The organism is Veillonella sp., assembly GCF_018381775.1.
In the GTDB taxonomy this organism is placed as follows: domain Bacteria; phylum Bacillota; class Negativicutes; order Veillonellales; family Veillonellaceae; genus Veillonella.
This window is the reverse complement of record NZ_JAGZRH010000004.1, coordinates 1-115,343: the sequence shown is the minus strand read 5'-3', so window position 1 is coordinate 115,343 and position 115,343 is coordinate 1. Positions and strand designations below refer to the sequence as shown.

Annotated in this window: 101 protein-coding genes and 1 other RNA gene (1 of these 102 running past the window's edge); 81 read left to right on the top strand and 21 right to left on the bottom strand. The window is 39.7% G+C overall.

The features are described from left to right. The 6 genes from KH109_RS03885 to KH109_RS03860 all read left to right on the top strand — a co-directional run. Positions 1 to 362 carry the end of a (Fe-S)-binding protein gene (locus KH109_RS03885; RefSeq protein WP_295215993.1) on the top strand. It extends 376 nt beyond the left edge of the window, so only the last 362 of its 738 coding nucleotides appear in the window; its start codon lies beyond the left edge, outside the window; it ends in the stop codon at positions 360 to 362. A gap of 12 nt (positions 363 to 374) precedes the next feature. Further along, entirely contained in the window at positions 375 to 1,820 is a 1,446-nt protein-coding gene (locus KH109_RS03880; protein WP_295215991.1) for a LutB/LldF family L-lactate oxidation iron-sulfur protein, read from the top strand. Continuing rightward, the gene (locus KH109_RS03875; protein ID WP_295215989.1) at positions 1,820 to 2,542 is read left to right on the top strand and encodes a lactate utilization protein C; all 723 of its coding nucleotides are present in this window, start codon (positions 1,820 to 1,822) and stop codon (positions 2,540 to 2,542) included. Before KH109_RS03880 ends, KH109_RS03875 begins: the two co-directional genes overlap by 1 nt. A 258-nt stretch (positions 2,543 to 2,800) precedes the next feature. Then, entirely contained in the window at positions 2,801 to 4,192 is a 1,392-nt protein-coding gene (locus tag KH109_RS03870; protein WP_295215986.1) for a cation:dicarboxylase symporter family transporter, read from the top strand. Between the two features lie 259 nt (positions 4,193 to 4,451). After that, positions 4,452 to 6,005: a nitrite/sulfite reductase gene (locus tag KH109_RS03865; RefSeq protein WP_295215983.1), complete on the top strand. Its 1,554-nt coding sequence runs from the start codon at positions 4,452 to 4,454 to the stop codon at positions 6,003 to 6,005. 791 nt (positions 6,006 to 6,796) lie between these two features. After that, positions 6,797 to 7,612, top strand: a complete 816-nt coding sequence (locus KH109_RS03860) for a nitroreductase family protein (protein ID WP_295215980.1) — start codon at positions 6,797 to 6,799, stop codon at positions 7,610 to 7,612. A 119-nt stretch (positions 7,613 to 7,731) separates the two neighbouring features. Here KH109_RS03860 and KH109_RS03855 read toward each other — a convergent pair whose 3' ends face one another. Next, on the bottom strand, positions 7,732 to 8,550 hold the full coding sequence (locus KH109_RS03855; RefSeq protein ID WP_295215977.1) for a MetQ/NlpA family ABC transporter substrate-binding protein: 819 nt from the start codon (positions 8,548 to 8,550) through the stop codon (positions 7,732 to 7,734). A 253-nt stretch (positions 8,551 to 8,803) separates the two neighbouring features. On the opposite strand from KH109_RS03855, the gene KH109_RS03850 reads away from it, so the two are divergent. From KH109_RS03850 to KH109_RS03840, 3 genes are all read left to right on the top strand, one after another. Beyond that, positions 8,804 to 9,970, top strand: coding sequence for an iron-containing alcohol dehydrogenase (locus KH109_RS03850; RefSeq protein WP_295215974.1), 1,167 nt, complete (start codon positions 8,804 to 8,806; stop codon positions 9,968 to 9,970). A 241-nt stretch (positions 9,971 to 10,211) separates the two neighbouring features. Next, on the top strand, positions 10,212 to 10,877 hold the full coding sequence (locus KH109_RS03845; protein ID WP_295216107.1) for an AzlC family ABC transporter permease: 666 nt from the start codon (positions 10,212 to 10,214) through the stop codon (positions 10,875 to 10,877). Beyond that, the gene (locus KH109_RS03840) at positions 10,870 to 11,208 is read left to right on the top strand and encodes a branched-chain amino acid transporter permease (RefSeq protein ID WP_105085048.1); all 339 of its coding nucleotides are present in this window, start codon (positions 10,870 to 10,872) and stop codon (positions 11,206 to 11,208) included. Before KH109_RS03845 ends, KH109_RS03840 begins: the two co-directional genes overlap by 8 nt. A gap of 133 nt (positions 11,209 to 11,341) precedes the next feature. Here the strand turns inward: KH109_RS03840 and KH109_RS03835 are convergent, their stop codons facing one another. Continuing rightward, complete coding sequence (locus KH109_RS03835; protein WP_295215969.1) at positions 11,342 to 12,193, bottom strand: aldo/keto reductase; 852 nt, start codon at positions 12,191 to 12,193, stop codon at positions 11,342 to 11,344. 111 nt (positions 12,194 to 12,304) lie between these two features. Between KH109_RS03835 and KH109_RS03830 the strand changes: the two genes are divergently transcribed. From KH109_RS03830 to gltB, 5 genes are all read left to right on the top strand, one after another. Next, complete coding sequence (locus KH109_RS03830) at positions 12,305 to 13,420, top strand: efflux RND transporter periplasmic adaptor subunit (protein ID WP_295215966.1); 1,116 nt, start codon at positions 12,305 to 12,307, stop codon at positions 13,418 to 13,420. Between the two features lie 52 nt (positions 13,421 to 13,472). Next, complete coding sequence (locus KH109_RS03825; protein WP_178885654.1) at positions 13,473 to 14,408, top strand: phosphatidylglycerol lysyltransferase domain-containing protein; 936 nt, start codon at positions 13,473 to 13,475, stop codon at positions 14,406 to 14,408. A 144-nt stretch (positions 14,409 to 14,552) separates the two neighbouring features. Continuing rightward, positions 14,553 to 15,746 (top strand): GNAT family N-acetyltransferase, encoded by a 1,194-nt coding sequence (locus KH109_RS03820; protein WP_295215963.1) that lies wholly within the window; start codon positions 14,553 to 14,555, stop codon positions 15,744 to 15,746. Between the two features lies 1 nt (position 15,747). Beyond that, positions 15,748 to 16,617, top strand: a complete 870-nt coding sequence (locus tag KH109_RS03815; RefSeq protein WP_295215960.1) for an RluA family pseudouridine synthase — start codon at positions 15,748 to 15,750, stop codon at positions 16,615 to 16,617. A gap of 297 nt (positions 16,618 to 16,914) precedes the next feature. After that, positions 16,915 to 21,498 carry a glutamate synthase large subunit gene (gene gltB / locus KH109_RS03810; protein ID WP_295215956.1) on the top strand — a complete coding sequence of 1,528 codons (4,584 nt, stop codon included), beginning with the start codon at positions 16,915 to 16,917 and terminating at the stop codon, positions 21,496 to 21,498. A 315-nt stretch (positions 21,499 to 21,813) separates the two neighbouring features. On the opposite strand, the gene KH109_RS03805 is transcribed toward gltB, so the two are convergent. Next, positions 21,814 to 22,929, bottom strand: coding sequence for a Fic family protein (locus tag KH109_RS03805; RefSeq protein ID WP_295215952.1), 1,116 nt, complete (start codon positions 22,927 to 22,929; stop codon positions 21,814 to 21,816). Between the two features lie 412 nt (positions 22,930 to 23,341). Then, complete coding sequence (locus KH109_RS03800; RefSeq protein ID WP_295215950.1) at positions 23,342 to 24,106, bottom strand: DUF4393 domain-containing protein; 765 nt, start codon at positions 24,104 to 24,106, stop codon at positions 23,342 to 23,344. A gap of 402 nt (positions 24,107 to 24,508) precedes the next feature. Here KH109_RS03800 and ffs point away from each other — a divergent pair. The 10 genes from ffs (at position 24,509) to KH109_RS03750 (ending at position 35,390) form a co-directional block, all read left to right on the top strand. Then, positions 24,509 to 24,608, top strand: an RNA gene (gene ffs / locus KH109_RS03795) — signal recognition particle sRNA small type. A 144-nt stretch (positions 24,609 to 24,752) separates the two neighbouring features. Then, the gene (gene dnaX, locus KH109_RS03790; RefSeq protein ID WP_295215947.1) at positions 24,753 to 27,500 is read left to right on the top strand and encodes a DNA polymerase III subunit gamma/tau; all 2,748 of its coding nucleotides are present in this window, start codon (positions 24,753 to 24,755) and stop codon (positions 27,498 to 27,500) included. A gap of 50 nt (positions 27,501 to 27,550) precedes the next feature. Further along, positions 27,551 to 27,880, top strand: coding sequence for a YbaB/EbfC family nucleoid-associated protein (locus tag KH109_RS03785; RefSeq protein WP_008602262.1), 330 nt, complete (start codon positions 27,551 to 27,553; stop codon positions 27,878 to 27,880). After that, the gene (gene recR, locus KH109_RS03780) at positions 27,881 to 28,477 is read left to right on the top strand and encodes a recombination mediator RecR (protein ID WP_295215944.1); all 597 of its coding nucleotides are present in this window, start codon (positions 27,881 to 27,883) and stop codon (positions 28,475 to 28,477) included. It begins immediately after the preceding gene. Position 28,478: 1 nt separating this feature from the next. Then, the gene (locus tag KH109_RS03775; RefSeq protein WP_005385224.1) at positions 28,479 to 28,733 is read left to right on the top strand and encodes a hypothetical protein; all 255 of its coding nucleotides are present in this window, start codon (positions 28,479 to 28,481) and stop codon (positions 28,731 to 28,733) included. A gap of 9 nt (positions 28,734 to 28,742) precedes the next feature. Then, positions 28,743 to 31,331 (top strand): 3'-5' exonuclease, encoded by a 2,589-nt coding sequence (locus tag KH109_RS03770; RefSeq protein WP_295215941.1) that lies wholly within the window; start codon positions 28,743 to 28,745, stop codon positions 31,329 to 31,331. Continuing rightward, positions 31,331 to 32,389: an RluA family pseudouridine synthase gene (locus KH109_RS03765; protein WP_295215939.1), complete on the top strand. Its 1,059-nt coding sequence runs from the start codon at positions 31,331 to 31,333 to the stop codon at positions 32,387 to 32,389. Before KH109_RS03770 ends, KH109_RS03765 begins: the two co-directional genes overlap by 1 nt. Positions 32,390 to 32,589: 200 nt before the next feature. Then, complete coding sequence (locus tag KH109_RS03760) at positions 32,590 to 33,714, top strand: cation diffusion facilitator family transporter (RefSeq protein ID WP_295215936.1); 1,125 nt, start codon at positions 32,590 to 32,592, stop codon at positions 33,712 to 33,714. 124 nt (positions 33,715 to 33,838) lie between these two features. Next, the gene (locus tag KH109_RS03755; protein ID WP_295215933.1) at positions 33,839 to 34,729 is read left to right on the top strand and encodes a hypothetical protein; all 891 of its coding nucleotides are present in this window, start codon (positions 33,839 to 33,841) and stop codon (positions 34,727 to 34,729) included. Positions 34,730 to 34,817: 88 nt separating this feature from the next. Continuing rightward, entirely contained in the window at positions 34,818 to 35,390 is a 573-nt protein-coding gene (locus tag KH109_RS03750) for an immunity protein YezG family protein (protein WP_105085036.1), read from the top strand. A gap of 128 nt (positions 35,391 to 35,518) precedes the next feature. Here the strand turns inward: KH109_RS03750 and KH109_RS03745 are convergent, their stop codons facing one another. After that, the gene (locus KH109_RS03745; protein ID WP_060924449.1) at positions 35,519 to 36,961 is read right to left on the bottom strand and encodes an amino acid permease; all 1,443 of its coding nucleotides are present in this window, start codon (positions 36,959 to 36,961) and stop codon (positions 35,519 to 35,521) included. A 286-nt stretch (positions 36,962 to 37,247) separates the two neighbouring features. Here KH109_RS03745 and KH109_RS03740 point away from each other — a divergent pair, with 286 nt between their 5' ends. The 4 genes from KH109_RS03740 to KH109_RS03725 all read left to right on the top strand — a co-directional run bounded on the left by KH109_RS03740 (position 37,248) and on the right by KH109_RS03725 (position 40,910). Further along, positions 37,248 to 37,760 (top strand): pyridoxamine 5'-phosphate oxidase family protein, encoded by a 513-nt coding sequence (locus KH109_RS03740; protein WP_295215927.1) that lies wholly within the window; start codon positions 37,248 to 37,250, stop codon positions 37,758 to 37,760. A 236-nt stretch (positions 37,761 to 37,996) separates the two neighbouring features. Further along, positions 37,997 to 38,758: a hypothetical protein gene (locus tag KH109_RS03735; protein ID WP_295215923.1), complete on the top strand. Its 762-nt coding sequence runs from the start codon at positions 37,997 to 37,999 to the stop codon at positions 38,756 to 38,758. A 90-nt stretch (positions 38,759 to 38,848) separates the two neighbouring features. Then, the gene (locus KH109_RS03730; RefSeq protein ID WP_295215920.1) at positions 38,849 to 39,514 is read left to right on the top strand and encodes a hypothetical protein; all 666 of its coding nucleotides are present in this window, start codon (positions 38,849 to 38,851) and stop codon (positions 39,512 to 39,514) included. Between the two features lie 67 nt (positions 39,515 to 39,581). After that, a complete protein-coding gene (locus tag KH109_RS03725; RefSeq protein ID WP_295215918.1) occupies positions 39,582 to 40,910 on the top strand; it encodes a hypothetical protein in 1,329 nt (442 codons plus the stop codon). Positions 40,911 to 41,019: 109 nt separating this feature from the next. On the opposite strand, the gene KH109_RS03720 is transcribed toward KH109_RS03725, so the two are convergent. Beyond that, positions 41,020 to 42,387, bottom strand: a complete 1,368-nt coding sequence (locus KH109_RS03720) for an NCS2 family permease (RefSeq protein ID WP_295215915.1) — start codon at positions 42,385 to 42,387, stop codon at positions 41,020 to 41,022. Positions 42,388 to 42,530: 143 nt separating this feature from the next. On the opposite strand from KH109_RS03720, the gene KH109_RS03715 reads away from it, so the two are divergent. The 3 genes from KH109_RS03715 to aroD all read left to right on the top strand — a co-directional run bounded on the left by KH109_RS03715 (position 42,531) and on the right by aroD (position 45,372). Next, positions 42,531 to 42,950 (top strand): Rrf2 family transcriptional regulator, encoded by a 420-nt coding sequence (locus KH109_RS03715; RefSeq protein WP_024066769.1) that lies wholly within the window; start codon positions 42,531 to 42,533, stop codon positions 42,948 to 42,950. A gap of 93 nt (positions 42,951 to 43,043) precedes the next feature. Beyond that, positions 43,044 to 44,276, top strand: coding sequence for an MFS transporter (locus KH109_RS03710; RefSeq protein ID WP_295215912.1), 1,233 nt, complete (start codon positions 43,044 to 43,046; stop codon positions 44,274 to 44,276). A gap of 301 nt (positions 44,277 to 44,577) precedes the next feature. Next, positions 44,578 to 45,372, top strand: a complete 795-nt coding sequence (gene aroD / locus KH109_RS03705) for a type I 3-dehydroquinate dehydratase (protein ID WP_285363936.1) — start codon at positions 44,578 to 44,580, stop codon at positions 45,370 to 45,372. A 24-nt stretch (positions 45,373 to 45,396) separates the two neighbouring features. Here aroD and KH109_RS03700 read toward each other — a convergent pair whose 3' ends face one another. The 8 genes from KH109_RS03700 to aroF form a co-directional block, all read right to left on the bottom strand. Then, positions 45,397 to 45,699: a type II toxin-antitoxin system RelE/ParE family toxin gene (locus KH109_RS03700; RefSeq protein WP_005377462.1), complete on the bottom strand. Its 303-nt coding sequence runs from the start codon at positions 45,697 to 45,699 to the stop codon at positions 45,397 to 45,399. 14 nt (positions 45,700 to 45,713) lie between these two features. Beyond that, positions 45,714 to 46,322: a type II toxin-antitoxin system RelB/DinJ family antitoxin gene (locus KH109_RS03695; protein WP_295215907.1), complete on the bottom strand. Its 609-nt coding sequence runs from the start codon at positions 46,320 to 46,322 to the stop codon at positions 45,714 to 45,716. Between the two features lie 358 nt (positions 46,323 to 46,680). Further along, the gene (locus KH109_RS03690) at positions 46,681 to 47,916 is read right to left on the bottom strand and encodes a shikimate kinase (protein ID WP_295215904.1); all 1,236 of its coding nucleotides are present in this window, start codon (positions 47,914 to 47,916) and stop codon (positions 46,681 to 46,683) included. Positions 47,917 to 48,039: 123 nt separating this feature from the next. Next, on the bottom strand, positions 48,040 to 49,179 hold the full coding sequence (locus KH109_RS03685; protein ID WP_105081669.1) for a bifunctional chorismate mutase/prephenate dehydratase: 1,140 nt from the start codon (positions 49,177 to 49,179) through the stop codon (positions 48,040 to 48,042). After that, complete coding sequence (gene aroC / locus KH109_RS03680; protein ID WP_295215898.1) at positions 49,166 to 50,260, bottom strand: chorismate synthase; 1,095 nt, start codon at positions 50,258 to 50,260, stop codon at positions 49,166 to 49,168. Before aroC ends, KH109_RS03685 begins: the two co-directional genes overlap by 14 nt. A 72-nt stretch (positions 50,261 to 50,332) precedes the next feature. Next, a complete protein-coding gene (gene aroA / locus KH109_RS03675; RefSeq protein ID WP_295215896.1) occupies positions 50,333 to 51,601 on the bottom strand; it encodes a 3-phosphoshikimate 1-carboxyvinyltransferase in 1,269 nt (422 codons plus the stop codon). Positions 51,602 to 51,619: 18 nt separating this feature from the next. Continuing rightward, positions 51,620 to 52,672, bottom strand: coding sequence for a 3-dehydroquinate synthase (gene aroB / locus KH109_RS03670; protein ID WP_295215893.1), 1,053 nt, complete (start codon positions 52,670 to 52,672; stop codon positions 51,620 to 51,622). Between the two features lie 74 nt (positions 52,673 to 52,746). Continuing rightward, on the bottom strand, positions 52,747 to 53,760 hold the full coding sequence (gene aroF, locus KH109_RS03665; RefSeq protein ID WP_024065609.1) for a 3-deoxy-7-phosphoheptulonate synthase: 1,014 nt from the start codon (positions 53,758 to 53,760) through the stop codon (positions 52,747 to 52,749). Positions 53,761 to 54,383: 623 nt separating this feature from the next. On the opposite strand from aroF, the gene KH109_RS03660 reads away from it, so the two are divergent. The 3 genes from KH109_RS03660 to KH109_RS03650 all read left to right on the top strand — a co-directional run bounded on the left by KH109_RS03660 (position 54,384) and on the right by KH109_RS03650 (position 56,444). Beyond that, positions 54,384 to 54,800 (top strand): GNAT family N-acetyltransferase, encoded by a 417-nt coding sequence (locus KH109_RS03660; RefSeq protein ID WP_295215889.1) that lies wholly within the window; start codon positions 54,384 to 54,386, stop codon positions 54,798 to 54,800. Positions 54,801 to 54,892: 92 nt separating this feature from the next. Then, on the top strand, positions 54,893 to 55,351 hold the full coding sequence (locus KH109_RS03655; protein ID WP_295215886.1) for a DIP1984 family protein: 459 nt from the start codon (positions 54,893 to 54,895) through the stop codon (positions 55,349 to 55,351). Between the two features lie 454 nt (positions 55,352 to 55,805). Continuing rightward, positions 55,806 to 56,444, top strand: a complete 639-nt coding sequence (locus KH109_RS03650) for a hypothetical protein (RefSeq protein ID WP_295215882.1) — start codon at positions 55,806 to 55,808, stop codon at positions 56,442 to 56,444. Positions 56,445 to 56,526: 82 nt separating this feature from the next. Here KH109_RS03650 and KH109_RS03645 read toward each other — a convergent pair whose 3' ends face one another. Next, a complete protein-coding gene (locus KH109_RS03645; RefSeq protein ID WP_227283476.1) occupies positions 56,527 to 57,555 on the bottom strand; it encodes a ribonucleotide-diphosphate reductase subunit beta in 1,029 nt (342 codons plus the stop codon). Positions 57,556 to 57,629: 74 nt separating this feature from the next. Next, positions 57,630 to 59,912 carry a ribonucleoside-diphosphate reductase subunit alpha gene (locus tag KH109_RS03640; RefSeq protein WP_295215879.1) on the bottom strand — a complete coding sequence of 761 codons (2,283 nt, stop codon included), beginning with the start codon at positions 59,910 to 59,912 and terminating at the stop codon, positions 57,630 to 57,632. A 430-nt stretch (positions 59,913 to 60,342) separates the two neighbouring features. Between KH109_RS03640 and KH109_RS03635 the strand changes: the two genes are divergently transcribed. Then, positions 60,343 to 60,858, top strand: coding sequence for a flavodoxin family protein (locus KH109_RS03635; protein ID WP_295215876.1), 516 nt, complete (start codon positions 60,343 to 60,345; stop codon positions 60,856 to 60,858). 138 nt (positions 60,859 to 60,996) lie between these two features. Here the strand turns inward: KH109_RS03635 and KH109_RS03630 are convergent, their stop codons facing one another. Further along, positions 60,997 to 62,556: a hypothetical protein gene (locus tag KH109_RS03630; protein WP_295215874.1), complete on the bottom strand. Its 1,560-nt coding sequence runs from the start codon at positions 62,554 to 62,556 to the stop codon at positions 60,997 to 60,999. A 145-nt stretch (positions 62,557 to 62,701) separates the two neighbouring features. Between KH109_RS03630 and KH109_RS03625 the strand changes: the two genes are divergently transcribed. The 8 genes from KH109_RS03625 to KH109_RS03590 all read left to right on the top strand — a co-directional run bounded on the left by KH109_RS03625 (position 62,702) and on the right by KH109_RS03590 (position 71,886). Then, positions 62,702 to 63,874 (top strand): iron-containing alcohol dehydrogenase, encoded by a 1,173-nt coding sequence (locus KH109_RS03625; RefSeq protein WP_295215871.1) that lies wholly within the window; start codon positions 62,702 to 62,704, stop codon positions 63,872 to 63,874. Between the two features lie 24 nt (positions 63,875 to 63,898). Further along, positions 63,899 to 64,381 carry a hypothetical protein gene (locus tag KH109_RS03620; RefSeq protein ID WP_295215867.1) on the top strand — a complete coding sequence of 161 codons (483 nt, stop codon included), beginning with the start codon at positions 63,899 to 63,901 and terminating at the stop codon, positions 64,379 to 64,381. A gap of 378 nt (positions 64,382 to 64,759) precedes the next feature. Beyond that, positions 64,760 to 65,626 carry a hypothetical protein gene (locus KH109_RS03615; protein WP_295215860.1) on the top strand — a complete coding sequence of 289 codons (867 nt, stop codon included), beginning with the start codon at positions 64,760 to 64,762 and terminating at the stop codon, positions 65,624 to 65,626. A 199-nt stretch (positions 65,627 to 65,825) separates the two neighbouring features. Next, complete coding sequence (locus tag KH109_RS03610; RefSeq protein ID WP_295215852.1) at positions 65,826 to 67,145, top strand: dicarboxylate/amino acid:cation symporter; 1,320 nt, start codon at positions 65,826 to 65,828, stop codon at positions 67,143 to 67,145. A 169-nt stretch (positions 67,146 to 67,314) separates the two neighbouring features. Further along, the gene (locus tag KH109_RS03605) at positions 67,315 to 68,226 is read left to right on the top strand and encodes a hypothetical protein (RefSeq protein ID WP_295215850.1); all 912 of its coding nucleotides are present in this window, start codon (positions 67,315 to 67,317) and stop codon (positions 68,224 to 68,226) included. A gap of 108 nt (positions 68,227 to 68,334) precedes the next feature. Beyond that, positions 68,335 to 69,372: a nicotinate-nucleotide--dimethylbenzimidazole phosphoribosyltransferase gene (locus KH109_RS03600; protein ID WP_295215847.1), complete on the top strand. Its 1,038-nt coding sequence runs from the start codon at positions 68,335 to 68,337 to the stop codon at positions 69,370 to 69,372. 9 nt (positions 69,373 to 69,381) lie between these two features. Further along, positions 69,382 to 70,695, top strand: coding sequence for a DUF389 domain-containing protein (locus KH109_RS03595; protein ID WP_295215844.1), 1,314 nt, complete (start codon positions 69,382 to 69,384; stop codon positions 70,693 to 70,695). Between the two features lie 369 nt (positions 70,696 to 71,064). After that, positions 71,065 to 71,886 (top strand): MetQ/NlpA family ABC transporter substrate-binding protein, encoded by an 822-nt coding sequence (locus tag KH109_RS03590; RefSeq protein ID WP_060924427.1) that lies wholly within the window; start codon positions 71,065 to 71,067, stop codon positions 71,884 to 71,886. Between the two features lie 104 nt (positions 71,887 to 71,990). Here the strand turns inward: KH109_RS03590 and KH109_RS03585 are convergent, their stop codons facing one another. After that, a complete protein-coding gene (locus KH109_RS03585; protein WP_156719208.1) occupies positions 71,991 to 72,881 on the bottom strand; it encodes a PocR ligand-binding domain-containing protein in 891 nt (296 codons plus the stop codon). 480 nt (positions 72,882 to 73,361) lie between these two features. Between KH109_RS03585 and pduB (KH109_RS03580) the strand changes: the two genes are divergently transcribed. The 22 genes from pduB (KH109_RS03580) (at position 73,362) to KH109_RS03475 (ending at position 94,546) form a co-directional block, all read left to right on the top strand. After that, positions 73,362 to 74,063 carry a propanediol utilization microcompartment protein PduB gene (gene pduB / locus KH109_RS03580; protein WP_038124004.1) on the top strand — a complete coding sequence of 234 codons (702 nt, stop codon included), beginning with the start codon at positions 73,362 to 73,364 and terminating at the stop codon, positions 74,061 to 74,063. A gap of 21 nt (positions 74,064 to 74,084) precedes the next feature. Next, positions 74,085 to 75,746: a propanediol/glycerol family dehydratase large subunit gene (locus KH109_RS03575; protein WP_257846931.1), complete on the top strand. Its 1,662-nt coding sequence runs from the start codon at positions 74,085 to 74,087 to the stop codon at positions 75,744 to 75,746. A 9-nt stretch (positions 75,747 to 75,755) separates the two neighbouring features. Then, entirely contained in the window at positions 75,756 to 76,454 is a 699-nt protein-coding gene (locus KH109_RS03570) for a propanediol/glycerol family dehydratase medium subunit (protein WP_227721296.1), read from the top strand. Positions 76,455 to 76,465: 11 nt separating this feature from the next. After that, positions 76,466 to 77,002, top strand: coding sequence for a diol dehydratase small subunit (locus KH109_RS03565; RefSeq protein WP_119208958.1), 537 nt, complete (start codon positions 76,466 to 76,468; stop codon positions 77,000 to 77,002). 18 nt (positions 77,003 to 77,020) lie between these two features. Further along, positions 77,021 to 78,847, top strand: a complete 1,827-nt coding sequence (locus KH109_RS03560) for a diol dehydratase reactivase subunit alpha (protein WP_295215823.1) — start codon at positions 77,021 to 77,023, stop codon at positions 78,845 to 78,847. Beyond that, positions 78,844 to 79,218, top strand: coding sequence for a glycerol dehydratase reactivase beta/small subunit family protein (locus tag KH109_RS03555; protein ID WP_288991433.1), 375 nt, complete (start codon positions 78,844 to 78,846; stop codon positions 79,216 to 79,218). Before KH109_RS03560 ends, KH109_RS03555 begins: the two co-directional genes overlap by 4 nt. 27 nt (positions 79,219 to 79,245) lie before the next feature. Beyond that, positions 79,246 to 80,301, top strand: a complete 1,056-nt coding sequence (locus KH109_RS03550) for a cob(I)yrinic acid a,c-diamide adenosyltransferase (protein ID WP_288991432.1) — start codon at positions 79,246 to 79,248, stop codon at positions 80,299 to 80,301. 10 nt (positions 80,302 to 80,311) lie between these two features. After that, positions 80,312 to 81,034: an MIP/aquaporin family protein gene (locus tag KH109_RS03545; protein WP_295215818.1), complete on the top strand. Its 723-nt coding sequence runs from the start codon at positions 80,312 to 80,314 to the stop codon at positions 81,032 to 81,034. A gap of 85 nt (positions 81,035 to 81,119) precedes the next feature. Then, the gene (locus tag KH109_RS03540) at positions 81,120 to 81,482 is read left to right on the top strand and encodes a BMC domain-containing protein (protein ID WP_038117203.1); all 363 of its coding nucleotides are present in this window, start codon (positions 81,120 to 81,122) and stop codon (positions 81,480 to 81,482) included. A 13-nt stretch (positions 81,483 to 81,495) separates the two neighbouring features. Further along, positions 81,496 to 81,936 carry a EutP/PduV family microcompartment system protein gene (gene eutP / locus KH109_RS03535; RefSeq protein WP_295215816.1) on the top strand — a complete coding sequence of 147 codons (441 nt, stop codon included), beginning with the start codon at positions 81,496 to 81,498 and terminating at the stop codon, positions 81,934 to 81,936. A gap of 18 nt (positions 81,937 to 81,954) precedes the next feature. Then, the gene (locus tag KH109_RS03530) at positions 81,955 to 82,962 is read left to right on the top strand and encodes a nicotinate-nucleotide--dimethylbenzimidazole phosphoribosyltransferase (RefSeq protein ID WP_105084998.1); all 1,008 of its coding nucleotides are present in this window, start codon (positions 81,955 to 81,957) and stop codon (positions 82,960 to 82,962) included. A gap of 44 nt (positions 82,963 to 83,006) precedes the next feature. Continuing rightward, complete coding sequence (pduA, locus tag KH109_RS03525) at positions 83,007 to 83,288, top strand: propanediol utilization microcompartment protein PduA (RefSeq protein ID WP_008602344.1); 282 nt, start codon at positions 83,007 to 83,009, stop codon at positions 83,286 to 83,288. 2 nt (positions 83,289 to 83,290) lie between these two features. Beyond that, entirely contained in the window at positions 83,291 to 84,133 is an 843-nt protein-coding gene (pduB, locus tag KH109_RS03520) for a propanediol utilization microcompartment protein PduB (protein WP_295215809.1), read from the top strand. Between the two features lie 22 nt (positions 84,134 to 84,155). Next, positions 84,156 to 84,599, top strand: a complete 444-nt coding sequence (locus KH109_RS03515) for a BMC domain-containing protein (protein WP_295215806.1) — start codon at positions 84,156 to 84,158, stop codon at positions 84,597 to 84,599. A gap of 26 nt (positions 84,600 to 84,625) precedes the next feature. After that, positions 84,626 to 84,901, top strand: a complete 276-nt coding sequence (pduA, locus tag KH109_RS03510; RefSeq protein ID WP_005385294.1) for a propanediol utilization microcompartment protein PduA — start codon at positions 84,626 to 84,628, stop codon at positions 84,899 to 84,901. 6 nt (positions 84,902 to 84,907) lie between these two features. After that, a complete protein-coding gene (gene pduL, locus KH109_RS03505) occupies positions 84,908 to 85,528 on the top strand; it encodes a phosphate propanoyltransferase (RefSeq protein ID WP_295215804.1) in 621 nt (206 codons plus the stop codon). Positions 85,529 to 85,538: 10 nt separating this feature from the next. Next, entirely contained in the window at positions 85,539 to 86,378 is an 840-nt protein-coding gene (eutJ, locus tag KH109_RS03500; RefSeq protein ID WP_233542550.1) for an ethanolamine utilization protein EutJ, read from the top strand. Between the two features lies 1 nt (position 86,379). Next, a complete protein-coding gene (gene pduM, locus KH109_RS03495; protein WP_195186445.1) occupies positions 86,380 to 86,871 on the top strand; it encodes a PduM family microcompartment protein in 492 nt (163 codons plus the stop codon). Continuing rightward, positions 86,858 to 87,124: a EutN/CcmL family microcompartment protein gene (locus KH109_RS03490; RefSeq protein WP_038117192.1), complete on the top strand. Its 267-nt coding sequence runs from the start codon at positions 86,858 to 86,860 to the stop codon at positions 87,122 to 87,124. The genes pduM and KH109_RS03490 overlap by 14 nt, the downstream gene beginning before the upstream one ends. 128 nt (positions 87,125 to 87,252) lie before the next feature. Continuing rightward, positions 87,253 to 88,686 carry an aldehyde dehydrogenase family protein gene (locus tag KH109_RS03485; RefSeq protein ID WP_295215785.1) on the top strand — a complete coding sequence of 478 codons (1,434 nt, stop codon included), beginning with the start codon at positions 87,253 to 87,255 and terminating at the stop codon, positions 88,684 to 88,686. An 11-nt stretch (positions 88,687 to 88,697) separates the two neighbouring features. After that, a complete protein-coding gene (locus KH109_RS03480; protein WP_295203504.1) occupies positions 88,698 to 89,816 on the top strand; it encodes a 1-propanol dehydrogenase PduQ in 1,119 nt (372 codons plus the stop codon). A 476-nt stretch (positions 89,817 to 90,292) separates the two neighbouring features. Beyond that, positions 90,293 to 94,546 (top strand): 2-hydroxyacyl-CoA dehydratase, encoded by a 4,254-nt coding sequence (locus tag KH109_RS03475; RefSeq protein ID WP_295215782.1) that lies wholly within the window; start codon positions 90,293 to 90,295, stop codon positions 94,544 to 94,546. Between the two features lie 504 nt (positions 94,547 to 95,050). On the opposite strand, the gene KH109_RS03470 is transcribed toward KH109_RS03475, so the two are convergent. After that, positions 95,051 to 96,238, bottom strand: a complete 1,188-nt coding sequence (locus KH109_RS03470) for a multidrug effflux MFS transporter (protein ID WP_295215780.1) — start codon at positions 96,236 to 96,238, stop codon at positions 95,051 to 95,053. A 219-nt stretch (positions 96,239 to 96,457) separates the two neighbouring features. Between KH109_RS03470 and KH109_RS03465 the strand changes: the two genes are divergently transcribed. After that, positions 96,458 to 96,742 carry a PepSY domain-containing protein gene (locus KH109_RS03465; protein ID WP_155087062.1) on the top strand — a complete coding sequence of 95 codons (285 nt, stop codon included), beginning with the start codon at positions 96,458 to 96,460 and terminating at the stop codon, positions 96,740 to 96,742. A gap of 145 nt (positions 96,743 to 96,887) precedes the next feature. Here KH109_RS03465 and KH109_RS03460 read toward each other — a convergent pair whose 3' ends face one another. Together KH109_RS03460 and KH109_RS03455 are read right to left on the bottom strand one after the other, a co-directional pair. Continuing rightward, positions 96,888 to 98,525, bottom strand: coding sequence for an L-lactate permease (locus tag KH109_RS03460; RefSeq protein ID WP_295215777.1), 1,638 nt, complete (start codon positions 98,523 to 98,525; stop codon positions 96,888 to 96,890). Between the two features lie 296 nt (positions 98,526 to 98,821). Continuing rightward, complete coding sequence (locus KH109_RS03455; RefSeq protein ID WP_156719224.1) at positions 98,822 to 99,961, bottom strand: Ldh family oxidoreductase; 1,140 nt, start codon at positions 99,959 to 99,961, stop codon at positions 98,822 to 98,824. Positions 99,962 to 100,541: 580 nt separating this feature from the next. Between KH109_RS03455 and KH109_RS03450 the strand changes: the two genes are divergently transcribed. The 15 genes from KH109_RS03450 (at position 100,542) to cysK (ending at position 115,148) form a co-directional block, all read left to right on the top strand. Continuing rightward, a complete protein-coding gene (locus tag KH109_RS03450) occupies positions 100,542 to 102,548 on the top strand; it encodes a molybdopterin-dependent oxidoreductase (protein ID WP_295215773.1) in 2,007 nt (668 codons plus the stop codon). Positions 102,549 to 102,738: 190 nt separating this feature from the next. Continuing rightward, positions 102,739 to 104,070 (top strand): branched-chain amino acid transport system II carrier protein, encoded by a 1,332-nt coding sequence (gene brnQ, locus KH109_RS03445; protein WP_295215771.1) that lies wholly within the window; start codon positions 102,739 to 102,741, stop codon positions 104,068 to 104,070. A gap of 142 nt (positions 104,071 to 104,212) precedes the next feature. Then, positions 104,213 to 105,286 carry an iron-containing alcohol dehydrogenase family protein gene (locus KH109_RS03440; RefSeq protein WP_295215768.1) on the top strand — a complete coding sequence of 358 codons (1,074 nt, stop codon included), beginning with the start codon at positions 104,213 to 104,215 and terminating at the stop codon, positions 105,284 to 105,286. A gap of 44 nt (positions 105,287 to 105,330) precedes the next feature. Next, positions 105,331 to 105,567: a DUF1653 domain-containing protein gene (locus tag KH109_RS03435; protein WP_005385326.1), complete on the top strand. Its 237-nt coding sequence runs from the start codon at positions 105,331 to 105,333 to the stop codon at positions 105,565 to 105,567. Positions 105,568 to 105,575: 8 nt separating this feature from the next. Continuing rightward, a complete protein-coding gene (locus KH109_RS03430; RefSeq protein WP_295215766.1) occupies positions 105,576 to 106,352 on the top strand; it encodes an HAD family hydrolase in 777 nt (258 codons plus the stop codon). Positions 106,353 to 106,478: 126 nt separating this feature from the next. Beyond that, entirely contained in the window at positions 106,479 to 107,384 is a 906-nt protein-coding gene (locus tag KH109_RS03425; protein ID WP_295215764.1) for a DUF3829 domain-containing protein, read from the top strand. A gap of 176 nt (positions 107,385 to 107,560) precedes the next feature. Continuing rightward, positions 107,561 to 108,202, top strand: a complete 642-nt coding sequence (locus KH109_RS03420) for a peptidylprolyl isomerase (protein ID WP_105084982.1) — start codon at positions 107,561 to 107,563, stop codon at positions 108,200 to 108,202. Next, positions 108,192 to 108,473, top strand: a complete 282-nt coding sequence (locus tag KH109_RS03415; protein ID WP_295215758.1) for a GIY-YIG nuclease family protein — start codon at positions 108,192 to 108,194, stop codon at positions 108,471 to 108,473. The genes KH109_RS03420 and KH109_RS03415 overlap by 11 nt, the downstream gene beginning before the upstream one ends. Positions 108,474 to 108,525: 52 nt before the next feature. After that, on the top strand, positions 108,526 to 108,984 hold the full coding sequence (locus KH109_RS03410) for a DUF1934 domain-containing protein (RefSeq protein ID WP_295215755.1): 459 nt from the start codon (positions 108,526 to 108,528) through the stop codon (positions 108,982 to 108,984). Further along, entirely contained in the window at positions 108,950 to 110,683 is a 1,734-nt protein-coding gene (gene argS / locus KH109_RS03405) for an arginine--tRNA ligase (protein WP_295215752.1), read from the top strand. The genes KH109_RS03410 and argS overlap by 35 nt, the downstream gene beginning before the upstream one ends. A 15-nt stretch (positions 110,684 to 110,698) precedes the next feature. Continuing rightward, positions 110,699 to 112,309 (top strand): CTP synthase, encoded by a 1,611-nt coding sequence (locus tag KH109_RS03400; RefSeq protein ID WP_295215749.1) that lies wholly within the window; start codon positions 110,699 to 110,701, stop codon positions 112,307 to 112,309. 9 nt (positions 112,310 to 112,318) lie between these two features. Continuing rightward, positions 112,319 to 112,531 carry a hypothetical protein gene (locus KH109_RS03395; RefSeq protein WP_295215746.1) on the top strand — a complete coding sequence of 71 codons (213 nt, stop codon included), beginning with the start codon at positions 112,319 to 112,321 and terminating at the stop codon, positions 112,529 to 112,531. A 192-nt stretch (positions 112,532 to 112,723) separates the two neighbouring features. Beyond that, positions 112,724 to 113,287, top strand: coding sequence for an alkyl hydroperoxide reductase subunit C (gene ahpC, locus KH109_RS03390; RefSeq protein ID WP_004698190.1), 564 nt, complete (start codon positions 112,724 to 112,726; stop codon positions 113,285 to 113,287). A gap of 460 nt (positions 113,288 to 113,747) precedes the next feature. Next, a complete protein-coding gene (locus KH109_RS03385) occupies positions 113,748 to 114,197 on the top strand; it encodes an Rrf2 family transcriptional regulator (protein WP_004698292.1) in 450 nt (149 codons plus the stop codon). Between the two features lie 15 nt (positions 114,198 to 114,212). Further along, entirely contained in the window at positions 114,213 to 115,148 is a 936-nt protein-coding gene (gene cysK, locus KH109_RS03380; protein WP_178885568.1) for a cysteine synthase A, read from the top strand. Positions 115,149 to 115,343: the final 195 nt, after the last annotated feature.

Sequence of the window (115,343 nt, the reverse complement as noted above, 5' to 3'; positions counted from 1 at the left end):
CTCGTTTCAACGAATCCGTTACATACCACACATCTTGCCACGTAACTCGTTTGATGGGCATTAAAGAGCCTCCTTTCAAACTCCTTAAAAACGTTAAAGATATCAACTTGATCGAATTACCACGTGCAGATCGTTGCTGCGGTTTCGGCGGTACTTTCTCCGTTAAAAACCCTGAAATTAGTGAAGTTATGACACGCGAAAAAGCATTGGAAATCGCTGGCACAGGTGCTAACGTAATTTCCGGTTCTGACCAAGCGTGCTTGATGAACATCGCTGGTATGCTTGACCGTCTTCACAAAGAAGGCGAAATCGATCGCCGTATCAAAGTAATGCATATTGCTGAAATCTTAAACTGCCGTTAAGGAGGAGACGACATGGCACTTATATATGACAATCGCCCCTATAAAACACGTATAAAAGAATGTTTGGCTGACGATTTCAAAGTTGCAGCTATCAAAAAAGCACAAGACGTGTTTTATGATAAACGTAATACAGTAGTTGCGGACGTTCCTGAATGGTTAGATTTCCGCGCTGAAGCAGCTGAAATTCGCGATCACGTACTTAATCACTTGGATTACTATGTAAACCAATTTGCTGAAAACGCTGAAAAAGCTGGTTCTAAAGTTCACTTTGCATTCGACGATAAAGAAGCGACTCAAATCGCTTTAGATATCCTTCGTCAACGCGAAGCTAAAATGATTGTTAAATCCAAAACTATCTTAACTGAAGAAATTGGTTTGAACGAAGTATTAGAAGAAGCTGGTATCGAAGTAAACGAAACTGACTTGGCTGAATTTATTTTGCAAACTGCAGTAAGCCCACCATCTCACATCGTAGTACCAGGCCTTCACTTTGAACGTAACAAAATCCGCGAAATCTTCGCTGAAAAATTAGGTTATACAGGCACTGAAAACCCTACAGAAATGACTCACTTCGTACGTGGTTATGTACGTGAGCGCTTCTTGAAAGCTGACGTAGGCGTTAATGGTTGTAACTTTGCGGTAGCTGAGTCCGGTACTTGTACTATCGTTTCCAACGAAGGTAACGGTCGTATGGCAAGCTCCATTCCTAAGACACAATTGATCTTCTTAGGTACTGAGCGTATCGTTCCTGACTTCAAAGCCCTTGACGTTATGATGGAAATGTTGAATCGCTCTGCAGTAGGTGCTAAAATTTCCAACTACTTCTCCATGATGACTGGTCCTGCTCGCGCGGGTGAAGCTGATGGTCCTGAAGAAACTCATATCATCATTATCGACAACGGTCGTTCTGGTATCTTGGGTGGTACATTCCAAGAAATGCTTCGTTGTATTCGTTGTGGTGCATGTATGAATATCTGCCCTGTATACCGTCACGTTTCTGGTCACGGTTATGGCTCCGTATATCCAGGTCCAATGGGTGCTGTATTGACTCCATTGTTCAAAGGTTACGAAGTAGCAGGCGACCTTCCATACGCTTCCACATTGTGCGGCGCATGTACAGAAAACTGTCCAGTAGCTATTCCATTGCATGAGTTGTTAATGGAACACCGTCACATTATGGCTGACATCGAAAAAACTCGTCCAAAAGCTGAAGAAGCTATCTTCACAGCAGCTGCTAAGATGTTCGGCAACTCCACATTATTCGATTTTGGTACAAAAGCTGGCGCTATCGGTATGAACTTGATTAGTAACAAAGAAGGTAATATGCCTACATGGACTCAAGCTGTTCCAGTTATGAATGGCTGGACTAAATCCAAAGAAATGGGTACATTGAAGTTCAAGAAATTCCGTGATTTATATGCTGAACATGAAAAGAACAAGAAAAAGGAGAAAAAATAATGGATGAAGTTAAACGTAATCAATTTGTTGCACGTTTATCTCGTGCATTAGGCCGTGATCAAGTGCCTACGTCTGTACCGGCTTTTGATTATAGCCATGGTCCTCAAGAAACTATGTTCAAAGAATTATCTCATGAACAAGTTATCACTATGTTCAAAGAGCAATGTGAACGAGTAGGTACAAAATTCGTAGATACTACACCTGATAAATTGGGTGAAACTATTATGGCTGTTATCGAAGAACGTGGTAATGGTAAGGTAATCTTCCCAAGCACTTCTGAGGTTGAAGAATATAAATTAAAAGAATTATTCGAAAAAGACGCAGCTTCTAATGGTGGTGTTCGTACGTACTTCCAATGGGACCCAGCTAAAGGTCGTGAAGAAAATATTTCTAACACAGCTAATGCTGATATCGGTATTACATTCCCATACTGCGGTATTGCTGAAACAGCTACTGTAGTACAAGCATCTGGTGAAGAATCTGGTCGTGCAATCAGTTTGTTGCCAGAAACTCATATTGCTGTATTATATACTGATACAATCAACCCACGTATGACACAAACTATGGAACATTTGGCTGAACGTTATCACAATGATCCATCCAAATTCCCTACAAACATTTGCTTGATTTCTGGTCCGTCTCGTACGGCTGATATCGAGTTGGTAACTGTAGATGGTGCTCATGGTCCTATCCGCGTTACATATATCTTAGTTAATAGATAATATAATAACTAGATAAACTAAAGGCGACCTTCATTGGAAGGTCGCCTTTTTTATATGTGTTGATTTCTATTATGATGTAGAGCTCTCTTGGAACTGTATAGGCGCCTGTAGAGCTATGGATATTAATGTGTTTATGGAACTTGCAGATTCTGCATAGATAAACTCATAAAATTCGTATTGTTTTACTTGTAAAATTTTCGATATATGCTATACTTAGTTCATAACCTATTATTGTGATATGAATTAAAGAGGTGTATTATGAATATTCCATTCTTTACAGATTACCTCATGTTAAGTAATCCAATAAGTATCGCTATTATCGCAGTGTTTGTACTCGCGTTAATCGGTATTTATGTATTGCAACGCAAGGGCACATCCTTTGGTAATCTCGTTATTATTGGTACCATTGTTGGTGCCGTACTCGGTATTGCAGTTCAAATCATTGCGGGCTTCCCAGATGATCCATCTAAAGTGGTTTACATCAAGGAAAGTACTAAGTGGTTCTCTCTAGTGGGGGGCGGTTTCATTGATTTGATCCGTATGCTTGTTATTCCTATTGTATTTATTTCTATCGTCCATGTTATCTTGCACATGGAGGCGGGTGCTAACCTTAAAAAGTTAGTAGTTGCCATGGTATCTACAAACCTTGGCATGGTAGCTGTTGCTGCTATCGTTGGTCTTATCTTGGGTAATGCTTTTGGTTTAGGTCAAGGATTTGATATTGTTGAATCTGGTAAAAAGATTCGTGAAATCAAACCAATGGTTGATACATTCCGTGCGTTGATTCCAAGTAACCCAATTCAAGCAGCTGCTGAAACTAATGTTATTGGTATCGTAGTATTTGCTATCATCTTGGGTAGCGTTGCTCGTTTGTTGAAGAAAACAGGCACAAATAGCATGGAAATCTTCACTAAGTTATTTGATGAACTTCATCAATTGATTTCTTGGGTAGCAGACTTCATTATTGGTCTTATGCCATACGGCGTAGTTGCATTGTTGGCATCTACATTGGCAACACGTGGCCTGCAAGCTATCTTAGACATGGGTCTCTTCGTAGTATTGCTTTACGTTGGCCTTTTGATTATGTTCGTTGTTCAAGCTATCTTGATTTCTAGCTTTGGTTACAATCCGATTACATACTTCAAAAAAGCAAAAGCTCCGCTCTTGTTAGCTTTCACATCCCGTTCCTCTATGGGCGTATTGCCATTGACTGTGGAAACATTGACAAAACGTCTTGGTGTAAATGCTACAACAGCTAATACAGTAGCATCTTTCGGTACTACTGCGGGCATGCAAGGTTGTGCCGGCGTATTCCCAGCACTTGTCGTTGTATATATCTCTAATGTAGCAAATATTCCATTCGATTTGACTATGTACATCATGAGTGTTATTGTTATCGCCATCGGTTCTGTTGGTATCGCTGGTGTTCCTGGTACAGCTACAATGGCCGCATCCGTATCCCTTAGTGGTACAGGCCTTGGTGCGTACTTCACATCTATTAGCCCAATCCTTGCTATCGATCCATTGATCGACATGGGCCGTACATGCTTGAACGTATCTGGTTCCTTAACAAATGCTCTTGTAGTAGATAAAATTATGGGCACTATCGATAAAGACGCCTATAACAATCCTAATGAAGGTCGAGTTTAATAGGCAGACTTAGGATTATTCCTATATAGTAGAATTTAATAATGATAAAAGAACAGTCTTTGGGCTGTTCTTTTTTTGTACGATTAGTATTTTTAGCTCTAATTAAAAGTGATTATTATTACAGATTGTAAAGCATGTTATTTGTAATTGATATTAAAAATGTGAGCTTGGCTACTAACATATGTATGCGTATATGGTATACTTACCATTACAAAGTTCTGTATTATGCTTAATAAATATAAGCCAAGAGGGTAATAGTATGATTACACAAGAATTGAAAGATCGATTAATTGCAGATTATCCAAAGTTTGAAGATATGACGCACAAATTCTATAAGAAAGAAATGTCTATTGCGGACTATAAAGGCCAATCTGGTGCTTATGGTAGTTACGCTGAGCGAGGTGCTAACTCCGGTATGAGCCGTTGGCGCTTTAATGGGGGCCGTATGACGCGCGAGCACATGCAGTTCTTAGCAGACGCTATTCGTAAATACAACTTACAACACGTACATTTCACTACCGGCCAATGCTTGCAAATGCAGGGCCTCGATGGTGATACAATTTTAAACCTCTATAAAGAATGCTATGACCATGGTATCTATAATCGAGGTGCTGGTGGGGACAATCCAAATGTAGTGGCTAGTATTTTGCGCGGTATTGATCCTCGTGAAACCCTCGACATAACGCCGTATGCAACGGCTATTAGCGAGTTCCTTCTAGAGCAAATGTTCTACATCAAAATCCCTCGCAAGTTTAAAATGGGCATCGACAATGGCTTTGATAGTACGCCTCATGCTACATTCAAAGACCTTGGTTTCAATTTAACGAAATATAATACCTTTGATGTATACGCTTGTGGTGGTATTGGCCCCAATCCTCGAATTGGTATTCCAGTGGCACATGATGTGCAACCTGAAGATGTGTTGTACCATGTGAAAGCTATGCTTATGGTCTTTGCTAACCATGGCAATTTCAAAAACCGTGGTAAGGCTCGTACCCGCTACATGCCTGCAGAAATGGGCGGCGCTGAAGCTTTCATCAAGACCTATGAAGAAACATTGGCGATGGTGAAAGAGGTTGAACAATTAACGATTAATCCAGCTGACTATGCGTATGAAATTACGAAAACGGGTAAGCGTGATAATTCTGTGGAAAACGATCGTATTCACCGTCAAAAACAAGAAGGCTTATACTATGTAGAATACCATCCGGCAGGTGGCGATGCTAATGTAGAACATTTATTGTCTGCTCTTGATTATGCAGTAACACTAGATCAAGTGGAGGCTCGTATTGCGCCAGACCAAGCATTGTTCTTCATCAACCTTACTGCTGATGAGGCTCGTAAAATTGTAGAATTAACAGATGACAGTGCAGAAAATGACTTCCGCCGTTCCGTATCCTGTGTAGGCTCTACGGTTTGTCAAATCGGTATGCAAGACTCCAATGGTCTTTTAAAAGACATCTTCAGACACCTTGAAGAAAAAGGCGTAGATACAAGAAAATTACCTCGTTTACACATCTCCGGCTGTCCACACTCCTGCGGTACACACCAAATCGGTGAAATTGGTTTCCATGGTGCTGTAAAACTAGTAGATAAGAAACCTACAGTAGCCTTTATCCTCGTAGACGGTGGCTCTGAGCATATGGGATCTGAAAACTTCGGTAAAATGGCAGGTAATATTGTAGCCACAAAAATTCCAGAATTCTTAGAAGCCTTGGCAAACATCCTGAACCAATCCCCAGAACCAGACTTTGGCACATGGAGAATGACACACAAAGCGGAATACATGGAACTTATAAAAGCATTTGAGTAAATTTCCTTTTTCGCTTGTGATGGGGCCCTGTTAGATTGCGACAACTCAATAAATAATAAAAAGAGGTCCCTCTTTGCTCCGTTCTTCGCAAAGTCGCTGCATAGGGACCTCTTTTTATTATTTGAGCGTCTGCTATTAACTAGTCCCATCACAAGCTACGTTTGATCTTTACTCAATATGCTTTTATGTGATGGGGAAAGGGGTTAGAAAACTAAGTATCTCCTTGCTCCGTCCTTCGTAAAGTCGCTGCAGAAATACCTAGTTTTATTTTTATAACACCTACTGTGAATTAGTCCCATAGCAAGCGACTAATCTCCTTCTATATATTGATGATCCCCATCACAAGCTACATCTGATATTTACTCGATCTGCTTTTTGTGGGGTGAGAGAAAGAACGCTAAGCAGTTTTGACTAAATTAGGCTTAAAACTAAACTGCGGACTAGCCGCAGGCTAGTTTCTCCCAAATGGAGGGCGTGGCACCACTACTATAAAGCTTTTTTATAGGAATTAATCAGGTTATCTAGGGCTTACGTATTTGACGGTCGATATACCTATTTTGATGGGACGTCTTTATAAATATAGTAATAAAAAAGTACCAATATACTTGCGCAGCGACTTTGCGAAGAACGGAGCAAGCAAGTATATTGGTACTTTTTTTACTAGGTTGTCGAAATGTAACGGGGCCCCATCAAAATAGGTTGGCTGATTTTCAAAAGAGTACGTCGCCTAGATAACCCTCGATTAATTGTGTTATAATAAATTTTATAGTAGTTTTTGGAGGATTTATCAGATGTTATTTACCGTCAATACAGAAGTCTGTACACGATGCGGCCTTTGCGTAGCTGACTGTCCGACAGGCTTGCTAGTGATGTCCGAAAATGGACCTGTAACTGGCAAAGGAGGTTGTATCTCCTGTGGGCATTGTATTTCTGTATGCCCTACACTTGCTCTTGATAGTGATATGACACCACGTAAAGAGCAAATTGATATCACAAAAGAACAAAAATTAACGCCAGAGCAAGCTGAGTTATTCTTACGCAGCCGTCGCTCTATTCGTAATTATCAAAATAAACCAGTTCCTGCTGAGCTTATTCGCAAGGTATTAAATGTTGCGAGAATGGCTCCAACAGCAACTAATACACAAGGTATTTCCTATATTGTTATTCGGGATAAACAAAAGTTGCGCCGCATTGCAGATCTTGTTCTTGAATGGATGCATATAGCGGCTAAAACCGTTCCTATTATGCGCTTGTATGCTCGTGCGGCACAAGCAGAAGTCGATAAAGGAAAAGAATATATTTTGCGTGATGCACCTGCATTGGTCGTTGCGATTGGTTCTAAAAAGGATATTCATCGTACACATGATAGTGGGCACTCTTGTTTATCATATGCAGAACTCTATGCACCTACTGTAGGGTTGGGTACTTGTTGGGCTGGTTTCTTTGAACATGCTGGAGAAGCTGAATACCAACCATTATTAGATGAATTAGGTGTACCTGATGATAAAATTGTAGCTGGTGGCCTTCTCATGGGATATCCTAAAGTACGATATCGCAATATTGTGGAACGCCAACCATTGGACGTTACATTCGACACTGAAGAATAAACGTAATTGGTACTAAAGAATAAAATAAAAGCGATACTCTAAAAAGTTAGGGTATCGCTTTTTGGCATTATAAATAAAAGAACCGGCCTCTAATTTGATAGAGGTCGGTTCTTGTTTATTTAGTTTGCAGAGGTAATGCTACCTTTGAAAGTATCGTTGATGTATTGTTTAATAGCATCAGATTTGTAAATGTCTGCAATTTTTTTGTAAGTTTCGTTGTCTTTGTCTTCACTACGCACCGCAAGTACGATAACTGTTAGTGGTTCATCTTTAGATTCGAAGAAGAAACCTTGTTTTTCCACATTAAGACCAGCACTTTGTGCATAATTCATTGGAATAACTGCAATTGTTACATCATCTAGACTACGAGGTAATTGAGCTGCTTCTAATTCTTGAATCTTTATATTTTTCGGATTAGATGTGATATCTGCAACAGTTGCTTTGAAGCCGACACCATCTTTTAACGTAATTAATCCAGCTTTAGCTAATAATACTAATGCACGACCACCATTAGTAGGGTCATTTGGAATAGAAACCGTAGCGCCTTCAGGTACATCTTGTACGCTATGTACACTATTACTATATAATCCCATACGCACTAAAAGGGTTTTACCGATTGCTACTAAGTTGGAACCATTTTGTTTATTAAAGTTTTCCATAAATGGCACGTGTTGGTACGCATTCAATTGAATGTCGCCATCAGCAAGAGCTTTATCTGGTGTTACATAATCGGAGAACTCTACAACTTTAAGGTCGATACCTTGTTTTTTAGCCTCTTTTGCAACGGCTTCAGCAACTTGAGCATGAGGACCAGCAGTAGCACCGATTTTAATTTCCTTTGGTGCCTGACTAGATTGATTTGTATCTGTGCCACAGCCTGCGATGGCGAATGCTAAAACGCCAACGAGAAGAGGGGCAATAAATTTTTTTAATTTCATGTGAACATCCCTTTCTATATACATATAATGGATATATCCTATCATGTAAATGGGGTTTTGTATATAGATAAAAATATAGGGGTTGGCTATAGATTAAAACTATGGCTTTTACGATGATTGTAAAGTAGAGTTATTAAGTAATCGAAAGTAGCGTTATCTAGATATATCTAAAAAAATCGAAATATGATATAATAAAGATAAGTTTTATACAATTAAAATGGTGGAATACAAACATAATACTTAGGAGGTCCCCATGTTTAACTTTGATTTTTATAACCCTACACATATCGTATTTGGTAAAGATCGTTTAGGTGAATTAGATACATTGGTTCCAAAGGATGCAAAGGTGCTTATTACTTACGGCGGTGGATCTGCTGTGCGCAGTGGTCTTATTGACCGCATTGTGAAAGCCCTTGGTAACCGTAAGGTAGAGCAATTCGGCGGTATTGAGCCAAACCCATCTCTTGAAACGTGTGAACGTGCGGTAGCTTTCATTAAAGAACATGGTGTAGATTTCGTTCTTGCTGTAGGCGGCGGCTCTGTAGTAGACGCTACAAAACTTATCGTTATGGGCGCTACTTATGATGGCCCTGTTATTGAGGTTATGAAAGCTGGTGTACCAGAGGTTCCGGTAGACATGGTACCAAATCCATTACCATTTGGTACAGTTATGACGCTTCCTGCCACAGGTTCCGAAATGAATAATGGTGCGGTTATTACTTATGGTGATGGTAAATTCCCTGTATTCAGTAGCTTAGTATTCCCTAAGTTCTCCATGCTTGATCCAACATTGACTTTCACATTGCCTGAAAAACAAGTTAAGAATGGCGTTATTGATACCTTTGTGCATACCACAGAGCAATATTTAACATACCCTGTAGAAGGTCGTATTCAAGATCGTTTCAGCGAAGGTATTCTAAAAACTATGATTGAAATCGGCAAAGAAACGGTAGAAAATCCAGAAAACTACGATATTCGTGCTAACCACGTGTGGGCTTCTACCTTGGCATTAAACGGCTTGATTGGTGCAGGCGTGCCACAAGACTGGGCAACACATCTTATCGGTCATGAGTTAACTGCGGCGTACCATCTCGACCATGGGATTACATTAGCTATCGTATTACCTGCATTGTTAGAAGTGAAAAAAGCAGACAAGCTTGAAAAATTGGCACAATATGCTACACGTGTATGGCATATCACAGAAGGTACAAACGAAGAAAAAGCAGATAAGGCTATCGCTAAAACGCGTGAATTCTTCGAGTCCCTTGGCGTATCTACACATTTGAAAGACTATGGTCTAGGCGAAGAAGCAGTTGATAAAGTTGTGAAACAATTAGAAGACCATGGCATGACTCGACTTGGTGAAAAAGGCGATGTAACACCAGACGTAGCTCGTGAAATTTTAACGCGCGCTTTATAATACATTTGGTTAAAGCCATCAAAATTTGACACTAATTATATACAATGTATAATAAAATAGCTTATATAAAAGACACCATATGGTGTCTTTTATTATTGTTCAAATTAGTTTTATCGTCTAGAAGAGGACTAAGATTAGTTTTGACTATCGTTTACATAATATATAATGTATGATTTCGAAAGGAGAAAATCCTTTGAGTGACATAAAGCATCGAAGTGCCTTTTCTTTTGCATTTCCTATTATGGTTCCTATGGGCATAAGTTTCTTTTTCATAGGCTTAGGATTTGGTTTATATGCTACGAGCCAAGGATTCCCTTGGTGGACGGCACCTGTTTTAGCAGCCACTATTTTCGCAGGTTCCATGGAATTCGTAACTATTGGCATGCTTATGGCGGGCTTTGATCCGTTAAACGCTTTTGTTTTGACCATGTTCGTCAATGGCCGTCACTTCTTCTATGGTCTATCTGCGCTGCAGAAATATGTACATATGGGATGGAAGTGGTTACCTACAGTTGCTTGGATGTGTGATGAAAGTTTTGCCATTAATATGGCAACAAAATTGCCTGATGATGTAGATGAAAAGTGGTTTTATTTCCACGTGTCTTGGCTAAACTATGTATTCTGGGTATTTAGTACCTTTGTAGGTGGTCTATTTGGTAATCTATTGGCTACCGTAGATTTACGAGGCATCGACTTTGTATTGCCAGGGCTATTTATTGTGGTATTTCTTGAAATGCTACTTAATGCAAAGAATAACCAAAATAGAGCCTTTGGTGTAGCTGGTGCCGCTATGGCGATTGTGATGCTCTTGTTGGTGGGAAAATCACTCTTTATGCTTTTATCTATGAGCTGTATGTTGGTAGCCTGCTATATTGCGTACAAGTGGGGAGGTGTACATCTTGACTAGTACAGAAATGGTCATTACTGTTGCTATTGTTGTGGCAGGTACATTACTTACTCGTTTTGGTGCCTTTCTCGTATTTCCACCAGGGAAAAAGGCGCCGGATTTTGTACTCTTTTTAGGCAAGGCTTTGCCGGCTGCCGTTATGGGTATGCTTGTGGTATATACCTTTAAGGAGACCGTTGTTTTATCGTATCCATATGGTATTCCGGAGCTCATAGCCTTGTTAGTTACGGTAGGATTACATTTATGGAAACGTAATATGCTCGTATCGATTGCGGCAGGAACAGTTATCTATATGATACTTATACAAGCCGTATTTAATGTGCCTAAATAAAGAAAACCACTTATATCTACTTCTAAATTAGATATAAGTGGTTTTGTTATTTATATACTGTTTTATTTATTGAGACATCGTAGTTGTAATATTTATTTTAATTACTGCTAATCATAATTAGGAGTTGTATATTCTATTTAAGTTGTAATAATCTTTCTAGACCTGGTGCTGTGTGGTGGTCTTCCAAGAAGTCTTGTTGATCTAATAATTCCATAACGTCCATGTCGATGTTAGTAAGCTTGAAGTCGAATACATCAAAGTTAGCTTCCATATGGCTTACATTATTTGCCTTTGGCAATGGAATGATGCCTCGTTGGATGTGCCAACGTAAGATGATTTGGTGTTTGCTAACGCCGTACTTTTCAGCCAAGCTCTTGATGATAGGATGGTCGAAAATTGGTTGGCGATCACGAGTAAATGGAGACCACGCCATGCCTACTACTTGATGTTTACGCATTAATTGTAATAAGGACTGACGTTGGTTAAACGGGTGGCACTCGATTTGGTTCACCACAGGTTTTACATTACAGTGATATAGCAAGTCGATGAGGCGATCTTCGTAAAAGTTAGAGAGACCTAGACCACGTAATACGTTTTGGTCGTATAACTCCTCCATAGCGCGCCAAGAACCGTAGTAATCACCCAAAGGTTGATGTACGAGCATAATGTCGATATAATTAGTGTCTAATTTCTTTAAAGAGCTTTCAACAGCTCGCATTGTATTATCGTAGCCTGCATCGGTGTGCCAAATTTTTGTAGTAATAATGATATCTGTACGATTAACGCCAGATGCTTTGATACCTCTACCAACGGCCTCTTCGTTACCGTAGTAAGCGGCTGTATCGAGCAAGCGGTAACCTACGCCAAGTGCATTAGCAACGGCTTGCTCCGTTTCCCCTTCGGTGCCTGTTTTATAAGTGCCATAACCGATAGAGGGAATAAAGCTGCCGTTATTTAAAATTCTAAAATCCATCCGTTCTTCCATGAGAACCTCCGTTATATCCATAAATTAAAGGAATTAGCTTTCATACAATTCTAATTGATTTTATGATATACTAAGGTATTGATAAAAATCAATATGACAGGAAGTGACAGAATGAAATTAAAACGAATTTATTCTGTAGTTGCTATGCTTGGTGTTGTGATGATGGCCTTGGCCATTGCTGGTTGCGGTACGAAAACTGTATCCGTTGCTGATGTAACATACAAGGATATGCCGCTACAGATCCATAATGATGCCAATGTAACAGCCCTTAACAAGGCGACGGTAACACCGACGTTGACAGGGCAGGTCGCGTATGCTGTAAAAGTAGGCGACCAAGTACAACAAGGTCAAACCTTGGCCACTGTAGATACATCGGCTTTACAGCAACAGCTAGCATCCTTACAAGGTCAATTAGCACAAGCGCAAGCTCAGTCCTATGCGACATCCGTTACAACTACGACGGCAGCATCTGTAGATAGTGGTCAATTAGCACAAGCTCAAAAGATGCGCGAAGCGGGTATGATTACTCAAAAAGAATATGATCGCATTGTAGAGCGGTCTCAGCCACAAACTACGACGGTAACAACTGGTGGTGGCGGTGGTGCCAATACGGCAGCCATCCAAGCTCAAATTGCTCAAGTATCTGCACAAATGGCAGCATCTACAATCGTAGCGCCTATAGCTGGTACAGTGACTGCTATTTACAATGAAGACCGTCAAATGGCCATTGCAGATCGTCCGTTCATGATGATTCAACAATCTACACCGATGGTAGCTTCTCTTAGCATCCCTCGTGATGCGGCGATGAAATTAGGTACACCAGATGCTAAAAAGGGTATTAAGGTACTCCTCAAGGTAGGTGACCAAGAGTTACCAGGTGAATTGACATATGTAGATGTGACTCAGCCAGAAAATGTGCCAAGCGTTCTTGTGAAAGCTACTTTCAACAATGACAAAGGCCTAATCAAGGCTGGCGAGTTCTATACGCTCATCATCGAGTCAGATATAAAAGCGAAGATGCTCACTGTACCAAGCAAAGCGGTTCGCGAAAACCAAGACGGCAAATACGTATATGTATTGACTGAAAATAATACGGTTGACGTACGTGTCATTGAGGTCGGTATGACAGAAGACGATAATGTAGCAATTATTTCAGGCCTAAACGAAGGCGATAAGGTAATTACAACCGACGGAAACTTTGAATTAGGCGAATCTGTTAAATTATAATGAACGACCATGTGGTTATAGGTACCCATGGTAAATACCTCGACCGAGGAATTTGATAGGAGGGATTATTATTTTAGAATTTAAACGTTTTGAACTAAGAGACAAACCATTAATCGACAAATATTTTGAACAACATCATTATGAAGCATCTGATAATTGCTTTACTACATTATTTATGTGGCAAGATGCGTATGGTATTCGTTGGGCTGAGGAAAACGGTGTATTGTACATCCAAGGTGGCGGTAAACGTGAACCATTCCTATTGCCTCCGTTTGCCGGTAAAGATGCAAAGTTCCTTGATGGTTTGTTACGCGCTAAAGAATGGTTCGTAGAAAATAATTTGCCATTCCGTTTCAAAGGTATTAGCAAAGTTGTAAAAGAGCGTATGGAAGAGTTATGTCCTGGTCGTTATGAATTTACACCTGACCGAGACAACTACGAATACATTTACAAATCTGAAGATCTTATCAACTTATCTGGTAAGAAGTTCCGTCAAAAGAAAAACCATTTGAACCAATTCCGTATGCAATATTCTAACTATGAATATATGCCAATCACTGAAGATATCATTCCATTGTGCCGCGAAACAGCAGCATCTTGGGTAGAAACTCATCATGAAGAAGGTATTGAAGATGAATTGGTTGCTATCAACTTATTATTTGATAATTGGGAGACACTAGGGCTTAAAGGTGGCGCCATCAAATTGTTTGGCCGCGTTGAAGCTTTCAGTATCGGTGAATTATTGAATGATAAAATGGCGTTGATTCACATTGAAAAAGCAAATCCAGATATCCGTGGTTTGTATCAAGCGATCAATAATGAATTCATTCGTCATGAATTTAGCGAAGTAGAATTCATCAACCGTGAAGAAGACATGGGCTTGCCTGGTCTTCGCCAAGCAAAAGAATCTTACAATCCAGATCATTTTGCTGAAAAATATGACGCAGTATATGCTAATGAAGCAGATAATGCAACAGGCGGTAAATAAAAATCTGAGCTATGAAGCCGATGTGCTTCATAGCTCATTTTTGTTATAATAGAAGTGTTAGCCTATCTATTTGATTATATTTTGTATCATCATGGTGATGCCACAGATAGAGCGTGGTTTTTATACTATAACGAGGATATACTTATGGAATATAGAATTGCAACAGTTCAAGATACGCCACATGTGGAAAATCTATGGGCGTACTGCTTTGAACCAAAGGAAGATCCATTCTTCCAATATTACTTTACAAATTGCTATGAACCAGAAAATACAATGGTTGGTCTTGAACAAGATCAATTATTGAGTACCGTTCATTTGCGTCAATATAATATCAATGTTCGTGGTGCTGTATTGCCTACAAGCTATATGGTTGGCGTAGCCACACATCCAGCGGCTCGTCGTGGTGGCGTAGGTGGTGCGTTGTTAAAGGCTTCTCTTGAAGAGCTTCGCAACCGAGGTCAAGTATTGACGATTTTGATGCCCTCCAAGGCTGCATTCTACCAACAATATGGTTGGGAACTCTATGCTCATCAATGGGTGAACACTATGTCTCTTGAGGACTTGCGCCCTATGACTGATAAATCCTTGAGCTTTGGTTTACTTAATAGCGTTGACCAATGGACATTGCTTGATCCTGTATATAAAGCATATACAGCTCGTCTTTCTGGCTATGCTGAACGCGGTGAAAAGGAATGGAAACGCTTGCTCGGCAGCTTCTTTGCAGAAGGCGTGAATATCGCTGTAGTGCGCAATGATGAAGGTGTTATCGAAGGCTATGCGGTATATCGCTTAGGTCAACCTGAAATTCCTGTATCCGAATTAGTTTATACTACACGTCGTGCACAACGAGCATTGTTGAACTACTTCTATAACCACCGTTCTCAAGGCACTACTATTCGTTGGAATGAGGGCCTTCACGATACATACTATCGCTTCTATCCAGATGGTAAAAGCGGACATTCCACAATGCCGTACATGATGAGCCGTATTGTGGATGTGAAAGCTGCCTTCGAATCCATTCCTGTAAACCCAGAGGCTTTGATGATGCCTATTACAATGACCTTTGGTGTGAAAGATAGCCTTTGTGAGTGGAATGAAGGGTGCTATGAAGTCCAATATGGCGGTGCATTGACACCATCTGTTAAAAAGGTGTCTGACACATTAGATGGGGACGTAGATATTACTGTTGAAGTCGGTGCTTTGAGCCAACTCTTAATGGGCACATTAACCGCTCGTGATCTTGCTTTTGAAGGTAAACTTTCAGCTAATGAGGAATGGCTAGAATTCTTCGATATTCTCTATCCTGAACAAAAAACATATATTAATGAATGGTGGTAATATGAGCTGGAAAACGTATACGGTGAAAGAACCAACAGAATTGACGGTTTCTAAATATGTAAAGGAGCGCTTTTCATTATCCTCTCGAGATATTCAAATGATGTTCCGCAAGAAACGGGTGAAAGTAAATAGCCGTGTAGCCCATTCCCAGCGTTCCCTCAAAAAGGGTGATGTATTAACTTTGGAATTACCACAGGATAAGGACTATGGTGTCGATGTAGAAAAAGGTCCCATTACAGTTCTTTATGAAGATGTACATACCCTAGTAGTTAATAAACCTCCATTCATGCTTGTTCATCCAGCGGGACAAACTAAATCTGGTACATTGAGTAACTATGTGGCTGGGTATTATGCGAAAAAAGGTGTAGTTCACAAGGTGCGCCCTGTACATCGTCTTGACCGAGACACATCTGGTTGTATTCTCTTTGGTAAAACAAAGGAAGCTCAGCAATATTACACTGATGAATTACAAGCTGGTCGTATCGATCGCATCTATACTGGCCTTGTAGAAGGTCGCATTGACTCAGATGGTATTGTCGATGCGCCTATCGGTGTAGATCCAGTATTTGATAATCGCCGTGTCATCGATGAATTTGGTCAACCAGCTCAAACGGAATATACCGTTGTTGGTCATGAAGGCGAACATACGCTATTGAAGTTCAAATTATTAACCGGCAGAACACATCAAATCCGCGTGCACATGGAACACATTGGTCATCCTATTGTGGGAGATGCCATGTATGGGACACGCAATAAACCCTATACACGTCAATGCTTACATGCGTCAGAACTCACCTTTGTACCCTATGGTAAGGACGAGCCTATAACGGTAACCTGTGAAGTAGGGGACGACTTTGGTCGTGAGAAGTAGTGATTGTGTATTCGTGTATACAAAAAACAATAGTGATAAAAATGCATAGTCTATGACTTAAAGTCATGGACTATGTTTTTTTTATATTTTCAATTCACAGTGGACAGGAGTATACTATGTATAGACAAAAATTCTATAGAATTTAAAATTTAGATGAGGTTATGGACGATTACAGCCGATAATATCACTACAGAATGGATTCTTTAGAAGTAGTTTATAGTTTATACTTTCACCAAGACCGAACGGAACGATGCCGCAGCGCTTGGGATGATCAAGTGATATGAAGGAGTGCACGTTATGGATATGAATCAGAGCACAATCGAGCAACAACGTCTAGATCAAGCTAGACTAGAAGCTAATGGTATGTACAGCAGCCAATTTGAAAAGGATGCGTGCGGCATGGGCTTTGTCGTTAATATTAAAGGTAAAAAATCCCACGATATTATCGATGATGGTTTGCGTATTTTAGAGCGCCTTGAACACCGTGGTGGTGCTGGTGCCGATAAGGACACAGGGGATGGTGCTGGTATTTTAGTACAAATTCCACATGAGTTCTTTAAACGCGAATGCGAAGTGCTTGGTATCAACTTGCCTGCAGCTGGTGAGTACGGCGTAGGGATGGTGTTTGCTCACAAATATGAAAGCCTCCGTAACGAGCAAAAACGCATTTTCGAAGAGGTTGTACGCGAAGAGGGTCAAGTTGTTCTTGGTTGGCGCGAAGTGCCAGTTGATGGTACAAAGGTTGGTAAAGAAGCAGCTGCTATTCGCCCTTGGATGATTCAAATCCTCATCGGTAAAGGCCCAGACGTAACTAATAATAAAGAATTTGAACGTAAATTATATATTATTCGTAAATTAGCTGAAAAACGCATTGTTCCATTGAGCAAGGAATTATCTAGTGATTTCTATATTGCATCCTTGTCCTCTAAAACAATCGTATATAAAGGTATGTTAACACCTGGTCAATTGCGTGACTTCTACCTTGATTTGAGCGACCTTGACTTTACATCTGCGTTGGCTATGGTTCACTCTCGTTTTAGTACGAATACATTCCCAAGTTGGGCTCGGGCGCATCCTAACCGTTTCTTAGTGCATAATGGTGAAATCAATACAATCCGTGGTAACGTAAACTGGATCAATGCTCGTGAAGGTAAGGCGGAATCTCCATTATTCCCAGACATCAAAAAAGTATTCCCTGTAGTTGATGACAGCGGTTCTGACTCCGCTATGTTCGATAACACATTGGAATTCTTGCACATGACAGGTCGTTCCTTGCCTCATGCGATTATGATGATGATCCCTGAACCTTGGGAACGCAACAATCTCATGAGCCAAGAAAAACATGATTTCTATGAGTTCAATAGCTTCATGATGGAACCATGGGATGGCCCTGCTGCTATGGGCTTTACTGATGGTACTGTTATCGGTGGCGTACTTGACCGTAATGGTTTACGTCCTGCTCGTTACTATGTAACAACTGATGATCGTGTTATCATGGCATCTGAAGTGGGTGTAGTAAACGAAAACGCTGAAAATATTCGCGCTAAAGGTCGCTTGGAACCAGGCAAAATGCTTCTCATCGATACTGAAGAACAACGCATTATTTCCGACGAAGAAATCAAACAACGCGTTGCTACTGAATTGCCGTATGATGAATGGGTAAAAGAACATGTTATCCACTTGTCTGAAATTACTCAAGCTGATGAAAGCGATATTCCAAAAGTAGACGATTTGTTCAAAAAGCAACAAGCCTTTGGTTATACTCAAGAAGATCTTGTACGTATGATCGTACCTATGGCAAAAGATGGTAAAGACCCTGTAGGTGCAATGGGTGCCGATGCTCCACTTGCTATCTTGTCTGATAAACCACAATTGTTATACAGCTACTTCAAGCAAATGTTCGCGCAAGTAACAAATCCTCCAATCGATTCCATTCGTGAGGAAATGGTTACATCTACTCGTGTTATGCTTGGTAACTCTGGTAACTTAACAGATCCTAATAAAGCTGGTACCTATGCGTTGTCCATGCGTACACCAATTCTTACAAATCAAGAATTGGCGTCCATTAAGGCTCTAGACTGCCGTCGAATGAAATCTGTTACATTACCAATCCTTTTCGACCCAACTAAGGGTGCGGATGGTTTGCGTGATGCGTTGACTGAATTGTGCGAAAAAGCCGAAGAAGCAGCACGTACAGAGCAAAATGTATTGATTTTATCCGACCGTGAAGTAGATGAAAATCATGCACCAATTCCAGCATTGTTAGCTGTAGCAGCTGTTCATAATCACTTAATTAGAAAAGTATTGCGCACAGAAATTGGTCTTATCCTCGAATCTGGTGAGCCTCGCGAAGTACATCATTTCTGTACATTGATCGGTTATGGTGTAACAGCTATCAATCCTTACTTGGCTCTTGAAACTGTACGCGATTTACAAGCTCGTAAACGTCTTGGTGATATTACACCTGAACAAGCAGAAAAGAACTACATTAAAGCAGCTGTAGGCGGCATTATGAAGGTTATGTCCAAAATGGGTATCTCCACAGTTCGTTCTTACCATGGTGCCCAAATTTTCGAAGCTTTGGGCTTGAACACCAACTTTATTAATAAGTTCTTCGTAAATACACCAACTCGTATTGGCGGGATTGGTCTTGTAGGCGTTGCCAATGAAGCATTGGCTCGTTATGACCGTGCTTTCAAATCCGACGAATCTGTGCTTGAACCAGGTGGTTGGTATGGCCCTGTAAAAGATGGGGAAGAGCATTTGTTCAACCCTAAAACAATTGATCTTTTACAAGAATCCCTTATCAACGGTGATTACGCCAAATATAAAGAATACTCTAAAGCGATTCGCAATGATTATCATGTAACATTGCGTTCCTTGATGGAATTGAACTACCCAGTGGGCGGCGGTATTCCTATCGAAGAGGTTGAACCTGAAGAATCCATCGTAAAACGCTTTAAAGCGGGCGCTATGAGTTATGGTGCTATCAGTAAAGAGGCTCATGAAACGATTGCTATCGCTATGAACCGTCTTGGTTCTACATCTAACTCTGGTGAGGGCGGCGAAGATGTAGCTCGTTTCAAACCATTGCCAAATGGCGACAGCATGAACTCCGAAGTAAAACAAATTGCATCTGGCCGTTTCGGTGTAACTGCAAATTACCTCATCCACGCAAAAGAGTTGCAAATTAAATGCGCACAAGGTGCTAAACCAGGCGAAGGTGGTCAATTACCAGGTAAAAAAGTATACCCTGAAATCGGGAAAGCTCGTCACTCCACTCCTGGTGTAGAGCTCGTATCTCCACCACCACATCATGATATTTACTCCATCGAAGACTTGGCTGAGTTGATTTACGATTTGAAATGCGTTAACAAAGATGCTCGTATTTCCGTTAAATTAACATCTGAAGCTGGCGTAGGTACTATCGCTGCAGGTGTGGCAAAAGCGAAAGCAGACAATATCCTAATCTCTGGTTACGATGGTGGTACAGGTGCGGCAGGCCGTACATCTGTAAAACACGCTGGTGTGCCTTGGGAATTAGGCTTGTCCGAAACACATCAAACATTGATGCTCAACAGATTGCGTGACCGCGTTAAATTGGAAGTAGACTCCAAATTGATGACTGGTTTTGACGTAGCTGTTGCGGCTATGCTTGGCGCTGAGTTATTTGGTTTCGGTACATTACCACTCGTTGCTGTAGGCTGTAAAATGGCTCGTGTATGTAACCTCAACACATGCCCTTATGGTGTAGCGACACAAGATGAAAAATTGCGTGCTCGTTTTACAGGTAAACCTGAGTACGTAGAAAACTTGATGATCTTCATCGCTCGTGAATTGCGTGAAATCATGGCTCGATTAGGTATACGCTCCGTAGCTGAACTTGTAGGCCGTATCGACCTTGTTCGTCAAAAATCTCAAGACGATAACTTCAAATTGTCTCGCGTTGACCTTAAACGCGTATTGTTCCACCCATACATCGATGCATCTGTAGGTCATATGCACATGATTGACCAAGATCACGAATTGGAACGCACATTGGACATGTCCAAGCTCTTGCGTATGTGCCGTCCTGCCATTGAGGACCAAAAACCAATTCGCGCTAAATTGGCTATCAACAACATTAACCGTGTTGTAGGTACCTTGGTTGGTTCTGAGGTGACACGTCGTTATGGTGAAAGCGGCTTGCCAGATAACACAATCAAGTTGAACTTTGAAGGCTCTGCAGGCCAATCCTTTGGTGCTTTCATTCCTAAAGGCATGACATTAGAACTTGAAGGTGATGCGAATGATTACCTCGGTAAAGGCTTGTCCGGTGGTACAATTACTGTATATCCGCCTAAGAAATCTATTTTCGAAGCGGAAGAAAACATCCTTATCGGTAACGTTGCCTTCTATGGTGCTACATCTGGTACAGCCTATATTAACGGTGTAGCTGGTGAACGTTTCGCTGTTCGTAACAGTGGTATCACTGCTGTTGTGGAAGGTTTGGGCGACCATGGTTGTGAATACATGACTGGTGGCGAAGTTCTTGTACTCGGTAAAATTGGCCGTAACTTCGCAGCAGGTATGTCCGGTGGCTATGCATACATCCTCGATTGCGATGAACGCTATGTAAATACAGGCCTTGTAGAATTACGTCCTGCTAATAATGATGACCTTAAACGCATTAAAGAATTAGTAGAACAACACGTATTGCACACTAATTCCGCTAAAGGCCGTCACATCCTTGAAAACTGGAATAACTTTGTAAACAGATTTACAAAAGTTGTACCTGTAGCATATGAAGAAATGCACGCTGCTATTGAACGCTATAAAGAACAAGGCTTATCCTTGGAAGAAGCACAATTAGCTGCATTCAAAGAAAAATATGCAAAATAGAGTTATAAAACAATGATAATACAAAACTCCCACTAGTTGATTAAAACTAGTGGGAGTTTTGTATTATTAAATTAGTTTGATGGATAGTTAAAAATCATAAAAAAATTTCTATGTGGGGGAATGAAAGTTCTTTGGCTATGATAATAGATTAGCTTTTTTCTGATCTTGATTTTTTTATATCGAACTAAAATTATTAAATATATGAGTATAAGTTTTTAAAATAGTCTTTTTTAATACTTACTATGTAATAAGTTTTTAAAATAGTATTTTTTTAAACTTATTTTGAATAAGTTTTTAAAGTAGGCGTTTTAAAAACTATTCTAAAATATCTACTAATTTGGTAAAGATAAATATACTCTTCCTTGGAGACCCTATTTTAGAGAGATAGCCTAGATCAGTTAATAGATTTAGTGTGCTATAAACAGCAGTTTTGCCTAATTGTGTATGTTGAATAATTTCGCTAGGTGTGGCACGTAACTTATCAAAAATAAAATCGATAATTTGTATATGTTCTGTTTTTTTTACATGCTCAATCATTTCTTTATAGAGGGCAATAATATTTTTCGCAGACTGAATATGGAGGCTACTTTCTTCTTCAACACCAGCTAGGAAAAAAGAAATCCAATCTTCCCATGCTTGATAATAGGCAGGTGAACTGATATCAGCTTGAGAAATATTATGAAGGCATTCTTTATATTTATTGTCATTGGCGGCAAAGTAACGACTGATATAAAAGACAGGGTATGGAATAGAGCCTTTAATAAATAAATATAATGGAATTAATAGACGACCGACACGGCCGTTTCCATCTTTAAATGGATGTATCATTTCGAATTGTGCGTGTATAATTGCAATTGCAATTAAGTGTGTAATTTCATTTGCGGAGTTGATGTAATCAACTAAGTTTTCAATATACTCCTCGGTTAAATAAGGCGGTAAAGGGGTAAAATAACCAAGAACTTTATTAGCGATATAATTTTGTTCCGTTTTAAATTGCCCAGGAGCTTTAGATGCACCTCTCACATTATCAGATAGCAAAACCTTATGGAGGGCACAGATCATATTTTTTGTTATAGAAATATCTTTTTCTTTGAATTCAGCAAAGGCATATTGTATAGCTATTATATAGTTTTCAATTTCTTTTATATCATTTTTTATAATATCGGTAGATGGAGTATTGTTTATAACATCCTCAATAGTTGCAATTGTTCCCTCTATTTTAGACGAGAGTACAGCCTCTTGGACTGTTAATGCAGATATCAGAATTGTAGGATTTGGGATGTTTTGTAAGTATCCAATAAATCGTGATAATGATGAATCTCCATTGATTGAATTTTTCAAGAATGTTTTGGAGCGGATAAGTTTATCGATAACATTAACTATTGGTAGTTTAGGTGGTATATGAGGTGTAGGAAAATCTCTAATTGGCATTTTTACCTCCCAATATATTTATTGATAAAAATAAAATTACATAATATATGATAATTGAAATTTATGTTTTTAATTTAGTTTTATCTATCTATAGTTGGAACTTATTTTCGGAATTTGTTGTGCATATTAAACTAATAAAAGATTATCATTATAAGCCTATAATAATTTGTGTTTAATTATGCTTGAACAATCGAAATACTAATTTTTCTTTTCTTTTATAATATTTATAATTAATATTTTTGACTAGTTTTGAGATAAACATTCCAAATGGGATGTCAATAGTCTTTGAATATTTTTGGTTTTAACAGTATTCCTAGCTTAATAAAACTCTTTAGACAATAATCATTTGATTAAAATGTTAGGATTACTTTGTGATAAAATGTTTTTCTTAGCAGAAAAGAGAATTCTTAAATTAGATACAAATAGATTTAAAGGCATCTCCGAATGGCGTGATTGAGTACATTCCTTTATAAACCTCTACTTTAGTATATAACTCTGGATTGCTTTCAACTAAAAGTAATCCATTCTTAAATTCAGCTAAATTCTCGTAAGGTGCATAACAACTTTCGTCAACAAGACTCATGATATGGTTTATTTGAGCTAACCCTAATCTATTAAGATTATTTATTGCTATAGAGGTGTCAATATTTATTAATTCAGGAATATTAGGAATAATAATTAAGTCTTCTTTTGTTTGCAACGAGTAAGTTGCTTCATCTTTATGATATAAACGAATTTCACCTATGGGACCTACTTTGGGGAGCTTGGATAATAATAAGGCATCATGTGGTGAGAGTTGTTTGATAATCTCAACGAAAGAATGATGGAGATTGTTTTTTTTGCGTGAATCCATATCAGCTGTTATTAGTTTAGTAAACATTTCTCTAATCGATTTTTCTTCGATATAGAATTTTGATGCCTCTAAAGCTGGCCCAATAATACTTAAATTTGGCTCACTTTTATATTGATCAGGAATATTGGTATAGTGAGTTTCTACAGACTGTTTAAACTCTAAAAAATTTTGTTTATGTTTAATGATTCTTTTTTGTGCCCATAAATTAACTGGGGCGAAACAAGCATTCCAAATATTGGCGAATGTTTCTCCGGCTGCAGTTGCAATAGGATTTAAGGATTTATTTATGGGTTCTGGTAGATTAAGATCAATATTAAGATCCACAAGGCTCACCTTCTTTTTAATGTACATTATTGAGTTATGAGTGATTGATAGGAATAAAGCTTAAAGATAGAGTGTCTATAAAAGAACATAAGTATTATTTGGCATAAATTAAATAGAGGGAAATTTGCTTACATTAAATAAAGTTTCCAAGTTCAAAAGTCTAGTGATAGAGTAAATAAGGTATTGAAAAAATTAACTCTGAGTGTCTAGTTGATAATATAATTAATATTGATACTTTTTTAGAAATAAGTTTATATTAGGACATACGTGACTTACATATAATCATTATACTAAAATTTATTTTAATATTAAAGATAAATGAGGGAATTATGAGGGGGAGTGCTTTGACTATAGAGGTATTTTCATGTATAATATTTGTATTGCAATATTGGATCATGGCAGTTCTCGGGCCCGTGCAATGGGGGCCTGTGAATCGTGTCAGGACTGAGAGGTAGCAGCACTAAGCGGTAACCTTCATGTGCCACGGGGAACCCGGGGGCTGTCGTGATCGAATATTGCAAGGCGGCCTGAAGGGCCGCTTTTTTTATGTCTAATTTAGGATGCATGATACTTTATTAAGGAAGTCAGAATTTCCTGAATATGGTATAATAAAGTATTGTAATTTTCGGAAAAAGGGGGTGTTCCAATGGCATATATTGCGTTATATCGTAAGTACCGTCCACAGACGTTTACCGATGTGGTTGGTCAGCATCAGGTATCGGATACATTGATGCGCGCTATCCGTGAAGATAAGGTAGCTCATGCGTATTTGTTTGCCGGTCCGCGGGGGACTGGTAAGACAAGTATGGCTAAGATTTTTGCACGTGCTATCAACTGTGAGCATGGTCCAACGGATCACCCTTGCAACGAATGTAGTGCTTGTAAATCTATTTTGAGCGGTCAGTCCATGGACGTCCTTGAAATCGATGCCGCATCAAACCGTGGTATCGATGAGGTGCGTGCCCTTCGTGAAAGCGTCAAATTTATGCCTGTTGAGGGCCGTAAAAAGGTGTTCATCATCGACGAAGCCCACATGCTGACGACAGAAGCGTGGAATGCTCTCTTAAAAACTATCGAAGAGCCACCGGCTCACGTTATGTTTATCTTTGCTACTACAGAAATTGAGAAGCTACCTGTTACGATTGTATCTCGCTGTCAGCGTTATACTTTTAGACGTATTACATCTGATGATATCGCACAGCGTTTATCCTATGTGGCGGAAAAGGAAGGCTTTGGCTTAGATTCTGCAGCAGCTCAGCTCATCGCAGTTCATGCAGATGGCGGTTTGCGTGATGCGTTGAGTATTTTAGACCAATGTGCAGGGATGGCGACGGGCTCTATTACGCCGCAAGTAGTAGAAGAGCTCATCGGTCTTGTTAGTAAGGAATGGATTATTCATTTCCTTGATGCGTTACGTAATGGAGATGGACCTAAGTTGTTGTCCTATATTCACGATGCCTTAGCAGAAGGTCGTGATGCGACGCAAATTATGGAAGCCCTCATTCAGCATGTGCGTGCTTTGCTTGTCGGTAAGGTGGCTCCTGATGCGGACGAGCTCAAGGTATATGATGCCTTTAAGGCTGAGTTTTTAGCTCAAGCTGAAAGCATCGATTTTAATGAGCTTAACCAATATGTGCGCAGTGCGCAATCTATCATGAATGATGCAAAACAGGTGGATAATCCACGAACTATCATTGAAATGGGCTTGCTCGTTTTATGTGCTAAATTAGGCTCTGTTGATGAAAGCTTAGAAGACCGTGTATATGCACTAGAGTCTTCTGAGCGCTCTGAACGAAATGACCTATTAAACCGCATGGCTCAATTAGAGCAACGAGGTCCAGCGGTAGCCCCTGCACCTGTTTACGGTGCTAATGCATTTGGACCACCTCAAGGCAGTTATGCTAATAACTTTGTCCCTGTTGATAATGATGCTACTGTACAGAGTGCTCCAATGAGTAGTGATCAAAATGCTACGGTTGGTACAGTACCACCTCCAAGTGGCGTAGGAATGACACCACCTCCTACGAATGCAGGCATGACACTACCGCCTACTAATGTTGGTATGACACCTCCACCGTTAGGAGCGCCTGGTAGCACACCTCCTCCTATGAATGGAGTGGGCATGGCTCCTCCGCCGATAGGCGGTGTTGGTATGGCGCCACCACCAAGTACTGGGGGCGCACCACAACGACCTGCTAGGAATCAAGCTAAAGGTCGCGGTAAAAAAGGTATTAGTACGCAGGCTATTATTAGTGATCAAATCTTATCGGCTCAAGAGTATCGCAATGTACAGGCCAATGTTATTAAATACTTGAAGGACAGTAATCGCAATATGACCTCTACCGTAATTGGACAAGGTCAGCTCGTATACGTAGACCAAAGCAAAGCGGTAATGGCCTTCAAAAATACATTGCACCTCAATGTAATGACCAACGAAGTAAACTTGGCAGAAGCGGTAGATGCTTTCACATATACGCTAGGCTATCCGGTACATGTAGAAATCGTTGATGCCCTCACACAAGTTTACAAAGACTATAAAAAGGCCTCTGGTAGTACGACGCAGCACCAAGTGAAAGCGCCGCAACGTCCACCAGAACCAATGGTTGATGTACGTACAACATCTGGAGCACAGCCGACACAGATGGACTTTACAAATTCGTCCTCTTCGCAAGGTGCTAGCTATGCACAAGAGACGAACGAAAAGAATGCTCAAGTTGGGCCTACAACTGATGAGCAACCAAGTAAGCCTGATTCAGCAGCGGTGGATGCGGCAAAGGCGGCAGCGCTGGCTTTCTTAGCAAAGAAGACAGGCGGTAGTGCTGTCAGTGCCACATCTGGTGCGGTTGCAAGTGAGGCCAGAGCAGAAACCTTACCATCTGGTGGTGATGTACCGATTACATCCTTTGATGGCGCTCCATCTACTCAGGTGATTGATGGTGAGATTCCTATTGAGTCACTAGCGGGTTCTATGGAAGGCGATGATATTCCTGTTCATTCCTTTGATGATGTGCCTGTAGACGATATGGAGGAATCTTATGTATCATCCTTAGATGATATGCCGCCACATCCGTTAGATAGTGTGACCGTTATTAGCGATGATGGGGAAGTCTTAGAACGCCCTATGGATAGCGGTGCGCATATTGAGGTGGAAGCTGTCCCAAAGTCTGATGGGGGCGAACAGCAACAGGGAACCCCGCATCAAAGTGAAGGGCAGTCTATGCTTTCACAAACACCTATTGAGGTCGCACCTATCGATAGCGTGACGGTAGCTCGTGAATATGCATGGGATCCAGAGCATATGACGGAAGAGGAACGAAACAATCCTCTCTTGGCAGAAACATTAGAGAAACTATCTGAAGATCACGACATCATCGTCGAGGTCATCGAAGAATAAATCAATTAGAATATTAGTATAGGACGTAGATCCTAAAAGGAGGAATTACAATGTTTGGTAAAGGTATGGGCAATATGGCTGGCATGATGAAAAAAGTTCAAAAAATGCAAGCAGATATGAAGAAAATGCAAGAAGAATTAAAAACTCGTACAGTAGAGGCTTCCGTTGGTGGTGGTGCTGTAACAGTTGTGATGAACGGCGAAAAAATCATCGAGTCTTTGAAATTGAACCCAACTGCAGTTGATCCTGAAGATGTAGAAATGTTAGAAGACTTAGTGATGGCTGCTGTAAACGAAGCTAGCAAAAAAGTAGACGACCTCTTGGCTCAAGAAATGGGCAAAGTAACTGGTGGTCTTAACTTGCCAACAGGTTTATTCTAAATGACAAATGCTTTAGAACGGCTTGTAGAGCAGCTGCGCCGCTTGCCAGGTATCGGCTCCAAGTCGGCTAGACGCTTGGCCTATCATTTGGTAGAAATGCCGAAGGAAGAGGTAGACCGTCTCGTGGAAACCATCGTAGAAGCGAAGGGGGCTACACGTCACTGTTCTATTTGCTTTAACTTATCAACACAAGATCCTTGTGAATTCTGTAGCAATCCGAACCGAGATCAAACGACGATTATGGTCGTTGAAACATCTCGCGATGTCATTGCTATCGAGCGCAGTGGTGACTATAAGGGCTTATATCACGTATTAGAAGGTGCCTTGTCCCCTATGGAGGGCATCGGTGCTGATGATATTCGCGTAAAAGAATTGATTGCCCGCCTTCGTGATGGTGTGGTACAAGAGGTTATCCTCGCTACTGACCCAGACGTAGAAGGGGAGGCGACAGCTCTTTATTTGGCGCGTTTATTAAGCCCAAGTGGCATTAAGGTAACGCGTATTGCCCGCGGTGTTCCTGTGGGCGGCGATATCGAATATGCCGATGAATTAACGTTAGGCGGTGCTGTAGTGAACCGCCAAGAAATGAAAGGATAATATGGGAGCTTTATTAGCATCACCGATTATATCGGCGGTTGTATCCGTTGCTGTAGCCTACATTGCTTTCAAAGTAGCATTTTTCACCATTAAACGAGTGGCTATGAATGCGGTAACTGGTATTTTGACGTATTTAGTATGCGTTCATATCCTCAATATTCCTATGGATATTGGTTTGGGCGTATGGGCTTTAACAGCAATTCTTGGCCCTATTCCAATGCTCATTGCTGCCGGATGGTACGGCTTTTTAAAATAGGAGGACCTCATGCTTATCAATCGTGAACAACAACGCGTTATTGATGAAGTTGAACAGAATATCCTCTTGTTAGCGTCCGCTGGGACGGGAAAAACGAATACACTTGCTTATCGAGTGGCTCACCTCATTGAGGGCGGCTATGCGAAGGCGGAGAATATCTTGTGCATGACCTTTACGAACAAGGCCGCAAATGAGATGAAAGACCGCATTCGATCGCTCGTAGGCAGTCCTGCAAAGGCTGTGGAGGTTAGTACATTCCACAGCTTTTGCTTTTTCGTGCTCCAACAAGAGGGCAAGCGCAACGAAACCTTGTATACGGATGTAACCATCTTTGATGAAGAGGATTGCAAGGAATTGTCTGAACCGTATCGTCCAGGTAAATTGCGAGAAATGTCCTTTGCCAATATCATCTCCATGGTAAAAGAATATCGATCCTTATATGGCTTTTATTCTGATGATCTGGTAGGCGATTATAAACGAACTATTGATCGTTTGCAAAAGGAACAGCGTCCTGCTATTGAGCAACAGTTCTCTAGCTTTGGCAATGTTCTTTATAGTGAGCTCCATGACTTCTTGAACCATGGTCACGAATGGATTGCCGCTTATGATGAAAGCTTAGCCTCTGTCCATGGTCTAGATTTCACAGATCTTATTTGCGGTGTTCATCGCCTATTCCAAGATCCAGTAGTTCGGGAGCGTTGGCGTAGCCGTTATAGCTATATCTCTGTAGATGAAATGCAAGATACAGGCGTACTAGAGTACAAGGTATTAGAAATGCTTTGGGAAGGTAATCACGTCCTATTATGTGGTGACTATTTCCAAACTATTTACGAATGGCGTGGGTCCGACCCATTCCGCTTGCTCAAGCAGTTTGATGCGGACTTTAAGCCTTTAAAAATCATCTTCTATGAAAATTACCGCTCAAACTGGACGCTTTTTACAATGGCTTTCAAAACATTGCAAAATATGTTCCCTGATCTGGTAGGCTCTATCTATACTGAATTGCCTCGCGCCAATAGTGAAAGAAAGGGTAAGCCTGTTCTCATTAAAGGCTGTAAAAACAGCTATCTTGAGGGCCGATATATCTATGAAACTATCTGCACCTTGCCAAAGGATGCTAATATTGGTGTTCTCGTACGAGATAATAAAAAGGCGCAACGGCTGAGCGATTCCTTTGAACGCCTTAATAATGAAAAGCCTGAAGACGAACGCCGTCACTTCATGATTATTGACGAGTTTAAATTCTTTAGACGGCAAGAAATCAAAGACGTTATGGCTTATTTTAAACTGCTTATGAACCCGAATGACTCCGTCAGCGCTAAGCGCATTATAAAACGCTATGTTGCCGGCATCGGTGACGCTCGTATCGCCGCTATTGAAAGCCCTGAGACGCGCCAAGTAGGCTTAAAATTGACGGACTTTATGGATATGCCCATCTTTGAAGCCGAGCCTTATGCCAAGCTCGTCAGTGGTTTAGAGAAACACGAAGTTGTAGTATACGATGTAGAGAGTACAGGTACCGACACGTCCCAGGATCGTATCATTCAAATTGCGGCTATCCGCATTGATGAAAATGGGCAGGTCCTAGAGACCTTTGAACGCTTTATCAACCCAGGCGTACCTGTAGGACAATCAGAAGAGGTACACGGCTTCTCCGATGCGTATTTACAGGAACACGGCGAAGAGTCAGCCATAGTATTGCAAGCCTTTAAGGAATTCTCGAAGAATGCTATTATTGTAGGCCACAATGTAAATTATGATGTGACCATCTTTACTAATGAATTGGCACGTCATAATTTAGGTAACCCAGAGTTCAAGGCTATTTACGATACACTGGACATCTATCGTAGATTTTATCCTAATTTGCCGAATCATAAATTGGGCTTCCTAGCGTCAGAGTTTCCTATCAATCATGAGCCTACGCATAATGCAATGGACGATATCTTGGCCACAGCACAACTTTTAATCTATGCAGTAAAAGAAAATATTGTGCCTACAACGACTGGTCGTATGGTGGCCATCAATAAGTATAAAGCGGCTTTCACTAACATTGCGTCCCAAATGGCGACGTTACGCAGAAAGGCTTATACGGAATTACCAACGAAGTTATTGGCGTACATTATGAATCAAATGGGGGTTCTAGAATACTATAAATCCCATGGGGAAGCGGCAAAGGTAGAGCATATACGGGATCTATATCGCATTATGGAGAAACTAGATGCTGCCTATGAAGGACCAGCCGGTTTAGCTCGATTAAATCAAATCTTGCAGATGGCGGCCCTCACCGCAGGTGAGCCAGCTCAACAAGTACGAAACGAAGACCGCATTCCTATCATCACTATCCACCAAGCAAAGGGGAGCGAGTTTGACCATGTATTCCTAGCAGGCCTCAACGAAGGTACCTTCCCAAGCCCGTTTGCCATTGCAGAAGGACGTGAAGACGAAGAAAAACGCTTGTTCTATGTGGCCATAACACGCCCTAAGCAAGAGCTGACCATTACCTTTGAACAAACGAATATACGTGGCCGAGCTGTTCAACCGAGCTCGCTACTCAACTATATGCCACGAGATAATGAGCTCGTAGAAAGGAGATACTAATGGCGAGAAAAACACATCGTCCTGACGATATTTTGTGGACTGTGACTGCTGCGGATTTAGAAGCTGTACATACTAACAAGCTTGCTGCAGTGCCGTCGTCTAAGAAACAAGAAGCGGTCATAATGAGTGATACTGTGGCCATCTTGCTAGGCGAAGTCCTTGATACGAGATATCCTCGTAAGTCTTTAGTAAAGTTATTTGAGGAAAAATTAATCCACATCAACGGACATAAGGCGACGCCAAAGGATGTTATCTCCGAAGGTGACGAGATTTGGATTGCTATGGCGAAGGAAAAAATCGATTACGAACCGATTGAAATGGACTTACATATCCTATATGAAGATGATGATCTCCTCATTGTGGATAAGCCAGCAGGTGTGACTGTAAACTCTAAAGGCCAAGTATCCCTTGCCAATGGTGTGGCTCACTATTTCAAAGAACATGGTATTAAGCGTAAGGTCCGTTTCTTGAACCGCTTAGATAGAGATACGACGGGCGTTATTGTGATTGCTAAAAGTGGCTTAGCCCAAAGTCTTTATCAACAGCAAATGGATGATAATACCTTTGAAAAGTGGTATATGGCCAATGTAGAAGGTATCGTAGAAGTTGATGAGGATTCCTTGGTATTACCTATGGAACGCAGTGCGGATGGGATTCATTACGAAGTAAACCCTAAGGGGAAAGAGACTCGTACAGATTATTCCGTCCTATGTAGACATCAATCACAGCCTGTGGATAACTCTGTGAATAAGTTCAAAAATTCTGTGGATATAGCATCAAAAAATGTGGATATAGAACTATCAGATGTGGATAAAAGTGGTCGAAATGTGGACAAATCTGTGTATAACTCCCAAGAATGTGGATATACAGAGGTTTTAGTCCGTTTGTACACAGGAAAAACACATCAAATTCGTGTAGCTTTTAGTCATATAGGTCACCCTCTCGTAGGGGATACATTATATGGCGCACAACCAACGGGGCAGCCATTCCAACTGCGTGCCCAAAAGGTTGTATTTACACACATGCGCACAGGCGAGCGTATTACGGTTATCTCATAAAATTGTGAAGTCACAATACATCAAACATTCTAATTGAGAAATGAGAATTATTGATAACTTAGTAATATCAATGATTTTATAAAAATTTTTCAAAAAATATAATGACAAATGATAATCGATAAGCTATAATAGGAATGTAAATAAATCGATAGGCTTCGATTTACAGCTTAGTGAATTGAATGTAAGAGGTGTAGTTTAATATGATTTTGCAAGATAATAGTGCAGCACGTAATCGGGGCATTACGCTTGCTAGTATAAAAGGTATTATAGGTAACGTCGTTCTCGTTATTTTTAAAATGATTGTAGGCCTTGCGTCTAACTCCATCGCTATCATCCTTGATGCGGTAAACAACTTAACAGACGTTTTGTCCTCTGTATTGACTATCGTTGGTACAAAATTAGCCGCTAAGGGTGCCGATAAGGAGCATCCATTTGGTCACGGTCGTATCGAATATATGACTACCATGGCCATTGCTTTCATCATTCTAGGTGCAGGCATTGGATCCCTCAAGGAATCTATTGATAAAATTCTTCACCCTGAGGTATCTACCTTTGATGTTCCAAGCTTGGCCATTATCGCCGTTGCCATTGTGGTGAAAGTTGTAATGGGCCGTTATATCAAGGCGCAAGGTGAAAAATATAAATCCGATGCCCTTGTAGCATCTGGTATAGATGCCCTTTTTGATGCGATAATTACCTTTGCTACCTTGATATCTGCAGGCTTAGTATTCTTCTTTAACTTTGATATTCAAGGTTATGTAGGGGCTGCTATCTCCGTATTGATTTTGAAAGCTGCGTATGACATTTTAAAAGAAATGTATAATCACTTGCTTGGTGTTCGTGCAGATGATAACTTAGTACGTGAAATTAAAGAAACTATCGCTCAACATCCAAATGTGGGCGGTGTATATGATTTAGTATTAAATAGCTACGGTCCTGGTGAAACAATTGGATCCGTTCATATTACAGTGCCAGATACGATGACTATGGCTGATATCCATCCTTTGACAAAAGGTATCGCTGTTCATCTTTATAAAAAATTTGGTATTGCCATGACTGTTGGCGTATATGCTGAAAACCAACCTAGTGTAGAAGTACTTGAAGTAAGACAAGCTCTCGACCAAGTTGTGAGTCTATATACACATGTAGTACAAATACATGCCTTTTATGTACAAGAAGAAAAGAAAGTTATCTACTACGATATTATCTTTGACTTTGACGAAGAAGATCCACATGGTACATTAGAAAAAATTAAAGCAGAAATGCAAAAACGCTGCCCTGAATATACACAATTTGCTATTGTAGATACTGACTTTAGTAACTAATAGTATAAAAATAAAGGTTTCAATCAATCATCGACAGAATAAGTTTTGTCGAGCATTGGTTGAAGCCTTTTCTTTTATTAGGTTAGAGATTTAGTTATACTATACATAAGAGAGAGGTGATTCTATGTTGCGATGGATACAAAAGCATTATATTGTTAGTTTTTTGCTTTTACTTATCCTTGTTTTATGTGCCTTACACCTTAATGGTACGAGAAATGAGAATCGAATTTTACCCAAACAAGGAATAATTATAGAGAATGATATTACAGTTGATAGTAATCGTGATCCTAATGCAACCGTGACAGTTATAAATGCAAGTAATTACTCTGAATCTTATGTAGTTGATGTATTGCCTATCATGAAAGAGTATAACTGTTATATTTTTGACTCTCTTATCGTTAATAATGAATTATATCTTCTTGCACGCTCTAATGATGCAATTTCTAATATGAATTTGTATCCACTTTTAATTTTTAAGATTAATGATACATCTTTATACTCTAATGTTATCGGGTATGAATTAGATAAATTCTCCGCTTCATTAGACTACATAGATGGTAAAATTATAGCTTCTAATGGGAATGGAAAATACATCTTAGGGTCTGATTTATCTGCTAGCAAAATAGTTAATACGGATCCGTTTTCTGTTCAAGCTAAAAGTGTTAGTAAACATGGTATAAAAAAGGATAAAGTAATATTGGACTCTTTAATTCCTAGAGAACTGTACATTAATGGTAAGGCAGGCGATACCTATTTGCTTACTGTTAGTCCTCTTAACTATGCGAAGCCTAACATGAATTTACCATTTGAGTTTTTAAAAGCTGAACAGTATTATGGTATACCTATACATGAAAATATGATGTTATTCTGGAATACGAGTACTGATGAGATGGAGTTTTATAACGATCTTATAGCTATTACATCTTTTAATATTAAATATATGGATATGGATTATAATATTGCGAGATTTGAACATTGGAATCAAATAATTAAGAATAATAGTCCTGAAAAATAAGATAGACTTGATATTAAATAGCCCAATGCATATAATATATTGTGTAAAATATAATTTGTTTAGGGAATCCTATCTGAGGAGAGATATAATGAAGAAATTTGCTCTTACAACGTTAGCTGTAATGGCAGCCGTTGGTGTGTTGGCGGTTCAGCCTGCAGATGCGAAGAAGGTACAACAAGATCCTAATATGGCACTTATTGATATGCCTATGAATGATGAAATTCAGCAAGTCAATGGTGTATCTAAATCTGCAAATAAAGAAACACAACGTTTATCTAACAAGTTAGCCGATGCTACAAGAGTGATGGTTAAGAAAAATTGGAAAACCATCTATATTAAAGCGGTACCTACAGGAGATAAATCAGCTGTACGATTCTATTACACAGATAAAAATGGTCAAGTATATAATGGTCAAGTCATTAGAAATACAGGTCTATCCAAAGGTAAATATATGACTGGCTCATTGCGACAAGTTGAAGCGCTACAAGAATTAGTAAAGCATTTACAACAAAATGGTCAAGAGGTACCATCCTCCATTGATCTTATCATTACCCAAGGCGGATATCGTACCAAGACGATCTTTAATTATGGCGAAGATACAAGTAATCTGCCTGCTTATCAACAACAGTATGAACAACAAAACTTCCCTACAATGAAGTAAGATGTATTAGGAGACAATTAATTCTACTGTAGGCATTTTTATCACTACATTCCATTTAAAATCGCTTCCAATGCAATAAAAAAAGACACCCTATCAACAGCAATGTAGTTGATAGGGTGTCTTTTGTGTTAGATTATGTAATCGTCAGAATCTTCTTTTTTAGGTTTTTTGTAAATCTCTTTTACACCAGCCATCTCGATAAGTTCCTCACTGAGAGCGTCTTCATCATCTGTATTAAGCATGGAGTAGAAGGCCCAGAGGATAACGAACCAAATTGGTGTAAACAAGAGGGCAATTCGAGTGTCTTCATTTAAGGCGAGAATACCTAGAATGAAAACAAAGAACGCAAGGATGATGTAATTCATCACTGGGAATAGAGGCATTTTGAATTTAGATTGTGCTGCTAATTCAGGATTTTTCTTGCGGTATTTGAGGTGACAAATAACCATCATCGCCCAAATAAAGATGAAGCAGAATGTAGAGATAGATGTAATCATAACGAATACTGCTTCTGGCATTACATAGTTGAGTACAACTGTAATTAATAGTACTGCAGCGGAGAAAATGGTTGCTTGATATGGTACGCTGCTGTGGGTTAAGCGACGCATAGAGCTTGGCGCATGACCGCGTTTTGCAAGGGCGTAAATCATACGGCCTGTACTAAAGATACCAGAGTTTGTAGCAGATGCGGCAGATGTAAGAACTACGAAGTTTACGATACCTGCAGCGGCTGCAATACCAACTGCTGTAAATACGGCCACAAATGGACTAGCAGATGGGTTAACGGCTGTCCAAGGATAAATGCTCATGATAATAGCCAAAGAGCCCACATAGAATAAAATTATGCGTAATGGAATGTTGTTAATAGCCATAGGGATAACCTTTTCAGGATCCTCTGTTTCACCAGCTGTTAAACCTACGAGCTCGATGCCTGTGAAAGCGAAAACAACCATTTGGAATGATAAGATAAAGCCCATCGTTCCGTTCGGGAACCAGCCCCCATAATTCCACATATTACTAAAGGCGGCAACGCCTGCATCTGTAGTAAAACCTGTGACAATCATGATGATACCGATGATAATGAGGGAGATAATGGCAATTACCTTAATCAAGGCAAACCAGAATTCCATTTCACCGAAGTACTTTACGGCTGTTAAGTTCATTAATAGCAATGCCACTAAGACGACAAGGGCCGGTATCCATTGAGGCAGCCACGGTATCCAGAACTGCATATAGAGGCCTACGGCTGTTAAGTCGGCCATGGCTAGTGAAAGCCAACAGAACCAGTATGTCCATCCTGTGATAAAGGCTGCTCGATCACCTAAATAATCCTCCACAAAGTCGATAAAGGAGTGGTGATTCAAGTTGGATAATAACAATTCGCCTAATGCCCTCATGATAAAGAAGCATATAATACCTGTAATTAGGTAGGCAAAAATGATGGATGGACCTGCCAAGTGAATGGCGCGGCCGGAGCCTAAGAATAAGCCTGTACCGATGGCACCGCCAATGGCGAGCAACTGTACATGACGATTCTTAAGGCCCCGTTTTAACTGATGCGTATCAGACATAGTAAAGACCTCTTTTCTACAAACTATCTACAAATATAAAAAGCCATGGATGCCCATAGCCTTTATAATCTATAGAATATATAAAACTATTTTTTTATAATACAGTATCTATTGTAAAAAGTCAAATGTATTTTTACAGTAGACATATAACCCAAAATAGTATTATTAATATACGAATAAAAGAGAAATTATTCATATTTTTAAAAGAATATTTAGTCTTAAAAGGTTTCCAAAATTTGCTATAATGATACATAGATTATCTTTTACGTAAAACCGTGGAGGCTATATGAGACGACAAGACCGCAAGGTGACAGATATAGATGAAATTAAGGGCATTTTAAATAGTACTCGTATCATTCACCTAGGCATGATGGATGGTGATTACCCTTACGTGGTGCCCTTACATTTTGGATATGAATTTATAGATGAGGTACTTTATATCTATGTACATGGCCATTATGAGGGGAAAAAGTTTAGTTTGATTCAAGCGAATCCACATGTATTTATTGAAATTGATGGTAGCGATGAAGCCCTCGTTTCAGGTGGAGCTATACCATGTAAATATAGCTCGGTATACTCTAGTGTAATGGGTCGTGGAGAGGCTACCTATTTAGAGTCTATTGATGAAAAATCTCATGGCTTACAAGTATTGATGAAACATCAGACAGGACGTGAATTTACTTTTACAGAAGCCATGGTAAACTCTGTGGGCGTAGTACAAATTAAAGTGGTAGACTATACTGCAAAAAGACGAAGACAATTTGAACAAGATATTATTATGCCTCCACTAAACGAATAAAGACACCACATCCTATTGAACGCTATAAAGATATAGCGCTCAGTAGGATGTTTTTTTATATCGAACCTCAGCATTAGATACATTATTTGGTCGTGACCATGCTTTCACAAAAGGAAAGATAAAAGTTTTATGAAGTAGCTAGGGATACAGAATAGGTTTCTTGATTCTGATATAAATAAGAAAATATATCATTATATGTGTGAAGTATATTATAAAATTTTATAAGCGGAGAGAATATGAAAAAATTAATATGTAAATCTATTTTAGCTGCTATAGCTGTTGGTTTAGTATCTATAAGCTATGTATCCGCAGATACTGTTAATCAGTCTGTATCTACGAATAATTCTGAGGTCGCATCTAAGTCTAAAAATGTTACGCCAAACATGAATAATGCTTCTGCAATTAAACAAATACCAAGAGAGCAATTAGTAGGCTGGCCTGTAATGACTCAAGACGGTGCTCGTAACTTTAAAGGGGTAGTAGAGGCTATTCAGAAATTGCCTTATGAGGCTGAAGTACCTAGTTATATACCTTTTGGATATCAGCTTTATACAGCGCGTCACGATCGAAATGATGTATTAGAGGTTGTATATTACAAAAGAGGCGGGCCTATCTATGAGGATGGGAATAAATTTATTGGCAATATAATGGCTTATCGAATGGGCTATTCCGTGGATACCGTAAGAGATACAGCGTATATTCCTGCTGAGTATAAGGACTATGAATGGTCTGAACAAGGTGAATCTGGCAAGGTGTATTATACAGGTAATCCAGGCGCACAATTAATCCGTAGCATTACGTGGACGGAAGGTGGCATGGCGTACTCTTTATTCTTCTTAGAACCTGTGAAAGCTGTTGATGCTGAATTCTATAAGGAACATGTGGTGCCTGTAAAAAATATAGATAGCTCACGTTATGAATTATTAGGAAACTATCCGGTTACGAAGATTTCAAACAAAACAAGAGCTGAATATGATAGAGAACGAATGATTCCTTAGCAGGTAAACTGATGTTATACAAATTGTATCTAGCATAATATATTTTGTAATAGTAGCGAAATCTGTAATCGCTTATAAAGAGGAAAGTATATGAGAAAAACGATGTATAAGTCCGTTTTAGCTGGTATTGCTGCTGGGTTACTATCTGTAGGAATGGCAACCGCAGAAGCTGTAGATGCTCCTGATACTGCAGATAAGACTGTATCTACTAAAACACTTACGCTAGGACATAATTTTAAAAATGTAGAGCCTAGAACTGACGGTTTACAATGGCACTTTCATGAGTGGCCTATAGAGAATACACAAAAGGCGCATACTTTTAACGGACATCTAAGAGCGGCAGCGCAGAAGCTGCCATATGAGGTTAAGGCCCCTAGCTATATTCCTCATGGCTATGAGGTCTATACAGTGCGTCAAGACAAAAATGATGTATTAGAGGTTGTATATTTTATAAAAAATGCTCATACATATCGAGCTGGTAAGAAAAATCTCGCTAGTATTTTGGTATATAGAATGGGCTATTCCGTGAACGATGTAAAAGATGTACCGTATGTTCCTGCTGAGTATAAGGACTTTGAATGGTCTGAACAAGGTGAATCCGGTGAAGTTTTTTATACCGGTGATCCAGCAGCACAACTGATCCGCAGCATTACGTGGACAAAGGACGGTATGGCGTACTCCTTATTGTTCTTAGAACCTGTGAAAGCTGTGGATGCTGAATTCTATAAAGAACATGTGGAGCCTGTAAAAATATAGTTATGTCACATAGTGATTTACTTGAAATAAAGCGAAAATCTGTGTAACCGCTCAAAGAGGAGAGAATATGAAGAAAATAATAAAAACTGCTATTTTATGTGCCACGATGGCTACTGCAGTCAGTATGTTTGGAGTGCAGCCAGTTAGTGCTACATACCCGTTAATAGATAAAAATGGTAACACCGTTCCTGTTGAACGAGATGTAGATAGTCAGAAAATTATCGATGATAATCAAGAACTTATGGATCGTTATCGCTGGTATGATCAAGTTGGTGATAATGATTTAGTTAAAACTAATATTGAAAGTGCCGTGCAGGAGTTTGGTTATCCATTACAAGTGCCGTCTTATATGCCTAAAGATTATGCAGTACGCGATGTAAAGGCTAAGGACCATGATGTATTAGAAATTGTATATACAGAAACGGGCCGTGATGGAGAATATGGGCCGAAATTAACCTTCTCTAATACAGATATTGTATATCGCATGGGGTGGGCTATCGATACAGTGGTAACACCTATATTAGAAAAGACAAATTATAATGCTAAGGATGCAGTTAGCTTTATTACCCCTAATGGAATTTCTGTAAATACATTAGGCTCTAGAAAAGACGCTATTCAAATTGCTTACTGGGAAAAAGATAATAAAATTCATATGCTCTACTTTGCTTCTTCAAGAAACCAAAGCTTTGTAAGCAAAATTGTAGACTCTGTAGGTCCTTTGAGCAACGTAGCCGCTGATGATACTCGATTACGTGGTGATCGAAATGATAAGCAAAATATTGAAGAACCTATTAAACAAAATGTTGAAGAACAGGGTAAACAAAATGTTAAAGTAGATTGGCCTCCTTATGAATCGATTCCTTTACCAGTACGTACACATACAAATTCTGTATGGCCTATACTTACCAGCAAATCCATCGGTTTACCTAGCGGTGTAATTAATGCATCTCATAAGGTGTCCTATGACGTATCTGTACCAAGTTATTTACCTTTTGGCTATACATACTATGCTACACATTATTACGATAATGATGTGTTAGAAACTGTATATTGGAAGCAAGGTGAAGAGTACCAAGAACGCAGTGGCCGTTGGGTAACTCATACGATGGTCTTCCGCATGAGCTACTCTATGGATACTGTATGGCCTGAAGAATATATTCCAATGGAGTATCATGACGTACAGTGGAGTGAGTCTACTCCAATAGGGGAGGTTCAATATACAGGTGATGTAGATAAGGGCTTAGTACGCAGTGTTACGTGGTACAAGGATAATATGGCGTATTTCTTGTTCTTCCAAGTGCCTGTGAAAGCATCTGAAGCAGACTTTTATAGAGATCATGTAGTGCCGTTAAAAGATATCGATCCAAGTCGTACAGATTTAATTGGTGTAAAATAATTCGTTAGTACCTGGTATTAGTTTTTCCTAAGAAAAGAGTACATAAAAAAAGGACCTATCTCCTAGATATTTTTTAATATCTTTGGAGATAGGTTCTCTTAGTTATTAATTAGAAGAATACGTAGCGGATGATAACGAGTACCGCCAATACGTACATAATCCAGTTAACCTCTTTTGCACGACCTGCAATAATTTTGAGTAGAGGGTATGCAATAAGACCTGCAGAGATACCATTAGCGATGCTGTATGTGAACGGCATCAAAACGATAACCAGGTATGCCGGGAAGCTTTCTGTCCAATCATCGAAGTCGATATTTCTAATAGCGCCTAACATGAGGGCACCAACGATGATAAGAACAGGAGAGGTTGCTGCATTTGGCACCAAGGAAACGATTGGGGCCAAGAACAAGCAGAGCAAGAATAATACGCCTGTTGTGACAGCTGTTAAGCCTGTACGGCCACCAGCACCTACACCTGCCGCACTTTCAACAAAGGCAGTAATCGTAGAAGTACCGAGCAATGCGCCTGCACTAACGCCGATAGCATCGACAGTCATAGCTTTCCCAAGACCTGGGAATTTACCAGTTTTAGGGTCTGCAATTTTCGCCTCTGTGGCAGTACCAATCAAGGTACCCATGGAGTCGAATAATTCAACGAAGGTGAAGGAGAAGATAATCGTGATTAAGCCCATGTGGAGCGCACCAGGAATATCTAATTGAAGGAATGCTGCTTTAGAGAAATCAGGCACTGCTAATACAGTGAAGTTCTCAGGCATTGTAGAAAGGCCAGTAGCGTAGGAAAGGATTGTTGTTGCTGCCACACCAATCAAGAGAGAACCTTGAATTTTACGAGCCATCAATAGAGCTGTAAAGATGAGGGAGAATAGAGCCAACAATGTTTCGCCACTGTGCAAATTACCAAGCGTTAAGAGCGCTTCGGACGCAGGAGGCACTAAGTTACCGTGCGTTTGCACAACTTGACCTAAGGAGTTTGGAGACAAACTAATGGAGATAGCCATCAAGCCGGATAATTTTAAGCCGATGATAGCGATGAAGAGGCCGATACCAACGGTAATGGCAACCTTCATAGAGGCGGGGATGCCTTCAACAATCATTTGTCGTATCGATGTAAGTGTTAATACGAGGAATACGAGACCTGAAATGAATACCGCACCTAATGCCGTTTGCCAAGTTACGCCCATACCGAGAACTACGGTAAAGGAATAAAAGGCTAAGAGGCCAACCCCTGGAGCGAGGGCAATCGGATAGTTTACGAATAAACCCATAGCAATCGTTACAAGACCACCACCTAAGGCTGTAGCGATGAGGACTGCATCTTTATCCATGCCTGCAAGACTAAGAATGTTTGGCGCCAAGAATAGGATGTACGCCATCGTGATAAACGTAGTAATACCAGCTAAAATTTCGGTTTTAACAGTTGTACCGCGTTCACTGAGTTGAAATAGTTTATCTAACATTAGATAACATCCTCCTATATGAAATTAAAAAATACCCAAATAAAATATTTCGATATATGTATAGTGTATCATATTTCCCACCATTTTTTGTATGAATTTGTGATATACTATAAATATATTATGAATGACTTAGAGGTTAACTTATGAAAATATCTACAAAAGGGCGCTATGCCTTACGGATATTGGCGGATATTGCAGAGCACGGGGTAGAAAAAAATGTACCAATTCGTGAGATTGCAGAACGCCAAGGATTTTCCGATAAATACTTAGAGGGGATTGTATCTCGCTTATCCTCCGCTGGCCTCGTTAAAAGTGGACGTGGTAAATACGGTGGATATCGCTTGGTGAAATTACCTGCTGAATACAATGTATATGAAATTTTATATGCTGCAGAGGACTCCATTGCTCTCGTATCTTGCTTAGAAGACGATGTAGAGCCATGTCCGATGTTTAACGATTGCTTGACTGCTCCATTGTGGCAGTACTTGCAAGATGAATTCCGTCACGTTATGGAACGCGTATCCTTACAGGATGTAATGGATCACAAGTTTCCAACGGAATAAATGAGAGAGTCGCGTATCATATGCGGCTCTTATTTATATAGAATGTAAAAGTATCTTGCTATATATACTTTTATATATGAAAGGAGGGACCGAATGAGTACAACTACATATGACGCTCGCGGTGGCATGCGCAATGTATGGATTATTACGGCGGCCATGACAGTGCTAGCCATATGTTACACTATGATCATTCCGTTTTTGCCTATCTATCTCTTAGAATTAGGCGTTCCAAAGGCTGACGTAGCTCTTTGGTCGGGTCTCGTTTTCGGTATTACCTTTCTCATTGCAGGCATTATGGCTCCTATATGGGGCAAGATTGCCGACAATAAAGGTAAAAAACGGATGGCCTTGCGTGCTGGCTTTGCCATCGCTATCTGTTATGTATTAATTGGCTTGGTTACAGATCAATATCAATTACTCATGGGTCGTGCCCTCGTTGGTTTTGCTAATGGATTCTATCCAGCGGCAATGACTATGGTGTCCCTTAGTGTTGATGAAAAACAGGTTGGTAGAGCATTAGGTATATTTCAAACCGGTCTTATTTTAGGCAATGTCATTGGCCCGTTTTTAGGTGGCGCTGTTGAGAGTGTTGTAGGCATGCGACCTGTATTTTATGTATCTGGTATTGTTGTATTTATTGCGACTTTGGCCGTATTATTTTTTGTGAAAGAACCAAAATTACATGCTGTGGGTGCCGATGGAAAAGAACAAGCTGCTCACCATACCAAATCTACATCCTTACGTGAAGACTTTAAAGCCGTTCAACAACAGCCTGTATTAGTACGATTACTTTGGATATTCTTCTTCATGCAATGCGCTATTATGATGTTGCAACCTATTTTGGCCCTCTATGTAGGAGATATGCAAGGTACTATGGAAGGGGCTGCTATTATTTCTGGCACCATCCTCAGTATTGGCGGCTTAGCAGGATCCTTAACGACGAACCTATGGGTCCGCCTTGGTGAACGCCGTGGTTATTTTAAGACTATCTCCTACTGTATGATGGGGAGTGGTGTTGTCCTCTTACTCCAAAGCTTGCCAGTAGGTATTTGGTGGTTTGGTGTGTTACAAGTCTTAATTGGTTCTTGTATTGTAGGGATTAACCCATCCTTAAGTGCAGCAGTAACCCTCAATACAGACCCAAGTTTTAGAGGCCGCATGTTTGGTATGACTACGACGGCTCAACAATTTGGGTCTATGATTGGTCCTGTGTTTGCAAGTATTGTATCTACTTATGTTGGCATATCCTATGTATTTAGTATTACAGGCTTGTTATTGCTATATATGGCATTCCAATCTAGAAAACTATCTGCCAAGCACGAATAATGCTATAAATGATTACTCCACACGATTATGTGTGGAGTTTTTATTTAGAGAGAGTAGATATACTTATCAGGATTGAATAATATGACCAATTTTAATAAGACCGAGAAAATAGGATATAAGAAAAAATTATGTTAATCGATAATCTAAGAATACATTTTTAGTGCATAATGACGGGCTTTCATACGTTTTTTGTGAATAGCAATCCAATATAGCCGGATTGATTGCTTTTACCAAAATATTGGTATATAGTTAGTTTAAGGTAAGTCATTTGTCTCACCCTGTGGGACGGAAAGGAGTTATTATGGTCCGTATCGGTCATGCTGTACTTGGCGAAAAGGGTACAAAGATATGTGTTCCTATTGTGGGCACAACAATGAAAGAAATTTTAGATGCTACTGCGGTTGCATGTAATACACCGTGTCATGTAGTGGAGCTACGCATTGACTATTACGAGCGGGCCTACTCCATTGACGCTATTATTGAATTATTAATGCTCATTAAGCCTCAATTAAAAGGTCGTGCCTTGTTATTTACATGGCGCACGAAAGGTGAAGGTGGGGAAAAATCCATTTCTTCACAAGACTACTTCACCATGTTAGAGCGCATCATTCCTACTGGATTGGTAGATGCTATTGATATTGAACTCTTCTTTGATCAAGATAGAATGCTCAAGACTATTGAGTTTGCTAAGGTACATGGCATTACAATTATCATGAGTAATCATGATTTTAATGGAACACCAAGCCATGAAGTTATTGTAAATCGTCTTCTTCAAATGAAAGAATTCTTAGCCGACGTGCCAAAGATGGCTGTTATGCCTAATACAACAGGGGATGTATTAACTCTCCTTGAAGCAACGGCTGAAGTTAAAGCCCTGTATCCATCTGACCCAATCATTACGATGGCTATGGGTCCACTCGGTGCTGTTACACGTACTGCAGGCGCTCTATTTGGTAATGCTATGACATTTGCCTCCGCTGGCAAAGCATCAGCACCAGGTCAAATCGATGTGCATGAACTAAAACGTATCCTCGATACCATCGACGTAGATGGCGTATTCGATGAACAACAACATAAACGCGTAAAAGTACATTAAAAAAGTCGGCGATAGCCGACTTTTTTATTTGTCTTGTAGTTCTTGTAATATATTCATACGAGATGGTCGAATATAGAAAATATAGATATAATTACCTATAACTTTATATAGAATAAGATACTTTTTGTATGATAATTTTCTGTATTTTTCCTTACTATCTACAATAGGATAGCGCTCAGGAAAAATAGATAATGAACATATTTTTTGGTAAATTTGCGATAATTCTTTTTGGATAAACGCAGTGTCTATAAAGCGTTGCTTTAATGAAAGTTTGAGATTTACTATGTCAGATTTAGCAGTAGGGGTCAAAATTATTGTATATCTCATTTTAACCTCCATACTTATAAATCTTTAAGGAGCTCATTAAAGACTTTTTCAGCAGGTTCGCCAATTCCATTTTTTGCTTGATTAAGTCCTATCTCTATTCTTGTGTTTAAATCTTCTTTAGTCCATAAATCATCATTTATAGCATCAATCCATTCTGGACGATGGATAGTTTGAGGAATATCGTTAGTGAATTGTATTTGTTTAGATACAAGTGTGACGGTTTGAGATATGGTTAATCCCATTTCTTTTAGAATTGCCGTAGTGAGTGCCTTAACTTTAGGGTTTATACGGATATTGAGTATGCCTGTTTTATCAATTTTATCAAAGGATATTTCTACCTCGTTTTCTGTTGATGCTCCATATGTATTTATTGTATCTGAGGCCTTTAATGTTGTTCGGGGTTGTTCGTAGTTGCCGTCATTGTTGAGTGTACTTGGCGTTGGTGTTTTTTCTGTAGGAGTTGTTGGTAAAGCAATAGCGAAAGGAATGCGACGTTCTTTTATAATTTGACGAAATAGTGCATCTAGCATGGATGTATAGGATAGGCCCTGTGCCTTTAATATGCTAGATACTTCCTGTTTTAGCTCTTCGTTGATGCGGACTTGTAGGTTTACGGTTTTCATAGTATCTCTCCTAGTATTCTTTTGACCTGTGACTGTAATTCATTGGTCATATTGTTGATTTTATATAAAAAGGTATTTACGTTAATCAATTCCATTTGTAATTACATTGTAATTGCAAATGTAGTTTTCTACAAATACCTATAATTAATAGTACATATAAAAAAGCAGTAGTTATCTTATGAATAACTACTGCTTTTAGTACTATATCTATGAAGTTAAAATATGAGTTTTAGTTTTATCTAGAAACACAGATGTAAATGCATTTACTTATAAAGCTATTGAGGCTCTTACTAATTCAGATGTAGATGCTCTTAGCCATTTATCTGTAAAGGGTTTTACAAATGTGATATACAGGCTCTTATAATAAGTTTGCTTCGAAGTCTTCTAGGATAGCTGCTACTGTTTCTGGTGCATTGCGGTTATGTTCTATTATGCATTGAGCGAAGCTTTCATACATTGGTGTACGAATTTCTTCGAGCTCGCGTAAGCGCTCGATACCGCCACTAGAGAGTACGCGGCCGGTAGTAGATAGGTTTTCTATCGGTTGTGTTAATTGGTAAATGCGACCGTTTTGGCGTAAGTGTGCGAAGTTTTTAGGCACTGTTACACAGCCGCCGCCAGTGGAAATAATAAGACCTGTTTGGGTACCGAATTTTGCAATCATTTCCGCTTCTTTTTCACGGAATGCTGGTTCCCCTTGCTCTGTAATGTATGTGGAAATATAACCGATTTCTTTTTCTAGCTCATGATCCACATCGATGCAAGTACGGCTCATTTCTTCACCGAGCGCTTTGCCGACTGTAGTTTTTCCTACGCCAGGCATGCCGATGAGAATGATGTTTTCCTTTTCGCGGCGCATATCGCGCAAGATTTGCTCGATTTCCTTTGTGCCAAAGCTTTCACCTTGGAAATGGTTAGCAGCCTCAACGCCTTGAGCCACGAGGAATGGCAAGCCATCACAATGAGGAATTTCCATCATTTCTGCTTGTAACAACAAAATCGTGCGGCGTGGATTATAGATGAGATCTACAACGCCTTCCAATTTGGAGAATTGCGTAATATCGATAAGGTTAGCTGGATTATGAGGATACATACCAATCGGTGTGCAGTTAATAATAATCTGTGCTGTTTCGTAGTAATTAGGCGCATCACCATAGAATGGTGCGGTCTTACGAGAGAGGTGAACTATGTTCTTAGCTCCTAAGTCTTCAAGAGCTACGTGAACAGTAGCGGAGGAAGCGCCGTCGCCAAGGATAATACATTCCTTGCCAGCTACATCAATGCCAGCATGTTGCAGAGTAAACACGAAACCATCGTAATCTGTATTATAGCCGTGCCATTTACCATCTTTGCGAACCATCGTATTCACACAGCCGATGCGTTCAGCGCGAGGGTCTACTACATCACAAGCTTCAAGGGCATTTACCTTGTATGGGATAGTGATGTTGATACCCTGTAATTCTGGATCCGCGAAGAACTCTTGCAATTGGCTCGGTTCGCGTTCAAATAATTCATAATTTGTATTCCCTAGTGCACTGTGAATGCGAGGGGAGAAGCTATGGCCTAACGTACGGCCAAGTAAACCAAATTTCATAGGACCTCCTAGGTCAATATACATAGAATGGCTAATAGGCTGGTACCTATTAGCCATTGAAGTTTTATAACTATATTCATTGTACTATATATGCCCTTATAGGGACTAGTAGTGATGAATATATTAGTTTTCAGGATAATTACCGAGTAAGCGGAACTTATCTTGGGATGTATGAAGCTCTGCTAGTACAGATAATACCTTTGGATCTGCTAAGGATGCTTCTAAGTCGAGGTAAAACAAGAACTCAAAGTTATGGCCTACGATAGGGCGAGACTCGAGTTTTGTAAGGTTTACGCCGATGTTAGCAAACTTGGTAAGCAATGTACCAAGACCACCTGGAGCGTGGCTTGCTGTAGTTACCACAGAGATTTTATTAGCCCCTGGGTATACATGGAAGTCCTTGCTGATGCAGATAAAGCGGGTATAGTTGTTATCGCTGTTTTGGATGTTGCGCATCAACGGAGACAAGTTGTACAAGTCTGCACATTGAGGTGCGGCGATAGCGGCTACACCTGGATCATCACTAGCCGCTACGAGCTGTGCAGCACGAGCCGTGTTATCGAAGGAGCGCAATTCTACACCTTCTAATTTTTCTAGGAAGTGGCTGCATTGGCCCAACGCTTGAGGATGGGAGATGATAGTGTGAATATCTTCTAGTTTTGTGCCTTTTTTCACGAGTAAATCGTGAGAAATCCATAGGCGAGTACCGCGTACGATATAGCATTTACGATCTTCTAGAAGGTCATACACTTCTTTTACAGAACCATTGGAGCTGTTTTCGATAGGTAATACGCCGAATTGACATTCTCCAGACTCAACAGCGTCGAATACGGCACGGAAGCCTGTTACATAGTGAATTTGGCTGAGTGGTAATAATTTATCGCACGCCACTTGCGCATTGCTACCAAAGACGCCAGCACAAGCTACGCTGCCACGTTGTGGAGGTAATGTAGGGGACTGCTCAATGGCCTTTTTCATTTTAACAGTGAACACATTATCTTGGAATAATTGTTCAGACTGATACGTACGGCTCAAGCTGAATAATGCTTCAAAGAAACGGCGTGCGTATAGGTCGAGGTCTGGGCCTGCATCTCGAGTTACTTTATCGAGGATATCTCGTTCCCGTTTGGCATCGTAAATAGCCTTATTCATTTCTTTCTTTGCCGCTGCAACGTCCTTGGAGAGTTCCATGCGCTCTTTGAAGAGGGCGAGCATTTGGTCGTTTATGTCGTTAATTTTAACGCGTACTTCATCTAAGTTCATGGTCAATATCTCCTAAGAAATCAAGAATAACAAGGGCTGTAACAGCTTCGATAACAGGTACTGCACGAAGCGCTACACATGGGTCGTGACGACCTTGGATTGTGAGCAATATGTCCTCTTTTTGTGAAAGTGACACAGAATGTTGTTCTTTATAAATGGATGGTGTTGGCTTGATGCCCACTTGCATAACGAGTGGTAAACCATTGGTAATACCACCTTGGATGCCACCGCTATTATTCGTTGTCGTTGTAATCTTGTCGCCGTCCATGGTGAAAGCGTCATTCACTTCGGAACCAAGCTTAGCACACATGTCAAAGCCTCCACCGAAGGATATGCCTTTAATGGCAGGGACACCAAAGATTACGCGAGCTAAGCGGTTTTCGATACTGTCAAAGTTTGGGTTGCCAAGGCCAATTGGTAGTCCTGTAGCAACGACTTCAACGATACCACCTGTAGAGTCCCCATCTTTTTTGAGGTTCATAACAAGGGTTTCTACTTCGTTACGTTTTTGTGGATCAACCATAGCAATTGGTTCTGTAGCGATATTAGCTAATGCTTTCATATCTGGATGAACCATATCGATAGGAGCATCTTGGATCGTTCCCACTTGTTTTAAATGGCCGTGGATTTCGATGCCTTTTTCGCGTAATAATTGAAGGGCGATGCCACCAGCTACGCAAAGTGGTGCTGTAAGGCGTGCTGAGAAGTGACCACCTCCGCGCATATCTACCTTGTCGCCGTAGCGCATACGGGCTGTAAAATCCGCATGAGAGGGGCGAGGGATATCGCGTAAGTTATTATAATCGCTAGAGTGTTGAGATGTGTTGCGGATCATAAATGCCAATGGAGAACCACTGAGCATGCCGTCTACCATACCTGCTAAAAATTCAGGTATATCGGCTTCCTTACGCTGTGTTGTTAATTGATTTTGCCCTGGCGCACGGCGCTTTAAAAAGGCTTTTAACTCATCGATATCGATGGTATGTCCACAAGGCAGACCCTCTACAATACCGCCAATGGCATACCCATGAGAGGCGCCAAAGGTAGATACCTGTATGGTTTTACCGAAATTAGATGCCATTATATTAACTCCTACTATATAGTATGTACTATTTCTATTATCTATTAGATTAAACCAGATACGATTAGAAATCTAAACTGGTTGTGCATTACCGCCCAGTAAGTTCCAGTCCTCAAAGAAGTCTGGATAGGATTTTGTGATAGCCTCGCTATCTTGTAACGTAACAGGATTTTCACTGATGAGAGCCATCAGTGTACCGGCCATAACGAGACGATGGTCATTTACGCAATCACCTTGTCCACCTTTAAGTATACCACTACCGATGATATATAGGTCATCGCCTTCTTCGCGAACGGTACCGCCTAGATCTCTTACGAGATTGGCAACAGCTACAAGGCGATCAGATTCTTTCAAACGTAGGCGAGCACCCTTAACAAAGGAACTTTCACCAGAAATAGAGCAAGCAAGGGCGGCCATAACAGGCAACATATCCGGCATTTGCTCTAGATCTGCATGGATTGGCTTGGAAGCGCGACCTGTGACCGTCACATTCATACCATCCCATACTACATCACAACCAGCATCAATCATAACTTGCATGATGCGGCGGTCAGCTTGTACAGAATTTTTGTTCATGCCTGTAATCGTAATTGGTTTGCTCGTCATACCAGCGGCTACCATCCAGATTGCTGCATTAGACCAGTCGCCTTCGATTTGGTAATTATCACGACCTATGAAGGACGCACCAAATGGTACTGTGAAAGCCTCATTGATGTTTGTATCTGGTAAAGTGTGTTCTACTTCGACACCAAAATCTCGCATTGTTTCAGTGGTTAATGTTACATAATCGCTAGATTGTAGTGGCGTAGTAGAGGTAATAGTAGATAAGCCGATTTGAGGGGCTGCCAACAATAAACCAGAGAAGAATTGACTACTTACATCGCCTACCATGGAGAAATTGCCCCCTTGAAGACGACCTGTCATAGTAAATGGTGGTTTATCTTGAGAGAATGTTACGCCGTGTGCTTTCATTTCACCTAGCATAGGTTCGAGTGGGCGATCTGGTAAACGACCTTTCGCATCTACATCTACATCATTACAGATGGAGGCTGCTACAGGTAATAAAAGGCGTAATGTAGTTCCTGATTCGTGAGGTACTACATTGCCCTTTGCAGGAGCGGGGCCAGGAGTAACGGTAACAATTTTATTTTCATATACTACGTGAGCCCCTAAGCCTCGTAAGGAGTCCATTGTAGCATCGATGTCTTTAGAGGTGCGGCTCAGCAATATCGTAGATGGCGAGCTACCGAGGGCGGCACAAATCAATGCGCGGTGTGCATGTGCCTTTGCTGGGATGGACGCAATCGTTCCTGTAGGGATGGCGTTCGTTACGGAATGCATATAAATCTCCTTTATATCTTAGTCTAAATAAGTGGCAAGCTCTTCGTGTGTTACCACCTTGAGCTCGCTATGGCCGTAGCTTGTAGGAACTACGATTTTTATAGTTGCCCCTTCACTTTTTTTATCGTGCTTAGCAGCTGCAAGGATTTCTTCTTTTGTTATGGTCGTAGTAGTTGGCAAATCGTGTGCTTCGATGAGGGCTTTTAATTTTTCTAATGCTTCTGCATCTAATTCTCCATGTTTTACAGCACCTTGTGCCATGAGGACCATACCGATGGCTACAGCATAGCCATGGTGGACTTCAAAATGGCTGGCCTTTTCGATGCCATGACCAAAGGTGTGACCTAAATTTAAGAGGGCACGAACACCGGACTCGCGTTCATCTTGCTCAACTATATCCGCCTTTGCTTGAACGCAGCGAGCGATAACGGTACTTACGCTATCGCGATGTTTTATTAATGGTTTATGTTCGAGTTGGGTTAATAACCCTGGTACATCGAGGAAACCGTATTTGATAATTTCCCCACAACCATTTTTCCATTCCATGTCTGGCAATGTATTGAGGGTTGTAGGATCACAGAGGACTAGGATAGGTTGTTTGAAAGCACCCCAAAGGTTTTTACCCGCTTCGAGATTGACTGCTGTTTTACCACCTACAGCGGAGTCTACAGCAGCTAATAGGGAGGTAGGGACCTGTACATAATCTATACCACGCAAGTATGTAGCTGCTGCAAAGCCTGCCATATCGCCTACAACACCACCGCCAAGGGCGATGAGAAGATCTTTACGCGTTAACGATTGGTCTGCCATGTATTCTACTAACTCAATGAGTTGATGGGCATTTTTGGAGCTTTCACCAGCAGGGAACACATAATCACAAACAGTATAACCCGCACGTTCCATATTAGCTTTCACAGAATCCAAATAATGCGGTGCCACATTGCTGTCGCTGACGATGATTACGCGGCAATTTGGTTTTAATGGTTTAATATAATCGGTGATGCGTTGTAAAGCGCCTTCCTCGATGACAACGTCATACGGTGTGGACGCATTAATATGAATGCGAGTCATAACAGTTCCTTTCATAAAAGAATAAGCTAGTACCTATTATAACGGATACTAGCTTATTTGTGTGCTATTTAAGATTATTTAGTGCATTCTACCAATGCTTGGCGCAATGCGATAATTTCTTTCATAAGGCTAGTGAATTGGTCTGGACGTAATGCTTGAGGGCCGTCGCACAATGCTTTGGATGGATCGTTGTGAACTTCGATCATAAGGCCGTCTGCACCGCCACCTACGGATGCAAGGGAAAGTGGACGAACCATGCGGCTCATACCTGCAGCGTGGCTAGGGTCCATGATGATTGGTAAGTGAGATAATTCGTGCATCATAGGAATTGCTGTTACGTCTAATGTATTACGAGTTTTAGTTTCGAATGTGCGGATACCACGTTCGCATAATACAACTTGTTCATTGCCTTCGGACATGATGTATTCAGCAGCCATCAACCATTCTTCGTATGTAGCAGATAAACCACGTTTTAAAAGAACTGGTTTGTTTAATTTACCTACTTCTTTTAAAAGTGTGAAGTTTTGCATGTTACGAGCGCCGATTTGAAGCATATCTACATTATCGAAGTATTGTAATTGGGAAATATCCATAACTTCAGAAACGATAGGAAGACCAGTTTCTTTTTTAGCAAGTTCTAATAATTCCAAACCTTCAGGACCCATGCCTTGGAAGGAGTATGGAGAAGTACGAGGTTTGAAAGCACCGCCACGAAGAATTGTAGCGCCTGCTTCTTTACAAGCTTTTGCTGTTTCTAATACTTGTTCAGGTGTTTCTACGGAGCAAGGACCTGCCATTACTGCAAAGTGACCGCCACCAATCAATGCACCACCTACGTTGATTACAGAATCATCTGGATGGAATTTACGGTTTGCTTTTTTGTATGGTTCTTGGATGCGAGTTACTTTATCTACGAAATCAAGAGATTCGATTTGACGAGCATCAAGAGATGCAGTATCGCCGATAAGACCTAAGATGTTGTAGCGAGCGCCTTCTACTGGATGGATAATGAAGCCTTTTTCCTCTAATTCACTGCGTAAACGAGATACCTCTGTTTCTGCTGCGTTTTGTTTCAATGTAATAATCATGATAATTCCTCCTTATAACTACAGTGAATAGTAGGGCTCACCATACGGGATAGCAAACAAAAAAGGGCTACCCGTAGTTTAATACGGGTAGCCCTTTTACTATTCTAAGCAACTAATAATGACTCAATCTTAATTAGCGTACCACAAATAGTTCCTTACCCGTACGTTGGATAAAGAACCAATAAAAGTATTGTTTTGTAGCTAAGCTAATTTGGTTAGTCATCTTTGGTTGCTCCTTTCTAAAAATTATGGGTATAGTATAAACCCAAATGATAAAATTATGCAATACTTAAAAATGAATTTCATGGAAGTTTTAAAAACAATGTGCTTAATAAATTATTTGAAATGCAGATATAATAAGACTTTTTGTATAAAAATGATTTTTGCTATTCATGACTAAATTGTAGTATAATGAGTTTATAAAGAGAGCCAATCAACGTGTCGGTAGCGTTAGGCTCATCTAAAATTTGGGTAAAAATGATGCGCCTAACGTGTTAGAGGTCTAGCCACCTCATTACGTTAGGCGTTTTCATTACCTTACTTAACTAAGGCAATGATGGTAACTACGGATAACAAAAATAATTTTACACAAATAGCGATATATGAGTAGCAGTGGAGGCGATATGGTGATTCAAATTTTAGATCATATTACTGATGAAATAAAACAAATACGTATTGATGTGTTTATGAAGGAACAGGGTTTTGAAGACGAGTTCGATGAAATCGATGAGACTGCAAAGTTTGTCCTCTTATCCATAGATGGTAAGCCAGCTGGTACTTGCCGATATTTCCCCAGTGACGTAGCTGGAGATGCGCATATTGGTCGCATGGCGGTACGCAAGTTATATCGAGGACAACATCTGGGCACTAAAATTATGATGGCTGCTGAAAATGCTATCCGTCGTGATGGATATAAAACTTGCTCCTTATCCGCGCAAGTGCAGGCAAAACCATTCTACGAATCCCTAGGCTATAAAGCAGAAGGGGAAGAATACCTTGATGAAGGCTGTCCACATGTGATGATGCGGAAAGTATTATAAGAAACTAGATACTAAATACTAAATATAATAGTTTCTATTAGTTGAGTCAGTATATTAATATCCATATATTTTAAAATATGAGGTGAGAGTTTATGAAACTAGCAGAAGCATTACAAGAGCGAGCTGATTTAAATTATAAAATTAGCGATTTAGAGCTTCGTTTGACTCAAAATAGTTTAGTGCAAGAAGGGGAAGCACCGAATGAGAACCCTGAAGAGCTTTTAAAAACATTAGATCAATGTGTAACTAGACTTCAAAAGTTAATTGCAGATATTAATTTAACAAATTGCAAAACTATTGTAGAAGGTCGCTCTATTACTGAAATAATTGCGGAAAAAGATAGTGCTGCATTGCGTCTAAGTGCTTATCGGACATTGGCATCTAGTGCAGGTAGTATCAATTTCCGTGCCAGAGGGTCTGAAATCAAATTAATCCCAACCGTCAATGTCAGAGATATCCAAAAAGAAGCTGACAATATAGCAAAACAAGTTCGTTTATTGGACAATTTATTGCAGTCTGCTAACTGGATCACTGAACTGATTGAAAGCTAATATAGTTGGTAGTTTGATACAGGGTGGACACAAAACTTTTACTTTTACCAAGTGATTTATGAAGACGTTCATGGGGCGAATGCGAATCTACAGTGTAGGCCTATTTGCGCACAAATGTATTGATACAATTTACAATGTATTACCACGTGTCGACTGTACAAACGAGGGTGGCGTTGGGGACTATTTCTAAAACAATATCAAGAGATTCCTAAATATAAACGATAAAAAGATACCCAATTCAAAGTTCTGGATTGGGTATCTTTTTTGTTATTATTCTAAGTTATCAACATCAAATACCGCTGCCTATGATTATAAGTACATTAGCACAATAATATATTAAATTTATAAATAAGTATATAAAAATTATTTTTTAATTAAAGAATTATGCTATAATATAGTTAAACAATAATTATTATTTGATTATATAGAATTTCTTAAGTAAGGAGATTTAATTATGACAGCAGAACAAAAAGCAGCTACGGCAGCAACAAGTTCTACCGCAGCTAAACCAACACCTGAACAAGGTACAGACTGGATAATTTGCCGTGTATGCGGATATATTGAGGAAGCTAAGTACAGGGATCAACCTTGTCCAACATGTGGTTTCCCTCCAACAGTTTGGATGGATTACAAGCCACGTCGCATTGATTCAAAACGTGAAAAATTGCTAGATCTTCATTTACATCCAATTGCGGTACATTTTCCAATCGCAGCAACAGCAGCTTCTTTCTTAGTACCTGTTATTGCATTGTTGATTCCATCTATTGCAAATGTATTATTCCCTGCCATTACATTAGTAGCAATGATTTTACCACTTCTCGTTATTATTGGTGGTATTTCTGGTTATATTGGTAGTAAATTGCGTTACAAAACAGGAACATCTAAAATTCCTAAAGCAAAGATTTACTTAACAGTTATCTACTTTATTCTTTCCTGTGCACAAGCCTACATCGCTATCGCTAACGGTGTAAATGCTGATAACGCATGGATTATGATTATTTTAGGTATCGTAGCTTCTATCTTTGCTGCCAAACTTGGTAAAATGGGTTCCTACCTATTTGCAGGTCGATTCGGCCCATATACAGCTGGCTAACCGTTATTAACTGAGTAACCTTTATAATGAAAAAAGTGATTCTCCCACCGTGAGAATCACTTTTTCTTTTATCATTTTTTTATTATTCTAAATCATCGAAATCAAATGCCGCTGCTTTTGTATAGTTTGTAACTTTTGCTTCGAAGAAGTCAGTTTTTGTGCTATTCAAGTTGGAGAAGCTTTCGATCCATTCCATTGGATTGTCCTTGATTTCAGGGTATAGATGAGGCAAGCCGATTGCTTCTAAGCGGATATTGGCAAGGTATTTGATATAGCGTTCAATAAGAACATTGTTAAGGCCGAGGATTTTATCATCTGTGATGTATTGACCCCAAGCGATTTCGTTTTCTGCACCTTGGCGAATCATGTCGGTGATTTTTTCTTCTAGTTCAGGAGTGAACAAGTCAGGGCGTTCACGACGTAACTCGCGGATGATGTTTTGGAACAATACAAGGTGAGTTACTTCGTCGCGGTTGATGTATTTGAAAATAGTGGATGTAGCTGTCATTTTACCTTGGCGTGCCAATGTATAGAAGAAGCTAAAACCAGAGTAGAAGTAAATACCTTCTAAGATATAGTTTGCAATGATTGTGTGAATGAGGTTTGCTTCGCTAGGATCATCGCTAAAACGTTGGTATGCATCGGCGATGAAGCGATTACGTTCAAGCAATGTTTTGTCTGTACGCCATTCATCATAAATTTTGTCACGTGTAATAGGATTTGTTACAGTGTCCAAAATGTAGGAATAACTTTGGGCGTGAATTTCTTCTTGGAATGCTTGGATATTCAATAAGGATGCCACTTCAGAGGCTGTAATATAACGGCTCAAGTTAGGCAAGTTTTCAGATTGAATGGAATCAAGGAAGTTTAAGAACGCAATAATTTTATCGAATGCGCGACGTTCGTAATCTGTTAAGTATGGGAATTGCTTAACGTCTTCGTTCAAGGAAATCTCTTCAGGAATCCAGAAGTTGTTGAGCATTGTACGGTACATTTGGTTCGCCCAGTCGTACTTGATACGGTTCCATTCGCGAAGGTTTGTGGTGTTGCCGCCAATCATAGATTGCGTGCCACGTTCACCATGTTCGTTGAAAATCAGTTTTTTATCCATAGTAGGACTCCTTTATACAACGATGCGACCTATACTGCTATAGGTCGTCATCAGATTTATATACACATCTAGTATTAGGAGGAGCAGCTAGTGCACTCATCCATTTCAAGGGATTGGTTACGGATGTAGTAGATTGTTTTAATCCCTTGTTTGTAAGCCTCAACGTAAAGGTCGAGAATTTCTTTCGCTTTCATTTGAGGTGTGATGTACAAGTTGAAAGATTGTGCTTGGTCAATATGTCGCTGACGCACGCCACAAGCTTTGATGGACCATTGTTGGTCGATTGTATGCGCCTCTTTGTAGAGCCAGAATGTTTTGTTGTTCAAATCTGGTGCAGTTTTTGGTGTGAAAGAACCTTTCTTTTCTTCGATGAAGAATTTTTTGAAGATAGGGTCGATACCAGCCGTTGTGTTCGCAATGTTGGATGTAGAACCTGTAGGAGCTACGGCCATTAAGTAACCATTGCGGATACCGTATTTAGCAACATCTGCAGCCAATTGTTTCCAACGATCGGATGTGTAGCCACGACGTGTGAAGTATGCACCAGTTTCCCATTCGGAACCTTTGAATGCAGGGTATGCACCTTTTTCTTTCGCCAATTCCATGGAAGCTTTGATGGAATAGTACGCGATGTTTTCGAACAATTTGTCCGCTACTTCGATATGTTCATCAGATTCCCATTGGATATCGTGGTTTACAAGGTAGTGGTGGTAACCAGAAGTACCAAGACCGATAGCACGGTATTTATTAGAAGTCATGCGAGATTCTGGTACTGGTGCTTGGTTGATGGAAATAACATTGTCTAACATGCGGATTTGAAGAGCGATATTTTCTTCTAATTCTTCGTCAGAAATGCGACCAAGGCTGATGGAGTTCAAGTTACATGTAACCATGTCGCCTGTATTTGTTTTAGTAGTGATAGTGCCGTCTTCGTTGATAATTTCTTCAGCAAGGTTTGTGAAGCCAACGTTTTGTGCGATTTCGTGGCATAAGTTAGACGCGTAAATCATACCTGCATGTTTGTTAGGGTTTGCAGCGTTTACAGTATCGCGGAAGAAGATGAATGGTGTGCCAGTTTCAACAGCGGAGCGCATGATTTTTTTCATCATGTCTAGTGCTGGCACTTCGATACCGTGTAAGTTCGGATCTTGTTCACATTCAAGGTAACGTTTTGTGAACTCTTTGTTATCGTCTGTGTCGTAGAAGTCCTCTAGAGCATAGCCTTTTACAGCCAAGATTTCATGAGGGTCGAAGAGAGTAAAGTTTTCACGAGCAATCATGCGTTCCATGAAGATGTTTGGAACAGAGATAGCAGGAAAGATATCGTGTGCTTTACGACGGTCGTCACCATTGTTTGTACGAAGCTCTACGAATTCGTAAAAGTCTTTGTGCCAAATATCAAGTGTTACTGTGGCGCCGCCTTTACGTTTACCTAATTGGTCTACGGCAACTGCTGTATCGTTGTACAAACGGATCCAAGGAATAACGCCACCAGAGGAGTTTTTGAAACCGCGGATATCGGAGTTCAATGCACGAACTTTACCAAGGTAGATACCAAGAGCACCACCGTGTTTAGATACGCGGGAGAACTTGCTGTTTACGTCGTAAATGGACCATAAGTTATCATCTACACCAGAGATAAAGCAAGAGGACAATTGATGGAATGGTGTACCTGCATTTGCCAATGTAGGTGTAGCTGTTGTCATTTTTAACTGGCTCATCAAATCGTAGAATTTCTTAGCGTATTCTACTTTGTTTTCGCCCTCTACCAATGCCAAGTGCATTGCTATAGCCATGAAACGTTCTTGAGGCAATTCATAGATTTCTTTGTTGAAGCCTTTTACCAAGTAACGGTCAGCTAATAATTTAAGACCTTCATAGTTGAAGAGATAGTCGCGCTTAGGTTTAATGTAATCGCCTAACTCTTGCAATTCGTCTGCTGTATATTCTGTAACGAAGAAGTCCGCGTATTTTTTCTCTTCTACAAGCATATGTACAAGATTTGGGAAGTTGCCATAGCCGAACGCTTTATAGCGACGAGTGATAGCAGCTTCTTTATAGAGGTCGAACAAGAATAGACGAGCCGCTACGAATTGCCAATCTTGGTTCATTTTATTAACTTGGTTGCCGAAGCCATCGTCTTTTTTAGAGATAACCTTTTCGATAGCTGTTTGTACTAAAGTTTTTTGAATTTCTTTAGTTGTCATACCATCAACGAATTGTAACTTCGCATCCATTTCCAATTCTAGTGGATCACAAGAATCTAACCCCAAACATGCGAAGGCAATCATACGTTTCGTTTTTTCAACGGATAAAGGCTCGAAATGGCCATCCCGTTTCTTGATCATAATCTCCATTACTGTTCCCCTTGAGTCTTAAAAGTAATAAAACTGTTAATCTAAGCATATATAAGATTAGACTGAAAAGTATAAAATATCTTTAAGTTAAGTCTAATCAGAAAAATAAGAAAACTACAATATATGGTAGTTTTCTTACTAAGCTTATACATTATGTTACGATTATAGCGGAAAAATTCTATACATTCAATATTGACATTTAGAAAATTATGAATATAGTATGCTTAAATTTATCGATATAGTTATAAATGCTAGAAAGTATTATATAAAGAGCATATATGATGATTTTGAATGATGTATCTCTTTTGAGAATAGTTAAATAGTACGTATCAATATATAAAATTCCGTTCTATATACTATTGTGATTTATTTTATTAAAAGCATGTCATACATGTCCTATAATAGATATATAGTAAATAGGAGGTAAGACATGAAGTCTATTGTTATATATTCATCCCTTACGGGAAATACTAAACAAGTGGCAAAGGCTATTACTAGCGTATTGCCAGTAGGTACACCATGTGTGTCCATGAAAGAATTGCCTTCCGATATAGCATCCTATGATCTTGTGTTTGCAGGATTTTGGGTGGATAAAGGGACAGCTAATAAAGAAGCTCGTGATGTACTATGCACATTACATAACCCTCACATTGCTCTGTTTGCCACGGCTGGTGTTCCACCGCAAATGGCACATGCTAAGGAGAGCTTAATTAATGCAGCAAATTGTTTACCAGATGGCGTAGAGCCTGTAGGGACCTTTATCTGCCAAGGTAAGGTAGATCCTAAGGTCATCGAAATGATGTACAAGATGTTCCCAAAAGGGCATAGCCACGGTCAATCTGCTGATCGCGATGCACGTCACAAACAAGCTGCAGTACACCCAAATGAAGACGATTTTAAAGCGGCCCAAGACTTTGCTAAAGATATTCTTATAAAGCTTAGTTAACAAATAAATATAAAGCTTAGTTAACGCATAAAAGCAGTACCCCTTTCGGGGTACTGCTTTTGTACTATTACAATATTATATTGTGCTTACTATTACAATAAGATATTGTTTCTTTATTATATTTATGATTATAGAATCTTAGTTATATAGTACATTAAATTTAAGTTTACGTGTATCGAATTGGTTTATGAAGTACGACGTAATCAATAGCTTATATCCATTGCCTTCTATAATGACAGGATCGACAGCTGTTTTATCAACTGTAAGGAACTTATCATAAATATGATGAACCTCTGTTACTCCATTTGGTAGAGACACCTCTAAATCAAGGCCGTTGTTGAGGAACTTGAAGGAGATGGAGTCGAAGTTGGCAGATTCTACTTGGTATTCCTTAAGGTCTCTTTCGTAGACTATTAATTCGATATTTTCAATGTATTTATCGTAGCCTGCAATAGAAATAACCTTCGGTGCAGTTATAGCATCAAAATTAATATATTCAACTCGTCTGCCGTTCATTGGATTTGTATCTGGCAGTTTTAAATCGTCCACAGGTACATATGGTGTGCCGTAGTCTGTGAAGTTAGGATCAAAAGTGGCTGCTATTGGTAGGCTTGCATGCCATTCGCCATCAACTTTAGTATAGGTCACAAATTCACGATACGTTGTATAGCCTATGAATGGTGTTAAGAGAACAGCACCTAAGGTAAGAGCCATAACTGTTGTGTGTACAGAAGGTTTTAAACCTTTCACAAGAGAATATACATTATGTGCTAAGAAGATTAGATTGAATGCACTCACGTAAATTGTATTGAGCCAGAGAATTGGTTCATTAATAACACGCTTACCGATAAGGACTAAGCACAATGTAGTTAACGTAATGAACAAGAAGCATAGGATTTGCTGAGTTCTGCTACTTTCACTAGTTCTAAAGCTAGCCAAGTAGAATAGGTAGAAAATAGCTACATACGGATAATAGGTGTAGAAGAAACGCGTATCATCTCGAAGCCCTAACAGAATCAAGACTAAATAGATATTAGCTAGAATGCCTGTAATAATGGACGCCTTAGGCAAGATGATGCCGAATACAACAGTAAAAAATGAGTTTGGTGCTGGAGGACCTGCGGGGTCCTCTTTGTAAGAACATACCATAGATAGACAAATGAATATATTAATGGATGCGAGTACCTTAAAAATGGTTTCTTCAAAGTTGAATGGTTGGTCCACGATGATGAAGAAGAACCATAAACTCATGATGATAACAATGTTATATAGAGTAGACGTAACAAGGGTGATGCCAATCCGTTTGATGCGGTTAATGATTTCACCGATGTAGTGTTCACCGGGCGATGTGAAATACAAGGCAATCATGGAGTACAGCCATAGGTACGATATATTTTCCGTAGCCAGCTCAATACCTCGCACATAGCTATAGCTTTCGTGAATCATATAAAGGCCAACGCTGATTCCGATACTTGCCAAGGTATATAAAATGGAAAACTTTCGGGTTCTTGTTATATAGCTTTGTAATATAACGATAAAGAAATACAGTGAGTATAGCTTAAGATCAATGTCGGAAAACCAATCTTGTTCAATATACAACGGTGTACATGAAAATACGGCAATCAATACCAGCAGTATAGGCGACTGTGTTGCTAGGTCCCGCAGCGAAGACCATAAATGTTTAATAGCAAATTTCATAGATTCTCTCCCTCTATAAATATAAATATCCCCTCTTATTATTAGTATACCTGTTTTCTGGTGAAAGCCCTATGAGGTTTTACATGCTTTTAAATATCCTTTACAATAACACTAAGAACTAGTTTTCAAAGAAAGAGGTTGTCACATGGAATTCTCTTATTTTTTACCTGTAAACATCCAATTTGGTTGGGATAAAGTAGATAGTGTTGCTGATTTTGTTAAACCTTATGGCAAGAAGGCCCTCATCGTAACAGGTCGTACTAGTGCTAAAAAATCTGGTTTGTATGACCGGGTGGTAGCAAAGCTTGATGCGGCTCATATTGACCATGTGTTGTTTGATCAAGTTGATGCTAATCCATTAACCACGACAGCCTTAGACGGCGCTGCGTTAGCTAAATCTGAAAGTTGCGATATGGTTATTGCTATCGGCGGTGGTTCCATCATGGACTGTGCAAAGGGCATTGCCTTTATGGCCGTAAACGATGGCGATATTAACGATTATATCTTTAATCGTAAAACGAGCGATAATGCATTACCACTTATTGTTATTCCTACAACATGTGGTACAGGCTCTGAAGGCAACGGTTTTGGTGTTCTTACTAATCCTGAAACAGGTGATAAGAAATCCTTACGCTGCAATGCTATTGTGCCAAAGGTTTCTATTGTAGATCCTGCTGTAATGGGTACAATGCCACCTCATGTATTGGCATCTGTTGGTTTTGATGCACTATGCCATAATATTGAGGCCTATACCTCTAAAACAGCGCAACCTTTTACCGATGCATTGGCTCATTATGCGGTGACATTATTAGCACAATATCTTGTACCTCTATATAAACATGTGAAAGCCGTTGCTAATGGTAAACCTGAAGTACTGAGCGAAAAACAACTCACAAAAGCTTGGGAAGCTATAACCCTTGCTAGCACCATTGGTGGTATGGTAATCAATACGGCAGGTGTAACACTAGCCCATGGTATGGAACACCCTGCCAGTGGTCTTAAGGATATTACCCATGGTGTAGGCCTTGCTGTTATAGAACCTGTTGCAGTGGAATATACATGGAGTGCAAACCCTGATAAATTTGGTGTCTTAGCTCGGACATTTAATCACGGAGATGGTTCCGAACTAGGTGAAGCATTACGCTTAATCGTACATGACTTAGACCTTACTACAAACCTTACAGAATTAGGCTTTACAAAAAAAGATATTCCATGGCTTGTAGATAATGTATACGTTGTAGCTACAGGCAATATTGCTAATACCGTAGCTGACGTGAGTCGTGAAGATATTGAAGCGTTGTATAAGAAAATGTTCTAAGTGTTGTCATAATAGGAGAGAGTTTTGTTCCAAGGATTTTATGGCCTATTAACGGTAATGCTATGCGTGTTGTTTGCAATTGTGGTAGTGCTATTTAATATAGCGCCTATTACATATATTGTTTTTAGTATAGCCATAGTGTTGAGTGTATTTTTACAATATAGGCGTTTTAAGAAGCAGTCTATATCTGAAAAAAGACACACTCAGTTGGCTTGGTGCTTGTATATTGCCTTTACTCTCAGCTTTTCTTGGCTAATAGGTGATTGGTTTAAGTACGATTTGCAAACAAGTCTTGATCAATTTGGTTCTTTCGAGTATAGCACAAAGGATTGGAATCAAGGATGGCCCAATAGTGAAGAACTGCCGGAGGGGTTAAAACGACCAGAGAAACTTCCAGAAGGTATTTATAGAGCCTCTGCTTATCGTAGTAGTTTAGCTTGGGCTAATGCATATCCGTATCGTTATGCAGTTCTGGAGGGAGACCCAAAAGTAATTGCTCAATATTAGGCGATAGCAAAACAAAATGCAGTTTATACAGCACAAATTGATGCGGATGGTGTATTACGTGAGTTAGATACTGGGGAGAAAAAGCGTTTTATATCTCACCCTAATAGCTATAATATTGTAGAGAGTATAGAAGAAGAATCCCTCAATTTGCCAGAACGGACTTTTATTGAGTGGCTACGCTTTGCACCTCGAAAAGAAACAAAAACAGTGGTGAAGGACACATATAATTCTACTCGAAATCATAGATTATATGTGTTTGTAGATGATGGGAATACTAAAAGGCCTCATTTTGTGGAACTTTTGATTAGTAATGATGGGACACGGGCGGTGTTTTATCAATCTAAGTAATTTGAGTAGGTATTGTTGTGGAGAGCGTAAATGCAACAGTGTTTAATTTACTTGAAGAAAGTGTTTTTTTCTGCTCCTTATAGAAAGAGTATATGGTTCTTTATAACTCTTTGGGTACTAACATTTTTACTCTCGGATGAGATATCATATTCTGGGTTATACTATCTGATTTTGTTAGTAGCTACGATTGTATTGTTGTTTGAGAAATGTGGAATAATTGATAGTGAGAACGCTAAACGAAAAAGATTTTTAACATATTTTTATGTAATCTTTTTTCTATGTATGCTTCCTACATTAGCTGTTACCTTAGTGTTTTCTGCTGTAGGAATATCCCATTATGATATACAACGTTGGCACTCTACTTGGCCCTCATCTAAGGCGGGGTATATTCCGGCTCCATTACAAGCACCTAAGTTTTTACCTGAGAGTTTGAAAGTAGTTTCTTCTGCTGAAGTAATTGGAATAGGAGGGAATCAAAGCTGTTTAGTATTAGATGGTGATAAAGCAACGATTTCACGGTATGAGGAAACTGTTAAAGCTAATGCTTGGTATACGTTTATAAATGGCAGAGACAAGGATACTACAGTTGAAGTACTTAATTCGTTTACATATCCAAAAGATAAAAATGTATTGGTTAGTGACATAGACAATTATTATGAGATTATTACCATTAAACGACAAAATTGGAAATTATTTCCCTGGTTAATTAATGGTGTACAAAGTGTCGGCGATGATCCTAACGAAGATTTTTACTATAGTACTCGAGTATCAGCTGAGAAATATGTAGTATATGTTGTTTACCATAACTTTGATCATGACCAGCCAAGAGTGATTTACTTTATGTTTAATCCGGAACGAACGCGAATGATTACTGTAGATATAGATATGTATCATTAGAGTTGGGTAGACTTTGTATATAAAATTTGGAACAATACTTGAATATATTCTAATATATTCAAGTATTGTAATTGACAGCATTAAAACATATCTTTATAATGTGAATTAAAGATAGACTAGGATATAGCAATAATCCCAGCCGTATGGCTGGGATTTCTTTTTTGGTCTATAGTAGTTTAGTTTTTAGAGAGGTGTTTTTATGGCAGATCAAAACAACAAAAATGTCGATGCCTTAGCGCAAGAGATTACCTTGAAAAGTCGAGGTCAAGGTAAATTACGTCAGTTTATTTTATGGATGGGTGCTCTTATTATCGGTGCTATCTTGGGATGGCAACATATTCCAGCATTAAATGAATTGTTTAATTTTATTGCAGCTGTGTTTACACGTTTATTCCAATTCATTGCAATTCCAACGGTATCATTAGCAGTAATTACTACATTATCCATGTTGGGTGCTAAGAAGGATACAGGCCGTATCTTTGGCCATGCTGTCACCTATACATTGTTGACAACAATTTGTGCAGCCGCTGTTGGACTTGGTTTATTCCTTTGGATTGCTCCAGGTAACTTACCACTTGATGTAATCGGTGCTGGTGCAGCACAAGTACCTGAAAAACTAGGTCATGTAACATATTATGATCACTTCTTATCTGTTATTCCTAATAATATTTTGAAACCATATTTGGAAGGTAACGTATTGTCCGTTATGTTTATCTCCGCTTCCGTTGGTTTAGCTTTTGCGTTTATGCCTCGTACAGAAGGTCGCGAAGCAGTATTAAAAGTATTGTTCGGTTTACAAGAATTACTATTTACATTGATTAAAGCATTACTTTATGTATTGCCAATCGGTATCCTTGCTTTTGCAGGTCAATTATCTGCTCAAATCGAAGCGGGCGTCATCGTTGGCGCTTTAGGTAAATACACTGCTGTTGTTATCGGTGGTAACTTGATCCAATTCTTTATCGTAATTCCATTGTTCTTGTTGTTCCGTGGCTTAAACCCTGTGGATGTATTCCGTAAAATGTCCCCAGCTGTAGCTGTTGCGTTGTTCACTAAATCCTCTGCTGCAACATTGCCTGTAACATTGGCGTCTGCTGAGGATAATTTGAAAGCTCACCCTGCAGTAGCTCGTTTCGTATTACCAATTTGTACAACAATTAATATGAATGGTTGTGCAGCGTTCATCCTTGTAACATCCTTATTCGTAATGCAAAACGCAGGTATTGAATTGACTATGGGCACAATGATTGCTTGGTTATTCATTGCTGTTCTTGCTGCTATTGGTAATGCTGGTGTTCCAATGGGGTGTTACTTCTTAACATTGTCCTTAATGAGCTCCATCGGTGCACCAATCGGCTTGCTTGGTATCATCTTGCCAATCTATACGATTATCGACATGATCGAAACTGCTGAAAACGTATGGTCTGATGCATCCGTATGTGCTATGGTTGACCATGATCTTCAAGGCAAATTGGATGACTCTAGCGGCGACGACATGCCTCAATTCCAAGGCGCTTAATGTTAGCAGCTAGATAAATTAAAGCAAATATTTAATTATATAACTCTAATAAAAGGTTATCCTGTAATGGGATAACCTTTTTTGATGACTCTACAAGTATTAAAAGGTACAATATTAATAGAGTTTTACATTTATTATAGGGACTTTTATATAGTTAAGGAGTTGTATTGTGAAAAGAATATATTCATACCTTGCTGCACTGTTAATGCTAAGTCTTATGGTTTCACAAGTACATGCCAAAGAGCAGGTTACTCAAAATGATATTTCTGGTAGTGCTAAAGAGAAGTGCGTTAGTAGTGAACAAACTAATGATAAGATTGAAGCTGATTTACAAAGACATTTGGAACGAATGAGGACCGAGGACATAGCTAAGGGATATTTACGTGAAGAAGAAGGGTATGCTCAAGAATTAAGTTTAGTTCGGGGCAGATTGTATCATTCAACGGATAAGCTCATTCATGATGAGAGAAAGACTACTCTTTTATCGTATCCTGTGGGAAGCAAGGTTCCTTGTAAGAAGAATTTAAATGATATAGATTCATATACAGACATTATTACTCGTAAAGGCATGACATTCCGCATTCCCAAAGGTGCAGAGTTGAAGATGTTCTATATATTAGATAACAATACTTTTATAGTGTATGAGACAGGAGATATTTGGTATTCTATTCAGATTATTCCTTTAGATGTAGATCATCCTGATAATAAAGATATAGAAAATAAGGTACTTGTAGATAAAGAGTATAATTTTTATCACACATTGCAAGTATATTGGCGTATGTGGGGAATCTTTGATGAGTTACAAAACCCTACTTATTCAGCGGTATGGAATAATGGCTTGCCAGGAATGTTAGTGGATTCATACAATCCAGATAAGAAATCTAATTTACTGTTTGCTGCATATGATGGACGGTATGCTGTATTTAATCAGCTTGTATATAATCCAAGTACGAGTCCTTTTACTCATGAGCAGTTAAGAAACACGATTGAATATTTTGATTCTAATAACAATCCAGAGTTTAAGGCTAAAAAGCATAGATTATTCCCTGATGAGAGGATAATTCGTATATATGAGTACTAGTACAAACCTTATATTACTAGATATATAATTTGTGTTATACTTTTATATAGAATAATATCGAATTAGTAGAAGGCTAGTTGGCATATTCTGTGCAGACTAGAGATTAGAATGAAAGATAAGTCAGTATTACCAATTGAGGAACAATTAAATAGATTTCTTCAATCGAAATGCTTGATCCCAGGTGGTCTAGGCTTGTGGGAGGATTATTTCCGCAAGATTTGTACGGCTTGGGGTGAGATCAATGGCGAAATTCGACCACAGCATATCATATTCTCCGCCGATAATGGTTGTAATATGGAAGGCTATGTAGGTTATAACTATGAGGTAACGCAAAAGCAGTCGCGTAATATGCTCTTGGGTCGTTCGTCGGCTACACAGTTTTGTAACTTTAACAATATTCCTTATGAAGTTGTGGATGTAGGAATTGCCTCAGATGATGGCATCGGAGTGAATCGCAAGGTCGCAAAGGGGACAAAGAATATATTAAATCATCCTGCTATGACTGAGGATGAATTTAATCGTGCCTTTCAATCTGGCTATGAACGAGTTGAACATTATGTAAAGCAAGGGATAAATCTTTTTTCTTTTGGTGAAATGGGACTTGGTAATACGACGACTTCTGCCTGTGTGTTGTCTGCCTTAACTGGAGCTGATCCCACTGAAACAGTAGGCCCCGGTTCTTGGCCGAATAAACCAGATTTGATGAAGCGTAAAATTGATTTTGTGCGCGCTGTATTAGATAAGCATAAGGCTAATATTGTTTCTGAAAGTGAGCCTGATCGAATTCGTAAAATTGTGGCCCATGTAGGGGGCTTTGATATTGCAGCTATTCTTGGAGCTATGCTCGCTTGTGTTGAGTTTAAAAAGCCCTTCGTCATTGATGGCTTTATTACATCGGTAGCGGCGGCTTGTGCGGTACATATAAATGATCGTGTTAAGGAGTATGCATTACCATCTCATAACTCTCGAGAAAAGGGAACAGAACTTGCGTTAGATGAGGTGGGAATTACTCAAGACATGGTTCCCATCCAAGCACAAATGTCGATGGGGGAAGGCACGGGGGCCATCTTGATGGTACAAATGCTCAAAACTACACAGCATATGTTTGTACATGTGGGCACCTTTGCGGATTTGATGAAATTATAAGGAGAACGAATGGAACTAAATAAATACTTTGATATACATTTTGAGCGCGCCGATGATGCAACTATTGCTAAAAGATTGATAGGTGGGGCTAAGATTAAGGGACCTGCGTTGGTTACCCTGATTCTCTCCATATTTATCGCCTCTATTGGGTTGAATATGAATAGTACGGCAGTTGTTATTGGTGCTATGCTTATATCGCCGTTGATGGGACCTATTTTAGCAACTGGTTTTGGCTTTGCTACGCTTAATTTTACAGTTGTAAAAAGCGGTATTTTAAGATTGTCCTTACAGGTTACGATTGCTGTTTTGGCATCTGCTTTATATTTTTATATTTCTCCCGTTCAGGCGGCTACATCTGAACTATTAGCACGTACAGAACCGAATATTTTTGATGTATTCATTGCTATATTTGGTGGGTTAGCTGGGATTATTGGGCAAACGCGTAAGACCTTAGATAATGTTATACCAGGTGTTGCGATTGCGACTGCACTTATGCCACCACTATGTACGGCAGGATATGGACTGGCTAATGGAAATTGGCAATATTTCATTGGGGCTGGCTATCTATTCTTTATAAATGCATTCTTCATCTTCTTTGCATCTTTTATTGTTTTAAAGGGTGTATATAGTTTGCCATTCCATAAACAAGCAGAAGAGGTTAATCGTCGTAACCAGCTAATATTTCTCGTGATTGGTCTTATTATGGCTATACCAAGTATTTATGCAGGCTATGATATGACCATCAAGTATTCTGAGTCAAATCATATGGAGCAGTTTATTAAGAATGATATTAATCAAGAGGGACGTCGACAAGTGATTGATTATTCATTGGATCAAACGAATAAGCTAGTAGACATAGTAGTTATAGGAGCTCCTGTGACTTCAGAGGAGCGAGCCCAGTTGGATGATAAGTTACAGAAAGATGAGTACTTGCAACCTTATACATTACGATTTGTTAATAGCGTAGATGAGCAAAAATCTGCGGTGGATAAGACGAACTTGAATAAATCTTCAGAGAATCTTGAAACATATAAAAACTTGAATAATCTATACCAGCCGACTTATCAATTAGTAAGTGAAACTATAAATACTATGAAAACGACAGAAGCTGAAGCAAAGGCGTTATTCCCATTTGTAAGCAAAGTGGAAGGCATGCCTTTAATAGATAATCTAGAACAGCCTAAAGCGAGTCGCTATATGGTGATTATCCATACTACATCCACTGTATCTGATGCAGATTCGGAACGAATAAAAGCTTGGTTAGAGGCTAAATTATCAGCACCTGTAACTATTTCTATCGAGCAAACAACGTCAACTTTATAAGTTGATTTTTGGATTTTGATTAGATTGTTTATTATATAGAGCGATATTTATAACGGTACTAAGATTGATTGTACCTATTAGGTATATTACCTAGTAGTACGGGGAATCATCTTAGTACCGTTTTTATGTACTTGGCATAGCTAAATGTAATTACTCTTATCTTGCTATAGATTAAAGTTATATTAATACATATATAAAATCTATTATACTAGTAGGAATTAAATTGATATACTTACTACATCGAAATTATTAAATAATCAAATGTAGATACAAGATAAGAAAAATAGATTTATTATAATATCTACGAATGTTGTATACGTATGAGTCCTCGTCCGAGATGTAGGTTTTCATCGTAGATAGGAGGATTACATGAAAAAATGGTTAGCATTAGCTGCGACGGCCGTACTAGGTGCGTCCTTATTGATTAGTGGTTGTGGTTCTTCCACAAATAACGCGAGCTCTAGTGGCTCTAAAGAGGTATTAAAGGTAGCAGCAAATCCTGTACCTCATGCTGAAATTTTAGAACAAGTTAAACCTATTTTGGCTAAGGAAGGTGTAGACTTACAAATCGTTGAATTTACAGACTACATCCAACCAAATATGGCTCTATCTAGCCATGAAGTAGATGCAAATTTCTTTGCAAATGTACCTTACCAAAATAACTACAATAAAGATCATGGCACAAACTTTGTAAGCTTTGCACCAGTTCACATCGAACCATTGGCTATCTACTCTCAAAAAATTAAAGATTTGAAAGACTTGCCAAATGGTGCAAAAGTAGCAATTCCATCTGATCCAACAAACAGTGCTCGTGCACTTCTCTTGTTGCAAAGTGCTGGTCTAGTAACTTTGAAAGATCCAACTGGTTTGACTAACACACCATTTGATATAACTAGCAATCCTAAAAATATTCAAATTACTGAGTTAGAAGCAGCTCAAATTCCTCGTTCCATCCAAGACTTAGATGCAGCAGTAATCAATGCTAACTATGCATTGCCAGCTGGTCTTAATCCTACAAAAGATGGCTTATTCGTAGAAAAAGCTGACTCTCCATATGCAAATCTTCTTTCTGTTAACCCTGGTGATGAAAATAAACCAGCTATCCAAAAATTAGCTAAAGCATTACAATCTCCAGAAGTTAAGAAGTTCATCGAAGAACACTACAAGGGAGCTATCATCCCAGCGTTCTAATTAATCGTTAATAATATATGTATCTGATACAATACCTTCTCATGACAAACTCTATAGATACGAAAAAGGCGTAACACCATTGGTGTTACGCCTTTTTTATTATATTATGCATGAATTGGTTTTGCATATTTTTTCCGATATGAATGTGGTGTTTCAGTGGTAGCCATTTTGAAAATTTTACAGAAATAACTAGTTCTATTATAGCCCAATGTTTTACTAATCTGATTAACTGTTAGTTGGGAATATACTAATAGTTTTTTTGCTTCTTGTATGCGCAATAGTGTTATATATTGCACTACTGAAAGTCCTGTATCATCTTTAAAAATCTTAGAGAAGTAGGACTCACTTAAATGAATATGTTCCGAAATCCTTCTGAGCGACACTCGTTTGCCCAGATTTTTTTCTATATATAACATAGCCTTTCGAATTTCTGGACGATTAATAGGTCGTTCAGACTCCACAAAGTCTGGCAATTGTTCATAAGGCATCTCTTCTGCTATGGCATCGTTAAATGGGAAGTAGTGTTCTACCAAAATCCGTAAAACCTTTGTAGCACTGTAAATTTGTTCGGCTGTCAAAACTGGTAAGGTCCGATATAAGGCTCGAAGTTTGGTGTCATCATGCCAATCGGTTTGGGTCGGAAGAATAGGTTTGATCGTTGTATCTTCTGTTTTTGTTTGTCCTGCCATGATGAAGCCTAAGATGGCGCCATCTTTCATGATGGGCACAGAGAAATCTATAAGGCCCATGTGACAGCGATACGGGCAGGATGATAGTTCTTTTGTAGCATCTAGGCCACCATATAAGTCGCATTGATTGCAGCGCTTGGCATAGATTGGATTGCGCCTTACGACCTTACAAAATGGAGAAAAGTTATATTCTTGAGATAACACTTTTCCACGATTATTAACAAAAATAGCAGCAATCTTTGTTATGTTTGTGAAATCGCGCATGATTTCATTGATAAGCTTAGTATCTTCATTCGTACAAATCATGGTAAAACCTCCAATCACAAATGTGTTAAGAGGGCTAGTAAGCACACCGCTAAATAGCTCTACTTGCTCTCTATCTAAAGGGTAGGCTCTAAACCTGAGAAAAGAGAAAAGTGACATACCACCTAAAATTCATATACCTATAAAATTACGTTATTTCTTGCTTCTATATGTATAAGTATAACAGGATTGTCGTATTTTAGTAATAGAAAAATCGCATTTTACGAATATACATAAAAAAGTTGCATTTAATAATTTTTATAATAAAGATAGATAAAAGCCTTATAGTACATGTATTTAGAAAGGGTTGAGTCCGATGGGTTGTGACTGAATAGCAAGGCATGCTCTATAGTAATATATGGTGTACAGAATTTAGGGTTGCATACATATGAATGATTAAAGAAATGATAAAAAATATAAAATGGTATACCGCAACATAGTTTTCTGTACATAGATACTTTCATTATACGTATGGAGGGTATTATGGCGACAACATGTGGATTAACTGAATTTGTAGGGACTAGTAAAACTGGTGATACTATTGGTCTCGTAATTGCTAACGTAGATCAACAAGTATTAGATGCGATGAAACTAAAGAAAAAATATCGTTCCATCGGTATTTTAGGTGCTCGTACTGGTGCAGGCCCACACATTATGGCTGCTGATGAAGCAGTAAAAGCAACCAATACTGAAATTGTTAGCATTGAATTACCTCGCGATACTAAAGGTGGCGCAGGTCACGGTTCTCTTATCATCTTTGGTGGTGATGATGTATCCGATGTTAAACGCGCTATTGAAGTAGCATTAGCCGAAGTGGAACGTACTTTTGGCGATGTATACGCAAACGATGCTGGTCATATTGAACTTCAATATACAGCACGCGCTAGTCATGCAGTAAATGCAGCATTTGGCGCTCCTGAAGGTAAAGCCTTTGGCCTTATCGTAGGTGCTCCAGCAGCGATTGGTGTAGTTATGGCCGATGTAGCTGTTAAATCTGCTAACGTAGATGTAATTGGTTATGCATCTCCTTCTGCAGGTACAAGTAATTCTAACGAAGTTATTTTACAGATTTCTGGCGATTCTGGGGCTGTACGACAAGCGGTTATCTCTGCTCGTGAAGTTGGTAAACAATTGCTCGGTACGATGGGTGACGAACCAGTGAACGGAGCCCCTTCCTATATCTAATCTGAAAGGATGGTATGCCCTATGAAATCAAAACGTTTCGAAGTCTTAAGTCAACGTCCTGTCAATCAGGATGGTTATGTAAAGGAATGGGTAGAGGAAGGTTTTATAGCCATGGAATCTCCTCAAGATCCAAAGCCTAGCCTCAAAATCGAAGGTGGTCGCATCGTTGAACTCGATGGTAAACGTCGCGAAGATTTTGATCTTATCGATACATTTATTGCAAATTACGGTATCGTTCTCGATGGTGCTCAAGAAGCAATGGCAAAGGATTCAAAAGAGATTGCTAATATGATGCTTACACCATCAGTACCTCGTGAAGAAATCGTTAAGATTTGTAAATCTATTACTCCAGCGAAAATGTTGGAAGTTGTTTCTACTATGAACGTTGTTGAAATGATGCAATGTATGCAAAAAATGCGTGCTCGTCGTACAATGGCTAACCAAGCCCATGTAACGAACGTAAACGACAATCCAGTGCAAATCGCAGCCGATGCTGCGGAAGGTGCACTTCGTGGGTTCGCAGAAGAAGAAACAACAGTAGCCGTTGCTCGTTACGCACCACTCAATGCGATTAGCTTACTCGTAGGCTCTCAATGTGGTCGACCAGGTGTATTGACACAATGCTCCTTGGAAGAAGCGACAGAATTGGAACTTGGCATGCGCGGCTTTACAGCCTATGCAGAAACAATTTCCGTATATGGTACAGAAGACGTATTTACCGATGGTGATGATACACCTTGGTCTAAAGGATTCCTCGCATCTGCTTATGCATCTCGTGGTCTTAAAATGCGCTTCACCTCTGGTACAGGTTCTGAAGTACAAATGGGACAAGCAGAAGGTAAATCTATGTTGTACCTTGAAATCCGCTGCCTATATATTACAAAAGGCGCTGGCGTACAAGGTATTCAAAATGGTTCTGTAAGCTGTATCGGTATTCCAGCAGCTGTACCTTCTGGTATCCGCGCTGTATTAGCAGAAAACCTTGTAGCAGCTATGCTCGACCTAGAATGTGCATCTAGTAATGACCAAACATTCAGTCATTCTGATTTGCGTAGAACAGCTCGTACATTGATGCAATTTGCACCAGGTACTGACTTTATCTGCTCTGGTTATAGCTCTACACCAAACTATGACAACATGTTTGCTGGCTCCAACTGGGATGCAGAGGACTATGATGACTGGACAGTTATTCAACGTGACCTTAAGGTAAATGGCGGTCTTATCCCTGCTCGCGAAGAAGAAGTTGTAACGGTTCGTAATAAAGCGGCTCGTGCACTACAAGCTTTGTTCAAAGCATTAGGCTTGCCTCCAATTACAGATCAAGAGGTAGAGGCTGCTACATATGCAAATGGCTCTAAAGATATGCCTCCTCGCGATAAGGTTGCAGATATTAAAGCGGCTCAAGACTTGTTAAACCGCGGTGTTACAGGCGTTGACTTTGTAAAAGGCTTAGCTAAAGAAGGTCATCAAGATGTAGCACAAAGTATTTTGAACTTATTAAAACAAAAAATCTCCGGCGATTACTTACAAACATCGGCCATCTTTGACCGTGATTTCAACGTTATCTCCGCGATTAACAATAGAAATGACTATCAAGGTGTTGGCACAGGTTATCGTGTGGAAGGTGAAGATTGGGAACGCATTAAAGATATTCCAAACGCCATTGATCCACGGGATATATAAGGAGGTGTCATGATGGCTGAAATTAACAGAGATGTATTACGTTCTATTATCCTAGACGTTTTACAAGAAATGGGTGGTGTTCATGAAGTACCACAATTCAAGGCTAGTGCTGGTAAAAGCACAACACCAAGTGCGGCTCCTAGACATGAAGATCCAACTGGTGACGATAGCTGGCTCCAAACTGGTGGTCCTGCACAACCTGGTACAAGCGCAGATGAAGTAGTTATTGCTGTTGGCCCTGCCTTTGGCCGTAGTCAACGACAAACTATCGTTGGTGTACCGCATCAAGAGGTAATTCGCCAATTAGTAGCTGGTATCGAAGAAGAAGGTTTAAAAGCTCGTGTAATTCGCGTGTATCGTTCCTCTGACGTAGCGGCCGTAGCCGTTGAAGGCGATTCTATTTCTGGATCTGGCGTATGTATTGGTATTCAATCTAAAGGTACTACTTTGATTCACCAACGCGATTTACAACCACTTTCAAATTTGGAATTATTCCCTCAAGCACCGCTATTAACAGCTGAAACATACCGTGCTATCGGTAAAAATGCTGCTAAATATGCTAAGGGCGAATCCCCAACACCAGTACCAACATTGAACGATCAAATGGCTCGTCCAAAATACCAAGCATTATCTGCATTGCTTCATATCAAGGAAACTAAGCATGTAGTAAAAGGTAAGCCAGCTGATGAAGTTCGTGTCACTGTATAAGGAGGTTTACTATGGCTAACGAATTAGAAGCCTTAATTCGGCAGATCGTATCTGAAATAGAAGGGGCAAAGGGAAATACCACACAATACTCTGCGCCTCATACATCATCTACACCTAATACAACAGTTGTAGATAGGGTGGTTACCATCGAGGATTATCCGATTGCTAAAAAACATCCAGAATGGATTGATCTTGGTCAAGGTCGAGACTTAAGCCATATTACGATGGATAACGTAATGGCCGGACATATTACAATGGACGATTTAAAAATTTCTCCATCTATTTTGAAAGCTCAAGGTCAAATTGCTAAGGCTGGGGGCCGAGATCAAATTGAACTGAACTTCTCTCGCGCTGCAGAAATGACGAAGGTAAGTGATAAACGTTTACTTGAAATGTACAATGCACTTCGTCCATATCGTTCTTCCAAACAAGAACTGTTAGATATTGCTAGCGAACTTGATGGTTTAGGGGCTCCGATTTGTGCAAACTTTGTACGAGAAGCTGCAGAAAATTACGAACGTCGTAAAAAACTTAAAGGTGATAATTAACCTATAGGAGATGTCATTATGAAACGAATTGTTGGCATCGATATCGGAAACTCTACAACAGAAGCGGCCTTGGCCGAAATTCATAGTAATGGAGAGGTAAAGTTCTTATCTTCTGCCATCGCTAGTACCACTGGTATTAAAGGAACACGCGAAAATATCGTAGGTCTCATGGATGCCCTCAAGTCGCTAATCAGGTCTGCTAATCTTACACTACGAGATATTGACTTAGTTCGCATTAATGAGGCTACACCAGTTATCGGTGATGTAGCCATGGAAACGATTACAGAAACCATAATTACAGAATCTACCATGATAGGGCACAACCCTAAAACACCAGGTGGTTTAGGTCTTGGTGTAGGGTATACCGTTCCTATTGAGCAACTAATCGATAAGCCACAAGGTCAGCCATACATCGTGGTTGCTCCAAAGATTATCGATTTTGAATTGGTAGCACAGCTGATTAATGCGTACTGTAAGCGAGGTTATGATATTCGGGCTGCTATCCTTCAAGCCGATGATGGTGTACTCGTTAACAATCGATTAGATAACAAAATTCCTATCGTAGACGAGGTTGCGTATATCGACAAAATTCCAATGGGTATGCTCTCCGCCGTAGAGGTAGTAGAACCAGGACAAGTGGTATCACAATTATCTAATCCTTATGGGATTGCCACTGTATTTGAGCTTTCACCAGAGGAAACAAAGAATATTGTGCCTATCGCTCGAGCCCTTATTGGCAACCGATCTGCAGTCGTTATTAAAACACCTGCAGGGGACGTTAAGGAGCGGGTAATACCGGCAGGATCCATCATTGTTATGGGGAATGATCGAACTGTATCCGTCGATGTATCTGCTGGGGCCGAGAGGATTATGGAAACCCTCGAATCTGTTCATCCTATCGATGATATCAGTGGTGAAGCAGGAACAAACGTAGGTGGCATGCTTGAAAAGGTTCGCCTTACAATGGCTCAATTGACGAATAAATCCCCGCAAGATGTATTCATCCAAGACTTGCTAGCCGTAGATGTAGCTGTTCCTATCAATGTAAAGGGTGGCCTTGCAGGTGAATTCTCTATGGAACAAGCCGTAGGCATTGCCTCCATGGTTAAGTCAGATCATCTACAAATGGAAATCATTGCAAAGCAGGTAGAAAAAGAGTTAGGCGTACCAGTTGAAATCGGTGGTGAAGAGGCTGAATCAGCTATTTTAGGGGCTTTGACAACGCCAGGGACAGCAAAACCAATGGCCATACTCGATCTAGGGGCAGGCTCAACTGATGCATCCATCATTAATCAAGAAGGAAAAATTAAAGCCATTCATCTTGCTGGAGCGGGAAATATGGTAACTATGCTCATCAATTCTGAACTTGGTTTAGAGGATATGCATATTGCTGAGGCCATTAAGAGAGATCCATTAGCTCAGGTACTTAGCGTATATCACATTCGTCACGAAGATGGAACGGTGCAGTTCTTTAATGAACCACTTTCGGCAGCATTGTTTGGCCGCGTTGTTATCGTCACTCCTGATGGACTTGTTCCAGTAGAACGAGATATTCCTTTAGAAACGATTAAACGTGTCCGCCAAACTGCAAAGAAACGAGTATTTGTAACTAATTCACTCCGCGCTTTAGCATCTGTCAGTCCTACTCATAATGTACGAGATATACCATTCGTCGTTATTGTAGGTGGCTCTGCATTAGACTTTGAAATCCCTCAACTCGTAACCGATGCACTTTCACAATATGCATTAGTAGCGGGGCGAGGCAATATTCGAGGTGTTGAAGGGGCACGTAATGCTGTTGCAACAGGACTTGTCCTTTCCTATTCACGGAAGGGAGGCCTATGATGGATCAAAGCATCATCAGTAAGCCAACCATCTTGCTCTATACTACATCGCATATCGGTGAGGATGTATTAAAGCCTGTTTTATATGGCATTGAGGAGGAAGGACTGCCCGTGGTAATCGAGGCCCATAGTGGTACTCACATGGATTTGGCTGATTTAGCATCTCGAAACTCAGCTTTGTCAGTAGGTATTGGTGTTGATGAGCAGGCTATTGTGTTAACGTATAAAAATATACCAGCTCATAAATTTGTCTATCGACTTACGGGCTATGCTCAATATCCAGATAGCTTGCGCACATTAGGTGTCAATGCAGCTCGCCTTGTAAAAGGTAATCCATTCGCTTCTGATGAACGATTGGAAGTGGCCTTTTAAACACAATGAAATTGAGAGGTGGTGCATATGGCTATTTATACGAAAACCGGTGATGCAGGTACAACAGCCCTTTTTGATGGCACTAGAGTACCTAAGAATTCACTTCGTGTGGACACATATGGAACCTTTGATGAATTAAATGCACAGGTTAGTGTCTGCGAGAAATTAGTTGTCTCACAGGACAATAAACATGTGCTTCACACATTACAACATCAGCTATTCCGCTTATGTGCGGAGGTAGCAACACCTCATGTTGAACATCTTAGTGAAAGTAGCAACTTGATTTCACAACAAGATATAAGTGAATTGGAATACATGATCGATGACTATACGAAGCGTTTGCCACAGCAACATAGCTTTATATTAAGCGGTAATTATTTATCTGCCGCAGAGCTTCATGTAGCGCGCACTATATGTCGTCGAGGGGAACGATTACTCATTAGTTTAGGTGAGGTAGAACCAATTCGCGATGAGGTTCGAAAATTTATAAATCGATTATCTGATGCTCTATATATCATGGCTCGCATGGAAGACTATGTGCAATTTGTAGAAACAATTGTAGAACGCGTAGCAGAACGTGTTAAGAACAATCATGCAGAAGTACTGGCAGAAACGAAGCGGAGCTTATGGGATATGGAGCATACTACTGAAAATGGAGTTAGTTATATGGCAACTAGAACAAAGCTAGAACAAATTATGACGAAACTTTCACAAACCGCCTTGGACTATGCTCAGTCCATAGGCGTACCTATTGTTGTATCTATTGTGGATGCAAAAGGTGTATTAATGTATTTCCATCGTATGTCAGATGCATTGCTCATCAGCAATGATATCGCACAGGCAAAGGCGTACACAGCAGTGGCTCTCAAAGCGGCAACTCATGAAGTACATCAGAGTGCACAGCCTGATGGCGATCTATTCAACATTGAATCCATGGTAAATCGTAAAATCTGTACCTTTGGTGGAGGTTACCCAATCATCATCGATGGCGAAATTGTCGGTGGGTTTGGTATTAGCGGTGGTACCGTGGCAGAAGATATGGACATTGCATCTCATGCATTACAATCTTTGTTAACTCAATGAGGTGAAGATAATGGACGTAACGCAAATGTATATTAGTGAGTTTGTTGGTACTGCCGTTTTACTCGCATTTGGTAATAGTACAAATGCATCGATTTTGTTAAAGAAAACCATCGTTGGTATCTATGGTACTAACTGGTTACACATTATTTTTGGATGGGCCTTTGCAGTAACCTTCGCTGTGTATATAGGAATTACACTAGGTGGACCTGGTCATTTGAACCCTGCCGTTACCTTTGCTCTTGCTGTAGCAGGTATATTCCCTTGGGATCAAGTTATTCCCATGTCCATAGCTCAAATTGCAGGTGGTTTTACAGGTGCTGCCATTGCTGCATTGTTCTATTATCCACACTTTAAAGTAACCGGTCCTGACGAAGGAAATTGTGTAGGGATTTTTGCAACAGGTCCAGCAATCGATAATAAACCTTTCAATTTGATATCTGAAATCATAGCAACGTTTATGTTTATGCTAGCGATTCTCTGTTTAGGAAAAATGGCCGATGGTTTAGCACCTATAGTCATTGGTATTTTGGTAGCATCCATTGGTATGTCCTTTGGCGCAACTACTGGATATGCATTAAATCCAGCCCGTGACTTTGGTCCACGGTTAGCATATTTCTTATTACCGATTCCTAATAAAGGAACTGCGAACTGGCAATATGCATGGGTACCATTTATTGGCCCATTGATTGGGGCAGGCTTAGCGGTGTTGTTCTTCCAATTAGTGGCACCTTAACTATAGCTAGAGTATATAAAACAACGACAAACTATAACATGTCAGTATAGTTTAAAGAATACATATTAAATTAGGAGGAGATTATATGGCCTTTCAAGAGGTAATTGATGCAAAACAGCGCATCATACAAGAGTTTGTACCCGGAAAGCAGGTTACGATAGCCCATGTTATTGCCAATCCTAAGCCAGATCTATTTAGAAAAATGGGGCTTGAGGAAAAAGGGCGCAATGCCATTGGAATTCTTACCATAACACCTGGCGAAGGGACCATTATTGCAGCCGATATTGCAAGTAAATCTGGTGATATCGAAATCGGTTTCATCGATAGATTTTCGGGTGCACTTCTCATAACTGGTGATGTATCTGCTGTTGAATCTGCTTTACGCAGCGTAATTGAAGGTCTGCAACGTATATTAGGATTCTTCCCAACGGATTTAACAAGATCCTAATGAAAGGGTAATTATGAGCACCGAAAAGAAAGAAAAACGCATCCTTCTAGTAGGTCGTAGCGGTTGTGGTAAGACTACATTAGCAGATACGATTACTCATGGCTCGGCAACATATCACAAAACACAAGCCATAACTCGAGTGGGTAATTTTATTGATACCCCTGGGGAATATATGGAAAATCCTAATTACTATCGAGGAATTATCTTACACGCCTATGATGCGGACGTAGTGATTTTCATGATTCCTGCAGGTGATGAAACAACCATATTCCCACCTAGTTTTGGGAACTCTTTAAATCGAGAAGTTATCGGTGTTGTATCGAAAGTTGATACGGGAAAAGATGTGGAGGCGCCTCGCCGCAATCTCAAGCTAGCGGGAGCTACTAAGATTTTTGAAATATCCGTTTACGATCAAGAATCGTTGAAACGTTTATGTGACTACATATACAGTTAGTTGAAAGAAGGTTTTTCCATGGACAAAGTGTTTGAAGAACAACTTAATCAATTTATTTTAAATAAAGCGATCATTCCAAAAAGCTTGGGTCTATGGGAACGATATTTCAAAAAAATGTGTCTCGCTTGGCAAGATATGAAACCTGAGATTCAGGCTCAGCATATTATCTTTTCTGCAGATAATGGTATTTCCGTAGATGGCCTAATCGGTTATAACTATGAGATTACTCGTAAACAGTCTCAGAATATGATTGATGGTAAAAGTGCAGTTGCTAATTACTGTATCTTTAACCATATTCCTTATGAAGTGGTAGATGTAGGCATTGCGTGCCCACAAGGTATTGGGATAAATCGAAAGGTAGCTCAAGGCACAAAGAATATATTAGATGGTGCTGCTATGAGTGCTGAAGAGTTTGACCTAGCATATCAAGCTGGATATAACCGAGTTGTTTACTATGCAGAATCGGGTATCAATCTATTTTCCTTTGGCGAAATGGGTGTTGGTAATACGACTACTTCAGCAGCTGTCCTAAGTGGTCTTACAAAACTAGACCCACGGATAACTGTAGGTCCTGGATCTGGCCCTGATGAAGAGGCGTATATGAATCAAAAACGAGAGTTTGTACGTACTGCATTATCTCATCATAAGGGACACTTAAATAGTCCTAAAGAGGTAATTAGCCGCGTAGGTGGCTTTGATATAGCCGCGATTACAGGTGCTATGGTAGCTTGTACGGACTTACATATCCCATTTGTAATCGATGGATATATTACAGCAGTTGCCATGGCTTGTGCTACTCAAATGAATGGAGACGCTCCATTATACGGTATTCCATCTCATTATTCTCGCGAGGTAGGGATGGCCGCAGCATTGGCTTATGCAAATATTCGTCTTGATGAAGTTCCAATCCATGGACAAATGGCGTTAGGTGAAGGTACTGGTGCTGTACTCATGGTACAACTACTTAAAACAGCGCACTTTGCCTTTATGAATATAGGTACTATGGTGGAACTATTAGAAAAATAAATTTGTATTCTTTGTATTATGTTTTGTAAAAGGAGAGAAAACAGATGACACAAGAAGCATTAGGTATGGTGGAAACTAAGGGCTTAGTAGGCGCTATTGAAGCAGCTGATGCAATGCTTAAAGCAGCTAATGTGGAACTAGTGGGCAATGAAAAAATTGGCTCTGGTCTCGTTACTGTTATGGTTCGCGGTGATGTAGGGGCTGTAAAAGCTGCTGTAGATGCAGGTGCAGCTGCTGCGGAACGCGTAGGTGTTGTTATCTCTACTCATGTAATTCCAAGACCACATAAAGATGTAGAAGGTATTTTACCAACAAAGGGTGAATAATTATGGCCGATACTAATAGTATGGTAGATGAGATTTTAAAGCGCGTATTGATGCGTATCGATAGTGCTGATTTAAGCAAAACTTCAGGCGCGACTAGTAATGCATCATGTGCTTCGGCACCTGTAAGTTCACCTGCTGTAAGTCAACTACAAACTTCTATGATTACTGAACACGTAGGTAGCACTACAACAGGCGATACGATTGGTCTCGTAATTGCCAATGTTGATAGTCAAGTATTGGAAGCTATGAAGCTCACTAAGTCATATCGATCCATCGGTATCTTAGGTTCACGTACAGGTGCAGGGCCGCAAATTATGGCCGCTGATGAAGCTGTAAAAGCAACGAATACAGAGATTGTTAGCATTGAACTGGCCCGTGATATGAAAGGTGGCGCTGGTTCTGGTTCCCTTATCATATTTGGTGGCGATGACGTATCCGATGTAAGACGTTCTGTGGAAGTAGCATTACGTGAATTAGAACGTACCTTTGGCGAAGTATATATGAATGACGCAGGCCATGTGGAGGTCCAATATACAGCGCGTGTAGGAGAAGCCTTAGTCACTGCTTTTGGGACACCAGAAGGTAAAGCCTTTGGGTTATTAGTAGGTGCACCAGCAGCAATAGGTGTAGTTATGGCAGATACAGCAGTTAAATCAGCTAATGTAGATGTGGTAGATTATCAGTCTCCATCGAGCTCAGATATGTCAAATGAAGTTGTTTTACTAATTTCTGGTGACTCTGGCGCTGTTAAACAAGCTGTAAAAGCAGCACGTGATGTGGGGTTAGCGTTACTAGAAACTATGGGAGAAAGACCTAAAAACAAAGGTAATGCTTACATCATCTAATGAATAAACGTCGGGAGGTGGCATGGTGAAAGATTCACTAGGGTTACTAGAAGTAGCTGGTTTGCTGGGGGCTATCACCGCATCAGATGCAATGGTTAAAGCTGCAAATGTACGGCTCGTAGGAATAGAAAAGGCGAGAGGACTTGGCTGGATGACCGTAAAGGTTGCTGGTGATGTGGGAGCTGTTGAAGCAGCTGTTCAAACCGGTGTGGCGATTACAAAAGGTATGAATTTGTATGTAGCTCACAAAGTAATTCCTCGACCTGCAGAAGGCTTAGTCGAATCCTTTAATGATGATTTTACAGATAAGCCGGCTAAGGTAGCTGATGAAACAGAGAAACCCCAATTAGATGAAAAGGTTGTTGAGGTGTTAGATGAGATAGTATCTACGATCATGGAACCGAAAAGTTCTAAATCAACAGGTACAAAGAAAATAACACCAAAGAAAAACCCTAAAAAGAAATAAAGTAGTAAATAATAAAGGAGATTATCATGAATAACGCATTAGGCATGGTAGAAACAAAAGGTTTAGTAGGCGCAATTGAAGCGGCTGACGCAATGGTAAAAGCAGCTAACGTTACATTAGAAGGTACTGAAAAAATCGGTTCCGGTCTTGTAACAGTAATGGTTCGCGGTGATGTAGGCGCTGTAAAAGCGGCTGTTGATGCGGGTTGTGCAGCTGCACAGAAAGTAGGTGAAGTAGTATCTACTCATGTAATTCCACGCCCTCATAGCGATGTAGAATTGATCTTACCTAAGAAAGGATAATAGCTTATGGATCGGGAACAGATTCGTGCTATCGTACGAGAAGTGATCGAAGCCATGTTCGAATCGTCCATTCCCGTAGGTGTGAGCAATAGACATGTCCATCTATGTCAGGAGGACTGGGATATATTATTCCCTAACCAGGCTATTACTAAAAAAAGTGACTTAAAACAAACTGGAGAATTTGCTTCAGAACAAACCGTTACTTTAGTGGGGCCAAAAGGGGTCATTCAAAACGTCCGCGTATTAGGTCCTCTTAGAAAACAGTCACAAGTAGAGGTATCTTTGACCGATGCTCGTGCATTGGGTATAAAACCTCCTATTGTGCTATCTGGTCATTTAGAATCAGCCGTAGAGATTACTTTATGTACTGAAAATGGGGAAATTACAAAACCTATTTGTATCGTTGCAAAACGACATATTCATATGTCTCCTGATGATGCAAAACGGCTTAATGTAAACGATGGCGACAGCGTAAATATTGAAATTCAAACACCAGAGCGCACCACTGTATTTGGTGATGTCATCGTTCGGGCCGTACCTGGTTTTGTTCTGGAGCTCCATATTGATACAGATGAGGCAAATGCTGCCAATGTACAAGGTACAGTGATGGCGAGAATTGTACAGTAAAGTAGGTGATATGATGAAAGGTTTGAAAAAGGCAAATAATACCTTGCAAGAGTTCTCTGATCTTGTAGAGTCCAAACAAGTGAGCTCTCATAATCAAAAGAATTTACGCGTAGGCATCGACCTTGGTACATCATCTATTGTCCTATCCGTAGTAAACGATAAAGGTAAACCTATATATGGTGCTTTTGAATACAACGAATCTATTCGAGATGGCCTTGTAGTTGACTATGTGGGAGCTGTTACGATTACGCGAGAGCTAAAGGCTAAGGCGGAAGCAGCCTTAGGTACAGAACTTGTATATGCCGCAGCAGCTGTTCCACCTGGAACGATAGGCAAGAATAAAGAGGTAGTAGGTCATGTTCTTGAAAGTGCCGGTTTTGAAGTGACCTGCATTCTAGACGAACCTACCGCTGCTGCTAATGTGCTAGGCATCACCGATGGCGCTGTTATCGACGTCGGTGGTGGTACTACGGGCATAAGCATTTTAAAAGATGGCCGAGTTGTATATACCGTAGATGAGCCTACAGGAGGCACCCATATGAACCTTGTTATTAGCGGAGCCTATGGGATTTCCATCCCTGAAGCAGAGGCCTATAAGCGCAATGAAGCTAATAAACGAGATGTATATGCAACCATACGGCCGGTTGTAGAGAAAATGGCAGCTATTTCTAAGCGTGCGTTACAAGAGGGCGGCTATGAAAAGGGGACTCCTATTGTTGTTGTGGGCGGTGCCTCTAATTTTGAGGAGTTCACAAAGACTTTCAGTCAATATATAGGATTACCCGTAGATAAGCCATTATATCCAGAGTTTGTAACGCCCTTAGGGATTGCCATGGGAAGTGAGCATTAATATGGATGCATTAGTTAAACTGGTGCTAGAACGCCTAGAAAAGCGCATGACATCCACTGCTACGTTTATGGTCACAGAGTGCAATAGCTATGATGAGCATATATTGTTGCAGAACCAACTCATTTCTTTCGCTGGTATAGATTATGGTCATATACGAGAGTTAATGTGCGATACATTGGTGCCTTGGGTTGCCTATTTACATCGTGCATTAGCGTATGACTGTGAGGTGACGATACACCTAGCAGTTCCTGTAACCTCGTTGATGAATCCATCAGTCATTCTAGATTGGCCTATCAAATTTCTAGATAAATTTGGTCGTCCTATATATGCCAGTCATCAAGCGTGGATAACGGCCTCTTTTGTTAGATCTTGTGAAAGTCAGTCTATTATCGTCATATATAGGGGACAACGGTTCACCATGGCTGCTCGAGATGAAATCGAGCGCTTAGGTATCACAATAATTGAAGGGAACGAGAAGTATGCAAGTCGGTAAAGTTGTGGGTAGTATAGTATCTACTCAAAAGCATGAATCTCTAAAGGGAATGAAACTGATGATGGTAGATATTCTCGATGGAGAACAAGGGTTGACGGGGCGCATAGAAATCGCCGTCGATACAGTATGTGCTGGTGAAGGTGAATATGTGCTTCTAACTCGAGGCTCATCGGCACGGCATATTTTCGAAGATGATAAAGGCACCGCAGTAGATTGTGCTATTGTGGGTATTATTGATAGTTTTGAAAAATAATTGTATAGGAAATAGCTGGTGCCAGAGTTAAACCTAGTTATTGTGTCACATCATGAATGTATCCTTGATTGTGGACACCGTTAGTTGACATGGTCATTGCATCAGCAATGCAACCTATATGGAGGTTCATGATGGAAAACAATACACAGTTGAAAGAAATGATCCGCTCCATGGTTATAGATATATTACAGGGGCAAAAGCAAGAAATGGCCTCATCACAACCTATTAAACAAGCGCCTAGAGGTCAAGTTGAGCCAGGTGTGTTTGATACGGTTGATGAAGCAATTCAAGCTGCAAAAGCAGCGCAAGCGCGCTTTGAAGATTGCACCTTGGCAACCCGTGAAAAGGTAATAGCAGACATCCGTGCTGCCATGCGTCCACGAGTGCAAGAGTTGGCTCAGAAAACCGTTGATGAAACGGGGATGGGTCGCGTTGCGGATAAAGTACTAAAATTAAATCTAACACTCGATAAAACACCGGGCGTAGAAGATCTCGTTACAGAGTGTGAAACAGGCGATAATGGTATGACATTATACGAATTGTCTGCTTATGGTGTTATTGGTGCTGTTACGCCAAGTACGAATCCAGCGGAAACATTAATATGTAATACAATAGGTATGCTAGCCGCAGGGAATGCTGTATTCTTTAGCGTTCATCCTGGTGCTAAGCATCTTAGTCGGTTGCTAGTTAGTGAACTTAATCAAATCATCGCCAAATCGATTGGCATTGAAAACCTTATTGTTACACTTCGAGAGCCATCTATTGAGTCTGCTCAAGAGATGATGCTACATCCAGATGTGAGCCTATTAGTTGTTACTGGAGGTCCTGGCGTAGTAAAACAAGCGCTTCAAAGTGGTAAAAAGGTTATCGGTGCTGGTGCAGGCAATCCACCGGCCTTTGTAGATGAAACGGCAGATATTAAAAAGGCTGCTCAAGATATTGTTCTCGGCGCTAGTCTAGATAATAATATTCTGTGTATCGCTGAAAAGAGCGTTGTAGCCATGCGCCAAATCGAGCCACAGCTAGTTGAAGAAATGATAAAAGCAGGGTGTGTTCTCGTTGAAAATCAACAGGATATTCAACGCCTAGTCGATTTAACAGTGTTACCGAATGGGACACCAAATAAAAAATTTGTTGGTAAAAATGCAAGCGTTATTCTTGATGCAGCACATATTCCGTACAATGGTGATCCACGGTTAATTATCATGCGGGCTCCAAAAAATCATCCCTTTGCAGTTATTGAGATGTTAATGCCTATTTTACCTGTTGTTACAGTAGATAGCTTTGACGAAGGTCTTGATGTATGCTTGATGTTAGAAGCAGGCTTACATCATACGGCCACAATGCATTCTTTAAATATGGAACGCCTAAACCGTATGGCTCGCAAAATGAAAACATCTATTTTTGTTAAGAATGGTCCGTCCTATGCGGGGCTTGGATTTAGTGGTGAGGGTACGACAACCTTTACAATTGCTACACCTACTGGAGAATCTACTACATCAGCGCGTTGCTTTGCGCGACGTCGTAGATGTTGCTTAACAACAGGATTTAATATTCGATAGGTGGTGAGCATATGAATAAATGGTCTTTTCCAACTCAAATTTATGCGGGACCAGATTCGTTGAATCGTCTTACAGAATTTAATAATGAATCCATCCTTATCATATGTGATCCATTTTTAAAAGATTCTCCGAGCCTTACGTATGTGATGGGATTAATGGATAGTAAAAATAAGGTGACTATCTATACTGATGTGGTACCTGATCCACCCATAACTCATGTAGTAAAAGGCATTGAATTTATGGAAGGCATTAAACCAACTGTAATCATTGCCATAGGTGGTGGCTCTTGCATTGATATGAGCAAAGGGATAGCTTATTTTGGTCGTAAATTAAAGCAGATGGATATCAAATCCTTTATTGCCGTGCCTACTACTAGTGGAACAGGATCTGAAGTAACCTCGTTTGCTGTTCTTACAGATAGTGAAACACAAATTAAGTATCCTCTTGTGGATGATGCGGTATTACCAGATGAAGCATTATTAACGCCATTATTTGTAAAAACATCTCCACCAAGTGTTACTGCATTCAGTGGTATGGATGTGCTAGTTCACGCATTGGAAGCCTATGTAGCAACGGCTGCAAATAATTTTACTGATGCGTTGGCACAACAGGCGATTGAGCTAGTCTTTACTTACTTACCAAGATGTCATAAGCCAACAGCTACAGAGCAAGATAGAATGTCTATGCATGAGGCTTCATGTTTAGCAGGTCTATCCTTTAACAAGGCCGGATTAGGTATAGTTCATGCCATGGCTCATCAGTTGGGAGGACAATTTCATGTGCCTCATGGTCTAGCTAACAGTATGCTTTTGCTTTATGTAATTGGATTTAATTGCTCTCGTAACCAAGAGGTGGCCAAGAAATATGCCCATCTATCTGCTAAGTTGGGCTTTGCATCGCATAAAGCATCCGATGGAGATAAAATAGGTGCATTACTAGAGGCGATTGTAAAACTACAACGAACTTTAGAATGTCCAATGACACTGACTGAATTTGGTGTAGATAAGGCTACATCTGAACCAAAACTTAACCTCATGGCAGATAGAGCACTAGAGGATATGTGTTATAGATTTAATCCATACCCAGCTAACCATGATGATCTTATCGGATTATATAAAAAGGTTTTGTAACCTATATAGAGTGAATAATAAAACTCAAAAGTATATAATGAACAATACAAATACAAGAGGCTTCAATGATTTCATGGAAGCCTCTTTTTGTATTCCCTTATTCTTGTTAACTGAAATAGAAATAGAAATAATATTTACCTATTTATTGCTTAAGTTATGTGCTGTTAGGTACACTTTTTTTCATCTTAGAATGATATAATAAATTTTACATCCTATCTCGATGTAGAGGTATTATTCAAGTTTAGTCATATTCCATATAACTCATTGGAATATAGAAAAACATAGATTTTATCTACATTTGTTGTATAATATGTATAGGATATTTAAAAAATTAGATGTTTTTGTGAAAGCCTATCCTTATCTAAGTTTAATTAGATGTTTGGTGCATTTTATTTTAGATTCAAGCTCAATGTACTACTTTCACAATATGAGTATGATCTTGTGTGGTCATACGTTTTTTGAAAAGAGAGGTATTTATGCAACACATGCTACGCATGGGTATTGACGTGGGCTCTACAACTGTTAAAGTTGTACTATTAGACGAACACGATAATTATTTGTATAAAAAGTACATACGCCATTATGCAAACATTTTGGACACCGTATATACCTTGCTCCAAGAGGCTCAAGTGGGCCATGAAAATGATCAAGTTCATGTATGTATTACCGGTTCTGGTGGTATGGCGATGGCTGAAAAGGTACGCATTCCATTCGTGCAAGAGGTTATTGCTGAAACACGTGCTGTAAAAGCGTTGTATCCAGAAACCGATGTTATCATCGAACTTGGTGGTGAAGATGCGAAGGTAACCTATTTAGGTCAAACGGCAGAACACCGTATGAATGGTTCTTGTGCAGGTGGTACAGGTGCTTTCATCGACCAAATGGCGACTTTATTGCAAACTGATGCATCTGGTCTTAACCAATTGGCCATGAATGCTGATACGATTTATCCGATTGCAGCACGCTGTGGCGTATTTGCTAAAACAGACGTACAAGCTTTGTTAAACCAAGGCGCATCTCATGAAAATATTGCAAAATCCGTATTCCAAGCTATTGTAAACCAAACAATTGCGGGCCTTGCATGCGGTCATAAAATCGAAGGTAATGTAGCATTCCTTGGCGGTCCGTTGACATTCTTGTCCGAACTTCGTCAATGTTTCTGCGATACCTTAGCACTAGATGAAGCGCATCGCATTATCCCTGAAAACGGTGAATTATTCATCGCCTTAGGGGCGGCTTTGATGAAAGAAGACTGTCGTGAGATTACGGTTGGTCAATTAACAAAGAAAATTGGTGCCCTCATCGGTATTCCTATGGAGGCTACAGATCGTGTAGAACCTCTATTTAAAAATGAACAAGAATTAGAAGAATTCCGCGCTCGTCACGCTAAGGCAGTAACGCCAAAAGCGAATATTGAAGATGCGCAAGGTCCTTGTTACCTTGGTATTGATGCTGGTTCTACCACTCTTAAGGTAGTTCTCATCAATAGCAATAAGGAAATTATATTCTCTCACTATGGTCCTAACCATGGTAAACCATTAGAAAAATCTCGTGAAATGATCGAGAAGATTTATGAACTGTTACCAAAAGGCGCGTATATTGCGCATTCTGGTGTAACTGGTTACGGTGAAGCATTCCTTAAACGCGCCCTTGGTATCGATATTGGCGAAGTAGAAACAATGGCTCACTATCGTGCAGCTCGTTACTTCTGCCCTGATGTATCCTTTATCTTGGACATTGGCGGTCAAGATATGAAATGCTGTAAGGTTCGCGATGGCTATATCGAAGATATCGTATTGAACGAAGCGTGCTCCTCTGGCTGCGGCTCCTTCATCGATACATTCGCATCCGGTCTACGCATTCCAATCGATCAATTCGCGAAGGAAGGTTTATTGGCATCTTTGCCAATCGACTTGGGTTCTCGTTGTACTGTATTTATGAACTCTAAGGTTAAGCAGGCTCAAAAAGAAGGTGCTACGGTACAAGATATCGCGGCAGGTCTTGCTTACTCTGTTATTAAAAATGCCCTTTATAAGGTTCTTAAGGTAAAAGACCCTAAAGAATTGGGTGATCATATCGTTGTACAAGGCGGTACATTCTACAATGAATCCGTATTGCGTGCCTTCGAGAAATTGATGGGTGTAGAAGTAATTCGTCCTGACGTATCTGGCTTGATGGGTGCTTATGGTATGGCCCTTCTTGCAGCTGAAACGGCAGAAGAGTTACAAAAGGAAAAAAGCACTTTGCTTGATAGTGAAGGTCTTAACTCCTTGCAAGTATCTACGACAATGCGTAACTGCGGACTTTGCTCCAATAACTGTATGCTTACCATCAATGCTTTCTCTGATGGTCGTACCTACGTAACGGGTAACCGTTGTGACCGCGGTGCGGGCGGTATGATTCAAGAAGAACGCAAAGCAGTTCCTAACTTAGTAGACGTTAAATTGCGTCGTTACTTCGACTATTATTTGAAGAAAAATATTCCAGAGTTCGAAGGTAAAATGCGCGTAGGTATTCCTCGCGTCCTCAACATGTATGAGGATTTCCCATTCTGGTTTACATTCTTTAATACACTTGGCTATGAAGTAATCCTTTCCGATTACACTACAAAGGAACAATACAACAAGGCTATTGATACGATTCCATCTGATACAGCTTGCTACCCAGCAAAAGCGGTACATGGTCATATTCGTGATCTTGCGAATGCACAAGTAGACTTTGTTTGGTATCCTTGTATTCAACATGGCCCTAAGGAATTTAGCCGCGACAATAATTACCATTGTCCAATGGTTATTTCCTATCCAGAACTTATCAAAAACAACATGCAGGAGGTTCTGGGGGATACTCCATTCCACGCACCATTCTTGCCATTAGCTGATAAGAAATCTCTTGTTCCTGCTCTTGTGAAAGCATTGGACTTCTTGAATCTCAAGAAGAAAGATATTGCTAACGCTGTTGAAAAAGCGTGGGAAGAACAAGAAAATTGTAAGGCTTCTTACCGTGAAACGACAAAGAAAACAGTATCTCGCCTCGTAGCAGAACAAATTCCTACTATCGTATTAGCTGGCCGTCCATACCATTTGGACTCCGGTATTAATCACGGTATCCCAGAGCTTATTACATCTCTTGGTATGGCTGTTCTTACAGAAGATGGTGTTGCTCCACTAGGCAATGAAATTAAGCATTTACGTGTTGTAGACCAATGGTCTTATCATAGCCGTTTATATCGCGCTGCTGAATTCGTAAGTAGAACAGAAGGCTTCCAAATCGTAGAACTTAACTCCTTCGGTTGCGGTCTTGACTCTATCGTAGCGGATCAAGTAAAAGATATACTTTCAGCAAACCATAAGATTCATACCTTACTCAAAATTGACGAAGGTACAAACCTTGGGGCTGTAACGATTCGTTTGCGTTCCTTGCAATCTGTAATGGAACGTAGCTTGCGTCGTCATCACAACCCAGAGGCACCAGAAGTGGTGGAAGAACAATTGCCAACCTACGATTATAATCGCGTGGTGTTCACAGAGGAAATGCGTAAGACCTATAAAATCTTGGTGCCACAAATGTCACCATTGCATTTTAGTCTCTTAGATCCAGTCCTCAAAAACGAAGGCTATAACTTTGAAATGTTGCCAGCACCAACGCGTGACGACATTGAAGTGGGCTTAAAATACATCAATAATGATGCATGTTACCCAGCGATTATCGTTGTAGGTCAGCTCATGTCTGCACTATTATCTGGTAAATATGATATCGATAAAACAGCTGTTATCATCTCTCAAACAGGTGGTGGGTGCCGTGCTACAAACTATATCGGTTACTTGCGTAAGGCTTTAATCGATGCTGGTATGAAGCAAGTACCAATCCTATCTCTTAATGCAAGCGATATGGAACGTCAACCAGGTTTCAAATTGACAAAAGGTTTCTTACATCGTATGATCCAAGCCGTTGTTTACGGTGATGCCCTCATGCAATGCGTATTGGCTACACGTCCTTACGAAACTAACCCGGGCTCTACAGATGCTTTATGTGATTACTGGATTAAAAAATTACGTGAAAACATTACATCTGCCAGCCTTCGTCAGTATAATAAGTACATCAAAGAAATCATTCATGACTTTGATAACTTGCCGGTCAATAAAGATGTACAAAAACCTCGCGTTGGCGTCGTAGGGGAAATTTACGTTAAATTCCATCCAAGTGCTAACAACCATATCAATGAACTCATTGAAAAAGAAGGTGGCGAAGTCGTTACATCTGGATTATTAGACTTCTTCTTGTACTGTGCAATGGACAGCACATACCGTGCTAAACACCTTGATGGTACATGGCTATCTGGCTTCTTCGGTACATTGGCTCGTGAAGCCCTTGAACTTTACCGTTTGCCATACGCTAAAGCCGTAGCAGCGTCTAAACACTTCGACCCTCTACAACGTATGACAGAAGTAGCAAAAGAAGCAGCTCAATACATTGGCCTTGGTAACCAATGCGGTGAAGGCTGGTTCCTCACAGGCGATATGATTGACCTCATTGAAAAAGGAGCCAAACAAATCGTATGCTTGCAACCATTCGGCTGCTTACCAAACCACGTTACAGGTAAAGGCATGGTTAAAACACTATCCGCTGCCTACCCAGACGTGCGCATTGCTGCTATTGACTATGATCCAGGCTCCAGTGCAGTAAACCAAGCAAACCGCTTGAAACTACTACTATCGACTATGTTTGAATAAAGGAGTGCTCCGTTATATTTTCAATGGGGCTATGTTAGATGTATTGCTAATTTTAGCTAAAATAATGGTTTTGTAACTCGATGGAGCTATTGTAAATAAGCGATAAGGTGCTTTCATTTTATAATGGGGCCCGGATACAACTGCATATCATTAGTATAGAAAAAATACAGCCCTCTCTTGGCTCAGGTACGTCACTACGCTCCGTAAAATCGCTGCAGAGAGGGCTGTATTCTTTTTCCTACAATCAGTTGGACAGGTGCTTTCCTTTATTGTGCTTAGTGTATTTGTAAAAAAGAATTAATATATTTTAATTATAGTCTGATAGTCCTACAATGGGACATCTTCATAGCAAAAATTAATAAAAATAGCGGTACCTTTTTCGAAGCGATTTTACGGAACGTAGTGACGTACTGAGCAAGAAGAAGGTACCGCTGTTTTTATACTAAAATTTATTCTATTGTAACGGGGCCCCATTGTAGGGCTCACACAAATGTTTAAAAGAGATTATTCTTTCTCTACTAAGCCATACAAGCACAATAAGGAAAGCACTGCACATACTAGCATTGTAATCCCCATTGGTATACCCGTATGATCCCCACCTATACCAACTAATGGAGATACAATACCTGCAGCAAACATGCTTGCAAAGCCTAGTATGGCAGAGGCACTGCCTGCCATTTTTCCATAGTTAGTCATAGCCATAGAGAAGGAGGCAGAACCGAATAGGGATACTGTACACACCGTAAAGAATAGAATTGTTGTTACAGGAATGAGAGACCATTCAAAAATCATGGCTACTAAGAATAGTAAAGAGCCAATTGTAAGTTCCCATAGACTGAATGTAAGTATTTGACGAGATGTTACGACATTACTTACTCGTCCGCTAATGGCACTGGCCAAGATAATGCCGCAGCTATTGATACCAAAAAGATAACTAAATTCTTGGGCTGAAAGTTGGAAAATATTTTGGTATACAAAGGATGAACCTGAGATATAGGCAAAGAAAGCGCCGAAAGCAAAGAATTGAATTAAAGATTGTCCCAGGAAACGTTTATCTTTGATCAGTGTAAAGTAGTTCTTTATAGCCGTAGCAAGGCCGCCAGTAACGCGTTTTTCTTTTGGTAAGCTTTCACGGAAAAGAAAAGAGCCTACCAATAAAATAGCAGAGAATGCTGCTAAGATAACAAAGATTACACGCCATGTAGTAAATAAGAGCAGTTGACCGCCTACTAGAGGTGCAAGGACTGGTGCGAGGCCGTTAACCATCATGAGTAAGGCAAAAAGTTTTGTTAATTCTTGACCCGATGCAAAGTCTCGAGCAATGGCTTTGGCAATTACAACGCCTACAGATCCGGTTAAACCTTGTAGAAATCTTCCTAGTAAAAGTATTTCGATACTCGGTGCATAGGCACATATAAGGCTAGAAATAACACATAGTAAATTACCTATAATAAGTGGTACCTTACGCCCCATTGTATCACTAATAGGGCCACCAAATAATTGTCCTATTGCAACACCAAAGGTCATAACACCAATGGTCATTTGAATATTTGATGCTGTTGTATTTAATTCGCCTGGCATAATCGGTAATGCAGGTAAATACAGATCTGTTGCAAGCGGTGTAATAGCTGTTAACATGCCAAGGAATACTACCAAGATAAAGGAAACCTTAGCAGAATTTTCTTGAGTCATACAATCCTCCTATCTTAAAATGGGAAAAATAAAAGCCTGCGAATCGCACTTCGCAGACTGCATTTAATTTTTTCTATTTGATACGATGTATTTTACCATGATTAAGAAAAAATATCTATATGAAATATTGAGTTTGCTATATCTCTATTTATAGATTACAATTAGTATATTAATTATATCTAAAAAAATCAATGTGCTTATTGGTGATGGGAGAATTATATGAAATATTTAATAAAAGGTTTTGTGTTAGCTGCAATAGTAGTAATCGGGACCGCTACGGTTTCATCTGTAGAAGCAATTAGTTCTGATGAGGCTGTTCAAAGCGCCTTAGCACGTGTGCCGGGTGCAACAGTTGCAAATGTAACTGAATTCAATCGTGATTATGAAAATGGCCGTTTAGAGTATGAAGGTGAAATTCATTACAATGGTTATGAATATGATTTTGAAATAGATGCAGATACTGGGACCATTACTAAATGGGAAGTAGAGCAAGAGGCTTATTAATAGATTATTACAATTATATGTAGCAAATTAGTGAATTCTAAACTGTATTATCATTAATCTATGTTATATATATAGTATTTTCATATGTGGCAACAAAAAAGAACAGCTCGTGAAGAGCTGTTCTTTTTTGTATTGTTACCAGTTCTTAGAAGAAGAAGTGGTGAATTTCATGGATGAAATGTTGACCGAAGAAGGAGATACAACCATGCATAACGATGAAGATCAAGAAGTATTTGAATGCGCTGTTCATGATAACGCTTGCTTCGATTTCATGTTCTAAGTTGTGAGCTTCTTCAGAACTAATTTCTTTGTGGTTTTCTAGGTATGCTTTCAAAGCAGGACCTACGGCACCAATAGAAATCGCGATGGATTGTGGAGACAACATTTTGCCGATACCAGCGGCACCGGAGTTAACTGCTGCCAACCAGAAGCCAAGATCTTCGAAGTTTGTAGGATCTAAACCTTGAGCTGCAGCGATTTGAAGTGGGCCAAACAATACGTTGGAGTTTGTACCGGAACCAGTCAAGAAGGCACCCAACGCACCTACGATAGGAGCGAATAGAGGGTACAAGGAACCTGTACCGGCAACCATTGCTTTCGCAATATCTGCAGTCATACCAGAGTAAGTCATCAATTTAGCTGTCATAACAACTGTGATGATTGTAAGGTATGTGAATTTCAAGTTTTTAACTGTGGAACCCAATGTACCGAAGATTTCGCCAGCTTTTGCTTTTTGGATGAAACCACCAACAATACCAGCGATGAAGATCATGATACCAGGAGTTGCAATCCATACGAATGTGTAAGGTTTTGCACCAGGACCTTGGTAGATAGGTACAGATGTTTTAATGGACGCAAGAGGACCATTAATTGCAGGGAACAATTTGGAAGTTAATAACAATAATACGAAAATCAAGATGAATGGCATTGCAGCTACAAGGCCTTCGCCACCGGAAACTTTAGGAACTTCGCCAGTTTGTTTAACTGCGTATGCAGGATCATTAGGAGGCATAATTTTTGCACAAATAATGATAACTGCCATGATAACGATGGATGCAGAGATTACGGATAATTCTGGACCCATTACTGCGTTGATTATAGTTTCAGGAATAGCTAATGCTAAACCGGAAAGTAATGTTACAAGGAATACACCTTTTAACGCTTTAACACCGCCACCAATGATCATAACAACGAAGAATGGTGCGATAAGGTTAAGCAAGAATAATTGTACGGAAATGAATGTACCTAAATGGCTTGGATCAAGGCTTGTTAAGGATGCCAATGTAGTTGTTGGAATACCAATGGAACCAAATGTTGTTGGTACAGAGTTTGCAACGAGACATGCAATGATAGATTTTAGCGGGTCAAAACCTACTGCAACCATCATAGCAGCTGGAATTGCAACGGCAGTACCAAAGCCAGCCATACCCTCCATGAAGGCACCGAAGCCCCATGCAAGTAACAATGCAAGTACACGAGTATCAGATGTTACAGAAGAAAGCATTGTTTTAATAGTTTCCATTGCTTTCGTATGTACTACCAAGTTATAAACGAAGATAGCAGCTGTAATAACTAATAGGATTGGCCAGATTGCCAATGCGGCACCTTCAAGGGCACCAGTGACCATAATAAATGGGTCAGATTGGAATGCTGTAATAGCGATGATGAAAGAACCGATTGCAGCAACACTTGTTGCTTGCCATGCTGGTAATTTCAAGATGGATAACGCTACGATCAACCAAATGATTGGAGATAGCGCTAATAGAACGGTGATAGCACTCATTTCTAAAATCATCCTTTCAAGAAAAATAAAAATATATGCTTAACAGGACGATGTAGCTTAATCAATTTAATTGATGAGTAAATCGCTATTGTATTAAGTTGTAAAAGTTCAGTTAAAATAAAGAATTACAATAAAATAACAGATATACTTATCATAAAAAGTGATATGTTTCTTAAAAATTTTTAACCTCATTACACATGAGGTTAAGAATATAAGAGAGGGGACATAAACAGTGTTTATGTCCCCTTCTTTACCGACTACATGTCCGTGTTAGGGCCTTTGTAAGGTCTTAGGTATTAGTAGTTACCTTTGAACATTGTAGCAGGAGCTTCTGGTACATAATCGCCGAAGTAGGATTTGAAGTCTAAACCTAATTCATTGCAAAGGTCTTGAACTTCAAGCATTGTACCGTTAAGTACAGGGATGCCTTCAGCTTTAACTTTAGCAACAGATTCATGTTCTTTTTCGCCATGAGTGTAGATACGGTCTTGACCTTGTGCTTTAGGAGCTTCACGTAATTCTTGTAAGAATTGGGAGAAGTGTTTTTTGATTTCAGCTGGGTCACCGAAGAATTCAGGGTTGATAGCCATGAAGCCGTGGCAGATATTGGATTTACCGCCAACCATACATTTGTTGGAAGTACCACCTTGGGACAAGATGGAGGAGAATAATTCAGCAATCATGCCGTTACCATAACCTTTGTGGCCGCCAAGAACTTCTGTAGCACCACCTAAAGGAAGGATACCGCCGCCTTCATGACGGGAGATGTTGCCCAATACTTCAGCTGCATCAGTGGAAGGAACGCCGTCTTTATTAACAGCCCAACCATCTGGAGTAGCTTTGCCCATTTTGTTGTACATTTCAAGTTTACCACGAGTTACTACTGTAGTGGAGCAATCGAAGAAGAAGTCAACAGGATCAGCAGGTACAGTCCAAGCGATAGGGTTAGAACCAAGCATAGCTTTACGAGCATATACAGGAACCATGATTGCTTCGGAGTTTGTACAAGAGAAACCGATTAAGCCTTGGTCGGATGCCATTTTAGCATAGTAACCAGCGATACCATAGTGGTTGGAGTTACGTACGGATACGATACCAACACCGGATTTTTTAGCTTTTTCGATAGCCATTTCCATAGCCATGTGGCCCAAGATTTGGCCCATGCCGTCATGACCGTCGATAACTGCGGAAATTGGAGTTTCTTTTACGATTTCAGGTTTTGCGTCGATTTTGATCAAGCCATTAGTGATACCTTTGTGGTAACGAACCATACGTTGCATACCATGGCTTTGAATACCGAACAAGTCGGAAGTCAAAAGTACGTCTTGGATGATGTCAGCTTCTTTTTCGGAGAAACCGAATTTTTGGAAAGCGTCCATGCTTAATTTTTTCAATGTTTCATAAGGGAATAACACAGTGTTTTTTGCGTCTGCCATCGTTAAAACCTCTTTTCAGAAAATATGTACCTGATATAGTAACGTCACTCTAAAATATCATGAAGTTTAAATGATATCTGGTGAGCTCTATATCCTCTCAAATGACAATGTCAGTATAGCACAGAAAGAAGTGAGATTGAATAGTCTTACAGTCTGAAACACATTACTAAATACGCATACGTACCGGTGATGTTTGTCACATATTCCGAGGTCGATTACTGAAACATCCGATTATACCTAAAACTATATGGTTATGACTTTTAGTTATGATTGCATGATTTTTTTATAGATTTTCAGTATTTTTATAGAGCTTATTAGTATATCTGTTTAGGCTTTGAGCAAGAATGAGAATGGATAAACATCGATAAAACTTGAAATGTTCAATAACATATATAAAAATTTTTGATATGTATAGCAACGTATTGTGATAACTGAATGTATTGATATGCATGATATGCAATGATTTTAATCTTTGTGAAGATAGAAAATGTGTTAAAGGTTACACTTATACAGACAATGCTGTAATATAATATAAATATACATCCTATAGTTTATATAATTTATAAGCGAGGTGCTTATTTTGAAAGAATACAAATCAGTATGTCCTTATGATTGCCCAGATGCATGTGGTCTAATCGTATCGGTAGAGAACAATAGAGTAGTATCTGTTCGTGGTAATAGAGATCATGCTTTTACAAGAGGTACATTGTGCCCTAAAATGGCGCATTACGAACAAGTGGTTCATTCTCCATTGCGTTTACAGTACCCAATGAAACGGATTGGTAAAAAAGGAATCGGTGAAGACCAATATATACGTATCAGTTGGGATGAGGCATTAGATACCATTGTTAATAATTTTAAAGAAACTATTAGTACTCATGGCAGTGAAAGTATTTTGCGCTACTCCTATGCAGGTACGATGGGTGTGATTCAAAGCCCAGCAGCAGATTACTTTTTCCGCCGTATTGGTGCTACAGACCAGGACCGTGGTATTTGCTCCCCTGCAAAACAGGCAGGATTCCGCGCTGTTTATGGCGATACACTAGCCATTAAACCGCAAGAGGCACAACATAGTGATTTAATTGTTTTATGGGGCATTAATGCCACTGCTACTGATGTTCATATCTTACATGATGTAAACATAGCAAAAAAGAATGGCGCTCGAGTTTGGATTATTGATACTCATAAAACATATACCTTTAATCAAGCTCATGAACATATTTACGTAAAACCTGGTAGTGATGGCGCCTTAGCGTTAGGTATGCTTCATATTATTCATCGAGACGGTTTAGCAGATATAGATTTTATTAAGAAACATGTACAAGGTTATGATGAACTCGTAAACGATGTGTTGCTTGATTTTACACCGGAAAAAGCAGCTGAACTTTGTGGCGTTTCCGTAGAGCGTATGATTGAGTTTGCCCATGCATATGCTAAAGCTAAGGCTCCATTTATACGTCTTGGCAGTGGGTTATCACGCTATGGGAATGGTGCTATGAACTGTCGTGCTATTAATGCATTACCTGCTGTAGTTGGAGCTTGGCAATATTTAGGCGGTGGCTTATTATCGAGTGCTAGTGGTAGTAAGTTTGTGGGCAAAGAAGTGATGCAACAGGCTCATGTGGATGCACCAGCAAAGCGATTGATGCCTATGATTAAACTAGGTGAAATGCTTACAAACCCATCAGGTACAGCTGTGCATAGTCTTTATGTATTCTCTAGTAATCCGGCTATAACAGCACCTGATCAAAATGTAGTGCGAAAAGGCTTGATGAGAGATGATTTATTTACGGTTGTTCACGAACGCTTCTTTACCGACACATGTAAATACGCCGATATTGTATTGCCCGCCACAACATCAGTAGAACATGACGATATATATAACTCCTATGGGCACTATACAATTGGAACGGGTTATAAATTAATCGATCCTATTGGCGAATCACGCTCTAACTGGCAAGTGATTTCTGAATTAGCTAAACGTATGGGACTTACAGATGAATTCTTTAAGCATAGTGAACGAGATTTAATAGACCAAATTGTAAGTGCGTCGCACCGTATTTCTAAGGATGATCAAAATTTAATTCTCCAAGGTGAACCAGTAGAGATGACGTTGCCTGAAAATTATAAATTAGATTTTAAAACGCCATCTGGAAAGATTGAGTTATATAATCCACATGATGTGGAGCCACTAATTCGTTATTTACCGCCTTATGGAGATAATGCACCATTCTGGCTTATTATCGGCAATGATATTCGCATTTTAGATTCTAGCTTCTGTGAGTTAGAATTTGATGATCCTGAATTGATGAAACTACGCATCAATCCTAAAGATGCAAAAGTATATAACATTAATGATGGCGACGAAGTGGAAATCTATAATCAACGTGGTAGTGTAAGAATTAAAGGTTACTACGATGAAGATGTACAACGTGGTACATTGGTAACCCTTGGTGTATGGTGGCAATCACAATCTAGTGATCCTAATGTAGGTATTAATGTACTTACAGCAGACAGACCTACTGATCAAGGTTGGGGTAGTACATTCTATGATGTGCAAGTTCACATCAAAAAGGCTGATGTGTAAGGTGAATATATAAAAGAGATAACCATAATAAATACTATATAGTATTTATTATGATGTTTAATTCCTTTTACTTAAGGGAATAATATTATGCCGATATATCATAACAAGGATATTTTTATTGCATACACATCCTCATTAGGATTATAATAGTAATATTATTTCTATATATAACCTGAAGGGGGTTACGTTTATGAATGGTAATGAAAAATTATCTGCCCGTGCCTATTGGGCTATAGGCATGATGTTATTCGCCCTATTCTTTGGGGCAGGGAACTTGATCTTCCCAGCGGCCTTAGGTCAACATGCTGGTGATAACGTGGGTTGGGCTTTGTTCGGCTTTGTGTTAACCGGTGTAGGCCTTCCACTATTAGGTGTTGTAGCTATGGGCTACTCGTCTTGTAAAGATGTTGAAGAGTTAGCGAGTCGTGTTCATCCAATTTATGGCTTAATATACACTATCGCACTTTACTTGAGTATTGGGCCTATGTTTGCCACACCGCGTACTGGTACAGTAGCTTATGAAATTGCGATTAAGCCATTTGCTGAAGGCTTGCATATGAATATGGAACCCATATTCCTCGCCATATTCTTTGGTGTATCTTTATGGTTATCCATTAGCCCTCACAAGCTTGTAAATCGCATTGGTAACATTTTGACTCCAGCTTTATTGTTAGTTATCTTGTTACTTATTGTTAAATCCTTTATTACGCCAATTGGTGGTTATCCATTGCCACAACCAGCGTATGGAGATGCACCTACTGCTGTGTTACAAGGATTCTTAGATGGCTATAATACAATGGATGCGTTAGCTTCTGTAGTATTTGCTATTCTTGTTATCGACTTTGTTCGACTTAGTGGCGCTACAAATCATGAAGTAATTACTAAAACCGTGATGGAAGTTGGTGCTATTGCCGTAGGTCTTCTCGGTATTGTGTATGTATTTATCGCTAACATTGGTGCTACTAGTGTTGAACGTTTTGGTCTATTCGATACAGGGGCGCCTGTCCTTTCTACAAGTGCTAACTATTTATTTGGTGATTTTGGACAAATAATTCTGGCTATTATCGTTCTCTTGGCTTGTTTGTCTACAAGTATCGGTTTAATTACTTCTTGTGGTACATACTTCCATAAGTTGACACCGAAGATTAGCTACAAGTTATATGTAGTAATCTTCTCTGTTGCGGCATTCGGTCTTAGTATGTTTGGCTTGAAGACAATCATCAGTGCTGCCATTCCTGTGTTAATGTTGTTGTATCCGTTGACAATTGTAATCATTTTACTCGCATTAATTAACGATGTCTTTGGTGGTCGTCGTTGTATATATGCATGGACAATTGGTCTTACAATGATCTCTGCACTTATGACTGGCTTAGAAACCGCTGGTATTGCACCAGATGCTTTAGAGGGGTTATTTACTCAATATATTCCATTCCAAGCGGCAGGTATGGGCTGGGTGAGCTTTGCAATACTCGGGTTTATTGTAGGTCTTATCCATAAAGGGCTCGTGTCCGAAAATAAATAATAGTATTAATGGTTCTATACTTTCGTTTTTGGTGAAAGTATAGAACCTTTTTGTGTCTTAAGGGTTGTCATATAAAATTGATTTTGTGAGTAGAAGTTTCTATAATAAGAATATAGATAATGAAAGAAGGAAGGAAGATTTTATGCGTAGTACTCATTGTTTACCTAGTTATAGTTTTGGCGGTCATGAGGTGTTTGACGCTATTCCCAAATTTACAAAATTATATGGTAAGTCTGTAGCTATCATCGGTGGTGAGACAGCTCTTTCTAAAGCTTTGCCACACATTCGTCCAGTGCTTGATAAAGCAGGGATTAAAGTGCTAGATATTATTCACTTTGGTGGAGAGTGTACTTTCGCTCGAGGTAAGGAAATTGCACAAATGGCTTCTGTAAAAGATGCGGACTTTATGTTTGCTGTTGGTGGCGGTAAGGCCATGGATACGGTAAAAGTAGTAGCTCTAGAGTTAGATGATAAACCATTCTTTACAATTCCGACCATTGCCTCTACTTGTGCTGCAACGTCAGAAGTAGCAGCTGTATACACTGCAGAGCATACTTTTGATGACGTAGCCTTTGTAAATCATCCTCCTGTGCACTGCTTTATTGATGCTGATATTCTCGTAGAAGCACCAAGCCGTTACTTGTGGGCGGGAATGGGAGATACTATTGCAAAACACTATGAAACTCATCTTTCTGCTCGCAATCGTGAGCAAGATTATAATACTCAGTTAGGCCTTACTCTAGCTTCTATGTGTAGTGAACCAATTTTAGCACATGGTATACAAGCCTATAAAGACAGTCAAGCTAAAAAACGTAGTGATGCATTTGATACTATTGCTATGACTGTTATCTTTACTACCGGTATTGTATCGGGTTGTGTTCCTATGGCATATAATAGTAATATGGCTCATGCTGTATGTTATGGCTGTGTTACTAATAAAGAAACAGAAGAAAACCATTTGCATGGTGAAATGGTAGCATATGGCTTACTTATTTTGTTAACCGTTGACCAACAAATGGATGAATTACAACGGTGGTTGCCAATATACCGCGAATTAGGTTGGCCTACTAAACTTTCACAGTTAGGTCTTACTGTATCGCATATTCCTCAAATTGTTGAAAAGGCTACATCTGTTCATGATATTGATGTATCTCCGTACAAAATTACAGCAGATATGTTGACTAAGGCTATTCAATACATGGAATCTCTTGATTAATATAATTTGTAACCGTTTGTGTATGTTATGTGATGAGGTTATAAATGCGAAAAATTGTAAAGGGTGGCTTATATCGTCATTTTAAAGGCATGTACTATTATGTGTTAGATGTTGCAACTCATTCGGAAACGAGTGAACAGTTCGTAGTGTATCAAAAATTATATGATCAACGTGACTTATATGTACGACCACTAGATATGTTTTTGAGTGATGTGGATCAAGAAAAATATCCTGATGTAGAGCAGAAAGAGCGATTTAAGTTAATGAGCGGACGTGATTAGGAGGGCCTGTGGAACAGAAATTTTTCTTTTTCGATATAGACAATACCTTAGCTGTGTGGCCGGAAGGTAAAATTCCTGACAGTGCTCAATATAGCTTAGATGAATTAAAGCGCCGTGGTCATAGGGTGGCACTAGCGACAGGCCGTATCCAAGTAGATGCAAAGCGTTTTGCTGAGCAAGCAGGTCTTACAGATTTTGTAGCAGATGGCGGACATAGTGTTACTGTTAATAATGAACTAGTGTCCATGATTGGCATGGATCGTGATGCATGCATTAACTATTTGGAATATTTAGAGTCCCATAATATTCCTTGGGCTGTAACAGATCGGAATAAATTAGGCCGAATTACGCCGTATAAGGAGATATTAGATTGGCATCCGAATTGGGATGTTTTTAAAACGACAGTAGATCCTAATTTTGACTTTCATAATGTAGAAGAGTTTTATAAGATTTATGTGTTCTTTAAAGAAGGGGAAGAAGAGGAAAAAGAAATTGAGCATATGACGCATAAGCTCATTCGTTATGGCGATGGCTGTGTTTTATATGAACCAATGGAAAAAGCTTTGGGTGTTCGCAATATGCTTGATCATTTTGGTATGAAACCTAATCAAGCCGTAGTGTTTGGTGACGGATATAATGATTTGTCTATGTTTAGACCAGAATGGCTTAATATTGCCATGGGGAATGCACGTGCTGAATTAAAAGAAAAAGCCGATTATATCACTACCGACTGTGATAAGAATGGTATTTATAATGCGTGTAAGCATTTCAAGTGGATTGATTAGTTTGAGTTAATTCCTGTAAGTTATGTGAATTATAATGTTTGGTAACCGTAGCTACAGATTTGTGGTAGATTAATTAGTATAATGCGCTTAGATTCATACTTGTGTATTTATAGGAGAAGAGAAGTCATGAATAACAAACGCAAATTTTTTACCACTTTACTATGTGTAGCAACCCTGACGACAGGTCTATTGATTTCTGGTTGTAGTGTTAATAAGGTAAGTAATCTTGGCTCTGCTGTATCCTCTGTAGTCGGTGATAATGATGAGAAGGCGGCTGCAAAGCTTAATACTCTCATCGATGCAACTAACCAGTTCAATAGCAATAATGCGGCATTTGCTCAATTCCAAGCAGACGGTTTGGCGCAATTAAAAGGTGGTTTCCAAGAAGGTGCTATTACTAATCAACCTCACTATGACAGATTACAAGACGCTTTGGAAAAATCTAAAAAAGAAGGTTCTACATTCAAAGATCTTGATGCAGAACGGGACAATCTATTGAACGTTCTTAATGAATTAGTGCCAGTATATAAAGAGTTGACTTCTTATAATGACTCTAAAGCCTATATGAACGATGGTGGTGCTAAAGGTAAAGAGTTAGCTGCTAAATATGTAGCTTCTGTAGAAAAATTTGATGCAGCGTATGCTAAATTTAGTGATGTTCTTACAAAAACTAACAATGAACAAACTCAAAAACAAGTTGAAAAATTGAAAAAAGAAGGCAAGAAAGGTTATGCGGCAGCAATGGAATCTACGCTTCGCTTGACTAACCTTGTAGAAAACCTTGAAAAAGCTCCTCAAAAAGCTGATAAGGCAGCTGTAGAAAAAGAGCTTTCAGAAATCGATGCATTGCTCAAGAGTGTGAATAATGATCGTGGCCAAGTTCTGGTTGATCGTTACAATTCCGTAGTCGGTTCCGTACGTCAAGTACTTGCAGATTCAAACGAAAACAATCTTGACGAAATGATTCAATCCTTCAATGCTTATATTGATACTTATAATAGTACGAACCCAGAACAATTTGATGGTAAATAATGGATAATATATAACTGAAAGTATAAGGTTATATAAATTGGTAAATTTAATAATTATTTAAACCAAATTTTCTCTAAAACATGATATACTAAAAAAGAGCCGCTCACGGGTTGAGCGGCTTTTCTATGTGAATTTTACATACATGTTAGTATATACGATATATTTTTGGGGGAACTATGAACTGGAAACGCTTGGCTTTATGCGCAATGTTAGGGATTACAATGCTTGGGACAGCGGCATGTGGTACAAAAAGTGGGGAACAACCACAAGGAAATACTGTAAAAGCAGAAACGGTAGCTATGCCTAACTTCTCTAACGCACCAATTGCTGATGAATACGCTATTTTTGATACAAATTATGGTCAATTCAAAGTTCGATTGTTAGGCTCTAAAGCACCTATTACTGTAAAAAACTTTGATTACCTAGTAAAAAAAGGTTTCTATAATGGTGTTACATTCCACCGCGTTATTGAAGGTTTTATGATTCAAGGTGGGGATCCAGATGGTACAGGTGCTGGTGGTCCTGGTTATACAATTCCTGATGAGTTCTCCAATGATTTACATTTCAACAAAATGGGCGTTCTTGCTATGGCAAATCGAGGCCCTAATACAGGGGGCTCTCAATTCTTCATTACCTTGGGACCTACAGATTGGTTAGATAACAAACACACTATCTTTGGCACTGTAGTACAAGGCATGGATGTAGTTGAAAAAATCGGCAAAGTAAAAACTGGTCGCAATGATAAGCCTGTAGAACCAGTAATCATTAATACCATTACATTGGAACCGATTACTGATGATGCGAAAAATGGCAAATAAGGAGGCTAAGTCTGAAGAACGACACTATGTGTATTTAGTGCGTTGTTCTGATGATTCCTTGTATTGTGGGTGGACCACCGATATTGAGCGCCGTATAGAGGCTCATAATGGGCTCGTTCCAGGCGGTGCTAAGTATACGAGAGGGCGACGTCCTGTTGAATTGGTGTATTCTGAAAGCTTTCACAATAAACAAGATGCACAACGTAGAGAATATGCCATAAAACAGATGACAAAGACTAAGAAATTGCGACTCATTGAGGGTGCAAAATAGTCCTTGATTATGGTATAATATGATGATTAATTACTGCCATGGAGGTTACGAAATGAAGCGGGTTCTAGTGTCCGTAAAAAGTGTACAACGAGATATGGACGGCAAGGATACCGTAGTGGAGCTGATTTCCCCTGGTACGTCACATAAAAAGGGTAATACACAATATGTGCGTTACGAAGAATCTAGTGTGACTGGCTTAGATGGGGTTAAGACGACCATTAAAATCCATGATGATTCAATTGTGCTGCTTCGTACAGGGGCGGTTAATATGCGTCATCAATACGTCCGTGGTGAAGAGCGCGAATCCGTGTATGAAACACCGTATGGTGATTTGCACATGGCCGTGAACACTCATGAATTAACAGTAGACTTTCACGAAGGCGTAGGTCATGTTCATTTAGGATATGATATTTCTGTCGAAGGTGAATGGCAATTTTATAATCAGTTAGATATAGACGTGCGGGAGGATACAGAGCATGGACATGAAGGAAATCCTGAAATCGGGGATTGAACAGGCATTACAAGATACGATTAACAGTGGTGGCTTACCAGCTGGTGAATATCCAGAAATCGTTCTCGAAGTGCCACCTCAAAAAGAATTCGGTGATTTTTCTACAAATATCGCGATGCAATCCGCTCGTGTAGCTCGTCAAAACCCTCGTGCTATTGCAGAGGCTTTGATTAGCCATATGAATTTTGATTGGCTTGAACGTGCTGAGGTTGCTGGTGCAGGTTTCATCAACTTCTTCTTGAAATCTGATATGGTGTACGATACGTTGAAAGCTATTTTAAATGCTGGCGATCAGTATGGTATTCAACCATTGCGTGCACGCGATACGATTCAAGTAGAGTACGTAAGTGCGAACCCAACAGGTCCTTTACATGTAGGTCATGGTCGTGGTGCTGCGTATGGTAGTGCTCTTGTAAACTTGTTGCGTGCAGCAGGTTATAATGTACAGTCTGAGTACTATATCAATGATGCAGGTAACCAAATCGATAATATGGCTATCTCCATTGAGTACCGTTTCCAAGAGTTGCAAGGTGCTACATTAGTGTTCCCACCTAAGCGCAACGAAGATGGTTCCATGCCTGAATTCGATATTCCAGAAGGGGCTCTCGTGTTCCCTGAAAATGGCTACCGTGGTCCTGATATTATCGAGACTGCAAAAGCTATTGCTGAACGCGAAGGCTTTGATAAATTGAATGCTATGAACGAAGCTGATCGTGTAGCATTGTTTAAAGAAGAGGGCTTAAAAGAAAAATTAGCTCGCTTAGAGGAAACATTAAGCAATTTCCGTGTTACTTTCGATAATTGGTTCTCTGAACGTACTGTTCATGAAGCTGATGAAATTCATCACTCCGTAGAGGCGTTAAAGGCTCTTGGCAAAGTGTATGAAAAAGACGGTGCATTGTGGTTGAAATCTACTGACTATGGCGATGATAAAGACCGTGTAGTTATTCGTGATAATGGAGTTCCTACATATTTAGCGGCAGATATTGCATACCACCGCAATAAATATGATCGTGGCTTCAAAGAAATGATTGATATTTGGGGCGCTGACCATCATGGTTATGTATGCCGTGTAAAAGCTGCTATGGCTGCTTTTGGGTATGACCCAGATAAACTAACAGTATTATTGTTACAAATGGTAGCATTGTTCCGCGATGGACAACTCGTTAAATTATCAAAACGTAGCGGCGATAGCGTTACATTAGATGAATTGATTGAAGAGGTTGGCGTAGATGCATCTCGTTACTTCTTCTTGATGCGTTCTCTAGATAGCCAACTTGATTTTGATATTAACTTGGCTAAATCTCGTAGCAATGATAACCCAGTGTATTATATCCAATATGCTCATGCTCGTATTCACAGCATTTACAACCAAGTGCGTGAAGCTGGCATCGCATTTGGCGATTATAGTGAAACTGATTTCACAACGCTTACAAGCGAAATGGAATTAGAATTGATTAAAAAATTAGCTGAATATCCAGAAGAGGTCGTTCAATCTGCCGAACATCGTGCACCACATCGTATTGCTCGTTACTTATTCGATTTGGCAAGCATGTTCCATTCCTTCTACCGTCAAGGTCGTATCATTGGCGTAGATCCGGCGTTGCAACAGGCTCGTCTAGGATTAATCACAGCGATCGCCCTCGTACTTCGTCAAGGCTTGGGTATTTTAGGTATTTCTGCTCCGGAAAAAATGTAATAGGTGGGAGGCATCATGGCAACTAAGTATATTTTCGTAACTGGCGGCGTTGTTTCTTCTCTTGGTAAAGGGATTACAGCAGCATCCTTGGGTCGCTTGCTTAAAAACCGCGGTTTCAATGTAACGATTCAAAAATTTGACCCATACATTAATATTGACCCTGGTACGATGAGCCCTTACCAACACGGTGAAGTATTCGTAACAGATGACGGTGCTGAAACTGACCTTGATTTGGGTCACTATGAACGCTTTATCGATATTAACCTTAGTAAACGTTCCAACATTACAGCAGGTAAAGTGTACTGGTCTGTAATCAATAAAGAACGTAAAGGTGATTACTTGGGCAGCACTGTACAAGTAATTCCACACATTACAAATGAAATCAAACAAAACGTATACCGCGTAGGTAAAGAGGATAACGCAGATGTAGTTATCACTGAAATCGGTGGTACTGTAGGTGATATTGAAAGCTTGCCATTCATGGAAGCTATCCGCCAAGTGAAAAAAGACGTAGGTCGTAATGATGTACTTTACATTCACGTAACATTGGTGCCTTATATCAATGCAGCAGGCGAGTTGAAAACTAAACCTACACAACATAGCGTAAAAGAATTGCGCAGCATTGGTATTCAACCAGATATCTTGGTATGTCGCAGCGAAAAACACATTTCTGATGAAATGAAAGAAAAACTTGCTTTATTCTGCGACGTAGAACCAGAAGCAGTTATTGAAAACCAAACTTGCAGCTCCATCTATGAAGTACCATTGATGATGCAAGATCAAGGTCTTGATGATATTGTTATCAAAAAATTAGGCCTTGAAGAACGCCCTTGCGATATGACTGAATGGAAAGAAATGGTTCATAAAATCTTGAACCCTAGTAAAGACATTACAGTGGCTATCGTTGGTAAATATGTAGCATTACATGATGCGTATTTATCCGTAGTGGAAGCATTAGATCATGCTGGTATCGCTACAGGTACTAAAGTTAACCTTCGTTGGATTGACTCTGAAGAACTAGATGATACATCTGTAGATCCTAAAGAAGTGTATGAAGGTGTTGATGGTATCATAGTACCTGGTGGATTTGGTTCCCGTGGTGTAGAAGGTAAAATCCGCACAATTCAATATGCTCGTGAAAACAATGTTCCATTCCTTGGTTTATGCCTTGGTATGCAATCTGCAGTAATGGAATTTGCTCGCAACGTATGCGGTATGGAAGGTGCTACATCTAGCGAATTCGACGAAAATGCTAAATACAAAGTAATCGACTTGATGAGTGATCAAGTGGATGTAGATAAAAAAGGCGGTACAATGCGTCTTGGTATCTATCCTTGCAAAGTAGAAGCAGGTACAAAAACTCATGAAGCCTATGGCGAAGATTTGATTTATGAACGTCATCGTCACCGCTATGAGTTTAACAATGAATATCGTCAACAATTGACTGATGCGGGCCTTGTTATCTCTGGTACATCTCCAGATGGTCGCCTTGTGGAAAGTATTGAAGTGAAGAACCATCCATTCTTCATTGGTACACAAGCTCATCCAGAGCTTAAATCCCGTCCGAATAATGCACATCCATTATTCCGCGGTTTCGTAGATGCGATTTTGGAACTAAAAAAATAGAGTAGAGCTATGGGATCTCTTTTATCTATTATAGGTATCTTTATATTAGCTGCACTTAAATTAGAGCAGTTTGTATATGGTAAATCGGGTAAAGAACAGTCTACAACTGGACATGTGACGCGACGTAGTATTGCTAATATAGCAGGATTTATTGCCTTTGATCACGCTATAAGTAGTAAGTCTGTTGTAGTACGTAAAAAGAAGAAAGATGCTCAGAAATGAGCATCTTTCTTCTTTTTTATTTACATCGAAAAGTATTGGAAAAATATATCGATAAATTTAAAAATAACACTTGCAATCTTGAATGATATTTGTTATTATATAGACAAAGATAGATATAGATATAGATTTGGTGATAAGTACACCGATAATAATATAACTGTTACATTGGAACTCAATTAAGGAGGACATAACATGTCTATTATTGGTAAACAACTTCCTGAATTTACTCTAGATGCTTTCAAAAAACCTGAATTAGTAAAAGTTAGTACTGCCGATGTGTTGGGCAAATGGTCCATCTTCGTATTCTATCCAGCAGACTTCACATTTGTTTGCCCTACAGAATTAGAAGACGTACAAAACTCTTATGCAGAATTGAAAGAACTAGGTTGCGAAGTTTATTCCGTATCTTGTGACTCTGAATTCGTTCACAAAGCATGGTCTGATGCTTCTCCAAGCATTAATAAAATCGAGTACTACATGTTAGCTGATAAAAAACATGAATTAGCTGATTTCTTCGACGTATTCCAAGAAGAATCTGCTATGGCTTACCGTGGTACATTCGTAGTAGATCCAGAAGGTTTCGTTCGTACAGCTGAAATTCATGATATGGGTATCGGCCGTTCTGCTGAAGAATTGGTTCGTAAAGTACAAGCGGCTCAATTCGTAGCAAAACATGGTGACCAAGTGTGCCCTGCACGTTGGAAACCAGGTAAAGACACATTGAAACCAGGTCTTGATCTAGTAGGTAAAATCTAATTTAGAAATAACTTAAACGCTAGAATAATCTAGACAACTCCTCAAATGACAAAACGGGCGCGCATCGTTTTCCTGACGATACGGTAAGTCCCAATACCAGATGAACCCTCTCCAATTCATCATGGTAAACCTCATATAACAAACTACAAACTATACGCAAAAGGACTGGCCTTCGGGCTAGTCCTTTTGTGTTATGTAAAATAGTTAATGTATCGATAGGTGTGATTGCAAGTCTAATAATAGAATAAAATAAATCAATAATATAGGCTTAGGCCAATAAATATAAGGGTTTTAAATACCCCCTTGTAAAAGTAGGAAATAAGTTCTTGCATTTTTAGATTTAGTGGTCTATAATGAAATTAATTCCTAGTGATACACAAGGTTTTATAAATGAAGTAGGATAAGTGCTTTATAACATGGGGTGTGTTAGCACTAACTTTTACAAAGAGAGGCAAGATATATGAGGATTTCCACAAAAGGTCGCTATGCATTGATGGTTCTCATCGATTTAGCAGAGCAAGGTCAGGATAAACCGGTTTCCTTGCGATCCGTTGCAGAACGACAAGGTATATCTGAGAAATACCTTGAGGGTATTGTGGCTCGTTTGGGTGCCGCTAACCTAGTGGATAGTATTCGTGGTAAATACGGAGGCTATCGCTTATCTAAAAGCCCTAAAGAGTACACTATTATTGAAATTTTGCTTGCCACGGAAGAATCCATGGCTATCATCTCCACTCTTGATGAAGGGGTGAGTACTGATACAGTAATCAATGAACGAACTGTTGGTTTCTGGGCAGGATTACAAAACTATATTCATGATTATCTAGAAAACGTAACTCTTCAAGATGTAATTGATGGAACTTACGCTAAACTTGATACAAAATATGATAATTGGGATGGTTCTATTTAATAAGGAGTAACTATTATGTCTAATATTGCAAAATCTTTCGTTGAATTAATTGGTAAAACACCTTTGTTGGCAGCTACACGTTTTGGTAAAAAATATGGCGCAGATGCAAATATTTTTGCTAAATTGGAATACTTTAATCCAGGTGGCTCTGTTAAAGATCGTATTGCTGCAGCAATTATTCAAGCAGCTGTTGAATCTGGTGAATTACAACCAGGTGGTACAATCGTAGAAGCAACATCTGGTAACACTGGTATCGGTTTATCCGCTGTTGGTGCTGCTCTTGGCTATAAAGTTGTAATCGTAATGCCAGAAACAATGTCCATCGAACGCCGTAAATTGATGCTTGGCTATGGTGCTCAACTCGTGTTGACTGATGGCTCTCTTGGTATGAAAGGTGCTATTGCAAAAGCTAAAGAAATCGTAACAGCTACAGCTGGTGCAATCGAGGCGGGTCAATTCGTAAATCAAGCAAACCCAGCAATTCACTATAAAACAACTGGTCCTGAAATCTGGCAAGATACAGATGGTGCAGTAGATATCTACGTAGCTGGTGTTGGTACAGGCGGTACTTTGACTGGTGCAGGTCGTTATTTAAAAGAACAAAACCCTGACGTAAAAATTGTGGCTGTTGAACCAACTGATTCCCCAGTATTGTCCAATGGCAAACCTGGTCCTCACAAAATCCAAGGCTTAGGCGCTGGCTTTATTCCGGATACTTTGGATACTAATATTTACGATGAAGTAATCCAAGTAACTAACGATGATGCATTCGCTACATCTCAAGCATTTGGACATACAGAAGGTATCTTAGTTGGTATTTCCTCTGGTGCTGCTCTTTGGGCTGCTCAAGAATTGGCTAAACGTCCTGAAAATAAAGGCAAAAACATCGTAGTAATTCTTCCTGATACAGGCGAACGCTACTTGTCTACAGCTTTATTCCCTGAAGTGTAATAGAATATGATTGGTGAAAGCTGTGAATATGCTTTCCTGATATAGCAAAGCCCCTCGTTTTGAGGGGCTTTTTCGTGCTTAGCATAGTGGAAGTTTAGGGTTATAGGACAAAAAGTGTGTGTGACTAATCCCAATAAGTTGGAAAATCTGTAGACATATGTAGCTCATTCCAAACAGGAGCATCACCCCATTGAG

Bases quoted from the DNA above. Each gene is read 5' to 3' on its own strand.
- KH109_RS03880 (WP_295215991.1), top strand. From the start codon at position 375: ATGGCACTTATATATGACAATCGCCCCTATAAAACACGTATAAAAGAA.
- KH109_RS03875 (WP_295215989.1), top strand. From the start codon at position 1,820: ATGGATGAAGTTAAACGTAATCAATTTGTTGCACGTTTATCTCGTGCA.
- KH109_RS03870 (WP_295215986.1), top strand. From the start codon at position 2,801: ATGAATATTCCATTCTTTACAGATTACCTCATGTTAAGTAATCCAATA.
- KH109_RS03865 (WP_295215983.1), top strand. From the start codon at position 4,452: ATGATTACACAAGAATTGAAAGATCGATTAATTGCAGATTATCCAAAG.
- KH109_RS03860 (WP_295215980.1), top strand. From the start codon at position 6,797: ATGTTATTTACCGTCAATACAGAAGTCTGTACACGATGCGGCCTTTGC.
- KH109_RS03855 (WP_295215977.1), bottom strand. From the start codon at position 8,550: ATGAAATTAAAAAAATTTATTGCCCCTCTTCTCGTTGGCGTTTTAGCA.
- KH109_RS03850 (WP_295215974.1), top strand. From the start codon at position 8,804: ATGTTTAACTTTGATTTTTATAACCCTACACATATCGTATTTGGTAAA.
- KH109_RS03845 (WP_295216107.1), top strand. From the start codon at position 10,212: ATGGTTCCTATGGGCATAAGTTTCTTTTTCATAGGCTTAGGATTTGGT.
- KH109_RS03835 (WP_295215969.1), bottom strand. From the start codon at position 12,193: ATGGAAGAACGGATGGATTTTAGAATTTTAAATAACGGCAGCTTTATT.
- KH109_RS03830 (WP_295215966.1), top strand. From the start codon at position 12,305: ATGAAATTAAAACGAATTTATTCTGTAGTTGCTATGCTTGGTGTTGTG.
- KH109_RS03820 (WP_295215963.1), top strand. From the start codon at position 14,553: ATGGAATATAGAATTGCAACAGTTCAAGATACGCCACATGTGGAAAAT.
- KH109_RS03815 (WP_295215960.1), top strand. From the start codon at position 15,748: ATGAGCTGGAAAACGTATACGGTGAAAGAACCAACAGAATTGACGGTT.
- gltB (WP_295215956.1), top strand. From the start codon at position 16,915: ATGGATATGAATCAGAGCACAATCGAGCAACAACGTCTAGATCAAGCT.
- KH109_RS03805 (WP_295215952.1), bottom strand. From the start codon at position 22,929: ATGCCAATTAGAGATTTTCCTACACCTCATATACCACCTAAACTACCA.
- dnaX (WP_295215947.1), top strand. From the start codon at position 24,753: ATGGCATATATTGCGTTATATCGTAAGTACCGTCCACAGACGTTTACC.
- KH109_RS03785 (WP_008602262.1), top strand. From the start codon at position 27,551: ATGTTTGGTAAAGGTATGGGCAATATGGCTGGCATGATGAAAAAAGTT.
- recR (WP_295215944.1), top strand. From the start codon at position 27,881: ATGACAAATGCTTTAGAACGGCTTGTAGAGCAGCTGCGCCGCTTGCCA.
- KH109_RS03775 (WP_005385224.1), top strand. From the start codon at position 28,479: ATGGGAGCTTTATTAGCATCACCGATTATATCGGCGGTTGTATCCGTT.
- KH109_RS03770 (WP_295215941.1), top strand. From the start codon at position 28,743: ATGCTTATCAATCGTGAACAACAACGCGTTATTGATGAAGTTGAACAG.
- KH109_RS03765 (WP_295215939.1), top strand. From the start codon at position 31,331: ATGGCGAGAAAAACACATCGTCCTGACGATATTTTGTGGACTGTGACT.
- KH109_RS03760 (WP_295215936.1), top strand. From the start codon at position 32,590: ATGATTTTGCAAGATAATAGTGCAGCACGTAATCGGGGCATTACGCTT.
- KH109_RS03755 (WP_295215933.1), top strand. From the start codon at position 33,839: ATGTTGCGATGGATACAAAAGCATTATATTGTTAGTTTTTTGCTTTTA.
- KH109_RS03750 (WP_105085036.1), top strand. From the start codon at position 34,818: ATGAAGAAATTTGCTCTTACAACGTTAGCTGTAATGGCAGCCGTTGGT.
- KH109_RS03745 (WP_060924449.1), bottom strand. From the start codon at position 36,961: ATGTCTGATACGCATCAGTTAAAACGGGGCCTTAAGAATCGTCATGTA.
- KH109_RS03740 (WP_295215927.1), top strand. From the start codon at position 37,248: ATGAGACGACAAGACCGCAAGGTGACAGATATAGATGAAATTAAGGGC.
- KH109_RS03735 (WP_295215923.1), top strand. From the start codon at position 37,997: ATGAAAAAATTAATATGTAAATCTATTTTAGCTGCTATAGCTGTTGGT.
- KH109_RS03730 (WP_295215920.1), top strand. From the start codon at position 38,849: ATGAGAAAAACGATGTATAAGTCCGTTTTAGCTGGTATTGCTGCTGGG.
- KH109_RS03725 (WP_295215918.1), top strand. From the start codon at position 39,582: ATGAAGAAAATAATAAAAACTGCTATTTTATGTGCCACGATGGCTACT.
- KH109_RS03720 (WP_295215915.1), bottom strand. From the start codon at position 42,387: ATGTTAGATAAACTATTTCAACTCAGTGAACGCGGTACAACTGTTAAA.
- KH109_RS03715 (WP_024066769.1), top strand. From the start codon at position 42,531: ATGAAAATATCTACAAAAGGGCGCTATGCCTTACGGATATTGGCGGAT.
- KH109_RS03710 (WP_295215912.1), top strand. From the start codon at position 43,044: ATGAGTACAACTACATATGACGCTCGCGGTGGCATGCGCAATGTATGG.
- aroD (WP_285363936.1), top strand. From the start codon at position 44,578: ATGGTCCGTATCGGTCATGCTGTACTTGGCGAAAAGGGTACAAAGATA.
- KH109_RS03700 (WP_005377462.1), bottom strand. From the start codon at position 45,699: ATGAGATATACAATAATTTTGACCCCTACTGCTAAATCTGACATAGTA.
- KH109_RS03695 (WP_295215907.1), bottom strand. From the start codon at position 46,322: ATGAAAACCGTAAACCTACAAGTCCGCATCAACGAAGAGCTAAAACAG.
- KH109_RS03690 (WP_295215904.1), bottom strand. From the start codon at position 47,916: ATGAAATTTGGTTTACTTGGCCGTACGTTAGGCCATAGCTTCTCCCCT.
- KH109_RS03685 (WP_105081669.1), bottom strand. From the start codon at position 49,179: ATGAACTTAGATGAAGTACGCGTTAAAATTAACGACATAAACGACCAA.
- aroC (WP_295215898.1), bottom strand. From the start codon at position 50,260: ATGGCATCTAATTTCGGTAAAACCATACAGGTATCTACCTTTGGCGCC.
- aroA (WP_295215896.1), bottom strand. From the start codon at position 51,601: ATGCATTCCGTAACGAACGCCATCCCTACAGGAACGATTGCGTCCATC.
- aroB (WP_295215893.1), bottom strand. From the start codon at position 52,672: ATGACTCGCATTCATATTAATGCGTCCACACCGTATGACGTTGTCATC.
- aroF (WP_024065609.1), bottom strand. From the start codon at position 53,760: ATGATTATTACATTGAAACAAAACGCAGCAGAAACAGAGGTATCTCGT.
- KH109_RS03660 (WP_295215889.1), top strand. From the start codon at position 54,384: ATGGTGATTCAAATTTTAGATCATATTACTGATGAAATAAAACAAATA.
- KH109_RS03655 (WP_295215886.1), top strand. From the start codon at position 54,893: ATGAAACTAGCAGAAGCATTACAAGAGCGAGCTGATTTAAATTATAAA.
- KH109_RS03650 (WP_295215882.1), top strand. From the start codon at position 55,806: ATGACAGCAGAACAAAAAGCAGCTACGGCAGCAACAAGTTCTACCGCA.
- KH109_RS03645 (WP_227283476.1), bottom strand. From the start codon at position 57,555: ATGGATAAAAAACTGATTTTCAACGAACATGGTGAACGTGGCACGCAA.
- KH109_RS03640 (WP_295215879.1), bottom strand. From the start codon at position 59,912: ATGGAGATTATGATCAAGAAACGGGATGGCCATTTCGAGCCTTTATCC.
- KH109_RS03635 (WP_295215876.1), top strand. From the start codon at position 60,343: ATGAAGTCTATTGTTATATATTCATCCCTTACGGGAAATACTAAACAA.
- KH109_RS03630 (WP_295215874.1), bottom strand. From the start codon at position 62,556: ATGAAATTTGCTATTAAACATTTATGGTCTTCGCTGCGGGACCTAGCA.
- KH109_RS03625 (WP_295215871.1), top strand. From the start codon at position 62,702: ATGGAATTCTCTTATTTTTTACCTGTAAACATCCAATTTGGTTGGGAT.
- KH109_RS03615 (WP_295215860.1), top strand. From the start codon at position 64,760: ATGCAACAGTGTTTAATTTACTTGAAGAAAGTGTTTTTTTCTGCTCCT.
- KH109_RS03610 (WP_295215852.1), top strand. From the start codon at position 65,826: ATGGCAGATCAAAACAACAAAAATGTCGATGCCTTAGCGCAAGAGATT.
- KH109_RS03600 (WP_295215847.1), top strand. From the start codon at position 68,335: ATGAAAGATAAGTCAGTATTACCAATTGAGGAACAATTAAATAGATTT.
- KH109_RS03595 (WP_295215844.1), top strand. From the start codon at position 69,382: ATGGAACTAAATAAATACTTTGATATACATTTTGAGCGCGCCGATGAT.
- KH109_RS03590 (WP_060924427.1), top strand. From the start codon at position 71,065: ATGAAAAAATGGTTAGCATTAGCTGCGACGGCCGTACTAGGTGCGTCC.
- KH109_RS03585 (WP_156719208.1), bottom strand. From the start codon at position 72,881: ATGATTTGTACGAATGAAGATACTAAGCTTATCAATGAAATCATGCGC.
- pduB (WP_038124004.1), top strand. From the start codon at position 73,362: ATGGCGACAACATGTGGATTAACTGAATTTGTAGGGACTAGTAAAACT.
- KH109_RS03575 (WP_257846931.1), top strand. From the start codon at position 74,085: ATGAAATCAAAACGTTTCGAAGTCTTAAGTCAACGTCCTGTCAATCAG.
- KH109_RS03570 (WP_227721296.1), top strand. From the start codon at position 75,756: ATGATGGCTGAAATTAACAGAGATGTATTACGTTCTATTATCCTAGAC.
- KH109_RS03565 (WP_119208958.1), top strand. From the start codon at position 76,466: ATGGCTAACGAATTAGAAGCCTTAATTCGGCAGATCGTATCTGAAATA.
- KH109_RS03560 (WP_295215823.1), top strand. From the start codon at position 77,021: ATGAAACGAATTGTTGGCATCGATATCGGAAACTCTACAACAGAAGCG.
- KH109_RS03555 (WP_288991433.1), top strand. From the start codon at position 78,844: ATGATGGATCAAAGCATCATCAGTAAGCCAACCATCTTGCTCTATACT.
- KH109_RS03550 (WP_288991432.1), top strand. From the start codon at position 79,246: ATGGCTATTTATACGAAAACCGGTGATGCAGGTACAACAGCCCTTTTT.
- KH109_RS03545 (WP_295215818.1), top strand. From the start codon at position 80,312: ATGGACGTAACGCAAATGTATATTAGTGAGTTTGTTGGTACTGCCGTT.
- KH109_RS03540 (WP_038117203.1), top strand. From the start codon at position 81,120: ATGGCCTTTCAAGAGGTAATTGATGCAAAACAGCGCATCATACAAGAG.
- eutP (WP_295215816.1), top strand. From the start codon at position 81,496: ATGAGCACCGAAAAGAAAGAAAAACGCATCCTTCTAGTAGGTCGTAGC.
- KH109_RS03530 (WP_105084998.1), top strand. From the start codon at position 81,955: ATGGACAAAGTGTTTGAAGAACAACTTAATCAATTTATTTTAAATAAA.
- pduA (WP_008602344.1), top strand. From the start codon at position 83,007: ATGACACAAGAAGCATTAGGTATGGTGGAAACTAAGGGCTTAGTAGGC.
- pduB (WP_295215809.1), top strand. From the start codon at position 83,291: ATGGCCGATACTAATAGTATGGTAGATGAGATTTTAAAGCGCGTATTG.
- KH109_RS03515 (WP_295215806.1), top strand. From the start codon at position 84,156: ATGGTGAAAGATTCACTAGGGTTACTAGAAGTAGCTGGTTTGCTGGGG.
- pduA (WP_005385294.1), top strand. From the start codon at position 84,626: ATGAATAACGCATTAGGCATGGTAGAAACAAAAGGTTTAGTAGGCGCA.
- pduL (WP_295215804.1), top strand. From the start codon at position 84,908: ATGGATCGGGAACAGATTCGTGCTATCGTACGAGAAGTGATCGAAGCC.
- eutJ (WP_233542550.1), top strand. From the start codon at position 85,539: ATGATGAAAGGTTTGAAAAAGGCAAATAATACCTTGCAAGAGTTCTCT.
- pduM (WP_195186445.1), top strand. From the start codon at position 86,380: ATGGATGCATTAGTTAAACTGGTGCTAGAACGCCTAGAAAAGCGCATG.
- KH109_RS03490 (WP_038117192.1), top strand. From the start codon at position 86,858: ATGCAAGTCGGTAAAGTTGTGGGTAGTATAGTATCTACTCAAAAGCAT.
- KH109_RS03485 (WP_295215785.1), top strand. From the start codon at position 87,253: ATGATGGAAAACAATACACAGTTGAAAGAAATGATCCGCTCCATGGTT.
- KH109_RS03480 (WP_295203504.1), top strand. From the start codon at position 88,698: ATGAATAAATGGTCTTTTCCAACTCAAATTTATGCGGGACCAGATTCG.
- KH109_RS03475 (WP_295215782.1), top strand. From the start codon at position 90,293: ATGCAACACATGCTACGCATGGGTATTGACGTGGGCTCTACAACTGTT.
- KH109_RS03470 (WP_295215780.1), bottom strand. From the start codon at position 96,238: ATGACTCAAGAAAATTCTGCTAAGGTTTCCTTTATCTTGGTAGTATTC.
- KH109_RS03465 (WP_155087062.1), top strand. From the start codon at position 96,458: ATGAAATATTTAATAAAAGGTTTTGTGTTAGCTGCAATAGTAGTAATC.
- KH109_RS03460 (WP_295215777.1), bottom strand. From the start codon at position 98,525: ATGAGTGCTATCACCGTTCTATTAGCGCTATCTCCAATCATTTGGTTG.
- KH109_RS03455 (WP_156719224.1), bottom strand. From the start codon at position 99,961: ATGGCAGACGCAAAAAACACTGTGTTATTCCCTTATGAAACATTGAAA.
- brnQ (WP_295215771.1), top strand. From the start codon at position 102,739: ATGAATGGTAATGAAAAATTATCTGCCCGTGCCTATTGGGCTATAGGC.
- KH109_RS03440 (WP_295215768.1), top strand. From the start codon at position 104,213: ATGCGTAGTACTCATTGTTTACCTAGTTATAGTTTTGGCGGTCATGAG.
- KH109_RS03435 (WP_005385326.1), top strand. From the start codon at position 105,331: ATGCGAAAAATTGTAAAGGGTGGCTTATATCGTCATTTTAAAGGCATG.
- KH109_RS03425 (WP_295215764.1), top strand. From the start codon at position 106,479: ATGAATAACAAACGCAAATTTTTTACCACTTTACTATGTGTAGCAACC.
- KH109_RS03420 (WP_105084982.1), top strand. From the start codon at position 107,561: ATGAACTGGAAACGCTTGGCTTTATGCGCAATGTTAGGGATTACAATG.
- KH109_RS03415 (WP_295215758.1), top strand. From the start codon at position 108,192: ATGGCAAATAAGGAGGCTAAGTCTGAAGAACGACACTATGTGTATTTA.
- KH109_RS03410 (WP_295215755.1), top strand. From the start codon at position 108,526: ATGAAGCGGGTTCTAGTGTCCGTAAAAAGTGTACAACGAGATATGGAC.
- argS (WP_295215752.1), top strand. From the start codon at position 108,950: ATGGACATGAAGGAAATCCTGAAATCGGGGATTGAACAGGCATTACAA.
- KH109_RS03400 (WP_295215749.1), top strand. From the start codon at position 110,699: ATGGCAACTAAGTATATTTTCGTAACTGGCGGCGTTGTTTCTTCTCTT.
- KH109_RS03395 (WP_295215746.1), top strand. From the start codon at position 112,319: ATGGGATCTCTTTTATCTATTATAGGTATCTTTATATTAGCTGCACTT.
- ahpC (WP_004698190.1), top strand. From the start codon at position 112,724: ATGTCTATTATTGGTAAACAACTTCCTGAATTTACTCTAGATGCTTTC.
- KH109_RS03385 (WP_004698292.1), top strand. From the start codon at position 113,748: ATGAGGATTTCCACAAAAGGTCGCTATGCATTGATGGTTCTCATCGAT.
- cysK (WP_178885568.1), top strand. From the start codon at position 114,213: ATGTCTAATATTGCAAAATCTTTCGTTGAATTAATTGGTAAAACACCT.